An 86666-nucleotide genomic window follows, 5' to 3' on the forward strand; every position below is an offset into this window, starting at 1 on the left:
GGCGCCGGGTGATCGGTGCCGCGCTGTTCCTGCGCCGGCCCGAGCGCAACGCCTTCGAGCAGGACGACCTGCTGGTGGCCGCCCAGCTCGCCACGTACAGCGCCCTCGGCATCGACAAGGCCGTGCTGTACGGACGCGAGGCCTACATCGCGGACGAGTTGCAGCGCACCATGCTGCCCGAGACGCTGCCCCGCCCCACGGGCGTGCGGCTGGCCTCCCGCTACCTGCCGGCCGCGGAGACGGCCCGGGTCGGCGGCGACTGGTACGACGCGATCCCGCTGCCCGGCAGCCGGGTCGCCCTGGTCGTCGGTGACGTCATGGGCCACTCCATGACCTCGGCCGCCATCATGGGCCAGCTGCGCACCACCGCCCAGACCCTCGCCGGGCTCGACCTGCCGCCGCAGGAGGTCCTGCACCACCTCGACGAGCAGGCCCAGCGCCTCGGCGTGGACCGCATGGCGACCTGCCTGTACGCGGTGTACGACCCGGTATCGCACCGCATCACCATCGCCAACGCCGGCCATCCGCCGCCCGTCCTGCTCCACCTGGGCGGCCGCGCCGAGGTGCTGCGCGTCCCGGCCGGAGCCCCCATCGGGGTCGGCGGCGTCGACTTCGAGGCGGTCGAGCTGGACGCGCCCGCCGGCGCGACCCTGCTCCTCTACACCGACGGCCTGGTCGAGTCCCGGCTCCGGGACGTGTGGACCGGCATCGAGCAACTGCGGGAGAAGCTCGCCGCGGTCGCGCAGCTCACCGGGCCGGACCATCCGCCGCCCCTGGAAGCGCTGTGCGACGAGGTGCTCGACATGCTCGGCCCGGGCGACCGGGACGACGACATCGCGCTGCTCGCCGCCCGCTTCGACGGCATCGCGCCCAACGACGTGGCGTACTGGTTCCTTGAGCCGGAGGACGCAGCCCCCGGCCGCGCCCGCCGCCTGGCCCGCCGCGCGCTGCAGCGATGGGGCATGGAAGAGCTCAGCGACTCCGTCGAGCTGCTGGTGAGCGAGGTCGTCACCAACGCCGTGCGGTACGCCTCCCGGCCGGTCACCCTGCGCCTGCTGCGCACCGACGTGCTGCGCTGCGAGGTCGGCGACGACGTGCCGCAACTGCCCCGCCTGCGCCAGGCCCGCGCCACCGACGAGGGCGGACGCGGCCTGTACCTGGTGAACCGCCTGGCCCGCCGCTGGGGCGCGACCCGGCTCAGCACGGGCAAGGTGGTGTGGTTCGAGCTCAACCGCGGCTGAGAGGCCACCCGGGCCTCACCGCCCGGCATGCGGCGCCCGGCCTGTGCCGGGCTCCGCATTCCTTCCTGGACGGGGGCCTTCCGAACCGCGGGTCGATGTGCGGCGGAGCAGGACACCGCGATGGCGACCGGGCAGGACGTGCCGGGGCGCAGTTCGGCGGCAGGTACGTCCGCCACGAAGGACCCGCGCCGGGTCCTTCTCCAGCCGCTCCGGGAAGACGCCCTCGGCGGTGATGGACGAGTCCGGTGACCCTCGTGAAGATCGACCTGAACCAGCCGATGGACGACGGCGCAGGAGCCTCACGCGTTGCGGACTGCGATCCACCGCCGGCGTGAAGGGGCTTTCGGTGCTCGCCGAAAGCCCCCTCTGGCCGAAGTCCTACTGCGCGCCCGGATCCAATGGATTTCCGGTAGGACGGTCGAAGGGCGGTGTCGTCGTCGGAGCCGTCGGCTCCGTCGTCGTCGGTGGTGGTGTCGTCGTCGGAGTCGGCGGGGGTGAGCTGGACGGCGCCGTGGTGGTCGGTGGAGCGGATGTCGGCGCCTTGGTGGTCGGTTCCTGCGTCGGCGTCCGGGTCGGCTGCTGGGTGACAGTCGGCGTCCTGGTCGGCTTGACCGCGGCGCCCTGCGTGGTGTCCAGGTCGAACCTGCTGACCTTCTCCATCACACCGAAGGTGTACGCCGCCCAGATCTCAGCGGGGAAACCGCCGCCGTTGACGCGGGGCTCGCCACCCGCCTTGTACATCGGCACCTGCGCGTAGGTCTTCGCGTCCTCCCCGAACAGTCCGACCGAGGTCACCAAGTCCGGCGTGTAGCCGGTGAACCAGGCCGATTTGTTGTCGTCGGACGTACCCGTCTTGCCCGCTACCTGCTGGCCGTCGCGCTCGGGATTGTTCCGCACGGACGCCTGGGCCGTACCGTCGTCGACCACGCCCGTCAGCACCGACGTCACCGTGTCCGCGGCCTCGCGGCTGATGACCTGGTCACCGATCGCGTCGGGCGTGGTGACGTTGAGTTTCAGGTGCTCAGCGGACTTCACGAGGGCCGGAGTCACCTTCCTGCCGTGGTTGTTGAGGGTCGCGTACACGCCGGCCATCTCCAGAGGGCTGGCGCCCATGGTGCCCAGTGTTTGTGCGGGCACCGCCTGCAGACCCTTGGTGTCCATCCCGAGTCGCCCCGCCGTCTTGAGCACCTCGGGCATGCCGACATCGACTCCCATCTGCGCGAAGACGGAGTTGACGGACTTGTTCATCGCCGTCTGGACGGTGATCTCCCCGTAGTTCCGGTCGTCCTCGTTCTCGGGGGCGAACCCGACCTTGGCGCCGTTGTCCACGACCGGACGTCTGCTGGTGCCGTCGTACATCGTGTTCGCCCTGATCGGCGTGCCGTCCTGCGTCTCGGCCTGCTCCTCCAGGGCCGCAGCCAGGATCACCGGCTTGAAGGTCGAGGCGGGCTGATAGTCGGTGCGGGTCGCGTTGTTCCTGAAGTGCTTGAAGTAGTCCACCCCGCCGTACATCGCCAGGACCGCACCCGTCTTCGGGTCGACGGACACGGCACCGGCCTGGACATCCGCGTCCACCTGGCGCTTCTTCGGGTCGAGCTTGCTGGTCAACTGGGTCTTGACGGACTTCTCCAGCGCCGCCTGCTTCTTCTTGTCGATGTTGAGCGTGATGGTCCAGCCGCCCTGATTGACCATCGCTTCAGCCTGCTTCGCGTCCTCGGCGGTGCCCTCGGCGATCAGCTGCTGCTCCAGAGCCGCGTTGGCGGCCTTCACCAGATAACCGGTCTGGCCGCCCATGGTCGGGTCGGCCTTCGGCTCCTTGGGTGTCGGGAACTTCAGGGCCTCGCGCTCGGCCTTGCCCAGCCAGCCTTCCTGCACCATGTTGTCCAGGACGTAGTTCCAGCGGGCCTTCACCAGCCGCTTACCGGTGTCGGAGGCGATGGCCCAGTCGTACTGGTTCGGTGCCTGGAGGAGCGCGGCGAGGTAGGCGCCCTGTTCGACCTTGAGGTCCTTGGCATCCACGTGATAGTAGGCCTGCGCGGCGGCCTGGATGCCGTAGGCGCCTCGGCCGTAGTAGCTGGTGTTGATGTAGCCGGCCAGGATGTAGTCCTTGGACTTCTCCCGGTCCAGCTTCAGCGAGATGACCAGTTCCTTCAGCTTGCGCGAGACGGTCTGTTCCTGCGTCAGGTAGTAGTTCTTGACGTACTGCTGGGTGATGGTGGAACCACCCTGGGCACCCTTGCCGGTGACCGTGTTGAACAGACCGCGGGCGGTACCCTTCAGGTCGACGCCGGCGTCCTTGTAGAAGGTCTTGTTCTCGGCGGCGACGAAAGTCTTCTGGACGGGCTTGGGGACCTCGCCCAGGTCCACGATCTCGCGGTTGCGATCGCCGGCGCGAGCCAGGAGGGCGCCGTCGCTGTACTTGTAGACGTTGCTCTGCCACTCGGCGTCGGCGTTTCCCTTCGGGATCCCGATCATCATGTACAGCACGATGAAGGCGCCCATGCCCAGCAGGCACACGCCGAAGAAGGCGCCGAGGATCTTCTTCCAGGTGAAGAGCCGGCGTATGCCGCTCTTGCCGGCCGCGCCCGACGAACGGCGGCGCCTGGGAGCCGCCCGGCGCCCACCGCGCTGTCGGGCGCGTCTCTCTTCCGCTCGTCCCATGGGTCCGATCCGCTCCGCTTCGTTCATGTGTGCTCACAGGTCACACAGGTTCGCCGCCAGGTCAGCTCAGAAAGCTAACACCGGGAGATAAGAGATAGGACTGCCGATCCGACTCTTTGCGGACGTGACAATCAGCACCCATCCCACCGGAACCGACGTACGAGACACCCGCAGGGTTGCCAGGAGGGCAGAAAGTGATATCACTTAGATAGAGAGAAGCTATGCGAGAGCGGCTTCACGGAAGAAACGGGGGACCACCCATGCCCACACACGACACGCAGGTCACCGCCGACGTGCCCGAGATGCCGGCGCCACGCGTGCGGGAGTTCACCGCGCAGAGCATCGGCGGCGGGCTCGCCCTGCTGCTCGGCCTGCTCGGTCTGCTGGCCGGCGCCGGGCTGATCGCGGCCGCCACGTCGGTGGACGCGACCGGCGCGAAGGCCGCGCTGATCATCGGCGGCATCCTGGTCGCGCTCGCAGCGTTCCTCGCCATGTGCGGGCTGAACATGGTCGCGCCGGGCGAGGCCCGCGTCGTCCAGCTCTTCGGCCGCTACCGCGGGACGATCCGGCAGGACGGCCTGCGCTGGGTGAACCCCTTCACCTCGCGCACCAAGATCTCGACGCGCGTCCGTAACCACGAGACCGCCGTCCTGAAGGTCAACGACGCCTACGGCAACCCGATCGAGCTCGCCGCGGTCGTGGTGTGGCGCGTCGAGGACACCGCCCAGGCCACCTTCGAGGTGGACGACTACATCGAGTTCGTCTCCACCCAGACCGAGGCGGCCGTGCGGCACATCGCCATCGAGTACCCCTACGACGCCCACGAGGAGGACGGCCTGTCACTGCGCGGCAACGCCGAGGAGATCACCGAGAAGCTCGCCGTCGAACTGCACGCGCGCGTGGAGGCGGCCGGCGTGCAGATCATCGAGTCCCGCTTCACCCACCTCGCGTACGCCCCCGAGATCGCCTCGGCGATGCTCCAGCGGCAGCAGGCCGGAGCGGTGGTCGCGGCGCGGCGGCAGATCGTGGACGGAGCGGTGGGGATGGTCGAGGCCGCGATCGCCCGGATCACCGAGCGGGACATCGTGGAGCTGGACTCCGAGCGCAAGGCGGCGATGGTCTCCAACCTCATGGTCGTGCTGTGCGGTGACCGCGCCGCGCAGCCGGTCCTCAACACCGGGTCCCTCTACCAGTGACAACCCCTTCCGAAGGCCCGAGCCCGCAGCGCCGGCCGCAGCAGCAGCGCAAGCAGGTGCTGCTGCGGCTGGACCCGGCGGTGTACGAGGCGCTCGCGCGGTGGGCCGGGGACGAACTGCGGTCGGCCAACGCGCAGATCGAGTTCCTGTTGCGCCGGGCACTGGCGGAGGCGGGGCGGTTGCCCCGGGAGACCGGGCCGCTGCCGCGCCGCGGGCGACCGCCCGGGGGCTCCGCCTCCGAGCCACCGTCGGCCTGAACCACCGGTCGGCTGTTACGGAACCGTGACAACGGACCCCCCACCTGCACCGCCGTACCGCCCACCACGATCTGCAGCCCAGGCGTATACATGCCGCGTATACACCCCGTGTACAGTCCTCGTCATGTCCATCGGTCACACTCTCCTGGGGCTCCTGGAGTCCGGCCCGCGGCACGGTTACGACCTGAAGCGCGCCTTCGACGAGAAGTTCGGTCACGACCGGCCGCTCCACTACGGCCAGGTCTACTCGACGATGTCCCGCCTGCTGAAGAACGGCCTCGTCGAGGTCGACGGCATCGAGGCGGGCGGCGGGCCCGAGCGCAAGCGGTACGCGATCACCGAGGCCGGCATCACCGACGTCGAGCGCTGGCTCGCCACGCCCGAGAAGCCGGAGCCGTACCTCCAGTCGACCCTCTACACCAAGATCGTCCTCGCGCTGCTCACCCACCGCGACGCCGCCGACATCCTCGACACCCAGCGCTCGGAGCACCTGCGCAGCATGCGGATCCTCACCGACCGCAAGCGCAAGGGCGACCTGGCCGACCAGCTCATCTGCGACCACGCCCTGTTCCACCTGGAGGCCGACCTGCGCTGGCTGGAACTGACCGCGGCGCGTCTGGGCAAGCTCCGTGAGGCGGTGACCCGGTGACCGTTCCCGCTGGTTCGCTCCTCACCGCCCAGGGCCTGCGCAAGGCGTACGGGCCGACGACGGCGCTCGACGGCGCCGAGTTCTCCATCCACCCGGGCGAGGTCGTCGCCGTGATGGGCCCCTCGGGGTCGGGCAAGTCGACGCTGCTGCACTGTCTCGCCGGGATCGTCATGCCCGACTCGGGCTCGATCAGGTACCACGGGCGCGAGGTGACCTCCATGAGTGACGCGGAGCGCAGTGCGCTGCGGCGTTCCGAGTTCGGGTTCGTGTTCCAGTTCGGGCAGCTGGTGCCGGAGCTCACCTGCGTGGAGAACGTCGCGCTCCCGCTGCGCCTGGGCGGGTCGTCCCGCAGGGAGGCCGAGCGGACCGCGCTGGCCTGGATGGAACGGCTGGAGGTCGACGACCTGCGCAAGAAACGGCCCGGCGAGGTGTCCGGCGGCCAGGGGCAGCGGGTCGCCGTCGCCCGCGCGCTGGTCACCGACCCGCGGGTGGTCTTCGCCGACGAGCCGACCGGCGCGCTCGACTCGTTCAACGGCGAGCGCGTGATGGAGCTGCTCACGGACGCCGCCCGGTCCGCCGGCGCGGCCGTGGTGCTCGTCACGCACGAGGCCCGGGTGGCCGCGTACTCCGACCGCGAGATCGTCGTACGGGACGGCAGGTCCCGGGACATGGAGCGCGTCGGATGAGTGGGCCGCAGTGGGCCCGGGATCTGGCGATGGGGGTCCGGTTCGCCTTCGCGGGCGGGCGCGAGGGGTGGACCCGGGCACTGCTGACGGCCGTCGGCGTCGGGCTCGGCGTGGCACTTCTGCTGCTCACCACCGCGATCCCGAACGCGTTGGCGGAGCGGGACCGGCGGGAGGAGGCGCGCAGCGACCACACCTTCACCCAGCAGGAGATACCCAAGGCCGACGACACTCTGGTCATCCTGGACACGGACACCACGTTCCGCGGCCGGGACGTCCGCGGGCGCCTGCTGGAGGCGGACGGGCCGAAGGCTCCGCTGCCGCCGGGGGTTTCGGCGTTCCCGGCGGACGGCGACATGGTCGTCTCCCCCGCGCTGGAGGAACTGCTCGCCTCCGACGACGGGAAACTGCTGCGGGAGCGGCTGCCCTACCGGATCACGGGCACCATCGACGAGCAGGGGCTCGTCGGCTCCCAGGAACTCGCGTACTTCGCGGGCGGCAAGAGGCTCGCGGACCGGCTCGACGAGGCCAGCGGGGCCCGGATCGACAGCTTCGGCAACCCCGACCCGGCGCCGTCCGCCCCCTGGGATCCCGTGCTGCTCCTGCTGGTCCTGGTCGTCTTCGTGGTGCTGCTGATGCCGGTCGCCGTGTTCATCGCCGCGGCCGTACGGTTCGGCGGCGAGCGGCGCGACCGCAGGCTGGCGGCGCTGCGACTGGTGGGCTCCGACAGCCGGATGACCCGGCGGGTCGCCGCCGGCGAGGCGCTCGCCGGCTCCGTCCTCGGACTCGTCCTCGGCACCGGGTTCTTCCTGCTCGGACGTCAGCTGGCCGCCTCCTTCGAGGTGTTCCGCGTCAGCGTCTTCCCGAGCTATCTCAATCCCGCTCCGCTACTGGCCGGGCTGGTGGCGCTGACTGTGCCGACGGCGGCGGTGCTGGTGACGCTCTTCGCGCTGCGCGGGGTGGTCATCGAGCCGCTCGGCGTGGTGCGCACGGCCAGGCCCGCGCCGCGTCGGCTGTGGTGGCGGCTGCTGCTGCCGCTGGGCGGGCTTGCCCTGCTCTTCCCGATGGTCGGGCAGGGCAACGACGACGGAGCCTTCAACCAGTACCTCGTCGTCGTCGGCGTCATGCTCCTGCTCGTCGGGGTCACGGCCCTGCTGCCCTGGGTCGTCGACATGGTCGTCGCCCGGCTCGGCTCCGGCGGGGTCGCCTGGCAACTGGCCGTGCGCAGGCTCCAGCTGAGCAGTGGCGCGGCGGCCCGCATGGTCAACGGCATCGCGGTGGCGGTGGCCGGGGCGATCGCGCTGCAGATGCTGCTCGCCGGGGTGGACGGCGTCTACACCGCGGCCTCGCGGTACGACGTCTCACGTGGCCAGATGCAGGTGCACGTGCCGGATGACGCCGAACTCGCCTCCGTTGCCGCCGAGTTCCGCGACACCGAGGGCGTCCGCAAGGTCACCGCCCTCGCCGAGACCTATGTCACGGGCGGGCGCGACGACGCGGACACCTTCGTCAAGGTCACCGTCGGTGACTGCGCCGCACTGCGTGAGGTGGCCACGCTGCCCTCCTGCCGCGACGGCGACGTCTTCGCCGTCCACGGCGCGGAGGACGACACCGACACGGCCGAGGTGGCCCAGCCGGGCCGCAAGGTGTGGTTCGACGGCGTGAACGCGGACCGGCCCGGGAAGCACTACTCCTGGACCCTGCCGCAGGGCATCCGGCAGGCCGAGCCTCGCGAGGACCCGACCGGCACCGAGCGCGGCGGCATCCTCGTCACGCCGGGCGCGCCGCTCGCGTCTCTCGCGCGACTCGCGCAGAAGGAGCTCTATCTGAGCCTCGACTCCGGTGTGCCGGACGCCGAAGAGTACGTGCGCAACACGGCGGCGCGTGTCGCCCCCCTGGCCGACCCCATGGTCTGGCAGGCCGTCGAGCGCAACGACCGTTACGCCACCATCCGCACCGGCCTGTCCGTCGGCGCCGCCTGCGTACTGGCGCTGATCGGGGCGAGTCTGCTGGTCTCGCAGCTGGAGCAGCTGCGCGAACGGCGCAAGCTGCTGTCGTCGCTGGTCGCCTTCGGCACCCGGCGCCGCACCCTCGGCCTGTCGGTGCTGTGGCAGACGGCGGTCCCGATCGGGCTCGGCCTGCTGCTCGCCGCGGCGGTCGGCATGGCCCTGGGCGCGGTCCTGCTGCGGATGGTGAACCTGTCGGTCCGGGTGGACTGGCCGAGCGTGCTGTCGCTGACCGGCACCGGCGCGGCCGTCGTACTCGTGGTGACGCTGCTGAGCATGCCGCCGCTGCTGAGGATGATGCGGCCGGACGGTCTGCGCACGGAGTAGGAGCCGCGGGCGCTCTTTGAGCGTCGAGCCGTCAGGCGTCCCGGTCCAGGACCCGTACGGGCAACGGCCGCAGGGCCACCCTCAGCGCCGTCGCCAGCTCCTCGTACTCCGCGCCGCGCGCGGCCCCCGTCCGCATCGCCAGGGCGATCCGGCGGGTGGGGGCCGGGTCGGCGAAGTACCCGGTGAGGAGCTGGTTGCTGCGGGAGGTCTCGACCTTGAGGGCGGTGCGCGGCAGCAGCGTGACACCGAGGCCGCCCGCGACGAGCTGTACCAGCGTGGACAGTCCGGCGGCGGTAGTGGTGACCGGCACGTCCTCGCGGCCCGCCTCCCGGCAGATGTCGAGAGCCTGGTCGCGCAGGCAGTGCCCCTCGTCCAGCAGCAGCAGGTTCAGCTCGCGCAGCGCCTCTCGCTCAATGCCCTCGCGTCCGCCCAGCTCGTGGTCGAGCGGCGTGACCAGCACGAAGTCCTCGTCGAACAACGGCACTTCGCTCACGCCCGGCACGCCCAGCGGCACGGCGAGCAGCAGCAGGTCCAGCCGGCCGCTGGTCAGGCCGTCGAGCAGGTTGGCGGTCTGCTCCTCGTGCACCTGGAGGTCGAGGTGCGGATACCGTTCGTGGACGAGACGCAGGACCGTGGGCAGCAGGTAGGGCGCCACCGTCGGGATCACCCCGAGCCGCAGCACCCCGGTGAAGGGGGCCCGGACCGCCTCGGCCTCCTCCATGAGCGCGCCCACCTCGGCCAGCACCGCCTTGGCCCGTACGGCGATCCGCTCGCCGGCGGGTGAGAGCAGCACCTTGCGCGTCGTACGCTCGAGGAGAGTCACTCCGAGTGTTTCCTCCAGGGCCGAGACGGCACCCGAGAGGGCGGGCTGGCTCATGCCGATCGCCGCGGCGGCGTCCCGGAAGTGCAGGTGCTCGGCGACGGCCGCGAAGGCCCGCAGCTGGGCGAGGCTGGGCTGCCTGCGCTTACTCCCCACAGTCACTGATAACCACCTCCGATCAACTCGACCGAGTGTAGCTATTTCCATAATCAATCGACGTTGTGCCAACATCAACTACGTCCAACCCATGGGAAACGCCCGCAATCCGGGAGTTTCTTCGCTGCAAGGAGAATGTGTGCTCACCGTCGGTGACAAGTTCCCCGAGTTCGACCTGACCGCCTGCGTCTCGCTGGAGAAGGGCAAGGAGTTCCAGCAGATCAACCACAAGACCTACGAGGGTCAGTGGAAGGTCATCTTCGCGTGGCCCAAGGACTTCACCTTCGTGTGCCCGACCGAGATCGCCGCCTTCGGCAAGCTGAACGACGAGTTCGCCGACCGCGACGCGCAGGTCCTCGGCTTCTCCGGCGACTCCGAGTTCGTCCACCACGCCTGGCGCAAGGACCACGACGACCTGCGTGACCTGCCGTTCCCGATGATGGCCGACTCCAAGCACGAGCTGATGCGCGACCTCGGCATCGAGGGCGAGGACGGCTTCGCCAAGCGCGCGGTGTTCATCGTGGACCAGAACAACGAGATCCAGTTCTCGATGGTGACCGCGGGTTCCGTCGGCCGTAACCCGAAGGAGGTCCTGCGGGTCCTCGACGCGCTCCAGACGGACGAGCTCTGCCCGTGCAACTGGTCGAAGGGCGACGAGACCCTCGACCCGGTCGCGCTGCTCGCCGGAGAGTGATCTGACATGTCCCTCGACGCACTCAAGTCCGCGATACCTGACTACGCCAAGGACCTGAAGCTCAACCTGGGTTCGGTCATCGGCAACTCCGACCTGCCGGCCCAGCAGCTGTGGGGCACCGTGCTGGCGACCGCCATCGCCTCGCGCTCCCCGATCGTGCTGCGCGAGCTGGAGCCCGAGGCCAAGGCGAACCTGTCGCCGGAGGCGTACACGGCCGCCAAGGCCGCAGCCGCGGTGATGGCGATGAACAACGTCTTCTACCGCACGCGTCACCTCCTGTCGGACCACGAGTACGGCACCCTGCGCGCGGGCCTGCGGATGAACGTCATCGGCAACCCGGGGGTCGACAAGGTCGACTTCGAGCTGTGGTCCTTCGCCGTCTCCGCCATCAACGGCTGCGGCATGTGCCTCGACTCCCACGAGCAGGTCCTCCGCAAGGCCGGCCTCGACCGCGAGGTCATCCAGGAGGCGTTCAAGATCGCGTCCGTGATCCAGGCGGTCGGCGTGACGCTGGACGCCGAGGCGGTCCTGTCCGAGTAACCCTCGGCCGCACGCCTCGCATCGCAGGGCCCCGCCCACCTGACCGGTGGGCGGGGCCCTGCTGTTCGCCTTTCGTCCGGGGCGGAGCCTCCCCTGGGAGCCGGGCTACTCCGGCGGCGCCTCGTGCTCACGCTCCGCCTTCACCGCCGTGGCACCACGCGGCCGCACGGCGTGACGCAACGCCGACTCCCGCGAGTACGCCCGCAGATATCCGGCGACCGTGTTCGTCACGGCCACCAACGGCACAGCCACGACCGCACCCCCGATCCCGGCCACCATCCCCCCCGCGGCCACCGCCAGCACCACCGCCAGCGGATGCACCCGCACCGCCCGCCCCAGGATGAACGGCTGCAGGATGTGCCCCTCGATCTGCTGCACCGCCAGCACCACCACCAGCGTCATGACAGCCGTGAACACCCCCTGTGTGACCAGTGCGACGACCACCGCCAGCGCCCCGGACACCACCGCACCCACCAGCGGGATGAACGCGCCCAGGAAGATGAACACCGCGAGCGGCACCGCCATCGGCACATCGAGGAAGTAGATCCCGAGCCCGATGAAGATCGCGTCGATCATGGCGACGATCACCGTGCCCCGCACATACGCCGTCAGCGTCCGCCATGCCGCCGGCCCGGCCCCGGCCACGCCCGGCCGTGCCGCCGCCGGCACCAGCTTCAGCGTCCACTGCCAGATCCGCTTGCCGTCGTAGAGCAGGAAAAGCGTGCAGAAGACGGCCAGCAGGATCCCGGTCAGCGTCTCGACGACGACCGTCACGCCCTCGAGTCCCGCCGAGGTGATCTGGTCGCTGTTCGCCCCGACCGCCTCCCGCAGGTTCTTGGCGATCTCGTTGATCTGCTTGTCGGTGACGTGGAAGGGGCTGTTCAGCAGCCAGTTCCGCAACTCGTCGATGCCGTCCTGGATCTGGCCCGACAGGTCGTCGATGTTCTCCATGACCTGCCAGGTGACGAACCAGCCGATGAGGCCCATGACGACGAATCCGAGGACCGCCGTCAGCGCGGTGGCCGGCCCGCGCGGCACCCCGTGCCGCCGCAGTCGCGCCACGGTCGGCTGCAGCAGTGCCGTGATGAGCAGCGCGATCACGAACGACAACACCACGAGCTGGACGGCGCTGATGACGCGCATCAGCACCCACAGCGTGCCGGCGAGGACGAGCAGCCGCCAGCCGGCCTCCGCCGCGACCCGTACCCCCCACGGCACGGCGAGCGCGGGATCGGACCGGGCCGGAACGTCAGGCGCGTAGTCCGGGGGCGGCGGCACGTATTCGTCGCCCTGCGGCTCGGGGGCGTCCCGCTCCCGTTCGGCCTCGGCGCGGCGTTCGTTGTACCGCTCGCTCATCTCCGTCAGCCCGGCGCCGAGCCGGCCGAGCCACCCTGGCACTCGCGACATGATCCGTCCTCTTCCCCCGTCTGTCCGCACCACTCCCCCCGGGAGTCGTCCGCGTCCGACCGTACATGGCGCGAGCCCCGCACCGGACTACGGTGCGGGGCTCGCGCGAAGGATGAGAACGGCCCGGGGGCCGGTCGGCTCAGTACCAGTTGTTGGCCTGCCAGAACGACCAGGCGTCACAGGGACTGCCGTAGCGGTCGTTCATGTAGTTCAGGCCCCACTTGATCTGGGTGGCCGGGTTGGTCCGCCAGTCGGCGCCGACGGAGGACATCTTGGAACCGGGCAGCGCCTGGAACATGCCGTAGGCCCCGGAGGAGGGGTTGACCGCCTTGTAGTTCCAGTCGGACTCGTGGTCCACGATGTTGCTGAAGCACTGGAACTGACCCGCCGGCACCATCTGCCGCGCCATCGCCTGGATCTGCGCGATGGAGTAGGAGGTCGCGACGGGGAAGTCGGAGATGTCCTTGGAGCGGCTGGCGGCGGCCTTCTCGGCCTCCGCGCGCTCCTTGGCTGCCTTCTCGGCCTTCTCGGCCTTCTCCGCGGCTGCCTTCTTGGCGATGGCCGTCTCGGCGGCGGCCTTGCGGGCGGCCTCCTCGGCGTCCTTCTTCGCGGTCACGTCCGCGGCGATGGCCTGTGCGTCGGCCTGCTGCGTCAGGGACGCGGTCTGCACCTGGGCCTGCTGGCCCGCGGGGATGTCCGCGAGCAGCGTGGCGCCGTTTGCCATCGCTTCCGCGTCGTTGTTCTGCGCGGTGCTGCCCGAGGCAACGCCGACGACGCTTCCGACAGCGGTGACCGCTGTGGCCGAGGCCACTGCGAATCCCCGGACCGAGATCCGGCTCACACGGTTTCCTTCCAGCATCGCCCGCTTCGGTGACCCTCGCGGACGCAATCGTGCCCCTGGCACTGGCCTCCCCAACTGCGGGGTCACGGGAGGCGCGGGCCCGGTGGGCAACTCCCTCGAGGGAGTGCCGCGTAATGCTCGGGCGGCATACGACATCGCTATGCAGTTGGCGCTGTGGCTGATCGTGGTGCCGTACCGCTGGGGGTACAGGTGTGTCGTATGCGGGGCCTGACAGGAGTGAGACTCTGCCGTAACACGGCGGGGCAAGGCAATTCCGAGTCGCGTGTGAAAGCTCACATCCCGTTTGCCGCTGGAGCTTCACAGAAACACCCACACACGACGGCGCCGCCCGGCTAGGCTCTTCGCCTTTCCGGGCGGCGCCAACTGGTGCGCCATCGTCCGCTTGGTGCAGGGTGGTCAGATCTGCCCGTCTTCGAGCATTTCGGTCACAAGGGCGGCGATCTGGGACCTCTCGGACCGGGTGAGGGTGACGTGCGCGAAGAGCGGATGGCCCTTCAGCTTCTCGACGACGGCGACGACACCGTCGTAGCGACCGACCCTCAAGTTGTCCCGCTGGGCCACGTCATGGGTGAGAACCACCCGTGAATTGGCTCCGATCCGGGACAGAACGGTAAGAAGTACGTTCCTTTCCAGCGACTGGGCCTCGTCCACGATGACGAACGCGTCGTGCAGCGAGCGGCCGCGGATGTGGGTGAGCGGCAGGACCTCCAGCATCCCGCGCGCGGTGACCTCCTCGATGACCTCGCGGGACGTGACCGCCGAGAGGGTGTCGAAGACCGCCTGCGCCCAGGGGCTCATCTTCTCGGCCTCGGAGCCCGGCAGATAGCCCAGCTCCTGCCCGCCCACCGCGTACAGCGGGCGGAAGACCATCACCTTCTGGTGCTGACGGCGCTCCAGCACCGCCTCCAGACCCGCGCACAGCGCGAGCGCCGACTTGCCGGTGCCGGCGCGGCCACCCATCGACACGATCCCGATGTCCGGGTCGAGCAGCAGGTCCAGCGCGATCCGCTGCTCGGCGCTGCGGCCCTTGATGCCGAACGCCTCACGGTCCCCGCGTACGACACGGATGCCGCCCTCGGGTGTGACCCGCCCGAGCGCCTTGCCGCGCTCCGACTGGATCGTCAGGCCCGTGTGCACCGGCAGGTCGGCGGCCTCGGGGACGTGGACGTGGCCCTCCTCGAAGAGGATGTCCACCTGCTCGCCCGGCAGGGTCAGTTCGGACATTCCGGTCCAGCCGGAGGAGTCCGTGATGGCGAGCTCCGCGCGGTACTCCTCGGCGAGGAGTCCGACGGAGGACGCCTTGATCCTGAGCGGGAGGTCCTTCGACACGACGGTGACGTCGAACCCCTCGGCCTGCAGGTTGCGGGCGACCGCGAGGATACGGGAGTCGTTGTCCCCCAGGCGGTAGCCGCTGGGCAGCACGCTGGGGTCCGAGTGATTGAGCTCGACACGAACGGTTCCGCCGAGGTCCCCGGTGGGGAGGGGGGCGTCGAGGCGGCCGTACCGCACCCGGAGGTCGTCGAGCAGACGCAGGGCCTGCCGGGCGAAGTAGCCGAGTTCGGGATGGTTCCGCTTGGCCTCCAGTTCCGTCACCACGACGATGGGAAGCACGACCTCGTGCTCGTCGAAGCGGCTCAGGGCGTTCGGGTCGGCCAGCAGGACGCTGGTGTCGAGAACATAGGTGCGCCGGTCGGGCTTGTGGCGCTTTGTGCTGGTCACCACGGAAGGACGTACCCCCTCGGATGAGGTCGGGGAGCGACGGTATGGAGCTGGACCGGTCGTCGGCCGCCCTGCGCGGGCCGAGAACCGGCCCTCCGCCTCTTCGTCCGTGCTGTGACCGCACGATCGGGCTGGTGCAAAGGGCCTCCCGGGCGGACGGCCCCATGCCGTCCGCTGAGATCCGACACCCGTGGTTCGGGCGTCGACCTGACTGGGTTATGCCCTCGAACGAGCGTCGCCATGCCACGGCATATGACGGCGTACCGGTGAACTCCGCGTTACATCCGTCCGCGATGGGGTACGGGGAGGTGTTGCGACCTGCGCCTCAGCCGCCGTAGCGCCGGTGGCGGGCGGCGTAGTCGCGCATGGCGCGCAGGAAGTCGACCTTGCGGAAGGCCGGCCAGAACACGTCACAGAAGTAGTACTCGGAGTGCGCGGTCTGCCAGAGCATGAATCCGGACAGCCGCTGCTCGCCACTGGTGCGGATCACCAGGTCCGGGTCGGGCTGGTCGCTGGTGTAGAGGTGACGCCCGATCATGTCGATGTCGACGGCCTCGGCGAGCTCCTCCATCGAGGTGCCCTTGTCCTGGGCGTCGAGCAGCATCGAGCGCACGGCGTCGGCGATCTCCTGGCGGCCGCCGTAGCCGATGGCGACGTTGACCAGTATCCCGTCGACGTGCGCGGTGGTCTCCTCGGCCTCCTTGAGGACCGTCTGCATCCCGGAGGGCAGCAGGTCGGGCGTGCCCACGTGGTGCACGCGCCAGCGGCCGTCCGCGGCCAGGGTGCGCACGACGTCCTCGATGATGCCGAGCAGCGGGCCGAGTTCGTTTCGCGGCCGGTCGAAGTTGTCCGTGGACAGCAGCCAGAGGGTGACGACCTCGACGTCGGTCTCGGTGCACCAGCCGAGGAACTCCTCGATCTTCTCGGCTCCGGCCCGGTGTCCGTGGACGGTGCTGGAACCGGCGGCCTTCGCCCAGCGCCGGTTGCCGTCCATGATGACGCCGATGTGCTTGGGCACCTGAGCGTGGTCCAGGTGGCCTTCCACCCGGCGTGCGTACAGCCTGACCAGCAGGCCACGCAGCTTGTCGCGCAGGTTCACGTGATTGTCAGCCCCTCCGTACGGATCGGACGGGCCGCGGCGAGCGGCCCGGTCGTGGCCGCGGGCGGTCCCCGCCCGTGTGGCAGTCCCCGGAGGGGAAGCCTACCCCCGCTGCCGCCCAGGGCGGCCCACGGGTGCGGAACGAATGGTTCCGGCCGCTGGTTCGAGTGGCTCCGGCGGGCACAAAAAACGGGCCGGTCCGTGGGGGGGATACGGACCGGCCCGAGGGGGGGTTTCCACCATAACCCTTTGTAAGTGATGCTGCGTGCATCGGCGTGCCACAACTACTCTCCGGAGCCGCCCGACAACGTGGCGGTGCCCGCGGAAGCCGGCGTTCAGATCTTGCTCCTGGCCGAAATACGGCCCCTACGCAGGGCAGATGGGGTGCCCTCGGGCGGGATCCGGAGGATGTGCGTCATTTTGGTTACCTTGGGCCGATCGGGTGACTTGCCCCGGCATCCCCCCGAAGGGTGACTCGTCCGCGAGTGCCCGATTGGCCCCGGAGCGACCCTGACGGGCCGCACCGGCGGCTCCACGGGGGTTCTGGCACCGCGCAGCCCCCTCCTCTGCGCGGTACCGCCCGCGCAGCTTTGCTCACGCGAATTACCTTGGTCCGAACCTACGCGAAGGGCGGCACGTAGGCCAGCCGCAGGCGATAACAATGTGAAAACTCTCGCCGGAAGATGCGCAAGTGGAGTGAGTGAAAGGAGTGATCCGGGGCCTTGAGACCTGGGTGGGGGGTGAGGTGGCCCCCTCGGACCGCACGCCTGATCACGCGCCGGGCGTGGGTGTGCCCGGCTTGCGGGCGTCGAAGAGGTGCCGGGTGCTGTGGGCGACGAAGGGGCCCTCGGCCAGGATCCGCTCGTGCAGCGCCCGGAGTTGCGGCTCGTAGGCCTCGACGGTGAAGCCGGGGACCATCCACACCACCTTGCGCAGGAAGTGCACGACCGCGCCGATGTCGTGGAACTCCACGCGCAGCCGTTCCGCACGCAGATCGGCGACCTCGAGCCCGGCGGCCTCGGCGTCGGCGCGCTCACGGTCGGGACGGCGGCCGTCGCGCACGTCGTCCGGCTGGGGCCCGAGGAAGTACTCGACGAGCTCGAAGACGCTGCGCGGCCCCACGTGCTGCGCGAAGTACGTCCCTCCGGGCCGCAGGACCCGGGCGATCTCCTCCCAGTGCGGGCGGACGGGGTGACGGCTCACGACCACATCGAAGGCGCCGTCGGCGAAAGGCAGCGGGTCGTCCTCGGCAGCGGCGACGACGGCGACGCCGCGTGGACGCAGCAGGACGGACGCCTTCGCCACGTTCGGCGGCCAGCCCTCGGTGGCGACAGCGACCAGCGGCCGCTTCGAAGCCCGCGAGAGGGCGAAGTCCAGCACCTCCCCGCCGCCGGTCTGCACATCGAGCACCGCGTCCGCCCGGCCCAGCCGCTCAGCCATCGACACGGCGTACCCCCACGAGGGCCGGGCCTCCGTCGCCCGGCCCTCGAACCAGGAGAAGTCCCAGCCTTCCGTGGGGGCGGCGGCGGCTTCGGCGACGAGGGCTTCGAAGGTGGGGAGCACGGTCCGAGGCTCTGTCATAGGGGGATTTTGGCAGGGCGGTGGGTGGGGACGCTCAGTATTTCTCGGTCAGGAGGGCGGGAGTGGCGCGTATACGGCGTGGAGGGTCGGGGCGTCACGCGCCCGCCTCGCCGCCTTGCGTGAGGACGAGCGGGACGTGCTCGTCCTCGCCGTGGCGGACGGTGTCGGTCCGGCGGAAGCCGTGCTTCCCGAGGAGACGCACGGAGCCGGTGTTCTCGCCGTGGGGTCGGCGTGGAGAGGCCGGTTCGGCTCCCGTTCCAGGAGGAGGGCCGGGGCCCGGCTGCCGGTGCCGCGCCCCGGTACGGGCGTCCGAGCCGGTACCCGATGAAGCGGAGGTCCCCGTCCCACCAGGCGACGACGCTGCCGGCGACATCCCCGCTCCACCGTCGCGGTCTGCGCGAAGCAGGTGTCGTCCCCGAGAACGTCGGCCTTCCGGTGCCGCAGGACAGCGTCGCGCGGCCGAGGCGTGAACCTCGACCGCCTGACGGCCTCCGGGTCGCGCTCGTGGGCCGGGAAGAACTCCAGGTCGGCTTCCCCAACGTCGCGCAGGCGTGCGGCACCCCGTCGTCATCGCTCCCGCCCGGCGTGTGGCAGCCACCGCGGACAACCGGCCTCAGGGAAGCGAACGGGCCCTCTCAGGGAACCAGGGGACGCACTTCCTCCGCCACGAACCGCACGAATCCCTCCGGGTCGGGCTCGTCCCCCGTCGGCTGCAGCACGACGGTGTCGGCCCCGGCCTCGACCAGCCGCTCGACGGTCTTGGCGACGGCTCCCGCGTCTCCGGCGACACCGAGGTCCGGCACGGAGTCGACGCCCTCGGCGACCAGTTCGGCACGCAGCCGGGCCTCGGCGTCGGGCCCGGTGGCCGTGAGGAGGTAGACGACCACGGGGTGCGGCTCTCCACCGCGCCCGGCTGCCGCCCGCCCCTCGGCGATGAGCCGCCGGGCCTCCCGTACACCATCGGCGTTGGTGGAGGCGGTGAGGATGGTCCCGTCGGCCGCCTCGCCGGTGAGCCGCAGCGAACGCGGCCCGGTGGCGCCGGCCAGTACGCCGCCGGCCCCGCGGCCCTCCGGCGGCCAGTCGAGGGCGACGTCATCGAGCTTGACGTACCGCCCCTCGGTGGTCACCCGCTGCCCGCCCAAGAGAGCGCGCAGGGCGACGAGATGCTCCCGCAACAACGTCACCGGCGACTCGGCCCGCGCCCCCACCTGCCCCATCCAGTCCTGCACCCCGTGCCCCACACCGACGATGGCCCGTCCCGGGAACATCCGGTGCAGCGAGGCGATCTCCATGGCGGTGACGGCCACGTTCCGCAACGGCACGGGCAACAGCCCGACCCCGACCCGCACACGCTCGGTCCAGGCGAGGGCAGCGGCGGCGGTGGAGATCCCGCCCTCTCTGAAGCAGTCCTCCCAGAGCCAGAGCTCTTCGAGGCCTGCCTCGTCGGCGAGCTGCGCTACAGAGCGCAGCCGTTCGGGGGCGAGTTGGGGGCGGAAGACAGCGCCGAGTCCGGTCATGCCGGCCTTCCTACCCGGTCCGGGAGGCGAGGGACAAGGCATTTTGCGCTCATCGAGACGGCCATGCCTCGCGGTCCGGGGCGGGAGGCAGGCGTAGATCGGGGGCCAGTGCCCAGGAAACTTCATGGGGAGTGTTCGGGTGGGCGTTCACGCATCCGGGGAACGTGTGGCGTCCGCGGTGGTCCTCGCATGGGCCCGTGGGCCGATGCGAGGCCTGCCGGGCCGCAGATACGTTCGGGGTCGGGGAGCTGTTGGCAGTGGCACGGTCGGAGGGGGCCCGGATGGGGCGGCGCTGGCGGGACGGACGTGGGGAACTGGTCGTGCACGGGGGTGGTGAGGGGGCGCCTGTCCGTGTCCCGTTGGAGATCGCCACCTCCTATCGGGCCCGTACGAGGGGGTTGTTGGGGCGCAATTCCATCGACGGAGCGATCCTGCTCTCCCCCGCCGGCAGCGTCCACACCTTTCGTATGCGCATGCCGATCGACGTTGCCTATCTGGATCGCCGTCTGCGCGTCATCGCTGTGCGCACCATGCGGCCGGGGCGGCTGGGGATGCCTCGGCTGCGTGCCCGGCATGTGCTGGAGGCGGGGGCCGGGGTGATGAGCGAGTGGGGGCTGCGGGAGAAGGCGCGGGTGGAGGTCGTGGTGGTGGAGGGTTAGGCGGCTGGGGACGGCACTTGGGGGATGTGTGTCTCCTTGCCGCCCCTGCGGCGGTCGGATCTGGGGGGTCTGGTGGCCGACGTGCCGTTCTCAATGAAGCGACTCACCAGGCACAACGGGACTCGCGGAGCAGTATCGGCCACCGGCTGGAGAGTGACCGCGGGCGCCGTGGACGGGCGCCGCGAGTCCGGTCAGCTCTCCGTTCGCGGGAAGGACACCTCAACCCTTCGGTTCTTCTTGCGGCCGGATTCCGTGGAGTTGTCGGCGATCGGGTACTGCTCGCCGTAGCCGCGCACCTCGTACGTGACGCCGGCGTCGGTCAGTTCCTGATCCAGGAGGTTCTGTACGGCGTCGGCGCGCTTGCGGGACAGGACATCGCCGTGGGCGGACGAACCGAGGTTGTCCGTGAAACCGAAGACGCGGATCTTCGTCGCGTTCTGCGTCTTGATCTCCTCGGCGATCGCGGAAATGCGTGCCTTCGCCTCGGCGCCGAGTTTCGCGCTGTCCTTACCGAAGAGGACCTCGGCCTGGAGGGCGAACTTGACGTCGGCGTTGGTGTCTTCTCGGCGTTCGTCGCCGCTTTGGTCTTCGACGACCTGCTTGATGTCGAGGACTTTGGGGTCGGCGAGGGTGGCGCCCTCCGGGAGCTTGAGGTCGGGGTCGGCGGGGTCGACCTCGACCGGGGCGGAGGCGGAGGCCTCGGTGCCAGGGGGGACGCCGGGGGTTTCGTCGGCGTGGGCCGAGACGGCACCGTAGACGTTGGTGGCGACCATGAAGGTGGCGGCGGTGAGAACCAGGGCCAGGCGTGGAGCCGCCGTTCGGTTGGGCGTCGGGGTCATGGCCGGCCTCACCCGGAGATCTTGATGGTGGCGCTGGAGAATGTGGGGATCTGCAGAGCGGCATCACTCGTGTCGGCCGGCGGGGAAGGGAACTGCATGAACACGGGGAGCGTCTGCCCGGCCTCGAGGGTCGTGAGACCCGTTGTCGTCAGCGGACGCCCGTCGGTGTCACGCAGGACGTAGTAGCGCTTCTTCCCCTTGGAGTCCACGAGAGTGGCGCCTCCGAGCGACTGACCGTGTTTGATGACCTCGGTCTCGTCGCCACTCGTCTGGGCGGGGATGGCCACTGACTCATCACCGTCATTTTTCAAGCTGCCGCTCACCGTGACGAACCCTCCGGCGTCTCGCTGAGCGGAAGTGATCTGGAGGAGCAGCCCGTCCGTGCCCTTGAGTTCAGCAAGCTGCGTCTCCGCTTGCCCCTCCTGAGCACTCGGTTTGGATCCACTGTCTTTGGGGGCGGACGCCGACGGGCTCGACTTGTCATCGTTGTCGCCACCACCGCCACAGCCGGCCACACCGACGGCCAGTCCGGCCGCAAGGGTCAGCGCGACCATCCCCCTGCGGGCCTTCGCGGTGAACCGAATGCTCATCTCTCTGCTTCCTTCGTCACTCGTCGTTCGCTTGTGGGTCGGCCAGGTGGACGTCGAAGAGGTCTTCGGGTTTCGGAACGAGTTCGGGAGCATCCGCGTCCAGATCCCACTCCTTGCCCCCCTCGCAGGCGAGCGTGGACAGTACTTTCCCATCGCCACCTTCGCCCGGGGGCTCGCACAGGGGCTCGATCACGGCGCTGGCGGTCGCGTTTGCCCTCCGTTCCTCCGTGCCTGGGACGATGGACTCTCCCACGGACTTGTTGGTCTCGACCTCGACCGTGAAGCGCAGAGGGCCGTCCTGAACGCAGCCGTTGTCCTTCACTTGGGCATCGTTGTGCGCGGCCAGCTCATGCGCCCGCCAGCACGAGGGCTCGAGGCCTTCTGCGTTGCCGTCGAAGATCTGCTGCCACTTGGTCGGATCAAGCAGGTCCTTGACCCAGGCGTCGGCGAGTTGGTCCCGCCTGTCCTGCGCTGCCGCGAGAGCCGCAGCGTCGGCGGCCGTCTGGGCGCCGTTCCTGTTCACCGCAGCTTGGCCGACCGCGAAGTAGGCGAACGCGAGAAAGAGCAGGCCTCCCACCACCGTGATGTAGATGGGGAAGGCCTGCCCTACGTCGCCGTAGCGGCGAGCTCGGATCAAGGAGCGACCTTGGCAATCTGAGCCTGGATCTTGGTGAGAATCGTCTGGCCGATGTTCGTACCCGTGATCGCCAGCACGATCGCCACCACCACCGCGATGATGCCCAGGTACTCGACCGCCGTCTGCCCCTTGTCGCCGGCGCGGCGCTGCATCGCCTCGGCCGTCGTGTTCTTCCAGCCGTTCACACGGACCTTGGTCGCGACGGCGGTCTTCAGCATCAGGTCGCTCATGGTGTTCCCCTCCGGGTTCGGCTGTGCCGCTTTCGGCACGAGGACCGTACGGCGGAACAGGCTGTCCGTCAGAGGGCCCCAGGGCCCAATTCCGGGCCCAATGACTCGGGCCCGTCCGGTTTTCCCCCCAAACCGTCACCGATGGTCACCCCAGTCCTCGGCGTGAGTCCGGTGCCGTGCCGATCCACTTCGCGGCGGCCTCGGAGCGGCTGGTGCTGTGGAGCTTGGCGAAGATGCGGTTGATGTGGTTCTTGACGGTCTTCTCGCTGATGAAGCACGTGGCGGCGATCTGCTGGTTGTTCATGCCGGACGCGATGAGGTCCATGATCTCCGCCTCCCTCGTACTCAACTGGAACCGCGACCTGTCGACAGTGGCGGGACGGCCACTCGTCCACCCAGACGACGACTGTCCCATATGTGGTTGCACTTGCGAAAGGTCTTCCGAAGAAGTGAGTGGTGCCGCAGTGTGCGTAAGCGGGGAATCAGCTGGTGAAGTGGCTTGTTGAGGACTGGAATGCCGTTGCGCGGAGGCGGGGATTCCGTATGCATTCGCACTCGATGACTGACCCAGTCCCTCGGGGAGGGGCTGGGTGGGTGGTGCCTGGGTCTGGCGGAGCTGGGCCAGGAGCGCGCCCGCCGCCGTGGGCGTGAAGTGGGCTCGGCCCTCCTTGATGTCCCGTACCGCCTGGACCAGTTGGTCGGGCGTGAACTCGCCGTGGACCAGGTAGCCGCCCGCTCCTCGCCGCAGGGCCTCCTGGACGATCTCCGATTCCCTGCTGTACGTCAGCATGACGACCGGGGCGATCCGCACCAGGTACGGGAGTGCCGAGATGCCGTCCACGCCGGGCATGCGGACGTCGAGGAGGACGACGTCCGGGCGGTGCTGGTGGGCGGCCTCGTAGGCTTCGCGGCCGTCGGCCGCCTCCGCCACGACCTCGATGTCCGCGCGGCCGGAGAGCAGGGCGGTGAGGCCCGCGCGGACCACGGGGTTGTCGTCCGCGACGACGACCCGGAGGCGGCGGCTCGGCGGTGCCGGTCGCGGGAGGCCGGCGAACGGGGTCTGTGGTGGCGGCGGCTGGGGTGCGCCGGGGTGAGGGGTGGTGTGGTCCGGCATCAGGGGCCTCCTCTCGGGTCGTGGGGACATGCGGCGGGCGTGGTCAGGGCTGCCAGCGGGAGTTCCAGGCGGACCTCCGTGCCCTGGGGGTGGCCTCCGCGGCCGATGCGGATGCGGGCGCCGACCGATGCGGCGCGTTCGACCATGCCGACCAGGCCGAAGTGGCCCGTTCGGCGGAGTTCTTCGAGGGTGGTGCCCGGGGGGAGACCGCCGCCGTCGTCGTACACGCTGATGCGGAGCAGCTCGCCGTGGACGCCCGCGCGGACGTCGACGCGGCTGGGGTGGGCGTGACGGTGGGCGTTCTCCATGGCCTCCGAGGCGATGGTGAGGAGCTGGCGGGCCACCGCGTGCGGCACGGGGGGCACGGCGTGGTCGCCGGTGGGGCGGTAGACCGCGGGGAGCCCGGTGCGGGTGCTGAAGTCACGGGTCCGGGCCGCCAGTTCGACCAGGACGTCGGTGGCCTCGGAGGGGTCGGACTCGCGGCGCAGGTCGGCCAGGAGTTCCCGGGATTCGGCGGCGGCCCGGCGGGCTGAACGGGCGACCAGGGCGGCCTGTTGTCTGATCAGGGCCGGGTCCATGCGGTCGGCGCCCGCCGAGCCGGTGAGTCCGTCGGCTGCGAGCGCCACGCCGTGCAGGGTCTTGGCGACCGAGTCGTGCATCTCGCGGGCCAGACGGGCGCGTTCGGCGCTGACCGCTTCCGTCACGGCGAGACGGGCCTGGACGGTGGTGAGGGCCTGGGTGGCGGCACCGAAGCGGAACATGAGGTTGCGCAGGCTGGAGCCGACGGCACCGGCGATGACGCAGAGGCCGGGCAGGAGGGCGGACTCGGCGATTCCGGGGGCCGGGTTCTGCTGTGCCGCGTGGACGAGGAGCAGCAGGAGCGCCTGGAGGGAGGCGAAGACGGCCGCGCCTCGCCAGCCGTACACCAGGCCGGCCAGGAGGGGGGTGCAGACGCTGACGTAGGCGAGGGTGCTGTCCGGGCCGGCGGAGATGAGGAGCAGGGCGCCGAAGAGGGTGTCCGCGGCGAGCAGGGTGGGGTGGCGGAGGAGGAGGGGGCCGAAGCGTTCCCAGTCTCTGAAGAGGACGTAGGAGGTCATGAAGGTGAAGACCACGGCTGCGCCGACGAGGCGGGTGGGGAGGCCGTCGTGGGCGTTGAGGAGGGCGGTGGGGGTCGCCAGGGCGATCATGGCCAGGCGGAACCCGAACACCTGCCGGCACATGGCCTGTAGGGCGTTGACCTGGATGTCGATCGCGGGGCCGGCGGGGGTGGCCGTGGTCCGGCCCTCGGCCGGGATCGGGCTCCAGTCCGCACCGCCTGTGCGGCTCTCGCCGTCGCGTGCGGGTGGCCCGTGTGGGGGCTGGGCGTCATCGACGCCTGACTCGCCGTGCGCAGGCCCGCCCGGCCCACCGCCCGCCGCCTCCCGCCCCGGTCCGTCGGCCGCCGCCTCCGGCTCCGGCCCGCCGCCCGCTTTCCTGCCCGGCCCGCCGACCGCCTCTCCGCCCGGCCCGCCGCTCGCCTCCCCGCCCCGCCCACCGGCCGCCACCTCCGGCTCCGGCCCGCCGCCCGCTTTCCTGCCCGGCCCGCCGACCGCCTCTCCGCCCGGCCCGCCGTTCACATGGCCTTCAAGGCGGCGTGGCGCGTGCCCCGACGGTTCGCCGCTCGCAGCCGGCGGCGGCGAATTCCGTGCGGGAGCGGCCGGGGCATCCGCCGGAGGCGCCGCCGCCTCCCGACGGCCTCCTCCCTTGATCGGGGGCGTCGCCTCACCCCCCACCGCCTCCCAACCCGGCGGCAGCGCAGGCGTCGCCGACGTCACCGGCACGTCGGGCGCACCCGTCCGGACGTGAGCCGGCAGTACCGTCCCCGCCGGTGGCGTCGTGATCTCCGGTGTCCGGTCGGCGCGGCGGCGGCGACGGCCCAGCAGGCCGTTGCGTTCCCCTGTCATCGACATGCTGTCGCCCCCTTCCCTACTTGCCCGTCACCGCGCCGAAGTCCGTGCCCGAGCCGAGGATGAGGCCGGCGCCGAGGAGGAGCATCGTGGCCGGGACCATGAAGGTCGTGATCATCATCGTGGCCTTCGGGACGGCCCGGGCGGCCTTGCGGCGGGCGTTCTGGGCGTCCGTACGGCGCATGTCCTTCGCGAGCGCCACCAGTGTGTCGACGATCGGCGCGCCGAGTTCCTCGCCCTGCTGCAGCGCCGTCACGAACATGGCGACCTGCTCGGAGTCGTTGCGGCGGCGCAGTTCCGCGAAGGCCTCGCGGCGGCTCATGCCGAGGTCCATCTGGCGCAGGGTGATGCGGAGTTCGTCGGCCCAGGGGCCCTCGTACTTGGAAGCGACCCGGTCCAGCGCCTGACGGAAGCCGAGGCCCGCGCTCACCACGACCGCCAGGACGTCCAGGAAGTCCGGCAGGGTCCGTTCGATGACGTCCTTGCGGATGCGGATCGCCGACCAGATGCCGACCTCCGTCCAGAACGCCCCGAAGGCGAGCAGGAGGAGGGCCACCAGGAGCTGGCCCCGCATCAGGAACACCAGGAAACCCACCCCGCCCAGAGCCCCGTACACCGCCCGCCGCGCCGCGTAGCGGTCGATCGTCAGGCCGCCCGGGTTGCCCGCCAGGTCGATCTTGCGGCGGTACTTCGCCACCTGCTTGGGGCCCATGAGGCGCAGCACGGCGGGGGCGTAGCGCATGCCCATGCGGTCGATGAGGGAGTCGACCGCACCGGTGCGGGTGGAGCCGACCTCCAGGGCCAGGGCGAGGTCGTCGGGGAGTTTCGCCTCGGCGCGGTACATGCGGATGCCGGCGAAGACGCCCCAGACGCCGATGCCCATCAGCAGGGCGAGAAGCAGTCCCATGGTTGCCTCCGGGCTCTCAGACGTCGATGCGGGACAGTCGGCGGATGAGGACGAAGCCGACGGCGTAGAGGGAGAAGGCGATGATGACCGCCGCCTGGCCGAAGGAGGAGCCGGTCATGCGTTCCAGGGCGCCGTCCTTCACGCCGTTCATGAGGAAGAGCGAGCCGACGCCCAGGACCGGGACCGCGTACGAGGTCATGTTGACCTGGGAGAGCTGGGTGCGGACCTCACGCCGGGTCTCCTTGCGTTCCTCCAGTGTCTCCGTCAGGTTGCGCAGGGCGCTGACCACCTGGCCGCCCGCCCGGTTCGACAGGACGAGGGTGGTGACGAGGACGACCAGTTCGCGGGAGGGGAGGCGGTCCGCCAGCTCGCTCAGCGCGTCGTCCATCGAGGCACCGACGGCCAACTGGGCCGCGACTTTGCCGAGTTCCTCGCCCGCCGGGGCTTCCATCTCCTCTGCGGCCATGCCGATCGCCGTGCGCAGGGCGAGGCCCGCCTGGGTGGCGTTGGCGAGGATCCGGGCCATTTCGGGGAGCTGGTTGATGAACTTCTCGATGCGTTTCTGGCGTTGCCAGTCGAGGAACTGGACGGCGACCCCGATGCCCAGGAGGCCCGCCAGGGGGCCGAAGAACGGGGCCAGGGCCGCCTGGCCGACGAGCCACAGGCCCGCGACCGTGGCGAGCATGTAGACGAAGAACTCACCGGGGGTGATGTCAAGGCCCGTCGCCGCCAGGCGCAGCTCGAGCTTCTTGCCGAGCTTGGTGCGCCGCAGACGGCGGTCGATCCCGCGGAAGTGGCGGCGCCGGCCGCCCGCCTCGAGCCGGCCGGCGGCGGACAGGCGGTCGACCAGCGCCTGCCGCTGTGCCTTGCCCATGGCGTAGGAGTGCAGGCCGACGACCGCGAGGACGCACGTCAGCAGGGTGATGCCGGTGGTGAGCGTGATGAGCGTGTGCAGTTCCATCGGTCGGTCCTACCTGGCTTCTCGGGTGGCTAGCTGGTCCGCGGACCGGGCGATGCCGAAGGCCTGCGGGACGGGCTGGCTCGCCATGTAGAGGCGGTCGGCGGTGCGGCGTGGGAGGGGGAAGTGCTCGAAGGCCCCGTGGATGCGGCCGTCGGCCGCCATCGGCTGTGCGTTGAAGCGGGCGACCGAGACCAGGCGGTACGGGTCGCTGCCGTGGCTGTCCATCAGTGCGATCTCGGTGATGCGGCGGGCGCCGTCCGCGAACCGGGTCAGCTGCACGAGGACGTCGACCGCGCTGTTGATCTGGTCGTGCAGCGCCACGAAGGGGATATCCACGTCCGACATGGACGCCAGGGTCTGCAGCCGCATCAACGCGTCCTCGGCGCTGTTGGCGTGGACGGTGGCCAGCGAGCCGTCATGGCCGGTCGACATCGCCTGCAGCATGTCGAGGGACTCGCCGCCGCGAACCTCACCGACGACGATCCGGTCGGGGCGCATGCGCAGGGAGTTGCGGACCAGGTCGCGGATGGTCACCTGGCCCTTGCCCTCGACGTTCGGCGGGCGCGACTCCAGGCGGATCACGTGGGCCTGCTGGAGCTGGAGTTCGGCCGAGTCCTCGATGGTGATGATGCGCTCGCCGTCGGGGATGAGTCCGGAGAGCGCGTTGAGCAGGGTCGTCTTTCCGGTGCCCGTCGCGCCGGAGACGATGACGTTGAACTTCGCCTGCACCAGGCCCGCCAGCAGGTACAGCATGTGCTCGTCGAGCGAGCCGAGGCCGATCAGCTCCTGGAGGGTGAAGGAGCGGGGGAAGCGGCGGATCGTGAGGGTGGCGCCCGTCAGGGACAGGGGCGGGATGACGACGTTGACGCGCTCGCCGGAGGGGAGACGGGCGTCGACCATCGGGTTGGACTCGTCCACGCGGCGGTTGACCGTGGAGACGATCCGCTCGATCGTCTGCATGAGCTGGTCGTTGGAGGCGAAGCGCAACGGCAGCTGCTCGACCCGGCCGCCGCGCTCCACGAAGATCGCGTCCGGGCCGTTCACCATGATCTCCGTGATGGACGCGTCCTCCAGGAGCGGTTCCAGGATGCCGAGGCCCAGTGCCTCGTCGACCACCCTGCGGATCAGCTGCGAGCGCTCCACCGTCGACAGGACGGGGCCCTCACGGCTGATGATGTGCCCGAGCACGCGCTCCAGCCGGGCCCTGCGCTCGGCGGCGGCCAGCGAACTCATCTCCGCGAGGTCGATCTCCTCCAGGAGCTTGGACCGGTAGGAGGCGACCAAGTGGCCGTCCTCACCCCGGTCGCCGTTCTCCTCGGGGGTGTTGATGCGTGCTCGCAGGCTCATGAGTCCGGGGCTCCGTTCAGTGGTCGCGCGGCATCGTGGCGGTCTTGACGGCCGGGTCGAACGTCCAGCCCGGCACGAGGGACGGGATCTTCACCGTGGCGGTGACGGTGACCTCGTCCGCGCCGTAGGAGGCGGGGCAGCCCATCACTTCCAGCCGGCTGCTCACCGCCGCCCGGCAGTCCGCCTCGTACGGTCCGGCCAGCGACGCGCTGCGCGCCCCCGCCCGGGCCGCCGTGCCCGCCTGCTGGGCCGTGTAGGCGATCAGGCCGAGCTGCACGGCCGCCAGGGCGACGAGCAGCAGGATCGGCAGGAAGCCGATGTACTCGATGGCGACCTGGCCCCGGTCTCTGCGCGTCCTCGGCATCTCAGTCGGCCTCCTCGACCGCTCCGGCGTGGCCGTGGACGGGGAAGGGGAAGGACAGCGTGCCCGGGAAGAGGATCGGGACCTCCAGCGTGACGTCGGCCGTCACATAGCCCGAGCCGCCGCAGGTCACCTCGGCGCCGGATCGCCACGCCTCCGACAGGTGCTTGAGCCCGGCCGCCTGGCACGCGGCATCCCGTGCCCCACCCGGCTCGGCCGCCGTCGCCTCCCGCACCGCCTCGTCCGCGGCGTTCCCCGCGAGCGTGAAGGTGTAGCCGACCAGGACGACCTGCCACAGCGCGATCAGCGTCACGATGATCGTCGGTGTCATGCCGAGGAACTCGATGGTGACCTGGCCCCGGTCCCGTAAAGCCGGGGTCGCGAAAGCCGAGCGCACGCTCATCCCTCCCTCCGCCGCCGGAAGGTCACCGACCCCCGGTCGCCGCCCCGGAACCTGCCCGCCTTCTGGGCGGCGTCGGGGGCTTTGACCAGGCCCAGTTCGCCCGCCAGGCCCCACAGGGCCTGTTTCACCGAGCTCTTGCTCTCCAGTTCGTGGATGCGGCCCGCGTCCACGACGCTCTGCAGTTCCTTGAAGTTGGCGGGGATCGCGGTGGCCGCGACGGACGTGCCGGTGATCTTCTGGATGAGCGGCGGCTGGATCTCCGTCGCGCGGGAGTGCCGGTTGACGACGACGGTCGTCTCCTCGGCCTTGCGGATCTGCAGCCGGTCCCACATCCGCACCGCCCGCTTGGCGCCCCGTACGGCGACCACGTCCGGCGTGGTGATCAGCAGGGCCCGGTCGGCCATCTCCACGGCCGCGGCGCCGGCGCCGCCGAGCTGGGCGCCGCAGTCGATGACGACGACCTCGTAGCGGGAGCGCAGGGCGCTGACGATCTGGCGGGCGGATCGGTCGGTGACGTCCTCGCCGCGTTCTCCTTCGGCGGGGGCGAGCAGCAGGGCAAGGCCGGTGTCGTGGCGGAAGACCGCGTCGGCCAGGACGCGCGGGGAGATGTCGGTGATGGCGGCGAGGTCGACGACGGAGCGGCGGAACTGGACGTCCAGGTAGGAGGCGATGTCGCCGGTCTGGAGGTCCATGTCGACCAGGGCCGTGCTGCGGCCTGAGGCCTGGGCGGCGAGGGCCAGCTGGATCGCGGTGAGGGTGGTGCCGACACCGCCTTTCGCGCCGCTGACGGTGACGACGGTGCCGCCGACGCCGGTGAAGACGTCGCCGCCGGCGCCCAGGTGCCGTCGTACGCCGACGGACCACTGGGCGACCGCCTGGACGCGGCTGGCGAGTTCCTCGTAGCTGAGGGGCAGGGCGACCAGGCCGCGGGCGCCGTAGTCCATGGCGGCCTGGAAGAGGCCGGGGCTCGCGTCGGAGGTGACGAGGATGACGCCGACGGCCGGGAAGCGCAGGGCCACTTCGCGGATCAGCTCCAGGGCGGGGACGGGGCCGATGCGCTCGTGCACGACCACGACCTCGGGCAGTTCGTCGACGGACTCGGCTGCCAGGCGCGCGAGGGTGTCGATGAGCTGGGTCGAGTCGACGACCGGGGTGACCGGCTCGGCGTCCGGGAGCTGGCTGAGCAGCGTCGTGACGGACCGGACCGCGTCCGCGTCACCGACTGCCGGGAGGATCCTCGTGGGCATGCGAGCCTCTCACTTGTCCTTCGCGAGTTCGTACGTCCGGTCCTGCTCGGGGACGGTGGTGTCGCTGCCGGGGGCGACGAGAGCGAGGCGGACGCGCTTGGCGAACGACTCGGCGTAGGTGATGCGCTGGGCGTCCCGGGCGGAGAGCGCGAAGGTGATCGGGCGGGCGTCGGTGGGCTGCTGGATGCGGCTGCCCTCGTCCGGCTTCAGCGCGGTCAGTTCGCCGACGTCGATGACCTGGGCGTCGGTCACGATGATCTTCGACTGGTCGGGGTCGCCCTCACGCTCGCCCTCGAAGGTGGCGTAGACGTTGACGGAGGAGCCCGGGGTGATCTTGCCGGCCACGCCGGTCGCCGCGTCGATCATGATGGCGACCTCCTGCTGGCCGGGCTGGAGGGCCGGTCGGCGGACGATCATGTCGGACTGGAGCAGGGAGCCCGCGCGCAGCGTGGTCACGGCGATCTTGCCCTGGATCTCGCGCAGGTCGGTGACCGCGTTGTCCGACAGCCAGCGTTCGGGCATCCTGATCTTCTCGAACTGGCCCGTGCTGAGGGTGGTGTACGGCGGCACCTCGGTTTTGAGCCGGTAGGCGGTGACCTCGGGGCCCACCTTGGACTTCACGTCACTGATGACGGACAGCACGCCGGCGAAGGCGCCCAGGGCGCAGACGACCGACAGGAGCAGGAGAATCACGCCGCGGCGCTGACGGGAATTCATGAGCCGTACAACCTCGTTGGGGATATCGGTCGAGCCGGATCGGGGCAGTGCTGACGAGCGGTGTCAGGGCTCACCCGACGGCCGTTCGGTTCTCGAGCTGTCTGGGGGGTGGGCTGTCGTGGACGGGTGGCATGACCGAGCAGAAGACGCAGCGGTCGCCGATGACGTCGATGCCGCACCAGTGGCAGCGGCTGCGCCGTACGGACGTGACCAGCTGGTAGAGGACGGACAGGTCCGGCAGGTAGCTGCAGAACTCGATCAGCCTGCCGGTGCCCCACCAGCCCGGTGATTCGGCCGGGAGCGGGACCTCCCGCAGGCCCCGCGCCTTCCAGGACGGGGCGAGGGTGGCGGTGACCCAGTCGGACTGGAGCTGCCCCTTGGCGACCAGCATCCAGGTGCCGAACTCCGGGCCGGGAAGCCGGGCTTCGGGGGTGATCCGGACCAGCTGCGGTTCGGGGTGGGCGAGGACGCCGAACTGACTGCCGGGCACCCAGGACTTGGCGTGCGACTTCAGTCCGACGGGGACGCGGTCGAGGCGGGCGACGGAGTTGAGCAGCGCCCCGGCGTGGATGTAGTGCACGAGCAGCCGGCCGGCCGAGGCGAGCACCCCGGGGCCGATGTCGCAGGACGCGAGCTGTCTCAGCTGACGGGCCAGGACCGCCAGCCCGAGGGGCGGCAGCTCCGGCCGGAACAGGGCGATCCGGTCGGTCTCCATGAGGGAGCGCAGGGTGTGCAGCCGGCGCTGCACCGCGGTGGGCGCGGCCGGTGAGCAGACCACGATCACATGCCCGTGGTGCTCGACCAGGGCCTGCATCTCGGCCAGCGCCTGCTCCAGGGGGCGTCGTTCGACGTCCCGGAGCACGACGGCGGGCAGGGTGCGTTCGTCCTGTGGCGGCAGCGCCATGTCGGCGCTGGTCACGGCAATGGCAGTTGGCACGCGCAGCTCCCCGTTTCCCCATGCCCGTTGGAACGCCGGGTGTCACTTCGGCGCACCGTGTCGACTTCACTGCGTGACTACCTCAGCACTGTATCCACGGCTCTGTGACCGGAGAACAGCGTTTGTGTAGCTGAGGTGCAACTGCCGTTGCACAAGCTGCGTCAAAACGGGGCAGGTTGAGCATCTTGCCGGTCGCCGGCCGGGTCTCGGGGGGCCTGGCCGGTGGGCCCGGGACCCGGAGTTGACGGTGGGCCTTCGCGCCACCCGCGCGGCGGGCGGCGGGCGGCGGCTCGGTGTCCCCGACCTTCGGGAACAACGCCCCGGGCCGCATGTCCACGGGCTGCCGTAGCCGTCGCTGACCTCACCGATGGGGTGAGGGCGGCCCCTTCACCCCATCGGCCGGTAGTGCCCGAGCACCCACGCCAGCTGCGGGAACCACTCCTGGAGTCGCGACCTGGGCTTGGCCTCCACCACGCACTCGAAGAATCTGCCGTCCACGTGGACCACGGCGACCATCAGCGCCTTGCCGTTGGGGCTCGCCTGGTAGTGGACGCTGCGGATCTCGGGCCAGCGGAACTCGATCGAGAGCCCGGACGACTCGAAGGCGACGCCGGACGCGTCGACGACGACCGCGTTGCGTTTGTCGACGGCCAGGAAGTCCGGTCCGGTCGACGCCGGTTGCGGCGGAGCCTGGGCGTACGGCGCCTGCGCGTACGGGGCTTGCGCGTACGGGGCTTGCGCGGGCGCGTACTGCGGTGGGGGCGGGCCGAAGCCGGGGCCGGGTGGTGGGTACTGCTGGGTCATCCGTCGGGTCCTCGGTCCTCGTGCTCGCTGGGGACATCTCGGTACTGCGGTAGGACATTCTCCTGCCTAGAAGAACTCCCCCCACGGCTGGTCCCAGATCTGCTTCACGCACAGGACCAGGAACAGCAGTCCAGCGACGGCGAGTATCACGTTGCTCAGCGGGCCGTTGCGCCACTCGCGGGGCGTACGGGGTGAATTCAGGAGCCAGAGCAGGGTGCCGGCGAGGAAGGGCAGGAAGGCCGCGCCGAGGACGCCGTAGATGATGATCAGGCGGAAGGGCTGGCCCTCGAAGAGGAGGAGCATGGGCGGGAAGGTCAGCCAGAGGAGGTAGGCGCGGAAGGGCCAGGAGCGTTCACGTTCGCCCGAGGCGACCTCCTCGCCCTTGGCCCGGCCCTGGCCCGACAGGCGGGCCACGAAGTCGGCGAACATCAGGCTCACGCCGTGCCAGACGCCGATCAGTGAGGTGAAGGACGTGGCGAAGAAGCCGATCAGGAAGAACTTCGCCGTGGCCGGGCCGTACTCGTCCTCCAGGATGTCGCCCAGCTGGATCAGGCCCTTGTCGCCGCTCGCGATCGCGATGTTCGCCGAGTGCAGCAGCTCCGCGCCGACGAACAGCATGGCGATGACGAAGATGCCGGTGGTGGCGTAGGCGACGCGGTTGTCCAGGCGCATGACCTTCATCCAGCCGGTGTCGGTCCAGCCCTTGGCGTTGACCCAGTAGCCGTACGCGGCGAGCGTGATCGTGCCGCCGACGCCGCCGATCAGGCCCAGCGTGTTGAGGATCGAGTCCTTCTCGTCCGGCAGGACCGGCAGGAGACCGGCGAAGGCGTCGGGGAGGTTCGGCGTGACGCGGATCGCCAGGTACACCGTCACCACGAACATGACGCCGACCAGGACCGTCATGACCTTCTCGAACACCGCGTACTTGTTGAACCAGACGAAGACCAGGCCGACCAGGCCGCAGGCGATGCCCCACCACTTCAGGTCCATCACGTCCGGGAAGAGCGCCTGCAGCGGCAGCGCGCTGGACGACATCGCCGCCGCGCCGTAGACGAAGCCCCAGACGACGACGTAGACCGCGAAGAACCAGGTCGTCCAGCGGCCTAGGCTCGCCCAGCCGTCGAACAGGGTGCGGCCGGTGGACAGATGCCAGCGGCCCGCCGCCTCGGCGAGGGAGATCTTCACCAGGCAGCCGATGATCGCGGCCCACAGGAGGGTGTAGCCGAAGTTGCTGCCCGCGATGAGCGTGGCGACGAGGTCACCGGCTCCGACGCCGGTCGCCGCGACGACGACGCCCGGGCCGATGTACTTCCAACTCGCCTTGCGCATCGGAGGGGGCTGCGGGGCCGCGTTCTCCGTGGTTTTTCCCGTGGTGTCCGCCATGCAGATCAAGAAACCGCAAGGAGAGCGAGCCGACAAGAGGGCCTGAGCGCAATCACCCTTGGGGTGCGGAACTGGACGAGATCCGGTGCCCTGGCCCTGCGGGCAGGGGGTTATGCGTACTGCAGGCGGACCGTTCCCCCCTCGTCGTCGTCACGGATGTCCACGTACGCGCAGACCTGACGCGCGTACCACAGGCCCGGGCCGTCGGCGGAAGGCGGGAGGAAGCCGGCGAGCGGGTCGTCGACACGGCGGGCCGAGCGCAGTTCGCAGACGCAGGCGGGTGCCTCGCCCCACAGCAGGGCGGTTCCGTCGAGGGGGGCCAGGGCGGCTGCCGTCTCGGCCACGGCCGCGGCGAACAGTTCGGCGTCCGCGGCGGGCAGGCCCCGGCCCTCCGCCCAGGCCCGCACGGCCGCCGCGTGCGGCTCGGCGAGGGGCTGGGCACCGGCCGGGGGCAACGGCAGTGGTGCCGCGTCGAGTTCGGCCGCGAGGCGCACCGGCTCCTCGTACACGTCCGTGTCGGGGTGGGCGCGGCGGGCCGCCGCGACGACGGCGGGCCCGGCGGTCCGGGTGTCGTACGCGCACAGGGCGGTCGTGGCCATGGGGGCGAAGAGGAGGTTGGCGAGGGCCTCGTAGCGGATCCACTCGGTGGTCTCGCGGGCCGAGCGCCCGGCCCGGCCGCTCCACACGGGCTCCATGAGCAGATGGATCCCGCCGCCCGGGCCGGCGTGGGCGGTGAGGTACGTGGCGGCCTGCGCGACGGCGTTGGCGGCGGAGCCGGTGTACCAGTCGGTGTGCGGAACGCAAGTGACGTTCTCGGCGTCGCCGCCGAGGGCGTCGCGCAGGAGGTCCAGGTTGCGAGGGTCGGCGATGGCCACGGGCGGTGGTTCGCCGGTGGCGGCGAGGCCCTCGCCGAGGAAGGGAAGGGCGGCGGCCAGGAAGCCGTCGTCGCAGTCGAAGACGGCCATACGGTGGTCGAACGGGGCGGATCGTCCTGTGGTCACGGACCCTCACTCTCTCCCGGTACGTACACATAGGCACGCCCGGGTCACACCCGTGGGTGTACTTCGGCCGCTCCCTCTCGGCCACCGCGCCGCACGCGTACACTGCACGGCCGTATTCGGTCTTGACCTGCTCATGCCATTGGCAGAACGATGTGCGCCACCCGCACCACGTACGTCGCACGGAACAACCCCACCTCCCACAAGGAGACTTCATGCGACTTCGCATACGAGGCTCCGGTGCCCGCACCGGCAGACGCACCGCCGCCCTCGCCGCCCTCCTCGCACTCGCCCTCGCGGCACCCCTCTCCTCGACGACGACCGACGCCACCGCCGACAGCGCGCCCAGGGCGGCCGCTTCGGCCGACGACATCCGGCAGTACGAGGTCCACCTGCACTCGACGGCCAAGGACCGCACGGCACTTCAGCGCACGGGCGTGACCGTCGACGAGGTCCACGGCCACGGTGTCGTCGTCTCCGGCCGCGCGGACCAGATCAAGAAGCTGCGTGCGCTGGGCTACGAGGTCAGCGCGCTCGGCGCGGTGCCCGACCGGTCCGCCGGTGAGGGCGACGTCCGGCTCTTCGACTTCCCGTCCGCCGACTCGCGGTACCACAACTACGCGGAGATGACGAACGAGATCAACTCGATCGTCTCGGCCAACCCGTCCATCGCGAGCCAACGCGTGATCGGCAAGTCGTACCAGGGCCGCAACATCGTCGCCATCAAGATCAGCGACAACGTGGGCACCGACGAGTCCGAGCCGGAGGTGCTGTTCACGCACCACCAGCACGCCCGCGAGCACCTGACCGTCGAGATGGCGCTCTACCTGCTGCGCGAGCTGACCTCCGACTACGGCTCCGACTCACGCGTCACCGGCATGGTGAACAACCGCGAGATCTGGATCGTGCCCGACATGAACCCCGACGGCGGCGAGTACGACATCGCCACCGGGTCCTACCGCTCGTGGCGCAAGAACCGGCAGCCCAACTCCGGTTCGTCGTACGTCGGTACGGACCTGAACCGCAACTGGAACTACCGCTGGGGCTGCTGCGGCGGTTCCTCGGGCTCGACGTCCTCCGACACCTACCGGGGCCCGGCGGCCGAGTCGGCGCCCGAGGTGAAGGTCGTCGCCGACTTCGTGCGCAGCCGGGTCGTCGGCGGCAAGCAGCAGATCAAGGCCGGGGTCGACTTCCACACGTACAGCGAGCTGGTGCTGTGGCCGTTCGGCTACACGTACTCCGACACGACGGCCGGGATGACAGCGGACGACCACGCGGCGTTCAAGACGGTCGGGCAGAAGATGGCCGCGAGCAACGGGTACAGGGCCCAGCAGTCCAGCGACCTGTACATCACGGACGGGTCGATCGACGACTACCTCTGGGGTGCGCACAGGATCTTCGGCTACACCTTCGAGATGTACCCGCGGTCCGGTGGAGGCGGGTTCTACCCGCCCGACGAGGTGATCGAGCGGGAGACCTCTCGTAACCGCGATGCCGTGCTGCAACTGCTGGAGAACGCGGACTGCATGTACCGGTCGATCGGCAAGGAGAGCCAGTACTGCGGCTAGCCGCGCTCCTCAGCCGGCGTCTTCCTCGAAGTAGGCATCGAGGACCGCGTCCAACTGCTCGTCCCACTCCTTGAAGTGGCTCCTGGCCGGCGCTTCGATCTCGATCGGGTACCAGCGCCGGTCAGGGGTGTGGACGGTGACGGTGTAGCGCTTGCCGAAGCGGGCGGTCTCCGTTTCCACCGCGCCGATCTCGTCCCAGCGGAACTCGCACTCCTGGTCGTCCAGGGCGAGTCGTACACCTCTGTGGTCGGCGACTATCCGCGCACGGCGGTCGGACGCCTCGAAGACCGGACCGTCGACCTCGGCGTCCTCCTCCGGCTCGGAGGGCGACGCCGTCTCGGCCGTCTCCTCCGGCTCCGGGGCGGCTTCCTCGGCCTCGGCGGCCTCGGGCGCCTTCTCCGGCTCGTCGTCCTCCGTCCGTCCGGACGCGGGTGACGTGAGCCCGGGGATGAAGGCCGGGTCGAATCCGGCGCCTTCCAGGGGCTGGCTGCTCGAACCTATGCGCTGCTCCACAGCGGAGCAGTATGGTCGACAAACCTGTGCCGCACACAGCCGACCCCAACTTCGTTATCGGACGCCTACACGAACGGGCTCGACACCGCCGTGCCCACGGACCCCGCCACCGACCGCACACTCTCCGGCACCGTCCAGGCCGTGAGCGTGTCCCGCTCGCTGATGCCGAAGAGGGTTCAGCCGAGAACGGCCAGCGCGTCGATCTCGACGAGGAGACCCGCGGGGAGGCCGACGTAGACCGTCGTGCGCGCGGCGGGCGGCCGGGTCAGGCCCTGCTCCTCGAAGTACGCGTCGTAGATCTCGTTGAACTCGGCGAAGTGGGCCACGTCCGTCAGGTAGACGCGGATCATCATCGCGTCGTCCCAGCCGGCACCGCCCTCTTCGAGGACGGCCTTGACGTTGGCCTGGCCGGTTACGCAGTCTCCACCATGCCGCGTCGTCCGGGGGCGGCGAGCCGACCGGCGTGCTCCCGGGCGGGCGGCGTGGCGAGGTCGCCGGGCACGGTGAGCGCGGCGCCGGCCATCGGATGCCCGTGCCGCAGCCGGTCCCGCACGGGCAGTCGGCGCAGGGTGGTGGAGGGACCCCGGGCGGGCGAAGGCCGGAACGTCGGCGAAGCGGCCCGGGCGGGACGGCAGGCACGTGACCATGGACTCGCCGAGCGCGACGACGTCGGTGGCGTTGCGGGGTCCGGAGAGGGGCACGATGCTCGTGCTCCTCGTCGGGTGGGTCGGCGGCGGTTTCATTGACCGGGGGCCGAGATGTGGACAGCCCCGAGCAGAATGCGCGATGAGGTTGCAGAGAATGCAACACCGCTGATCAGGAGGGTCCATGACAGCCGACACCGCAGCCGAGTCCCTCGCCCGGCTCACAGCCGAGCGAGTCGACCACCGTTTCAAGGGCCTCCCGCCGGACGCCGACGGCCTGACGGTCGGCGAGCTGGCCGCCCAGCGCCGCAATCTCTTCACCGGGGGCTTCGCCACGCCCGTGCTCGCGCTGTCCGCCGAGCGCCTGGAGCACAACCTGAAGTTGATGGAGACGTACGCGGCCCGGCACGGTCTGGCGTTCGCGCCGCACGGCAAGACCTCCATGGCGCCGCAGTTGTTCCAGCGGCAGATCGAGCACGGCGCGTGGGGCATCACACTGGCGGTGCCGCACCAGGTGCGGGTGGCGCGTGCGTTCGGGACCCGGCGCGTGTTCCTCGCGAACGAGCTGGTCGACGCGGCGGCCCTGCGCTGGATCGCCGCCGAGCTGGACGCCGACCCGGACTTCCGTCTCGTCTGCTACGTCGACTCCGTGCGCGGCGTCGAGCTGATGGAGGCGGCCCTGCGCGGCGCCGGGCGCCCGGTGGACGTGGTCGTCGAGTTCGCAGCCGGCGAGGGTGCCCGCACCGGGGTCCGAACGGAGGCGGAGTGCGCTGCGGTCGCGGACGCGGTGGCCGGCACGCGGGCCCTGCGGCTCGTCGGCGTCGCGGGCTACGAGGGCGAGGTGCCGAAGGCCGACACCGAGCGGGTGACGGCGTGGCTGCGCCGGCTGGTCGCGCTCGCCGCCGACTTCGACGAGGCGGGGCGCTTCACGGACGTGGACGAGATCGTCGTCAGCGCGGGCGGCAGCGCCTGGTTCGACGCGGTCGCCGACGTCTTCGCGGAGATCCCCGCACTCTCCCGGTCCGTACTGAAGTTGCTGCGCTCGGGCGCGTACGTCTCGCACGACGACGGCCACTACCGCAAGCTGACGCCGTTCAACCGGGTGCCCGAGGAGGGCGCGCTGGAGCCGGCGTTCCGGCTGTGGACGCAGGTGGTGTCGCGGCCCTCCGCCGAGCAGGCCTTCGTCAACGCGGGCAAGCGGGACGCGGCCTACGACCTCGGCCTGCCCGTTGCCCAGGTGATCCGCCGGGACGTCGCCGAGCGCCCGGCCACCGGCGTGGCGGTGACCGCGCTGTCCGACCAGCACGCCTGGCTGAGCACCACGCCGGAGGCGGATCTGGAGGTCGGCGACTGGGTCGGGCTGGGTCTGTCCCATCCGTGCACCTCGTTCGACAGGTGGCAGCTGATCCCTGTCGCGGAGGCGGACGGCACGGTCGTCGACTACGTCCGCACGTTCTTCTAGGAGGCCGGCGCGATGGACGAGTTCGCCATCCGGGACGCGGACGTCGTCGACGGCTCCGGCTCGGACGCCTACCGGGCCGATGCGGGGGTGGACGACGGCCGGATCGTGAGGATCGTCAAGAAGGCCGCGGCGGCCGGCCGCCCGCGGCCGAAGGCGCGCCGGGAGCTGGACGCCGAGGGCCTGATCGAGGACGGCCGCCGCACGGACGTTCTGGCGGGCCGGGCGGGCCGCAGGACTCCTCCCGCGTGACCGCCCGGCCGGCCCCTTGCCTTACGGCTTGGGCAGCGTGCAGCCGCTCGCGCTCAGGTCGAGCTTGTTGTCGATGCCGAAGCAGGCCGGGATCTGGTAGGTCTGCTGGGCGTAGTTGATGCCCTTGCGGACCGTCACGTTGCCGTTCGCGTCGACCTCGCACGGATTGTTCACCGTGCAGCGCTCGCCGTCCTCGTTGCCGGTGTTGTTGACGGCGACGACCTTGTTGGTCGCCTGGTCGACGACGGGCGAGCCGGACGTGCCGCCGATGGTGTTGCAGGCGGAGGTGTAACGGACCGAGTCCTTCCAGGTCCAGTCGCCCTCCTTCAGGGTGGGCACGAACCCGTCGATGTCACAGCTGTAGATCCGTTTCCAGTAGCCGGAGGGGATGCTGATGGCGGTGCCGGCGACCGGGTGCGTGTCGTTCAGCGTCAGCGCGCTGATGCCGTACGAGCTCTTGATCTGGCCGTAGGTCGTGGTGAGCTGGTAGAACGCGACGTCCGTGTCGGTCATCGTGCCGTACGCGAGCTTGGCGGCGCGCAGGGTGGCGACGCGCGAGCCGGAGGCGTTGAGCAGGCCGAAGGTGCGGCTGGAGGCCTGGTCGACGCGGACCTCGCCGGGGGCGGGGAAGCCGCCGTCCAGGCAGTGGCCGTTGGTCATCACCAGCGCCGGGTCGTTGTCCTCGGAGTCCGGCATGCGGACGACGGACCCGGAGCAGTTGCTGAGCGCGACGGTGCCGGCGAAGTTCACGCCCTTGGCCGACGGGGTGGTGAGCCCGGACAGCGTCTGCTCCACGGACGTGACCACGTCCGAGACGGCGGACGTGGCCGAGCCCGTGTCCGCGACCTTGCCGACGCCCGTGGGGGCGGCATCGGCGGCAGTCGCGGGGGCCGCGCCGGCCCCGGCTATCGCCAGGGCGCAGAACGCGGCGGCGAGAGGTTTTCTCATGGGGGTCCCCTCTTGCGACGGAGGCGGCCGGAAATCCTCCGGCCGCCCGCATTGTTGTCATGCGCATTGTGATCGTCGCAAGGCGGCCCGCACAAGAACCTGTTTCCACGACCGGAATATCGGCGTCCGGTCCGACCCTACTCAACGGCCCTTTCGGACCGGTCACTTGGGTCCCTTGGTGCCGCCGGGACCACGTCCGGGTTTCCTCTCGGACTTGCCGGGTGCCGATGCAGTGACGGCGGGAGCGGAGTCCGTCGGGATGCCGGCCGCGGGGCTGCCGGCCGCAGGCAGCGCGCTGTCCGTGGCGGAGGCGGACGGAGGCCTGCTCGGCGCGGCGGGCGGGCTCGCGGACGCGACGCTGGACGGCCTGTCAGATTCCCCCGGCCGACCGGCGATCGGAACGTCAGGGGTCGCGGCCGGACCGGTGCCCGCGGGCGTCGGCGTCGGCGACTGCCGCGCCGTCGGGCCCGTGCGACCGCCCTCGCCGCCTCTCGTCCCGCCGGAGGGCGTACCCGAGAGGGAGAACCCGGCGATGAGAGCGACCACCGACACGGCACCCACGACAGCGGCGGTCACCGCCACGCGGGGCACGCGCCGGCCCGGCCGGCGCCGGGCGCGGTGACCCGCGCCGGACCTGCCGGGCGACGGCACCGCGGGCAGCTCGCGGGTGGCACCCACGCCGCCCGAGTCGCCGGCGTCGCCGCCCCACGAGGCGTCCCCGGCGGACATCGGGTCCGCGGTCCCGTACACGTCCTGCCAGCCGTGCGCCGCCGCCGGATCGGCGTACGCGTCATACGCCGGGGGCGCGGCGCCCTGCGGCAGGTACACGTCCGGCGGCCCCTGCGGCTCACCGCCCGTCGCTCCGTCGGCGTAGTCGAATGGCTTGGACATGGCGGCGCATTCTAGGTACCAGAGGTGCTGGTGGGACAGCGTGCGGCGATATCCACTCAAACCGTCGCGTCTCACGTGGCGGAAAACACGACCCGGGACGCGTTACCGGGCCGTAAGCTCCCAGACATGCAGGTGATCCAGTCGACCAAGCTCGCCAACGTCTGTTACGAGATCCGGGGCCCGGTGCTCGAGGAGGCGATGCGGCTGGAAGCGGCTGGGCATCGGATCCTCAAGCTGAACACCGGCAACCCGGCGGCGTTCGGCTTCGAGTGCCCGCCCGAGATCCTGGAGGACGTCCTCAGGAACGTGTCGTCGGCGCATGGCTACGGGGACGCGAAAGGGCTGCTGGCCGCGCGCCGGGCCGTCGTCATGCACAACCAGACCCTCGGCATCGAGACCGACGTCGAGCACGTCTTCATCGGCAACGGCGTCTCCGAGCTGATCGTGATGGCGATGCAGGGCCTGCTGGACGACGGCGACGAGGTCCTCGTGCCCACGCCCGACTACCCGCTGTGGACCGCCGCCGTCTCCCTGTCCGGCGGCACGGCCGTGCACTACCGCTGCGACGAGCAGGCCGACTGGATGCCGGACCTCGCGGACGTCGAGCGCAAGGTCACCGACCGCACCAAGGCGATCGTGATCATCAACCCGAACAACCCCACGGGTGCCGTCTACGACGAGGCGATGGTCAAGGGCCTGACCGACATCGCCCGCCGCCACAACCTGATGGTCTGCTCCGACGAGATCTACGACAAGATCCTCTACGACGGAGCCACGCACACCCCGACCGCCTCCGTCGCCCCCGACCTGCTCACCCTCACCTTCAACGGCATGTCGAAGGCGTACCGGGTGGCCGGTTACCGGGTCGGCTGGATGTCGATCTCCGGGCCGCGCGCGCACGCCGACTCCTACATCGAGGGCCTGACGATCCTGGCGAACATGCGCCTGTGCGCGAACATGCCGGGGCAGCACGGGGTCGTCGCCGCCCTCAGCGGACGTCAGACGATCAACGACCTGGTGCTGCCGGGCGGGCGGCTGCGCGAGCAACGGGACGTGGCGCACGAGCTGCTGACCCAGATTCCGGGCGTGAGCTGCGTGAAGCCCAAGGGCGCGCTGTACCTCTTCCCACGCCTCGACCCCAAGGTCTTCAAGATCAAGGACGACCGGCGCATGGTCCTGGACCTGCTGCGGCGCGAGAAGATCATGGTCGTCCAGGGCACCGGCTTCAACTGGCCGGAGCCGGACCACTTCCGGGTGGTGACCCTGCCCACGGTCGGGGACCTGCGGGACGCGGTGGGCCGGATCGGACACTTCCTGGACGGCTACTCCCAGCACTGACCGGACGCCCCGCTCACCGTACGTGTGCAGGCGGTCCGGCCTTGTGAACAACTCAACTTTAGACGAAATCCAAGCTAGGATGGTTTCCTGTCAGCGCTCAGGAGGCCCTCCCATGTACGAACCGATCCGCACCAAGTCGGTCCACAGCACGGTGGACGGCCCCAACCCCGACTTTCCCCACCGTTCCCGTGAGGAAGAGCTGGACATCCAGCTCTCGGGCCACCTGGCCGCCCTGCTCGCCGTCACGGACGAGCTGCGCGCGACGGAGGCCTCGGCCGACCTGGACACCGCGGCGGAGCGGCTCGCCGAGCAGGTGGGCCGGCTGCGCGGGGGGCGGACACCGGTTCGCGCCCCGATGAGCGGCACTCGGCACAAGGGCAGCGCCGCCGCCCTGCACCGGCGGGCGCACGCCCTGGCCGGCCGCGCGCTGGTCGTCGCCGCCTCCCGTGCCGACACGGCGGCCGCGATCCTGGCCGCCGAGCGGATGGACGCCCACACGGCGGCTCTGGAGCCGCGCGAGCTGGCGTCCCGCTGAGCCCCTCGGGGCTCCTTTGACGGCCCCGGTCCGCGCGCACCCGCAGCGACGCGCGGACCGGGTGCCACCTACCCCTTCGTGAGGGCCATCAGGTACCCGAGCCCGGGCTCTCCATTCCTGTTGCAATACCGGGAGCGCCCGGTCATCCCCCGTCCCCCGCCCCTCGGAGAACGGCCGCGCACGGCCAGCGGCTCCCCGGCGGCGACCGTGCCGGGGCCGTGGGTCGCACCGCGAGGGGGCGCGACGCCAACGGCGCGGGCAGGGGCCCGCACGCCGTTGTGCGGACCCCTGCCCGTGGTGGTGCTGTTACCGCGGCCGGCCGTGACGATGTAGCTGGTCAGGGCACGATCGGAGCCGGCCGCGGCGTCGGTGGAGGGCTGTCTCAGCCCAGGCGCCGCACCAGCGCGTGGTACTCGTCCCACAGCTCCTTCGGCGTGTGGTCGCCGAAGGTGTTGAGGTGCTCGGGGACCAGCGCGGCCTCCTCGCGCCAGACCTCCTTGTCGACCGAGAGCAGGAAGTCGAGCTCGGAGTCGGACAGTTCGAGGCCGTCGGTGTCGAGGGCGTCCTTCGTCGGCAGAACGCCGATCGGCGTCTCGACGCCCTCCGCCGTGCCCTCCAGGCGCCCGACGATCCACTTCAGGACGCGAGAGTTCTCACCGAAGCCGGGCCAGACGAACTTGCCCTCGTCGTTCTTGCGGAACCAGTTGACGTAGTAGATCTTCGGCAGCTTCGACTGGTCCTTGCCCTTGGCGACATCGACCCAGTGGCCCATGTAGTCGCCCATGTTGTAGCCGCAGAACGGCAGCATCGCGAACGGGTCGCGACGCAGCTCGCCGACCTTGCCCTCGGCGGCGGCGGTCTTCTCGGAGGCCACGTTGGCGCCGAGGAAGACGCCGTGGTTCCAGTCGAAGGACTCCGTCACCAGCGGCACGGCGGTGGCGCGGCGGCCGCCGAAGAGGATCGCCGAGATCGGCACGCCCTTGGGGTCCTCCCACTCCGGCGCGATGATCGGGCACTGCGAGGCCGGGACGGTGAAGCGGGCGTTCGGGTGCGCGGCCGGCGTCTGCGACTCGGGCGTCCAGTCGTTGCCCTTCCAGTCGGTGAGGTGGGCGGGCGGCTCCTCGGTCATGCCCTCCCACCAGACGTCGCCGTCGTCCGTCAGCGCGACGTTGGTGAAGACCGAGTTGCCCCACAGCGTCTTCATCGCGTTGGCGTTGGTGTGCTCACCGGTGCCGGGGGCGACGCCGAAGAAGCCGGCCTCGGGGTTGATGGCGTAGAGCCGGCCGTCCTCTCCGAAGCGCATCCAGGCGATGTCGTCGCCGATGGTCTCGACCGTCCAGCCCGGGATGGTCGGCTCCAGCATGGCGAGGTTGGTCTTGCCGCAGGCGCTCGGGAAGGCCGCGGCCACGTACTTGGACTCGCCGCGCGGCGGAGTCAGTTTGAGGACGAGCATGTGCTCGGCCAGCCAGCCCTCGTCACGCGCCATGACGGAGGCGATGCGCAGGGCGTAGCACTTCTTGCCGAGCAGGGCGTTGCCGCCGTAGCCGGAGCCGTAGGACCAGATCTCGCGGTCCTCGGGGAAGTGCGAGATGTACTTGGTCGTGTTGCAGGGCCAGGGGACGTCCTCCTGGCCGGGCTCCAGGGGAGCACCGAGTGTGTGCACGGCCTTGACGAAGAAGCCGTCGGAGCCGAGCTCGTCCAGGACCGCCTGGCCCATGCGGGTCATCGTGCGCATGGAGACGGCGACGTACGCGGAGTCGGTGATCTCCACGCCGAGCGCGGACAGCGGCGAGCCGAGCGGGCCCATGCAGAAGGGCACGACGTACATGGTCCGGCCGCGCATCGAGCCGCGGAACAGGCCGCCCTGGCCCCCGGAGCCCTGGAAGATCTCCCGCATCTCGGCGGGGGCCTTCCAGTGATTGGTCGGGCCCGCGTCCTCCGCCTTCTCGGAGCAGATGAACGTCCGGTCCTCGACGCGGGCGACGTCGGTGGGGTCGGAGGCCGCGTAGTAGGAGTGGGGGCGCTTGATCGGGTCGAGTTTCCGGAAGGTGCCCTTCTGGACGAGCTCCTCGCACAGTCGCTCGTACTCGGCCTCGGATCCGTCACACCAGACCACGTTGTCCGGCTGCGTCAGTTCTGCGATCTCGGTGACCCACGAGATCAGCCCCTGATGAGTGGTGGGGACGGTGGGAGCCGCGATGTCGCGCGCCACGATTGCTCCTAAATGAGGGATTTTTTGTGATGTGGAGGCCCCGTGGGGGCTGCGACCCGGATGCTTCACGGTGAATCTCGGCGCTCATCCGGTGCCGACCGCACTCATTTGATCATCCGACGTGAGCGCCCATCTGTCCAGAGGAGCGCACAGGTGAGCAACGTGAGGATCGCCACGGTTTCTCGCGCCGCTTTACGTGCACGTTGCGTTCACCGGACCGTCCGTTTGCGTCACCACGTTCGGTCAGAGTGAGAGGATGGCCACTCTTCGTGGGCCGAGCCATGCGACTGACACGTCACTTACGGTTCCGTAGCTACCATTCGGACATGACTGCGTTCGCCCCCGACGCGCCCTCGGACACGCCGGCCGACGGCAGTGGTCCCGTGGCGCTCTCGCTGCCACACCCGGTGAAGCCCAAGCTGCGTGGCTGGCTGCACCTCGGCATGTTCCCGGCCGCTCTGGTCGCCGGCCTGGTGCTGACCGCCCTCGCCGACTCGACCAGGGGACGCGTCGCCTGCGGCATCTTCGCGATGACCGCCTGCCTGCTGTTCGGCGTGAGCGCGCTGTACCACCGGGGCGACTGGAGCCCGCGCATGGACCGCGTCCTGCGCCGGCTGGACCACGCCAACATCTTCCTGATCATCGCGGGCACGTACACGCCACTGGCCATGCTGCTGCTGCCCGGCGCCAAAGGTCAGTGGCTGCTGTGGGGCATCTGGGCCGCGGCGGCGGCCGGAATCCTCTTCCGCGTCTTCTGGGTCGGCGCCCCGCGCTGGCTCTACACCCCGTGCTACATCGCGATGGGCTGGGCGGCCGTCTTCTACCTGCCCGACTTCATGCGCACCGGCGGCGTCGCCGTCCTCGTCCTGATCATCGTCGGCGGTGTGCTCTACAGCGTCGGCGGCGTGGTCTACGGCATCCAGCGCCCCAACCCGTCACCGCGCTGGTTCGGCTTCCACGAGGTGTTCCACTCCTTCACCCTGGCGGCCTTCGTCGCGCACTACGTGGGGATCTCCCTGGTGGCGTACCAGCACGGGTGAGCCCCGCGCTCGACCTCCCCGGCCACGGCTCGGCGAGCCGTGGCCTTTTGCGTGCCTGGAAAAATCCCAAGGATTGACAGTAACTACTTTTTGAGAGTTACTCTCATTCATGGCTGTCATCACGCCCGACCCCCGTCGCTGGTGGGCCCTGGGGGCCCTGGTCGCGAGCATGCTCACGCTCGGTTTCGACATGACGATCCTCAACGTCGCGCTGCCGACCATGGCCGAGAATCTCGGCGCGACCACCGGCGAGCAACAGTGGATGGCCGACGCCTACGTCGTCGTCTTCGCCGCGCTGATGCTCCCCGCCGGGCTGCTGGGCGACCGGTTCGGACGGCGGCTGATGCTGGTCACCGGCCTCGGGATCTTCCTCGCCGGCTCGGTCGCGGGCGCCCTGGCCCCGGACGTGGCCTGGGTGGTCGCCGCCCGTGCCGTGATGGGCGTCGGAGGCGCACTGGTCATGCCGCTCGCCCTGTCCGTGCTGCCCTCGCTGTTCGAACCCGATGAGCGGTCCAAGGCCATCGGCGTCATGTCGGCCGCCTCCGCGCTCGGTATGCCGCTCGGCCCGATCCTCGGCGGCTGGCTGCTCGACCACTTCTGGTGGGGCTCGGTCTTCCTGGTCAACGTCCCGATGGTCGGCATCGGCATCACGGCCTGCCTCTTCCTGCTCCCGGAGACGCGCGACCCGGCCTCCCCCCGGGTCGACACCGTCGCGACGGCGCTCGTCGCGGCCGGACTCGGCGTCCTCGTCTACGCCATCATCGAGGCACCCGCGCGCGGCTGGGGCGACCCTCTGGTGGCCGGGTCCCTCGCCGGCGCGGTGGTGCTGCTGGCCGGGCTCGTGGTGCGCGAGCGGAGGGCGGAGCGGCCCATGCTCGACATGGAGCTGCTCGGCCACCGCGGCTTCCTCGTAAACGGGCTCACGGCGACCCTGGTCACCTTCGTCCTGGCGGGTCTGCTGTTCCTGCTGCCGTCCTACCTCCAGGCCGTCCTCGGCCACGACGCCCTCGGCACCGGACTGCGACTGCTGCCGATGATGGGCGGGCTGATCGTCGCCGCGCGCCTTTCCCAGCCGGTCGTGGCCCGGTTCGGTCCCCGCGCGGTGGTCAGCGGCGGCCTGGTGGTGCTGGCCTTCGCCGCGTTCCTCGGCAGCCGGACGGCGGCCGACTCCGGCTACGGCTTCACCGCGCTGTGGCTGACCCTCACCGGCATCGGCTTCGGTTTCGCGGTGGTCCCGGCGATGGAGGGGGCACTGGCCGCGCTGCCCGCGGACCGGGCCGGCAGCGGCTCCGGGCTCCTGATGACCCTGCGCCAGGTGGGCAGCGCGGTCGGCATCGCCCTGCTCGGCAGCCTGCTCGCGGGCGCCTACCGGGACCGGCTCGACGTCACCGCACTGCCCGCCCCGGCCGCCGACACCGCCGAGGAGTCCGTGGTCGCCGCGCACCTCGTCGCCGAGCGCACCGGCGCTCCCGGCCTGGCCGCCTCCGCGAACAGCGCCTACATCCAGGGCATGGGCGTCGTCCTGCTGGTGTGCGGCGTCGCGGCCCTGGTCGCCGCGCTGCTCGCCGGGGCGTTCCTGCCCGACACCCGGACCGCCCCGGACGGCGAGGACGGCACCCCGACCATGGCCGAGCCCGAGGCCGATGCCCGACAATGACGTTCATGACGGCCCCACGCACCACCCCCGCCGACCGCCCTCAACCGGGACTCCGGGAGCGGAAGAAGATCAAGACCCGCCAGGCGATCCGCGCCGCGACCTACGCGCTGATCGAGGAGCAGGGTTACGACGCCACGACGATCGAGCAGATCGCCGACCGGGCCGAGGTGTCGCCGTCGACCGTCTTCCGGTACTTCCCGACCAAGGAGGACATCGTCATCACCGACGAATGGGACCCGGTGATGATGGAAGAGCTGCGGACGCGGCCGTCGGACGAGTCGTGGGCCGATGTCCTGCGGCACGTGATGCGTACGGCCCTCGACCTGAGCCTCGCCGAGGAACCCGAGGTGGCCCGGCTGCGGACCCGGCTCGGGGTCGAGGTGCCCGCCGTCCGCGCCCGCATGATGGAGAGCATGGCGGCGGCCGGCCAACTGCTCCGCGCCGGCCTCGCCGAGCGCTCCGGGCTCGATCCCGACAGCCTGGAGCTGCGGGTCTTCGCCATGTCCGTCATGGGCGGCCTGTTGGAGGCCTCCCACTACTGGGCCGAGACCGGCCACCGGGACGACATCCGGGATCTCGTCGACCGCGCTCTGAACGTCCTGGAACACGGCCTGCCCACCGGAAAACCCTGAGGCCGGCGCCCGCCGCCGTGTCATCCTGACCGGGTGAACGGTCCCGAGATCCACGTCGAGTTCGCCCCCGAGCTGCACGTCTTCGTCCCCCGGGCCCGGCGGTCGGGAACCGTTCGGGCCGCCACCGACGGCGTCTCCAGCCTCGGCCATGTCATCGAGTCCCTCGGCGTGCCGCTGACCGAGGTGGGCGCGCTGGTCGTGGACGGCCGCGTGGTGCCCGTCTCGCACGTCCCGGCGGCCGGCGAGTCGGTGACCGTGCGGCCCGTCGCGCGCCCCCAGCAGGTGCCGGGCGCTCCCCTGCGGTTCCTTCTCGACGTGCACCTCGGCACGCTGGCCCGCCGGCTGCGCCTGCTCGGCGTGGACACGGCCTACGAGTCGACCGACATCGGCGACCCGGCGCTCGCGGCCCGTTCGGCGGCCGAGCAGCGGGTGATGCTGAGCCGCGACCGGGGGTTGCTGCGGCGCCGCGAGTTGTGGGCGGGGGCGTTCGTCTACAGCACCCGTCCGGAGGACCAGCTCCGGGACGTCCTGGACCGCTTTCAGCCCCGACTGCGGCCCTGGACGCGGTGCACGGCCTGCAACGGGTCGCTGCGCAAGGCCACCAAGGACGAGGTCGCGGACCAGCTCGAGCACGGCACGCACGCGACGTACGACGTGTTCGCGCAGTGCACGGAATGCGGCCGGGCCTACTGGAAGGGCGCGCACCACGAGCAGTTGGAGGCGATCGTGGAGCGCGCCCTCACCGAGTTCGGAAGCTAACTCCTCCTCATGTCTTTCTTGCCGCAGGCGATCCCGTCCCCGTCGCGGTCCAGGCCCAGCGGATCGTCCCTGCCGTTGACCTTCAGGCGGCCGTAGTCGTTCGCCTTCAGCCACTCACAGCGTGCGGCCGTCGTCTTCTTCACCTTCGCGGGGAAGTCCGTCGGCACGCAGACGTTGATCGAGCCGTAGTGACGGTCGCAGCCGGCGATCGTCGGGCTGACCTTCTGCGACGTTCGCTTCTCGCCGGGCCCGGCGACCTTGCCCTTCGGGGCGCCGGCGAAGTCGTGGACATGGGCCGAGGCGTCCGTCGCCTTGAGGGCCCGCGGGCCCTGGAGGTGCACCCACTTCGCCACCGACGGCACCCCGTTGGCGTCGACCGCGAAGAGCATGTACCAGCCGGGCGGGGCCAGATCGGGGTTGCTCGTCACGTTCAGGTCGACGTTGTCGCCGTCGACGGACAGCGGCAGGTCCACGAACCGCTGGTTCGGGTCGGAGGAGTGCGTGACGGCGGCCGGGCGGATCAGCTCGGCCTTGGCGATGGGCCGGTCTACGGTGATCCGCTGGGTGTCGCCGTAGGTCCACTCGGTGTCGATCACCGAAGTGATCGTGGGGCGCTCGCCCTTGAACAGGTAGGGCGGGCTGTAGACCGACACGTCGTGGTTCCAGGAGCCGTTGCCCGGGTCGTCGCCGGTGGTCATCACGCGGCCGTCGGGCAGCAGGAACGCCGAGGAGTGGTAGCCGCGTGCCTCGGGGTCGACGGCGACCGGGGCGAAGGTTTCCGTCTCCGGGTCGAAGACCGACGTCTCGAAGACCGGGTTGGCGCGGTTGTGCAGCGCGCCGCCCGTCTCCAGCACCTTGCCGTCGGGCAGCAGCACCGCGGAGACGTACATCTTGCCCTGATCCCCGGTCTGCGGGACGGGGCCGTTGCCCAGGTCGACCGTGCCGTGCGGGATCGGCGGCCCGGCGACGTAGGAGGGGTCGGGCTGCTTGAGGTCGATGATGTCGGTCAGGCGGTTCGCCTCCGGGTTGGAGTCGATGTTGCCGCCGCCGATGGTGAGGACCTTCTGGTCCTGCGCCGGGGGCAGCAGCACGCTGACCGACTGGTCGCGCTCGTCCTTCTTCTGAAGGCCCGGGACCTGGGTGATGGTGTTGGCGTCGTAGTCGTAGATCGCCGAGCCGGTGCCGGGGATGTTGTTGCCGAAGACATGGCTGCCCGAGTAGAAGAGGCGGCCGTCCTGCATGAGGATCATCGACGGGTACAGGCCCCAGTACGACCAGGTCTGGTTGACCTTCCAGGTCGGCTGCCACCGCTGCTCGGCCTGGGAGAACAGTTCGGCGGTGACCGAGCCGGTGGAGTCCTCGCGCAGTCCGCCGAAGGAGATGACGTCGCCGTTGCCGAGGATCGTGGCCGACGGGTACCAGTGGCCGTCGTTCATGTCGTTGGTCTTGGTGTAGGTCTCGGTCTCCGGGTCGAAGACGTACGAGTCCTTGTAGCCCTGGTAGCCGACGCGGCCGTCCGCCGACGGGTAACCCTTGTTGCCGCTCATCACCAGCACGCGCCCGTCCTGGAGCTGCACGTGCCCGGCGCAGAACATGTCCTTCGGCGTGGGGACGACCTTGTAGGAGCCGTTCGCCGGGTCGTAGACGGCGGAGGTGAAGGTACCGGCCTCGAACATCGACTCGTCGTTGCCGGAGCCCGCGATGAGCAGCACCTTGCCGTTGTGGAGGACGACGGAGTGCACGGAGCGGACCGGGTTCCGCGTGGGCAGCACGTCCCACTCGCCGTTCGCGCACTGCTCCGCCGTGCCGGTGCAGTCCGGCGGCGGGACCGGGTCGGTGACCTGCTCCATCGTGTAGTCGTCGGTGGTGGCGGAGCCGGTGCCGTAGACGGAGACACCCCAGGAGATGCGGTCGGTGCCGGCCGGGACCTCGGGCGTGCGGACCGTGGCCTCGGTCCAGTCGCCCGCCAGGTTCAGCGTCTTCAGATCGGTCCAGTACTGCCAGCCGGCCGTCGCGTCGTGCCGGAAGAGGGTGACCGAGGCGTCCGGGGTGGTCGTCTTGTACCAGAGGCGGAGGTCGTACTGCTTGCCCGGCGTCACCACCGGCGCGCACGCGGCGGACTCGGTGATCAGCGCCTTGCGGTCGCCCTCGACGCGGCGGGTCAGCTCGACCTTCATGGCCTTGCCGCCGGTGTGCGCGTCGGCCGTGGTGGTGAAGGTGAAGTCGTTGTCGCCCCAGCCGGACTTCTCCCAGCAGTACGGCATGTCGCCGGCGCCGGCGGTCTCGAAGCCCGGGTTCTTGATGAGGTTGGTGGCCGAAGCGGGCTGGGGCGCGGTCAGCAGGAGGCCTGCCGTGAGCGCGCCCACGCCGGCGAGTGCGGTCCTTCTCCGGTACTTGTTCACATGACCCTCCTTGCGGTGCGGCTGTCACGCGCCGGCTTCTCACGTCCCCGGCGCGGCAGGTAGACCAGCGCTTCGGTCCCCGCGAAGCGCAGGACGAACGTCGTCACCAGCGCGAGCGCGGTGGCGGACAGCACGCCCAGGTGGAACTGGTGCACGAACACGGCGATCAGCGGGATCCGCAGCACCAGATCGGCGTTGGCGAGCAGCGTGAACCGGCCGGCCCGGTCCCACCAGCTGCGGTGCCGGCGCCGCTCGCGGAACAGCAGATGCTCGATGAGCAGGAAGTTCCAGGCGACGCCGAGCTGGTTGGCGAGGATCTCCGCCGGTACGTAGTGCATGCCGACGGCGGTCAGCGCCCACAGGCCCAGCAGGTTCGGTACGAAGCCGGTGAGACCGATCAGGCCGAAGCCGACCATGCGCGCGACCGGCGAGGCGGCGCGCAGCCCGGCCAGGTGACGCAGGAACCGGAAGCCCTCCTGCGCGGTCGACTTGGACTCCCCGGCGAACCGGTCCTGGAAGACGAACGGCACCTCGGTGACCGTACGGGGGCGGCTGCGGACGGCGAGCTCGAGGAGGATCTTGTAACCGAGCGGCTGGAGCACCTCCGCGGTGACCGCGCTGCGGCGGATCGCGAAGAAGCCGCTCATCGGGTCGCTGATGCCGTGCAGCCGGCGCGGGAACAGCGCCTTGGTCAGCCAGGTCGCCCCGCGCGAGACGGCCACGCGGTAGCTGCCCGCGAGCCCGGCCCGGCTGCCGCCCTTGATGTACCGGGAGGCGACGACCAGCCCGGCGCCGGCCCGCTCGCCCGTGGCGACGAGGTCGGGCACGAGGGACGGCGGGTGCTGGCAGTCGCCGTCCATGACGACGATCCAGTCGGAGGTGGCCGCCTTCAGTCCCTCGACGACCGCTCCCCCGAGCCCGCCCACCGGCTCCTGACGGTGTAACACGGTCACCGGGAACGGGCAGTCCTGCGCGGCCTTCTCGATGGCCTCGGGCGTGTCGTCGGTGGAGTCGTCCACGAAGACGACCTCGCAGGGCAGCCGGGCCGGGACGGCCTCGGTGATCTGGCGGAGCAACTGCCGTACGTTCGCCGACTCGTTGAACGTCGGTACGACGATGGTGACGGCGCCCGGTTCGGGTATCCCGGCGGTCTCGACGACCTCGCCGGGGACGGTGGACTCCTGGCTCATCGCGTGCCTCCGGCGGACGTCTGGATCTGGCGGATCTCGATGCGGTCCGGGCCGGTGCCGAAGGTGGCGACCGGTTTCGAGTGCTCCATGGCGGCCTTGACGTTGGGCAGGTCGGCCGCGTCCCGCCGTACGGTCGGCGAGGCGACGACGTAGTCCAGGTCCTTCCAGCCGCGCGGCATCGTCTTCATCACCGCCGGGTCCAGGTCGGCCTTGTAGAACCAGATGACGCCGAGCCCCGGCCGGTAGCCCTGGTGCACCAGGTCGAGCCAGAGGGCGTCGTCCACCAGCACCCGCGTGTGCTCCGGGTCCTCGACCTCGGTGGCCAGCCACTCGGAGGCGGCCCTGTAGGGGGCGTTGGCGTCGGTGGTGACGGCGGTGCGGGCACCGTCGTACCAGTGCGGTGCGACGTAGGCGCCGGCGGCGAGGGCGAGGACCGTGGCGAGCGCGTACCGGCCCACACTGACGTACCGTTTCTCCGCCGCCGAGCGCCAGCGGCTCAGTACCGCGTGGGCGACGGAGGCGGTTCCTCCGGCGAGGACGAGGGCGAGGAACGGCAGGGCCTGGATGACGTACATCGCGGGCAGGTAGCCGTTCGGGCGCAGGGCCAGCGCGGCGAAGATCGCGACTGCCAGGGCGGGTCCGGCCAGGGCGCGGGCGGTGACCGACCAGCGCCAGGTGACGAGCAGCAGCAGGGCGCCCGCGAGGCCGCCCAGTGGCAGGACCCTGTCGTAGTACAGCCACGACTGGAGCACGCCCCAGGAGCCGGAGCCCTGGTCCAGGATGAAGCCCGAACCGGGCCGGGTCATCTGGTACTTGACGCCGTCCCAGAGGGAGACGTGCCCGCTGCCCGGCAGCAGCTCGCCCTTGAGCAGGGCGAACAGCGGGTACGAGAAACCGATCAGGGCGCAGGCCGTGACGGCTCCGGTGAGGGCGAACTTGCGGGTGTCCCGGTGGCTGTGCCGCCACATGGTGAGGAACAGGGCGGGCAGGACGACGAGCATCGTCTCCTTGGTGAGGACGGCTGTGGCGGCCGCGATCCCCGCGCCGAAGTGGTGCCAGAGGTGGCGGCTCGGGGAGGCGGCCAGAGTGAAGGCCAGCAGCGTCCACATCACCGCGAGGTTGTCGAGGAAGATCTCCCGCTGGAGGACGACCGACAGCGGCGAGAGGCCGAAGAACACCATGCCGAGTGCGGCCGCCCAGCGGGGCAGGGCGAGGCGGCGGCCCAGTATGTAGACCAGGACCGCGCTGATGCCGCTGATCACCAGCATCGCGGCGCGCATGGTGCCCACCGTCATCGACTCGGGGCTGATCAGCGCGGGGATCCAGGTCAGTACGGCGATCTGGATCCAGCCGAGGGGCGGATGGTCGTACCAGTAGGTGTAGTGGGCGAGGCCGTTGCCCTGCTGGACCGACCAGGCCTGGGCGAGGTAGGTGCCCTCGTCGTCGCTGAGGGCCGGGTAGTCGGCGATGTTCCAGCCCTGCACGACGAGGATCGCCGCGAGGAGGACACCGCACAGGAGCAGGTCGGCGCGGGAGGAGCGCAGCCGGCTCGGCGGCTCCGGCCGTCGGTGCGCACCGGTGCCGGACGCAGGCCGGCGCTGCGCGGGGACCTTGGCAGTGGTCACCGCGGGAAGGGTGGAGGTCACGCGGGAACGTCCTCTCGGGTCGCGGGAACGTCCTGCCGGTTCACGGCCGTCTCGCCGAGATGCGCGCCGACATGGGTCGTCAGCTCCCAGTCGTTGCGGCCGCGCTGCTCACGCCATACGGCACGGACGGCCGCCCCGGCGAGCAGGACCTGGTAGAAGGGGCCGCCCACGATCAGCTTCAGGTAGTGCGCGAAGCGGACGCGCAGCCCGTACTGCCTGCCGAAGTCGTGCAGTCCGACGATCTCGAAGACGAAGGTGACCAGGGCGGTGACGGCCGGCAGGAAGGTGATGAAGGCGATGCCGACGGGCACGTCCAGGAACAGCGCGATCGCCACGTTCAGCGGGATGATCAGGCCGGTGAAGGCCTGCATGAACGGCGTCATCAGGGTGTAGCGGGCGAGCAGCCGCTGCCCGAGGGTGGGCAGTTGCTTCCAGTCCTTCTTCCGGTACACCTGCAGGAACCCCTGGTTCCAGCGGGTGCGCTGCTTCAGCAGGGACATCAGCGAGCCCGGGGTCTCCTCCCGGGTCACCATGTCGGAGTCGTAGGCGACGACGACCTTCTTGCCGACGCTGGAGAGCCTCACGCCCAGGTCGCAGTCCTCGGCGAGGCAGTTCGGGTCCCAGCCGCCGGCGTCCCTGAGGACGTCCGTGCGGACGAAGACGGTGTTGCCGCCGAGCGGAATGAAACCTTTCTGCGCGTGCAGGTGGAGCCGCGAGCGGAACCAGAAGAAGTACTCCAGGCAGTTGCGCAGGCTGTACCAGCTGGAGTGGAAGTTGATCAGCTGCACCCCGCCCTGGACGACGTCCGCACCCGTGGTGCGGAAGGCGTGGTCCACGTGCGCGAGGAGCTCGGGGTGGACCTGGTCCTCCGCGTCGAAGACACCGACGACGTCGCCGCGGCAGTGCGGCAGGGCCGTGTTCATGGCCTTCGGCTTGTTCTTCTTCTCGTGCGTGTCGACGACGACACGCACCCGTAAGTCACGCGCCGCGGCCAGCTCGGCCACGGCGGTGGTCTCCGGGTCGTCGTGCCCGACGATCACGATGATCTCGAAGTCGGTGTGGCTCGACTCCAGCAGCCGCTGGATCGTGTGGTCCAGCACCGCCTGTTCGTGCCGGGCGGGCAGCAGCAGCGAGAAGGAGACGTGCTCGTCCCCGTCCGGACTGCTGAACCGCGTCGAGGCGAGCACTTCCGGCGTGCGCCAGGCGTGCATCTGCCACCACAGTGTGAACGCCGCCATCCAGAACAGGGCCAGTGAAACGGCAGCGATGAAGACAGACGTCAGCAAACAGATCCCCCCAGATCCCAGAACCCCCGCATCGTGACGGTGCGCCGGTGCGGCTTCATCCGTCACGTCACTGTGCAGAGATTAAGGGGGAACTGTGAAGTGTGGGGGCTGTTCACATAAAGAGCGTGTTTCCGTCGATTCCCGACTTCAGTCGTTCAACACCGCACGCAACCGGTCAGGTTCCGTGGTCGGGGCGTCGCAAGTGAAGTTACGGCAGACGTACGCGGCCGGTTCACCGCCGACCAGCGGACGGTCCGCGAGCAGCGGGAACTCCTCGCTCTCCGGGGCGCCGACAGCGACCACGGCACCGGGCGCGGTGCCCAGAAGTGCCGTGCGGTGCAAGGTCCTCGTCCCCTCGTCGTCGAGGGCCGGCCCCACGATCGCCACCTCGCGGGGCCCGTCGAGCGCCGCCTCGGCGACGGCGAGCCCCCAGCCGATGAAGCGGGGCACGCGCGGCCCGAGCGCCTTGACGACCCCGAGGGCCTTCTCGGCGGCCGTGCGGTGCGGCTCGGACCCGGTGTGCGCGGCATAGCTCAGCAGGGCACCGGCCGCCGCGGTCCAGCCGGACGGGGCGGCGTTGTCGGTCGGGTCCTGCGGGCGGCGGATCAGCCGCTCGGCGTCGGCCGCCGTGTCGTACATCGAGCCCGACTCCGGGTCCGTGAAGCGGGTCAGGACGTGTTCGAGGAGGAACCCGGCGAACTCCAGCCAGACGCCCTCCCCCGTGACGGACGCGAGCGCGAGGAAGCCCTCCGCCACGTCGGCGTAGTCCTCCAGTACACCGGCGTTGGCGCCGGCGTGGCCGTCCTTGCTGGTGCGGGTGAGCCGGGCCTGCTCGTCGAGGTGCAGCCGGACCAGGAGGTCGGCGGCGGTGACGGCGGCCTCGACGAGGTCGGGACGGTCGAAGTAGGCGCCCGTCTCGGCGAGCGCGGCGATCGCGAGGCCGTTCCAGGCGGCGACGACCTTGTCGTCCCGGCCGGGCGCGGGCCGCTCGGCCCTGCTCGCGAGCAGCCGCTCCCGGATCGAGGAGATCCTCCCGGCGTCGAACAGGCCGTCCGGTCGGGGCAGTTGGAGGACGGACTGACCGTGCTCGAAGGTGCCCTCCTCGGTCACGCCGAAGTACTGGGCGGCGAGGTCGGCGTCCTGCTCGCCGAGAACCTCGCGCAACTGGCCGGGCGTCCACACGTAGTACGCGCCCTCGACGTGCCTGCCGGTCCCGCCCTCCCGTCGCCCGTCACCACCCTTCTGAAGACGCGCTTCGCGCGGCACCTCCTCTTCGCTGTCGGCGTCCAGCGCGGAAGCGAACCCGCCCTCGTTCGTGCGCAGTTCGCGCACCATGAAGTCGGCGGTCTCCAGAGCGACCCGGCGCGCGAGTTCGGAACCGGTGGCGCGCCAGAGGTGGGCGTAGACCCGGCACAGCAGGGCGTTGTCGTACAGCATCTTCTCGAAGTGCGGCACGACCCAGTCACGGTCGACGGAGTACCGCGCGAAGCCGCCGCCGAGCTGGTCGTAGAGGCCGCCGCGGGCCATGCGCTCGCAGGTGTCCTGAGCCATCTGGAGGGCGCCCTCGGCACCGGTGCGGGCGTGGTGGCGCAGCAGGAACTCCAGCACCATGGACGGCGGGAACTTCGGCGCCCCGCCGAATCCGCCGCGCTGCGGGTCGTACTCCCGGGTGAGCGCGAGCAGGGCCTGCGCGAGTTCCTCCTCGCCGGGGGTCCGGGCGTCGCCGTAGGAGATCTCCCGCCCGGCCAGGTCGCGGACGATCTTCCCGGCGACCTCGGTGACCTCGTCCCGGCGGTCCTCCCACGCCTGGTGGACGCCCTGGAGCACCTGCCGGAAGGAGGGCATGCCCTGGCGGGGGGCGGGCGGGAAGTACGTGCCGAAGTAGAAGGGCTCGGCGTCCGGGGTGAGGAAGACGGTCATGGGCCAGCCGCCGTGCCCGGTCGCAGCCTGCACGGCCTCCATGTACACGGCGTCGACGTCGGGCCGCTCCTCGCGGTCGACCTTCACGCTCACGTAGTGCGCGTTGAGGTACTCGGCGGTCTCCTGGTCCTCGAAGGACTCGTGTGCCATCACGTGACACCAGTGACAGCTGCTGTAGCCGATGCTGAGCAGCACGGGCACGTTCCGCTCGCGGGCCTCCTCGAAGGCCTCCGCCGACCAGGGCCACCAGTCGACGGGGTTGTCGGCGTGCTGAAGGAGGTAGGGGGACGTCTCGTGCGCCAGTCGGTTCGGCATGGTGTCCATCCTGCCGCAGTACCCCGACGAGGCCGGTCAGCACACCACGCCGCGCTCTGCTCGTTCCGCTCACGCTGGGTTTGTGCTCCGCTACGGGGCCGCCGTACCTTGCTCGGGGTCGGCATGCACTCGATGGCGCGTCGCGATGCGGACCTCGTCACAGGGCTCGGCAACGAGGGGGACGCGTGTCAGGCCGATGGATGCGGAGTGCGGGAACGCGCTGTGCGGGTACCTCCGCCCGGCGCCGCGAGGGACAGGAGTGCCGCGACCGTGCTCCCGTGGGCGGGCTGATGTGAAGAACGCGGTGAATCTGCTGGCCGTCATCACGCTGCTCGGCGGCACGGCGTGGACGCTTCCGCTTTTGATCCGGCAGCGCTTCCGTGCCCCGATGCGGCTGCAACTGTCTCTGTCGCTCTTCCTGCTGGGCGCGGGGAACGTGCCGGCCCAGCTGTCCGATCCGGCACTGCTGGACGGCCTTGTCTTCACCGGGTTCACGAAGCTCGCCTACAACGTGGCGATCCTGACCGGGCTCTGCCTCATGGTCGGCTTCCTGCGCGAGCATCCGCTGCAGCGCCGGACCCTGTGGCGCAGGTGGGAGGTGGTGTTCTGTCTGTTCTGCCTCACCGCGATGGCCTGCGTGACCGCACTGACGCCGCCGGACCTGCGTAACCACACCTTCACGCTGCCGTACCTGGACCACTGGCAGGTGCGCGCGTTCTACGACATCGGCGGCTCCTATCTGGTCTACGGCTACACCACGTGCGCCCTGCTCGCCACGCGGCACGCCCTCAGCAGCCGCCGGCCGCTGCTCCGGGCGTCCCTGGGTACCGTCTCCGCCGGTCTCCTCGGGCTCTCCCTCAGCTGCGTCTTACGGATCCTGTGGGTCAACTGCCCTGCGTGCCGTGGGTACGGACATCACTTCACCTATCCGAACATCTTCCTCTTCGGCCAGGTGGCCACCATCGTGGTGTGCGCCGGGCTGAGCCTGCCGTGCTTCGCGAGCGCCGCTCAGTTCCTGCGAGAGCGCGCCGTCCACCGGGCCAGGTTCCGTGAGCTGGAGGAGCTGTGGCAGCGGCTGGTGGACTTCTATCCGGAGCTGGTACTCGACCAGCGCCGGGGCCGCCGGTGGCTGCCGCCCCTGGACTACACCTCGGCCGTGTACCGCAGGTATGTGGAGTGCCGGGACGGACTCACCCGGCTCAGCCCCTATCTGCACCGCGCGTCGCAGGAGACGGCCGGCGAGAAGACCCCGCCGGCGGCCGGGCCGGACCTCGTGCGCCTGGTCGACCGGTCGCTGCGGCTGCGCGGTGAGGCGGACCGCGCCGCTGCCGCGGCACCGGAGCCGTCGGTCTTCGTGGCGGCCCCGGGGGGCAGCCGCGACGCCGACTACGAGAGCGACCTGGCCGGCCTGATCGCTCTCTCCCGCGGGCTGCGGGACCTTCGCCCCGGCGGGTCGGGGAACGCCTCTCACGGCGCCCGCGGCTGAGGGCCGCGTCCGCCCCGGCCTGTTGGTCGCCTCCCCGGAGACCTCCGGGCCCCTCAGGGGTCCTCAGGCCGTGGGCACCGGCTCCTTCTCGCCGTCCCCGGCCGGTGTGCGGGCTGCCCCGGTGCGAACCGCCGCGGGCGACACGACGACCGGTTCGGCGGGTGTCCGCGGCGTGCGCCCGCGGGGCCGGGCCCACCGGCGCATGACGGGACGTTCGACGCACACCATCAGCAGCCAGCCCAGAGCCAGCGTGACCAGCAGCAGAACGAGCAGTTCGAGCACGCCACCGACCAGGCCGTAGGTCCTGTTGTGCAGCACATGGGTCCGGCCGTAGTAGAGAACCACGTACTGGGCGAGGTAGAAGCCGAAGGACACCTCCCCCAGCCACCGCATCACGCGACCGCTCAGCAGGGTGCGCTCGCCGCGGATGTCGGCCGCGGCCACCGCGCACACCAGCACACCGACCGGGACGATGGTGGCGACGGTGAATCCGTACAGGAACGGCACGTTAAGCGCCAGCGCGTAGCCTGCCACGGCCGGCGCGAGCGCGTGTGCGAGGGGGACGCGCGGGAACCGGCCCGCGAGGACCAGCCGGGCCAGCAGCATGCCGAGGACGAACTCGAACAGGCGGCCAGGGGGGAAGTTGTAGCCGAGCCAGAACTGGAGGGAGGAGATGGGGAACCCCTCCGGGGTGCGCGGCCGCGCCGGCACCAGCAGGTCGACGGCGACTTGGAGGGCCACCATGCCGGCCACCATGGCACCGGCCCAGGCCCACAGCCGCTCCGCCCTGATGCGCCGCACCGGCCGGATGAGGAAGGGGAAGACCAGGTAGAACAGCAGCTCACTGCAGAGCGACCAGCTCGGTGCGTTGACGCTGATGTAGATGCCGTGCTGCGGGAACCAGGAATGGATCAGGAAGAGGTTCGGCAGCCACGCGGTGAGCGGGGTCGCCGCCCCGGCGAAGAGCACCATCGCCAGCGCCCACAAGGCGACATGGTTGGGAAAGATCTTGAGCAGTCGGCGGCGCCAGAACGCGACGACCGTGTCGTCCCCCCTGCTCGACCAGGTCAGGACGAAGCCGCTCAGCACGAAGAAGAACGACACCCCCATCCAGCCCGCCTTGCTGAACAGCCACTGGAACCCATCGGCCAGGTCGCGGTCCGCGAAGGGATTCGTCAGGGGCTCGAAGAAGGAGGAGTGGAAGAAGAAGACCAGGGCTGCCGCGATGAACCGCAGGCCGGTCAGTGAGGGCAGGGGCGCCGGGCGTCCGGACGGGGTTTCAGCGGCGATCGGGACGGGGTTCCGGCCGGGCGGGGCATCGTGTGGCGCGGTCACCACGGCTCACCTCTCGGAGGTCGGAAGGGCGATGGGGAGGGCGTGCGAGGTGCGGCCGGCCGGGACACGCCGGGACGCGCGGCGCAGGCCGAGCACGAGCAGCGCGCCGGAGGCGGTGAGCGCGGCGGCACCGAGGGGCACGGCACGGATACCGAAGCCGGAGTCGGTGAGGAGGCCACCGGTCCACGACCCGAGCGCGGCGCCCAGTCCGAAGGCGGACATGTTGGCGGTCAGCGACAGCGTGGGCGCGTCGGCAGCCTCGGCCAGCACCTTGGTCTGGAGGCCGGGGATCAGGGCGAAGGTGGCGAGCGAGAACAGCACGAGGGCGAGGGCGCCGCCCGCCGGGTAGGGGGCGAGGAGCCAGACGAGCAGGCAAACGGCCACCAGGACCCAGGACAGCTGTCCCACGGCCCGGTCGACGCCGCGGTCCGCGTACCGCCCGCCGAGCAGATTGCCCACGACTGAGCCCACGCCGTAGGCGAGGAGTACGGCGGGCACCCAGTGCCGGGGGAGACGGCCGACGCCGGTCAGCAGCGGCACCATGTAGGTGATCAGGGTGAACATGCCGCCGGAGCACAGCGCGGTGGCGCCCACGGTGCCCCAGACGTTCGGGCGGCGGAACACCCGTGCCTCGTGGGCGGCCGTCACGGTCGGGGTGGGGGTGTCGGGCACCCAGGCGAGGACGAGGCCGACGGCCGCCGTGGCCAGCGCCGCGACGATGCCGAACGGGGCCCGCCAGTCGTAGTGCTGGGCGAGGAAGGAGCCCATGGGCACGCCGAGAACGGTGGCGAGGTTGATCCCGAGCTGGGTGGCCGCGACGGCGGCGCCCCCCTTGCCCTCCCCCACCATGCCGCCCGCGGTGACGACGCACACCGCCATGAAGGTGCCGTGCACCACCGCCGTCAGCACCCGGCCGGCCATCAGCACGCCGAAGCTGGGCGCCAGGGCGCAGACGACGTTGCCCAGGACGAAGACGGCCAGCAGGCCCACCAGCAGCGGCTTGCGGCGTACGCGCGTGGTGAGCGCGGTGACCAGCGGGCCGCCGACCACCATCGTCAACGCGTACGCGGTCACCAGCAGGCCGGCCATGGCCAGGCTCACGGTGAGGTCGGCGGAGAGATCGTCCAGCATGCCGCTGGGTGACAGCTCCGCGGTGCCGACGCAGAAGATCGCGAGGATCAGGGCGGCAAGTCGGAACGGCATGGGTGTACACCTTCGGTCGTGCGGGTCGGTCGCCACGCGGGATCGGGGGTCGCGGGGTGAGTCGGTCACGGAATCAGACGGTGACCGGGCCGGACGGTCGCCGGGCCGGACGGTCGCCGGGCCGGGCTGGTGCCGGTCAGGCGACCGTGGCGGCAGGGGCGGCCTTGGCCCGTGGGCGGGCCCAGCGGCGCACCAGCGGCTTCTCCACCCAGGCGTACATCGCCCAGGAGACCAGCACCGACACGGCGCACTCGGCGACGACGAAGGCGACCACGGCCCAGCCGGACTCCAGCCGGGCGCCGAAGACGTCGCGCGCCTCGGAGAGCACGATGAAGTGGAGCAGGTAGAAGGCGAAGGAGACTTCACCGAGCCAGACCATCGCGCGGTTCCGGAAGGGGGTCGGCCGGCCCGACGCGTCCGCCAGCGCTCCGGACGCGATCAGCAGGGCGCACGGCACGAGGCACACCGCCCGCTGGGCGAACAGATACGGCACACCGGGGAGTTCGGCGATCACGTAGCTCGCCGCCAGCAGCAGGCCGGAGGGGACGAGGCCGATGTCGCGCCAGCGGCCCAGCATGACGGCGCGGGCGACCAGGATGCCGAGCAGGAAGTCGAGCAGCCGGGCGGGCGGGAAGACGTAGGCGAACCAGAGGTGGAGCCCGGAGACAGTGGGCTCGTTCGACATGTAGACGTCGCCCGCCGGGATGAGGGTGGTGGCCAGCCAGGGGGTGGCGCACACCCCGGCGACGACGCCCGCGATCCAGAACTTCAGCCGCTGCGGGGCGATCCGCCGGACCCCGGCGAACAGCGGCGGGAAACACAGGTAGAAGAAGACCTCGGTGGACAGCGACCAGCCCGGGGAGTTCACGCTGAAGTTGGTGGCGTAGTCCGGCACCCAGGACTGGAGCATGAAGAAGGTGGCCACCGACCGCCACGGGGCGGTGCCGGCCGCGATCAGCAGCATCGCGAGCGCCCAGGCGACGACGTAGTTGGGCACGATCTTGATGTACCGCCGGCGCCAGAACGACGTCCGCGGGTCCCCGTCGCGGGCGGACCAGGCGAGGACGAAGCCGCTGAGGACGAAGAAGAAGGTCACGCCCAGGCCGCCGGCCTGCTCGACCAGGCGGGCGAAGAGCGTGTCGTTGGCGTCGCCGGCCATGAGCCAGTGGGCGGGCAGGGAGAGGTGGAACAGGAAGACGAGCAAGGCCGCCGGGAACCGCATGCCCGTCAGGGAGGGCAGCCGGACCGCCGGGCCGCCGACCCGCGGTGCGTCGGCGTCGGCCGGGACGGTGCCGGTGGGTGCCGCGCGTCTGAGTGCCGTAGGTGACGGCGATATGAGCTGGGTCGGGGTGGTCTGGTGCGTGGCCATGACGGCCTCCCTTGGGCTCGTTGGGCTCGGCGGGCGGGGCTCGGGGACAGAGGCTGGGGCGGCGGCGGGGAGCGCGGCCCGGTCCGGCCGCGTCCCGAGCGGGACGGCCGGGGCGTAGCGGAGCAGACCGGCGGCGGATCCGGGAGTGACGGGTGCGGCCGAGCGGATCGAGTACGACGGCCGGGACGGAGCGGGACGGACCGAGGGCGAACCCCCCGGAATCACGGGTGCGGCCGGCCGGGCCGAGCGCGGTGGCCCTCACGCGCAGTCGGCGGCGGGGCGGAAGGCAACCGGCCGGCCGCCCCGGGGCCCGTGCCGCCGGTGTCAGTCCAGGAACTTGCGGATGGCGTCCACCAGTTCGGCCGGCGCCTCGGCCGGTACCAGGTGGCCGCTCTCGATCTCCAGGTAGTCGCTGCCCTGGATCGACTCGTGCAGCTCGCGGGAGTGCTCGACGGGGACGAGCTGGTCGTGGCGGCAGCCGACGACCAGCGTGGGGATGTCGATCTTCGGCAGCAGCTCCCGGATGTCGGCGTCCAGGCCGAGCTCGATCTGCCGCAGCGTGCCCTCGTTGACCTCGGCGCCGCCCACGGCCGCGTCGAACGCCTCCTCGTCCAGGCTCGCCAGGAAGCCCGGGGTGAAGAGCAGCAGGCTGATGTAGTGGGAGTACAGCTCCGGGCTGACGTCGGCCAGCCGGCGCCAGAGGGCGAAGCCCAGACGCTTGCGCAGGTCGTCGTTGCGCGCCCAGCCGGCCACCAGCACCAGCCGGCGGACCCGCTCGGGGCGCCTGGCCGCGGCCTTCACGGCGATGAGCGCGCCGAGTGAGAATCCCACGACGTCGACGGGCTCGTCGGTCGCCTCGTCGGCGGCGCCGAGCACTTGGTCCGCAAGCTGGTCCAGGGTCAACGGGCGGCCGTCGTCGACGGTCTCACCGCTGCCCGCGTAGTCGGGAAGGATCACGGTGCGCCGATCGGTGAACTCCTCGACCAGATGGCCGTAGTTCGCGTCTCCGGTGGCGCCGGTGCCGTGCACCAGGAGCAGACCCGGGCCATGGCCCTCGGTGCGGTAGTGCACGGTCGCGTGGTCGACGGATGTCTTGGGCATCTTGTTGCCTCTCCTGGAAGAGCGGGTGGGAGCGAAAGCACTCCTAAAGAAGCGCAGCTGCCACTATATAAGCAAGTTGCTTTTAGGGAGCGCATCAATGCTCCTGAACGCACAGCTCCGGGCGCCGGTCGCCAGGCTCCTCGGCCGTCGGAACCGGGCGCAGCACCAGGACCGCCAGCAGCACCACCGCCACGAGCGCGGTCGAGATGACCGGCAGCCACAGCGTCGAGTGGCCCAGCAGGGCGGCACCCAGCGCCGATCCGCCGGCGATGCCGATCTGGAAACCGGTGACGTAGACGGAGGAGGCGCGGTCGGCGTCCTTGCCTGCCAGGCGCATCACACCCGTCTGGAAGACGGGTCCGGCCGCGGCGAACGCGCCGCCCCACAGGGCGACGGCGGCTGCGGCCGCCGTGCCGCGCACCGCGGTGCCGCCCAGGGCCGGTGCGAGCGCCAGAGTCGCGACGCCCACGGCGAACACCGCGATGGTCACGGCCGCCGTCCGCTGCGGAGCGGTGTCGTTGTTCCGGCCCGCCAGATACGTGCCCACGGCCCCGGCGAGCCCGAACACCGCGAGCAGCACGACCACCGCGCCGGAGGTGCCGGTGACGTCGGTCACGAGGACGGCGAAGTAGGTGTAGCTCAGGAAGTGCGCGGTGATGAGCACCACCGCCACGCCGCACAGGGTCAGCACCCGCGGCCAGTGCACCGCCCGTCGCGTGGTGTCCGGGGCGGCGGGCCCCTGCGGTTCCACGGCAGGGGCGGGCCGCGAGGTGCGGCCGCCCGCTCCGAGGGCCCATACCAGCCCGAGGGTCACGGCCACGGTGGCCGCCGCGAGGACGAGAGCCGTGGCGCGCCAGCCGATCAGCTCACCGATGAGCGTGGTCCCCGGGCTGCCGGCGATCGCGGCGAGCGTGGACCCGCCGAACACCGCCGCGGTGGCGGTGCCCACGCGCTCACGTGGCACCAGCGTGGCCGCGGCCGGGGCGATGAGCGACCACAGCACCCCGTGTGTCAGGGCCGCGGCGACCCGGCTGACCACCATCATCGGGAAGCTGGTCGCGGCCGCCGCGAGCACCTCGGCGGCGATGAGGACGAGCAGGGAGACCACCAGGGCGGTGCGCCGGGAGACGCGGGTGGCGAGGGCGACCGTCGGCACGGTGGCGACGGCGGCGACGGCGGCGTATCCGCTGATCAGCAGCCCCACCCGGCCGGCCGAGACATCCAGGCTGCGGGCGATGTCCGCGATGAGCCCGACCGGAAAGACCTCGAAGGTGACGTAGACGAAGGTGGCGCTCGCCAGGACGGCCAGTCGCGCGGCGGTCGGCGCGTCGATCCGTTCCCGGGCCACTGCCGTGCCACTCATGACGCGCCGGACACGGCGAGGTCGGATGCGGCGAGCGCCGGACCGGGCAGGCCGAGCTCCGGGCCGATCCGGACGAGGACCTTGGGGCGGTTCCGGTTCCCGTCGGTGAGGCGGGCGAAGGCCGCGTCCAGTTCGTCCAGCGGGAAGACCCGGTCGACGAGGGCGTCCAGGTTCACCGCGCCCGACTCGACGAGGTGGACGAGCCGGTCCCAGTAGCCGATGCCGGACAGCACGCCGTGCAGTGTCACGTCGCGGATCACCAGGCCCGCCGCGTCGAAACCGTCGACAGCGTGGTGGGGGGTGCCCAGCTGGGCGATACGTCCGCCCGCCGCGACCAGGCGGACGGCGGAACGGACCGCCGACTCGTTGCCGGAGGCCTCGATCACGGCGTCGTAGGCCTCCTCGTCGGCCGCAGCCGGACAGGGCTGGGCGCGCAGGCCCAGCCCGGCGGCGAGTTCCCGGGCGGCGGGGTGCGGGTCGAGCACGACGGTGTCCGCGCCGATCGCGCGGGCCGTCTGCGCCGCCGCGAGCCCGAGCGTGCCCGCGCCCAGCACCGCGACGCGGTCGGAGGCGGTCACGGCGAGCCGGTCCACGGCATGCACCGCGGCGGCGGTCGGCTCCAGCAGGGCGCCCGCCGCGTCGGACAGGGCGTCGGGGATCCGGGTGAGGGTCTCCACGGGCGCGGTGATCAACTGCGCGCCGGCACCCGGGCGGGGGCCGAGCACTCCGATCTCGCTACGGTCCGGGCAGGAGCGGATGCGTCCGGCGCGGCAGTGCGCACACCGGCCGCAGACGCGGAAGTTGTGGCCCGACACGCGCCGGCCGAGCAGTTCCGGGTCGGCGCCGGAGCCGGTCCCGACGACGGTACCGATCCACTCGTGGCCGAGGACGAAGGGGTAGCTCTTCAGACCGTCACGCAGGTAGTTGCTACTGCCGTCGAAGAAGCCGAGGTCGGTGCCGCACAGCCCGAGCAGGCCGACCCGGACGAGGACTTCGCCGGGGCCGGGTTCGGGCGGTGCGGTATCGGTGACCGACAGCGTGCGGGGGGCGATGAGCTGGATGGCTTTCATGGTGCGTCCTTCGGATGACAGAGTTCGGCCGCCCGGCGGCAGAGCGCGATGTCCTCGCGCAGACGGCCCGGGGCCTTTCGGTAGTCGTTCTCCACCAGCACCGAGCGCGCGCCGGAGCGCCGCAGCAGGGCCGGGAGGTCACCGGCGGAGGGAGCCGTCGTACGGGAGCCGTCCTTGACGTGCAGGTGCGGCAGCAGCAGCCCGGCTCCCCCGACCAGCTCGGCGAAGTCGAGCGGCCGCCGGCCCGCGTCGAGCAGGTTGCCGGTGTCCAGGACCAGGCGCAGGGCCGGGTGGTCCACCGCCCGGGCCAGTGCGAGGGAGTCGTGCGGGCCGAGCGGCGACTCGTAGGCGACCAGCAGGTCGGCCGCGGCCAGCCGCTCGCACAGGCCGCGCAGCGCATCGGCCGTTCCGGCGCGCAGGCCGGCGGTGGCCGGCAGGCTGCGCCGGAACCCGGGCACGTGCAGCACGGCGACGCCCAGGCGCCGGGCGCAGTCCAGGGCCCGCAGCAGGAGGTCCACGGCTGCCGGGTTCGCGGTGCCCAGCTCCCGGGCCAGGCCGATGTCGTTGAGGTGGTTGACGGCGAGCACGGGCACCGGGAGCTCCCCGGTGACCGCCTCGGCCGTCCGCAGCGCGACGGGATCGCTCAGCGGCGGCCCGCGGTGGGCACCGCCGTAGTCCAGGTGCAGTTGGTCGGCCCCCGCCGCGACGGCGGCACGGGCCGCAGCCCGGCGGTCGGTGTCGATCCGCCACTGCGGCGCGGCGACAGCGAGCACGGTCGGGGCCGGAGCTGCGGTGGCCGGCACGGTCATGGCCGGCTCCCGGTGTGAATCGCGGTCTTGAGCACCCGGCGCCCGCCGGCGCTGCGCGTGGACGAGGTCAGCACGGTGTTGACTAGGTCGGCCGCCTCCTCCAGGCCGACCTGGTGGGTGAGCACCTGCTCGCCGAGGTCCGGGGTGGTCCGCAGCAGGTCGACCGCCTGCCGCAGGTGGTCCCGGGAGACGCCTCGATGGCCGCAGAGCAGGAGCCTGCCGTGCGGCCGGGCGAACTCCTCGACCCGCGGGGGCCAGGGGGTGCCGCCGCAGTTGGCCGCGCGGATCGTGGCGACGTCGATGTCGCCGGCGGTCAGCGGGATCGGCCCCGAGGGCACCCCGGCGTGCAGATCGACCAGGAGCGTGCCCGGTACGCACCGGTCCAGGGTGGTCAGGGCCTCCGGCGTGCCGGTGCGCGGTGTGGCGATCACGGCCAGGACCGGCGAGGGCAGGCCGCGGAGCAGTCGGGGAAGGTCCGCGGCGTGTGGGGCGACGGCGTCGCCGCCGTGCCCCACGAGGAGGGTATGCAGTCCGGGCCGCTCCGTCAGCCACAGTTCGCGCGCGAGGCGCCCCACGATGCCGTCCCCCCACACGACCAGCGCCGCCGGGGACAGCGCGTGGCGTGCGATCCGCGCGCCGTAGAGGGCGGAGGCGAGCGGTTCCGCGAGTGCGGCCACGTGCGGCTGTGCGGCATCGGCGGGCACCGGGACGACCAGTCCGGCGCGTACGGCCGCAGCGGGGATGCGGGTGCGCTCCGCCCACAGACCGGGGAGGTTGTGGCCCAGCAGAAAGGACGGGTCCTGCGGATGCGTGGGGTTCACGGTGACGGGCGTGCCCGCCGGCAGCCCGGACTCCCCGGGTTCGACCACGTACCCGACGCCCTCGTGCCCGAGGACCGGGCTGGGGTCGTCGCGCAGGCCGCGCAGGATCTGCCAGTCGGTGCCGCAGATGCCCACGGACGTCGGCGCCAGCAGAACGTCGCCCGGGCCGAGCCGCGGCGTGCGCACCTCGGCCACCTCGACCAGGGTGCGGCCGGAGCGGTCGGCCGGCCGGCGGACCAGGGCGCGGTGGGTCGCGGCACTCATCGGGTGACCCCCGGGAGCCAGTGGCCGACGCGCTGCACCCCGCGCAGCGCGTCCACCTGCCCCGGCGCGCAGAACACGAGCCGGTCGTCCAGCCAGGTGTCGTCGCGCCCCCGGTCGGCGTAGGAGGTGGCGGTGGCCAGCCGGCGGCGGATCTCGGTCGCGTAGTGACCGGCGAGCCCTTCGGCCACTCCCCCGCCGATCCCGATCAGGTCGAGGTGCGGGTCGAGGCACCACAGGGTGCGCAGCAGCTGGGCGATCGGGGCGGCGCACAGCTCCAGCAGCCGGCGGGCGCCGGGGTCGTCCGCGGCGAGTGCGCCGGGGAGCCAGTCGGCGACCTGCGGTGCCGCGGGAAGCCCGAGCCGCTGGGCCGCGCGGACGAGACCCGGCCCGGAGGCGATCGAGGCGAGATGGTCCGTCGCGCCGCACTCGCAGCGCAGCCCCGCGAGGACGTCCGCGCCGGGGTCGGGGAGCGGGACCGGCAGGTGGCCGACCTCTCCCTGCAGGCCCCAGGCGTCGACCGGGATCCTGGTCCGCTCCAGGTCCGCGATGCGCAGCGCGATGCCGCTGCTGACGGTCAGATAGGCGACCCGGCGGGTGCCGGGCCGGGCGTGCACGGCGGTGAAGTCGAGCAGCGCGGCGGTGACGTCGTTGACGAGGTGCCAGGTGACGTCGGGCCGGCGCCGCCGCAGGTCGGCTGCCAGGTCGTACGGGGCGGCCGCGTCCCCCCACAGCGGGGCCGATCCGTAGACGGTGCCGGTGAGATGGTCGATGGCCGCGCCGAAGGAGAGGGCGGCGCGGGCGCCGACCGGGGCCCGCTCGCTCAGCAGCTCGACCATGTCCGCCCTCAACCGGGCGGTGGAGCGCTCCGGGTGGCGGAGACGGCTGGGCGAGGGCAGCCGTTCCACCGGCGCGTCCTGCCCGCCGGTGCGTATCCGCACCCAGGTGCCGCCGATGTCCGCAGCGAAGGTCGTGGCAGGCGTCCCGGGGTCGGCCCGACGGGCCTCGGGGGCGTCCTGAAGCGGAGTGACGGCTCGGGTCACGACCGGACCACCGGCCCCGCGGCGACCGGCTCGGGCACGTCCAGCGTCACACCGGCCCGCCCCGGCTGCGGCGCGGCGACCCGGAACCCGCGGAAGTCGGCCCAGCGCGCAGCCACGTCGTCGTACGCGTCGAGACCGCCGATGACCACGGTGCGTCCGCAGCCGGCGAGTCCGGCCCGCACCCCGGCGCCGGAGTCCTCGACGACGACGGTGTCCTCCGGCGGGCGGCCGAGCGCGGCGGCGGCCCGCAGATAGCCCTCGGGGTCCGGCTTGCCGTGCGTCACGTCGTCCGCGCTCACCAGAATCCGGGGCAGCGGGAGCCCCGCTGCCGCCATCCGCACCTCCGCCAGCCGGCGGCCGGCGGAGGTGACCACGGCCCAGGCGTGCGGCGGCAGCGCGGTCAGCAGCGCCCGGGCTCCGGGAATCTCCGTGATGCCGGTGGTCTGCGACTCCTCGTGCGCGACGAGGCGCCCGGTCTCCGCTGCGGCCTCGCGGGGGTCGGGGAGGAAGTGGCGCACGGTCTCCCGGGTGGGGCGCCCGTGGGCGAAGGCGAGCACTTCCGCGAGATCGAGCTGGTGCCGCTCGCAGAAGCCGGCCCAGGTGGACTCGACCAGTGCGGTGGAGTCCACGAGGGTGCCGTCCATGTCGAACAGCAGTGCTGCCGCGTGCAGTTGAGGCAAGGGTCACTCCTGGGAAAGGGTCAGCGGACGGGCCGATGACGTACGGAAGGCCGACGTGACCTACGGAAGACCGGCTACGCGCGGGCGCCGGCGAGCGGACGCGACTGGGACACGGGAAGGCCCCCCGCGACGGACGACCAGGTGGCGTCCTGGTGCACGACGAGCGCGTCGCCGGCGTAGGGCACGCCCCGGGTGCGGGCGAGTTCGGCGGCCAGCGGCGCGAAGGTGGCCGGGGACATGTAGCCGCTGTAGTCGAAGTCCGTGGACCGGCGGGCCCGGATGCCGGGGCTGTCCACCATGCCGGCGGGCAGGGCCTGCACGAACGTCGTCTCGGCGGGGTCGGTTTCCTGGGCGACCGACCGGATCAGGGAGTCGGCGGCGGCCTTGGTGGCGGCGTAGCCCGAGCGGTTCGGCCCGGCGTTGTAGACGACCTCGGACGAGATGTGCAGGAACAGGCCGGGGCCGGCCGCGCGCAGCGCCGGCAGCGCCGCGCGCAGCGTCCAGGACAGGCCGTGCACGTTGATCGCGAACTGGTCCAGCCAGTCGGCCTCGCTCACCTGCGTGAACGGCTCGCGCCGGGCGGTGAAGTAGACGGCGGAGTAGCAGGCCAGGTCCACCCGCTCCGGGATGCCCGTGCGCAGGGCCTCCTTGGCCTGCTCCGGGTCGCGGAAGTCGAGCCGGTGCCAGACCAGCCGGTCGCCGCCGTCACCGGCGGGCCGGCTGCGGCTGAAGACGTGGGTCTCGATGCCGGACGCGGCCCAGGCGTCGGCGATGCCCCGCCCGATCCCGGTCGATCCGCCGATCACCACCGCCCGCTCGGGCATGCGGCCGGGGGTGCTCACGCGACCACCAGGGCCTCGGCCGGGGCGTCCTGCGCCGTGGCCTGGGCGCGGCCGCGCAGCAGCTCCGTCGCCGCGCGCAGCTCGGCGGGGTCGACGTCGTTGACGAAGCGGTGGCGCCCGATGCCGACGGGCAACGGCAGCCGCTGCCGGCCGTCGCGGTGGCGCACGGTGTCGCGCAGCGCTGCCTCCAGCAGGCCCGGGTCGTCCAGCACGTCGTTCCACAACGGCAGCCCGAGCGCGCGGATGACGGAGAAGATCCGGTCGGCCTGCGCCTGGCTGACGTCGCCGCGCAGGGCGGACAGCGCCGTGGTGAGCGCCATGTCGATCACGACGGCCTCGCCGTGCAGCAGCTCGGGAAGGGCGTGCATCTCGATGGTCGGGCTGAAGGTGTGCCCGTAGTCCACGCACCGCTCCAGCGCGGACTCCCACAGGTTGGGCTGCAGCTCTTCGAGCATGAGGTGGATGGACTCGGCGACGATCGCGTCGGCGGCCTGGGCGAGGTCGCTGGTGGAGCCCTGGAAGCGGTCCGCCCGCACCTCGGGACCGCGCGCCTCCAGCAGCTCGAACAGTTCCTCGGAGCGGATCAGCGCCATCTTCAGTATCTCGGCCAGGCCGTTGCTGATGTGCCGCAGGTCCAGGCTGCGCAGGAACGAGCGGTCGAGGAAGGTGGCCGTGGCCGCCGCATAGGTGCCCAGCCGGTTCTTGCCGGTGTCGTAGTTGACCCCGGTCTTGACGCCGACTCCCGCGTCGACGAGGCCGATGAGCGTCGTGGGGATGCGGATGTACGGAGTGCCCCGCCGGTAGAGGCTCGCCGCGAATCCGACCATGTCGGTGAGGACTCCGCCGCCGATGGCGATGACCGGCTCGCGGCGGCGGTCGATGCCGAAGTCGTTCATCGCGTCGACGACACGGGACACGGCGTCCCACTGCTTCACGGTCTCGTCGGCGCGCAGGGCGAGCACCGTGATCTCGATGGCGTGGAAGGCGAAGAACTCGCGGATCCGCGCGCCGTAGAGCGCGTCCACGTTCTCGTCGATGACGACGAGCCTCCGCTCCCCGGCCCGCAGCGGGGCGTCCGGGCAGCCGGTCAGCAGCGTGGTGTTGTCCGGCGAGAAGAGGTGGTCGGAACTGACGAGGTGGTAACGCACCTGGCGTACGGCCTCGACCGTCCAGGCCGGACCGTCGTCCAGGGCCAGACGGAGCCCCTGGGTGAACTGAGTACCGCTGTGCATTGTCCCCTCCGAATATCTGGTGCCACATAACTGAACAGAAGGCAGATTCATCGGCGCCGTGTCCAATATAGTAGCAGCACGGCTCGTGTGGTGCCGCAGTGCTAGGCTCGTAATCAAGGAGACGAGGTTGTCAGCGCACGGGAGACCACGCAGCACACCCGTCCGACCGGGCCGCTTCACGCCTTACCTCCACCACCCCTGAGTCGCCGGAGCCTTAGGAAGGTCGACCGCATGGTCACGCTGGCAGAACGCCTGAATGCCTGGTTCGCGGATGCCGCCACGGCCGATGCCGTGGGCCGCCTGCGTGAACCGACAACCTCCGAGGTCGCCCAGGCGATCTCGCAGGACCCGAGCCACGACGTCACGATCTCCCGGAGTTATCTGGCGGCGTTGCGCAACGGCTCGCAGACCAATCCGACGATCAGCGTGCTCTCGGCGATCGTGCGCTACTTCCAGTCCCGGGAGATGACGCTGCCCGTGTCGGTGAGCGCACTCATCTCCGAGGCTGCCCCGCCCGCCGCCGCCCAGGAGGAGAAGGACGAGTGGGCCGAAGCACTCTCCGACCGGCAGGTGCGCTCGATCGCGATGCGCGCCGGCCAGCTCACGCCGGAACTGCGTGAGCAGCTTTTGTCGATCATGGACGTTCTGGACGACCCGAAGAAGTCCGCGAAGTCCGCGAAGTCCGCGGGCGAAGAGGATGACGTATGAGGGCTGGCGGTGTGTCACGGACCGGAGGTTCTGGAGGTCCTGGACATGCCGGAGCCCGAGGCCCCGGAGAGCCTGGTGGTGATCAAGACGGCGGCCACCGCCGTCAACCCGGTGAACCTCGAGACTCGTTCGGGCCGGATACCCACCTCATTGCCCGCCGTGCTCGGCTGGGACCTGGCGGGCACGGTCGCGCACACCCCCGCGGGCTCCGGCTTCCGCACCGGTGACCGCGTCCTGGCGATGACCGCCCAACTGGTGTCGCCGCGGTGCAGTTGCTCCGCCGGACCCCGGACCGTCACGGGCGGATCCTGCTGATCGGCGCCCAGGGCGGCGTCGGCGCGCACCTCGCGGCCCGCCTGCTCGACACCCTGGTCAGCATGGAGTTGGACGGGACGACCCGGTGAACGTCGCCGAGACCGCGGCCCGGGGGCTCGGCCCGCGCCAGGAGATCACCGTGCTCCCCTTCGAGGAAGCGGCCGGGGCCCATCGTCACCTGGAGCGCGGCGGCTTCCGCGGCAAGCTGGTGCTGGTCCCCTAGGCGGCTTCGTTCGGATCGCCGCGCGGACCGGAGGAGGAGGCCCGCGACGCGGAGTCGGGCCAGGTGGATGGTCGCGGTCTTCTCGTAGCGGGTGGCGATACCTCGCCACTGCTTCGCTTGGGCCCGTCCGGCCCGTATCGGTGTGCTCTCCGTGCGGCCCGTGGTTCACGTCAGCCCGTCCTCGAAGACGAGGCTGCCGTGGACGGAGGGCCGCCACGGCTCGTCGAGACCGTAGCGCTGCGCCTGCCTCTGCATCGACATGGCCTGGTGCATGAACGTGGACGCGACGATCTCCGCGTCCCGCTCGTCACGGTCGGAGTAGCAGTTGCGCGACTGCGGCCGCTCGGGCCGCTCTCCGGCCAGGTCGTAGGCGACGATGTGCCCGACCTCGTGCAGGATGATGTGCTGCTGGTGCGCCTTGGTGGTCTTCGCCTGGTAGACGATGACGTCCTCGTCCCGGCGGGAGAGCAGGACACCGAACGGGCCGTCGGCCGGCAGATCCCATTTCAGCAGTCTGATCGGTGTGCCGCGCTGCTCGGCCAGTAACTCGCACAGCGTGGTGACGCCGAGCGGCAGCGGAGGCGCGAGCTGCCGCATCAGCCGGCGGCTGTGCGATCTCATCTCCGCGTCCCGCCGCCGGTCTTCGTCCGCTACCGAGAGACGCCCGACACCACGCCGGTACAACCTGCTGAACACCTGACCTGACCCCCTGTGTCTCACCACATCAACTCACGGACCGCATGCGACGCACCGTTGAGCCAGAGCAGGCCGGTACTCAATCTACGCCCCCGGGCTCCCGGCGCCGTCCGCCGGGCCCGCCGCACCCCGGCGGCCCGGCCCTTCATGTAATCAGGCCGCGCACACCCCCTCGCCCCGATGCGCCGTCCACCGCACACTTGACCAAGGAATCGACCGAGGGAACGCGCGGAACGACCGGAACGACCGAGAGAACGCCGTTGCCGCCGGAGGGGGACGTGACATGCGGGACAGTCATCGGGCGGAAGCCGAGCGGCTGTTGGTACGGGCCGTGGAGGAGGAAGTGCGCCGCTCGGGCGGCCGCAGCGACGGGAAGGTGCTGCTCGCGCGGGCGCGCGGGGCGCTCGACGTGATTGCGCAGAGCGCGTCCGAGGAGTACGAGGCCTACACGCGCGCCCTGGACGAGGCGGCGGCCGGCCAGCTCACCTTCCGGCAGCGCTACGCCCGGGACGGGGCCGGGACACCCCTGCTGGTGGCGGGGGTCGCGGCGGTCGCGGCCGTCGTCGCCGACATGGCCCTCGGCACGGGCACCGGGACGGCGCTGGGCGCGGGTGTCACGGTCGGTGTCGTGGGCGCCGCGGCTACGGTGGTGAAGGTGGTCGGCTCGCACCTGCCGGCCGCGCACCGCCGCGCCGGGGCCGCGAGTCAGCCGGGCGGCCCGGAGCAGCTGCGGTTGCAGTGGCTGACGGCACTGGAGGTGCGGGGCATCCGGCCGTTCCTCGACCAGCAGCGGATGCTCGCCGCCTCGACCGGGCCGAAGAAGACGGGGCCTCGGCTGCGGGGCGCCGACAAGAGCGCGGCGGCCCGGGGGCGCAACGTCCTGTCGCAGTCTTTCGGGCAGCTCCCGGAACCGGTGGAGCCGTTCGCCGGGCGACGGCACGAGCTGGCGCAGATACGGCAGTGGGTGCAGGCGGCGCGGGCGAGCACGGAGACCCAGCCGACCGTCGTTGTCCTGCACGGCGCGCCCGGCAGCGGCCGTACGGCCCTCGCGGTGCACGCCACACACGATCTGAAGGACTACTTCCGCGGCGCCTGCGTCGTCGACCTGCGCGCCGACAGCCCGGGCGAGTCCCCGCTGTCCACCCGCGACGCCCTGCTGCACCTGCTCAACCGGCTCGGCGCGCCCCGCGAGCAGCTGCTGTTCCGCGAGCGCTCCTCCCCCGTCCAGCAGGTCAAACGGCTCGGTGAGCTGTACCACCAGCATCTGACCGGCCTGCCGGTGACGATCGTCCTCGACGACGCGTCGGACGCCGGGCAGATCCGTGCCCTGGTCCCGGAGCGGTCCGACAGCCTGGTATTGGTGACCGCGCGGGGCCCGCTGGAGGTGGCGGACCTGCCCGCGAAGGTGCACCAGCTGGCGGTGGAGCCGCTGGACGCCGCCGGCGCGGAGAAACTGCTGGGAGCGGCGGCCCAGGACCGTTCCGGGCCGTACGACGCCGAGTCCGCCGACCGGGTGCGGGAGCTGTGCGGCGGGCTGCCGCTGGCGCTGCGTATCGCGGGCTCGTGCCTCGGCTCGCGTTCCCCGCGTGCCCTGGCCACCGACCTCGACGCGTACGGCCCGGTCGAGCCGGTGGAGCGCGCCCTGTGGCTGCGCTACACCGACCAGCCGGAGACCGTACGGCGGTTGCTGCGCCGGCTGGCCCTGGCGGGCCGGGCCTCGCTGGGCGCCGCCGCGGCCGCCGCGCTGCTGGCCACCGACGAGGCGGAGGCGACCCGTCATCTAGAGGCGCTGTCCCGCGCCGGTCTGATCGACCATGTCCGCAACAACCGCTACCGGCTGCACGACCTGGTCCGCGCCTTCGCCCAGGCCAGGCTCCTGGACGAGGAGGAGCCGGCCGAGCGGACGGCGGCGCAGGAGCGGCTGATCGTGAACTACGCCGAGCTGGCCGACTCGGTGCTGCGCATGGTCGACGGCAACATGTCGACCCGCACCAACCGCTTCAGTCCGTACGGCTTCACCTCGCTCGACGAGGCGCTGCGCTGGCTGGACGACGAGTCGAGCTTCATCACGGCGGCGCTGCGGCACGCCGAGGGCGTGGACCGGGCCGCGGTCCTGAACCTGCTGGGCGCCCTGTGCGACTACTGCCTGCTTCGCGGCGACCTCTACCGCCTGGGCGAGATCAGCGAACTCGCGCAGGCGGTGGACGAGGGCCTGCTGGTCCGCTCGGTGCAGTGGCGCACCGGCATCGCGGCCCGTCAGCTGGGTGAGCTGGACAAGGCCCGTACGACGCTGACCTCGGTCGTGGACCTGTACCGGGAGGCCCATCACGACGCGGGTGCCGCCCGCGCCCTGTGCTCGCTCGGCATCACCCTGCACCATCAGGGCAACCTGACGGAGGCGTCGGCGAAGCTCCGCGAGGCCCTGGCCCTGCAGGCCTCCCCCGCGCTGGCGACGGACCGGGCCTGGACGATGCACGCCCTCGCGGCGGTGGAGCGGGACCGGGCCCGGCTGGCGGAGGCGCTGGACCTGCTGACCGAGTCGCTGGTCCTGCACCGTCGGGGCGAGTCCGTGCACGGCCAGGCCTGGGCCCACTTCCAGCTCGGTCAGCTGGGCCTGCGCATGGGCGACGTCCCCCGCGCCGAGTCCGAGCTGCGCGCGGCCCTCGACCTGTACGGCCGGACCCGGGACGCCCGCGGCGAGGCCTGGGCGCTGACGCAGCTGGCCCGGGCCCTGCTGGTCGCCGGTGACGCGTCACCGGCGGCCGAGGAGCTGCGCGGGGCGGCGGCCCGGCACCGCGACAACGAGGACGCACGCGGCGAGGCCTGGACCCTGTACTACCTCGGCCAGGCCCTGGAGGAGACGGGCGACCTCGACCAGGCGGTCCGTGAACTGGAACGCTCCCGGACGATGTTCTCCCGCATGCGTGACGTCTACGGCCTGGCCTGCGCCCGCCACCACTCGGCCCGCGTCACCCGCGACCAGCGGGCGGCCCAGACGGGCTCCCTGCGCAACTCCGGCTTCGCCCGCCAGCTCCTCGTGGACGCCCGCGCCGACTTCCAGCGCATCGGCGTCGCCCACGGCGAGGCGTGGACCTGCCTGGAACTGGCGGTCGTGGACGCCGGCAACGCCCGCACCCAGCAGGCACTGGCCCTGTGCGAGGAGGCGGTGGAGCTCTTCACGTCCTACGGCGACCGCCGGGGCGAGGACTGGGCCCGCTTCCTGCGCTGCACCCTGCTCCCCTACGCGGCCCCGGGCGGTGTAGAGGTCGGCACGGCGGTGGCCCAGGAGGAACTGGCCCAGCTGTCCCGCGCCGGCCATCCGCTGCGGGACGAGAAGCTCGACGACTACGCCGACGCCTGGGCGCTGCTGCTGGAGCGGGGTGTGAGCCTGGAGGCCGGGTGGCAGGCCTGGCGGCTCGGGATGACGCCCAGCCGGCATGCGCGCGAGGTGATGGGGGTCGCCGTCGAGCCGAACGCGTGACCCGGGGCCAGGAGACACGCGGGCACCCGTCGGCGGCGGTACGGCCACCGACGGGTGTCATCCCTGGCCAGGGAATGTCAGCCCTGCTTCCTGCCCTGGCCGGAGGGCTCGGCGTCCGCGGGCTCCGTCCGGGACGGCTCCGCCTCGGACTGCTCCGCCTCGGACTGCTCCGCCTCGGACTGCTCCTCGGGGTCCGGGACCTGGGTGAAGTCGACCCTGTTCATGTGCCGGCTCATCGACTTCATCAGGCCCCACACCGCCAGGGCCATCGCCGCGAAGACGATGAAGCCGAGGACGCCGGGGGTGACCTTGTCCTCGTCGACCTCCTTGGCGAAGGTGACGAGGTGCGTCATTGCCAGGCTTGCGCTTGCGCTCATGTCAGGCATTGTCGCGGATGCCCGCAAAGAGGTCGTCCTCGGGGAGGGAGGTATCGACGAGGGACTTCGCCAGCTCGTACTCCTCCGTCGGCCAGACCTCCTTCTGGATCTCCATCGGCACCTTGAACCAGCCGCCGTCCGGGTCGATCTGCGTGGCGTGCGCGATCAGCGCCTTGTCGCGGATCTCGAAGAACTCGGCGCACGGGATGTGCGTGGTGAGCGTGCGCTGCTTCATCCCGAACTCCTCCCAGCGCTTGAGCCAGTCCCCGTAGGGCGACTCCAGGCCGCGGTCGAGCATCGCCTGGTGCAGGGCCTCGGTGCGCGGGCGGTTGAAGCCCTGGTTGTAGTAGAGCTTCTGCGGCTGGTACGCGGGGCCGTACTCCGACTCCGGGTACTTCTCGGTGTCCGCCGCCCCCTCGAACGCCACCATCGAGATCTTGTGGGTCATGATGTGGTCGGGGTGCGGGTAGCCGCCGTTCTCGTCGTAGGTGGTGATCACCTGGGGACGGAAGGAGCGGATCTTCCGCACGAGCTCACCGGCCGCGTGGTCGACGTCCTCCAGGGCGAAGCAGCCCTCCGGCAGCGGCGGCAGCGGGTCGCCCTCGGGCAGGCCGGAGTCGACGAAGCCGAGCCACTCCTGCTTGACGCCGAGGATCTCCCGGGCCTCGTCCATCTCCTTCTTGCGTACCTCGTGGATGTGCTCCTCGACGTACGCGTCGCCCTGGAGCCTGGGGTTGAGGATGGAGCCGCGTTCCCCGCCCGTGCAGGTCACGACCAGCACGTCCACCCCCTCGGACACGTACTTCGCCATGGTCGCCGCGCCCTTGCTCGACTCGTCGTCGGGGTGCGCGTGAACGGCCATCAGTCGCAACTGGTCAGTCAAGACTCAATCCTCAGTAAGTCGGCGCCCGGTGTGCGTCGGCGCAATCAGCGGCTTCTATAGTGACCGAATCGGGGGGCGAATAATTCCGGGTCCGGGTCCCGGGGCCCCTTTCGGGACCTCCGTCCCGGCCCCTGCCTGGAGGACGATCATGAGTACGGCGAGCACGCGACTGCCCGAGGGCCGATACGGCCGCACCTCGGACGAGCGCGCCGACCGCAAGCTCAAAGTCGTCGGCGCCGTCCTCGGGGCGGCGCTGCTGGGGCTCGTCGGCTGGTTCGGCTACCACTACGTCGCCCAGAGCAAGATCAGCGCCGAGGTCATCGCCTTCGAGCCCGGCGAGAAGTCCGTGCAGGTGCACCTCGAGGTCCGCAAGGACTCCGGCACCGACGGCTACTGCACCATCCGCTCGCAGGCCGAGGACGGGGCCGAGGTCGGCCGGGCCGACTTCCGCTTCGAAGGGGACGCCACCCGCATCGACAAGGTCGTCACGCTCCGTACGACCTCCGAGGGGACGACGGCCGAGCTTCTGGGCTGCCACGCCGGCTGACGACAACCGGACGTCACCCGCAAAACGTGGCGGCTGACCTGCGTTGACGTGAATCTGATGGCTTATGTCCTCCCCCTTGAGCCCCTGAATTGTTAGGCTCGTGGTTTCGCCCATCCGTGAAGGAACATTCTTCTGGGTAGGGCGATGCTTTGTATCCCAGTACCTACGAGGAGCACCTGTGACCCAGACCAGCGAGAACGTCACCTGGCTGACCCAGGAGGCGTACAACAAGCTCAAGGCTGAGCTTGAGTACCTTACTGGTCCCGCGCGTGCGGAGATCTCCGCGAAGATCGCCGCGGCGCGCGAGGAGGGCGACCTGCGTGAGAACGGCGGGTACCACGCGGCCAAGGAGGAGCAGGGCAAGCAGGAACTCCGGGTGCGCCAGCTCACCCAGCTTCTCGAGAGCGCCAAGGTCGGTGAAGCGCCCGCGGCGGACGGTGCGGTGGCTCCCGGCATGGTCGTCACGATCGCGTTCGACGGCGACGAGGACGACACGCTGACGTTCCTGCTCGCCTCGCGTGAGTACGCGAGCTCCGACATCGAGACGTACTCGCCGCAGTCCCCGCTGGGCACCGGTGTGATCGGCCACAAGGTCGGCGAGGACGCGGAGTACGAGCTGCCGAACGGCAAGAAGGCCCTGGTGAAGATCCTTAAGGCCGAGCCGTACGAGGGCTGACCGGTCCCCGGCCGAGCCTTGACGTGCCCCCGCCGCCGCTGTGGCGCCGGGGGCACCGTCATGCCGTCGCGGAGCGGTACTTGCGCACCGCCAGCGTCCGGAACACCACCAGGATCAGGACCGAGTAGATCAGCGAGGCCCACACCGGGTGCTGCATGGGCCAGGCGTCCGACGAGGACTGGCCCGGGCCGGCGAACAGGACACGGCAGGCCTGCACCGTGGCGCTGAACGGGTTCCACTCGGCGATGTGGCGCAGCCACGGGGTCATGTTGCTGGTGTCCACGAACGCGTTCGAGATGAAGGTGACCGGGAAGAGCCAGATCAGTCCGCTGGACGTGGCCGCCTCGGGGGTCCGCACCGACATGCCGATCAGGGCGCCGATCCAGGTGAACGCGTAGCCGAGCAGGAGCAGCAGGCCGAAGGCGGCAAGGACCTTGCCCGCGTTCGTGTCGCCGTCCGACCCGACGCGCCAGCCGACCAGGAGGGCGACCACCGCGAGGACCACCAGGGTCAGGGCCGTCTGCACCGAGTCGGCGAGGGTGCGCCCGGTGAGCACCGCGCCGCGCGCCATGGGCAGCGAGCGGAACCGGTCGATGAGGCCCTTGTGCATGTCGTCGGCGATGCCCGCGCCGGAGCTGGCGGTGGCGAACGTGACCGTCTGCGCGAAGATGCCCGCCATCAGGAAGTTCTTGTAGTCGACGGCGCTGGTGCTGCTGCCGATCTTCATGGAGCCGCCGAACACGTAGGTGAACAGCACCACGAACATGATCGGCTGGATCAGCCCGTAGATGATCATCTCGGGGATCCGTGACATGCGGATCAGGTTCCGCTTGGCCACGACCAGCGAGTCCCGGATCGACTGGCTGACCGGGTTCGCGGCCGGCGCGACCCGCACGGTGTCGGTGACAGCGCTCACTTCGTGGCCTCCTTGTCGTTCTCCTCGTCCTCGGCCTCGGCCATGTGTCCGGTCAGGGACAGGAAGACGTCGTCGAGGGTCGGCCGGCGCAGGCCGATGTCGTCGATCTCGATGCCCCGGGTGTCCAGCTCGCGGATGACCTCGGCGAGCAGCTTGGCTCCGCCGGTCACGGGCGTGGTGAGCTTGCGCATGTGCTCCTCGACCGTGGTGTCGCCCTTGCCGAAGCCGGCGAGGACCTCGGCGGCGGCCCGGATGTGCTCGCGCTCGTGCACCACGAGCTCGACGCGCTCGCCGCCGGTGCGGGCCTTGAGCTGGTCGGAGGTGCCCTTGGCGATGACCTTGCCGTGGTCGACCACCGCGATGTCGTGCGCCAGGTGGTCGGCCTCCTCCAGGTACTGCGTGGTCAGCAGCAGCGTCGTACCACCGGAGACCAGTTGCTTGATGACCTCCCACAGCTGCTGGCGGTTGCGCGGGTCGAGGCCGGTGGTCGGCTCGTCCATGAACATCACGGGCGGTGAGACGACCAGGGCCGCCGCGAGGTCGAGGCGGCGGCGCATGCCGCCCGAGTAGGTCTTGGTGGGGCGGTCGGCGGCGTCCGCGAGGTGGAACTGCTCCAGCAGCTCCGCCGCGCGCTCCTTCGCCGCCTTCGCCCGCATCTGGTAGAGCTGGCCGACCATCTGCAGGTTCTCCCGGCCGGTCAGGTATTCGTCGACCGCCGCGAACTGGCCGGACAGGCCGATGGAGCGGCGGACCGCGTCGGGCTGCTTCAACACGTCGATGCCCGCGACGACCGCCCGTCCGCTGTCGGGCCGCAGCAGGGTGGTCAGGCAGCGGACGGTGGTCGTCTTGCCCGCGCCGTTCGGCCCGAGCAGACCGAGGACGGTGCCCTCGGGCACGTCGAGGTCCACGCCGTCCAAGGCCCTTACGTCACCGAAGGTCTTGACCAGACCTTCGGCATAAATGGCGCCTGGCATATGAGTCTCCACGTCTTCGGGGAATCCCGGACGGACGTCCGGTGAGGCTTCTCACGGACACACCATAACGCGATGTATCGCGTCTCGCAACGACTTTTCGCGCCTCACGCTCCACGAGCCGAAAGGATCTTGAATAGGCCCGGGGAACCCGGTCAGTCCATGACCGTGTAGCCCGCCTCGCGCAGCGCCCGGCTCACCTCGGCGCAGTGCACCGGCCCCTTCGTCTCCAGGTGCAGCTCGACCTCCGCCTCAGTGAGCCCGAGCCGCGGGTCGGTTCGCACATGGCTCACATCGAGGACGTTGGCGTCGACCACTGACAGCACGCCCAGAAGAGTGGCAAGAGCACCGGGACGGTCCGTCAGCCGCAGCCGGACGGCCAGGTAGCGGCCCTGCGCGGCCATGCCGTGCCGCAGCACCCGCTGCATCAGCACCGGGTCGACGTTGCCGCCGGACAGCACCGCGACGACCGGGCCCTCGAAGGCGCCGGGATCGCTCAGCAGCGCCGCGACAGGGCTCGCCCCGGCCGGCTCCACGACCAGCTTGGCCCGCTCCAGGCAGAGCAGCAGCGCCGCGGACAGCTCGTCCTCGCTGACCGTGCGCACCTCGTCGACCAGCTCGTCGATGATGCCGAACGGCACGTCCCCGGGCCGCCCGACCTTGATGCCGTCGGCCATCGTCGCCGGGTTCTCGACCGTCACCGGCCGCCCCGCCGCCAGCGAGGGCGGGTAGGCCGCCGCGCCCGCCGCCTGCACGCCGATGATCCGCACGTCCGGCCGCAGTGCCTTCGCCGCCACCGCGATCCCGGCGGCCAGCCCGCCCCCGCCGATCCCGACGACGATCGTGCGGGCCTCAGGGCACTGCTCGAGGATCTCCAGGCCCACCGTGCCCTGCCCGGCGATGATGTCCGGATGGTCGAAGGGGTGGATGAACACCGCGCCCGTCTCGGCCGCGTACTCCTGCGCGGCGGCCAGCGTCTCGTCCACCACCTGGCCGTGCAGCCGCACCTCCGCCCCGTAGTCCCGGGTGGCGCTGACCTTGGGCAGCGGGGCGCCCTTCGGCATGAACACCGTGGACCGCACGCCGAGCAGCGAGGACGCGAGGGCCACGCCCTGCGCGTGGTTGCCGGCGCTCGCGGCGACCACACCGGCGGCGCGCTCCTCGGGCAGCAGACCGGCGATCCGGACGTACGCGCCGCGCAGCTTGAACGAACCCGTCCGCTGGAGGTTCTCGCACTTGAGATGCACCGGCGCGCCCAGCATCCGGGACAGGTGCCTGCTGCCCTCCATCGCGGTCGCCCGCGCCACGCCCGAGAGCATCTTCTGGGCGCCGCGCACGTCGTCGAGGGTGACGGGGCGCGAGGAGTCAGCCGTGCTGTAGCTCATGACTCCAGCATCGCAGTTCACGGGCGGGAACGACCGTTGTGACCAACCTCCGAGACCCGCTTTGCCCAGCGCCGGTACGGCCCGCCTTCCGGCCGCGTACCCTGTCCCCCAATCTGCCAGCCCTCCACGAAGTGAGCCCCCGGCCATGCCCACAACACCTGAAATGTCGATGGACATGACGACCGTCGGTGACACCGGTCTTCTCGACACGCTGCAGCACGAGGTGGCACTGTTCGCCCGCCGTGCCGAACAGACCCGGCTCGGCGGGGTCGGGCAGGTGCGCAACTCCATGGACCGCGCCGCGTACCTGCTGCTCAACCGCCTCGACAAGGAAGGCCCGATGGGCGTCAAGGCGCTCGCCGCGAGCATGGGGATCGATTCGTCGACGGTCACCCGGCAGGTGGCTCCGCTCGTCGACACCGGCCTCGTCAAGCGCACCTCGCACCCCGAGGACGGGCGCGCGGTGGTGCTGCAGCTGTCCCCTCGCGGGCAGTCGCGCCTGGAGGAAGTGCGCTCGTCCCGGCGCCAGTTGATGGCCGAGCTGACCCACGACTGGAAGCCGGAGGAACGCGAGGCGTTCTGCTCCCTCCTCACTCGCTTCAACATCGCGCTGTCCTCCCGGATGGCGGCACAGGGAGTGCCGGGACCGGAGGAGGAGCCGGGCTCCTGACCGCCCGCACGAGGACGACTCCGCGTGTACGACGCGGGGTTCTGCGGCCCCGTACGCACGGAGCAGCCCACGCGCGTGAAGCACGGAGGCGGACGCCGACACCGCCGCCCGGCAGCCCGCGGCGCTGCGCGCGTACGTGACGGCAGAGGGGGTCGAACGCCACCCGTGATCGACGACGGGTGGCTCTCCACGCGGCGGTGATGACGGGCCGGAGGGGCACGGCCCACCATCCGGCAGCGCGCGACGGACGGGGTGGGATGCCCAGACGGGGAACACCCCGGAACCCGGGCCGGCCACGTGCGCGTGAGGGGGCGGAGACGGGAGGCGGACCCGCTCTGCCGGCCGTGACGGCCGGATGAATGCCGCTGCCCGGTGATGTCCGGGCCGGTGCACGCGTGTGCGGGGTGTCGGGTCGTGCGTGACTCTTGACCGCGGGGGCGTCTCTGGCCTGATATGAGACCGGGTCCCGTCGGGCGCGGACGGGGCCGCATCCTCAAGGTCGCCGTCGGGCGGGAGGCGCGGTGCGAGAGCGGCATGCGTCCCAGGCATTCCGCCGGGCCAGGGAGTTCGAGGCGTTCGTCGCGGGCGCGGCCGGGCGACTGCTGCACGCCGCCACCCTGCTCACCGCGGAGGCCCCGGACGACAACCCCCGCGCGCGGCGCCTGCTGACGCTGTCGCTGGCGCGCACGTACGCGTGCTGGGACCGGCTGCGCGGCGAGGACCCGTACGACCACACCCGCCAGTACCTCGCCACCCGTTTCGCACGCGGCGCGTGGCATCACCACGGCGGCCTCGGCCGCTCCCGCGCACACCCCGCCGGCCCGCTGGCCCCGCTCACCCCGCAGGAGCGGCTGATCCTGGTGCTCCGGCTCTACGAAGGCGTCGCGGAGGAGCAGACGGCGGCCCTGCTCGGGCTGTCCCCGGAGCGCGTACGGGCGATCTGCCACCGCGCGACGTCGACCCTGCTGCGCCGGCCGCGGGGCCCGGCCCCGGCGGTGACGGCCGCGAAGACGGTGCCGTCATGAGAACGCCCGCCCTGAGCACGCCCGACATGAGAACTCACCGTGTGCGGGCTCCCCTCATGGGACCTCCCGCCACGCGGGCTCCCCTCATGAGGCCTCGCGGCGACCGGAGCCGGGCATGAGCGGCAACGACCGCGAGGCGGCCGTACGGCGGCTTCTGGAGCAGGGGCAGCGGCCCGTGCCGCCCGAGATCCCCGCGGAGGCGGTCCGCAGAGGCGGCCGCATGCTGCGGCGCAGGACGCTCGCCCGCCGCCTGATGTGGCTGCTGATCCTCGCGGCGGCCGTGGCGTTCACGGTGTGGGCTCTGACCGCCCGTCCGTGGGTGGAGCCGCCGTCGGACACGACTCCACCCCTTACCGGCTGGTGACGGCCGCGGGGGCCCTTTCTAGCCCCGGACTTCGCAGGTCACCGTTTCAGGTCTTGTGACTGGGGCCAACCGGCTACGGGGCTGCCTCGCGGAAGAGGGCCAGGAGGGCGTG

General features: G+C 71.2%; 79 protein-coding genes and 5 pseudogenes. 28 read left to right on the top strand and 56 right to left on the bottom strand.

The genetic code is table 11. From position 1 onward, the window contains the following. Positions 1–1241 (top strand): SpoIIE family protein phosphatase (locus tag ACWD1U_RS33940; RefSeq protein WP_451113206.1); only part of this gene is annotated, 1241 nt, incomplete at its 5' end. 378 nt (positions 1242–1619) lie between these two features. Here the strand turns inward: ACWD1U_RS33940 and ACWD1U_RS33945 are convergent. Further along, positions 1620–3902 carry a transglycosylase domain-containing protein gene (locus ACWD1U_RS33945; RefSeq protein ID WP_451113207.1) on the bottom strand — a complete coding sequence of 761 codons (2283 nt, stop codon included), beginning with the start codon at positions 3900–3902 and terminating at the stop codon, positions 1620–1622. 260 nt (positions 3903–4162) lie between these two features. Between ACWD1U_RS33945 and ACWD1U_RS33950 the strand changes: the two genes are divergently transcribed. From ACWD1U_RS33950 to ACWD1U_RS33970, 5 genes are all read left to right on the top strand, one after another. Further along, a complete protein-coding gene (locus ACWD1U_RS33950) occupies positions 4163–5098 on the top strand; it encodes an SPFH domain-containing protein (RefSeq protein WP_451113208.1) in 936 nt (311 codons plus the stop codon). After that, on the top strand, positions 5095–5355 hold the full coding sequence (locus ACWD1U_RS33955) for a hypothetical protein (protein ID WP_451113209.1): 261 nt from the start codon (positions 5095–5097) through the stop codon (positions 5353–5355). The genes ACWD1U_RS33950 and ACWD1U_RS33955 overlap by 4 nt, the downstream gene beginning before the upstream one ends. 124 nt (positions 5356–5479) lie before the next feature. After that, the gene (locus ACWD1U_RS33960) at positions 5480–6004 is read left to right on the top strand and encodes a PadR family transcriptional regulator (RefSeq protein ID WP_451113210.1); all 525 of its coding nucleotides are present in this window, start codon (positions 5480–5482) and stop codon (positions 6002–6004) included. Beyond that, the gene (locus ACWD1U_RS33965) at positions 6001–6690 is read left to right on the top strand and encodes an ABC transporter ATP-binding protein (protein WP_451113211.1); all 690 of its coding nucleotides are present in this window, start codon (positions 6001–6003) and stop codon (positions 6688–6690) included. The genes ACWD1U_RS33960 and ACWD1U_RS33965 overlap by 4 nt, the downstream gene beginning before the upstream one ends. Then, positions 6687–9020, top strand: a complete 2334-nt coding sequence (locus ACWD1U_RS33970; protein WP_451113212.1) for an ABC transporter permease — start codon at positions 6687–6689, stop codon at positions 9018–9020. Before ACWD1U_RS33965 ends, ACWD1U_RS33970 begins: the two co-directional genes overlap by 4 nt. A gap of 31 nt (positions 9021–9051) precedes the next feature. Here the strand turns inward: ACWD1U_RS33970 and ACWD1U_RS33975 are convergent, their stop codons facing one another. Further along, positions 9052–9996: a LysR substrate-binding domain-containing protein gene (locus ACWD1U_RS33975; RefSeq protein ID WP_451113277.1), complete on the bottom strand. Its 945-nt coding sequence runs from the start codon at positions 9994–9996 to the stop codon at positions 9052–9054. 139 nt (positions 9997–10135) lie between these two features. On the opposite strand from ACWD1U_RS33975, the gene ACWD1U_RS33980 reads away from it, so the two are divergent. Both ACWD1U_RS33980 and ACWD1U_RS33985 read left to right on the top strand, forming a co-directional pair. Next, positions 10136–10690: a peroxiredoxin gene (locus ACWD1U_RS33980; protein ID WP_020276563.1), complete on the top strand. Its 555-nt coding sequence runs from the start codon at positions 10136–10138 to the stop codon at positions 10688–10690. Positions 10691–10696: 6 nt separating this feature from the next. Continuing rightward, positions 10697–11230: an alkyl hydroperoxide reductase gene (locus ACWD1U_RS33985; protein ID WP_451113213.1), complete on the top strand. Its 534-nt coding sequence runs from the start codon at positions 10697–10699 to the stop codon at positions 11228–11230. Between the two features lie 105 nt (positions 11231–11335). On the opposite strand, the gene ACWD1U_RS33990 is transcribed toward ACWD1U_RS33985, so the two are convergent. The 7 genes and pseudogenes from ACWD1U_RS33990 to ACWD1U_RS34020 all read right to left on the bottom strand — a co-directional run bounded on the left by ACWD1U_RS33990 (position 11336) and on the right by ACWD1U_RS34020 (position 19415). Beyond that, a complete protein-coding gene (locus tag ACWD1U_RS33990; protein WP_451113214.1) occupies positions 11336–12637 on the bottom strand; it encodes an AI-2E family transporter in 1302 nt (433 codons plus the stop codon). A 139-nt stretch (positions 12638–12776) separates the two neighbouring features. Continuing rightward, positions 12777–13478 (bottom strand): aggregation-promoting factor C-terminal-like domain-containing protein, encoded by a 702-nt coding sequence (locus tag ACWD1U_RS33995; RefSeq protein WP_451113215.1) that lies wholly within the window; start codon positions 13476–13478, stop codon positions 12777–12779. A 417-nt stretch (positions 13479–13895) separates the two neighbouring features. Further along, positions 13896–15221 (bottom strand): PhoH family protein, encoded by a 1326-nt coding sequence (locus ACWD1U_RS34000; protein WP_451113216.1) that lies wholly within the window; start codon positions 15219–15221, stop codon positions 13896–13898. A 322-nt stretch (positions 15222–15543) separates the two neighbouring features. Beyond that, positions 15544–16317, bottom strand: a complete 774-nt coding sequence (locus tag ACWD1U_RS34005) for an isoprenyl transferase (RefSeq protein ID WP_451113217.1) — start codon at positions 16315–16317, stop codon at positions 15544–15546. Between the two features lie 771 nt (positions 16318–17088). Continuing rightward, a complete protein-coding gene (locus tag ACWD1U_RS34010) occupies positions 17089–17898 on the bottom strand; it encodes a class I SAM-dependent methyltransferase (RefSeq protein WP_451113218.1) in 810 nt (269 codons plus the stop codon). 94 nt (positions 17899–17992) lie between these two features. Next, a pseudogene (locus ACWD1U_RS34015) lies at positions 17993–18447 on the bottom strand (GNAT family N-acetyltransferase). 86 nt (positions 18448–18533) lie between these two features. Next, positions 18534–19415 (bottom strand): LLM class flavin-dependent oxidoreductase, encoded by an 882-nt coding sequence (locus tag ACWD1U_RS34020; RefSeq protein ID WP_451113219.1) that lies wholly within the window; start codon positions 19413–19415, stop codon positions 18534–18536. A gap of 281 nt (positions 19416–19696) precedes the next feature. On the opposite strand from ACWD1U_RS34020, the gene ACWD1U_RS34025 reads away from it, so the two are divergent. Continuing rightward, a complete protein-coding gene (locus tag ACWD1U_RS34025; RefSeq protein WP_451113278.1) occupies positions 19697–20074 on the top strand; it encodes a DUF192 domain-containing protein in 378 nt (125 codons plus the stop codon). 191 nt (positions 20075–20265) lie between these two features. On the opposite strand, the gene ACWD1U_RS34030 is transcribed toward ACWD1U_RS34025, so the two are convergent. The 17 genes from ACWD1U_RS34030 to ACWD1U_RS34110 all read right to left on the bottom strand — a co-directional run bounded on the left by ACWD1U_RS34030 (position 20266) and on the right by ACWD1U_RS34110 (position 35498). Then, positions 20266–20913 (bottom strand): OmpA family protein, encoded by a 648-nt coding sequence (locus ACWD1U_RS34030; RefSeq protein ID WP_451113220.1) that lies wholly within the window; start codon positions 20911–20913, stop codon positions 20266–20268. Between the two features lie 8 nt (positions 20914–20921). Further along, a complete protein-coding gene (locus tag ACWD1U_RS34035) occupies positions 20922–21503 on the bottom strand; it encodes a hypothetical protein (protein ID WP_451113221.1) in 582 nt (193 codons plus the stop codon). Between the two features lie 16 nt (positions 21504–21519). Continuing rightward, positions 21520–22137, bottom strand: coding sequence for a pilus assembly protein TadG-related protein (locus ACWD1U_RS34040; protein ID WP_451113279.1), 618 nt, complete (start codon positions 22135–22137; stop codon positions 21520–21522). Then, positions 22137–22370, bottom strand: coding sequence for a hypothetical protein (locus tag ACWD1U_RS34045; protein ID WP_399026437.1), 234 nt, complete (start codon positions 22368–22370; stop codon positions 22137–22139). Before ACWD1U_RS34045 ends, ACWD1U_RS34040 begins: the two co-directional genes overlap by 1 nt. A gap of 145 nt (positions 22371–22515) precedes the next feature. Continuing rightward, positions 22516–23484, bottom strand: coding sequence for a response regulator (locus tag ACWD1U_RS34050; RefSeq protein ID WP_451113222.1), 969 nt, complete (start codon positions 23482–23484; stop codon positions 22516–22518). After that, a complete protein-coding gene (locus ACWD1U_RS34055) occupies positions 23484–25100 on the bottom strand; it encodes a sensor histidine kinase (RefSeq protein ID WP_451113223.1) in 1617 nt (538 codons plus the stop codon). Before ACWD1U_RS34055 ends, ACWD1U_RS34050 begins: the two co-directional genes overlap by 1 nt. 349 nt (positions 25101–25449) lie before the next feature. After that, the gene (locus ACWD1U_RS34060; protein WP_451113224.1) at positions 25450–26337 is read right to left on the bottom strand and encodes a DUF5936 domain-containing protein; all 888 of its coding nucleotides are present in this window, start codon (positions 26335–26337) and stop codon (positions 25450–25452) included. Between the two features lie 16 nt (positions 26338–26353). Continuing rightward, a complete protein-coding gene (locus tag ACWD1U_RS34065) occupies positions 26354–27298 on the bottom strand; it encodes a type II secretion system F family protein (RefSeq protein WP_451113225.1) in 945 nt (314 codons plus the stop codon). 9 nt (positions 27299–27307) lie between these two features. Further along, positions 27308–28645 carry a CpaF family protein gene (locus tag ACWD1U_RS34070; protein ID WP_451113226.1) on the bottom strand — a complete coding sequence of 446 codons (1338 nt, stop codon included), beginning with the start codon at positions 28643–28645 and terminating at the stop codon, positions 27308–27310. A gap of 16 nt (positions 28646–28661) precedes the next feature. Further along, the gene (locus ACWD1U_RS34075; RefSeq protein WP_451113227.1) at positions 28662–29009 is read right to left on the bottom strand and encodes a TadE/TadG family type IV pilus assembly protein; all 348 of its coding nucleotides are present in this window, start codon (positions 29007–29009) and stop codon (positions 28662–28664) included. Position 29010: 1 nt separating this feature from the next. After that, positions 29011–29409, bottom strand: a complete 399-nt coding sequence (locus ACWD1U_RS34080) for a pilus assembly protein (protein ID WP_451113228.1) — start codon at positions 29407–29409, stop codon at positions 29011–29013. Further along, positions 29406–30656, bottom strand: a complete 1251-nt coding sequence (locus ACWD1U_RS34085) for an AAA family ATPase (RefSeq protein ID WP_451113229.1) — start codon at positions 30654–30656, stop codon at positions 29406–29408. Before ACWD1U_RS34085 ends, ACWD1U_RS34080 begins: the two co-directional genes overlap by 4 nt. A 9-nt stretch (positions 30657–30665) precedes the next feature. Continuing rightward, entirely contained in the window at positions 30666–31373 is a 708-nt protein-coding gene (cpaB, locus tag ACWD1U_RS34090) for a Flp pilus assembly protein CpaB (RefSeq protein ID WP_451113230.1), read from the bottom strand. Positions 31374–31443: 70 nt separating this feature from the next. Then, complete coding sequence (locus ACWD1U_RS34095) at positions 31444–32277, bottom strand: hypothetical protein (protein WP_451113280.1); 834 nt, start codon at positions 32275–32277, stop codon at positions 31444–31446. 420 nt (positions 32278–32697) lie between these two features. Next, positions 32698–33114: a hypothetical protein gene (locus ACWD1U_RS34100; protein ID WP_451113231.1), complete on the bottom strand. Its 417-nt coding sequence runs from the start codon at positions 33112–33114 to the stop codon at positions 32698–32700. A gap of 66 nt (positions 33115–33180) precedes the next feature. Continuing rightward, the gene (locus tag ACWD1U_RS34105; RefSeq protein ID WP_451113232.1) at positions 33181–34497 is read right to left on the bottom strand and encodes an Nramp family divalent metal transporter; all 1317 of its coding nucleotides are present in this window, start codon (positions 34495–34497) and stop codon (positions 33181–33183) included. Positions 34498–34607: 110 nt separating this feature from the next. Next, the gene (locus ACWD1U_RS34110) at positions 34608–35498 is read right to left on the bottom strand and encodes an anti-sigma factor RsbA family regulatory protein (RefSeq protein ID WP_451113233.1); all 891 of its coding nucleotides are present in this window, start codon (positions 35496–35498) and stop codon (positions 34608–34610) included. A gap of 212 nt (positions 35499–35710) precedes the next feature. Between ACWD1U_RS34110 and ACWD1U_RS34115 the strand changes: the two genes are divergently transcribed. Beyond that, positions 35711–37063 (top strand): M14 family metallopeptidase, encoded by a 1353-nt coding sequence (locus ACWD1U_RS34115; RefSeq protein ID WP_451113234.1) that lies wholly within the window; start codon positions 35711–35713, stop codon positions 37061–37063. A gap of 9 nt (positions 37064–37072) precedes the next feature. Here the strand turns inward: ACWD1U_RS34115 and ACWD1U_RS34120 are convergent, their stop codons facing one another. The 4 genes and pseudogenes from ACWD1U_RS34120 to ACWD1U_RS34135 form a co-directional block, all read right to left on the bottom strand. Then, positions 37073–37576, bottom strand: coding sequence for a hypothetical protein (locus tag ACWD1U_RS34120; RefSeq protein ID WP_451113235.1), 504 nt, complete (start codon positions 37574–37576; stop codon positions 37073–37075). A 176-nt stretch (positions 37577–37752) separates the two neighbouring features. Then, positions 37753–37980, bottom strand: a pseudogene (locus tag ACWD1U_RS34125) (RidA family protein); the annotation flags it as partial. Then, a pseudogene (locus ACWD1U_RS34130) lies at positions 37979–38153 on the bottom strand (sugar kinase); the annotation flags it as partial. The pseudogenes ACWD1U_RS34125 and ACWD1U_RS34130, both read right to left, overlap by 2 nt. Before the next feature lie 10 nt (positions 38154–38163). Next, positions 38164–38319 (bottom strand): annotated as a pseudogene (locus ACWD1U_RS34135) (sugar kinase); the annotation flags it as partial. Positions 38320–38404: 85 nt separating this feature from the next. On the opposite strand from ACWD1U_RS34135, the gene ACWD1U_RS34140 reads away from it, so the two are divergent. Continuing rightward, a complete protein-coding gene (locus ACWD1U_RS34140) occupies positions 38405–39682 on the top strand; it encodes an amino acid deaminase (protein ID WP_451113236.1) in 1278 nt (425 codons plus the stop codon). A 12-nt stretch (positions 39683–39694) separates the two neighbouring features. Continuing rightward, positions 39695–39868: pseudogene (locus ACWD1U_RS34145) on the top strand (D-aminoacylase); the annotation flags it as partial. 84 nt (positions 39869–39952) lie between these two features. On the opposite strand, the gene ACWD1U_RS34150 reads toward ACWD1U_RS34145, so the two are convergent. Together ACWD1U_RS34150 and ACWD1U_RS34155 are read right to left on the bottom strand one after the other, a co-directional pair. Beyond that, complete coding sequence (locus ACWD1U_RS34150) at positions 39953–40879, bottom strand: S1 family peptidase (protein WP_451113237.1); 927 nt, start codon at positions 40877–40879, stop codon at positions 39953–39955. Between the two features lie 162 nt (positions 40880–41041). Next, the gene (locus ACWD1U_RS34155; protein WP_451113238.1) at positions 41042–41770 is read right to left on the bottom strand and encodes a hypothetical protein; all 729 of its coding nucleotides are present in this window, start codon (positions 41768–41770) and stop codon (positions 41042–41044) included. Positions 41771–41896: 126 nt separating this feature from the next. Between ACWD1U_RS34155 and ACWD1U_RS34160 the strand changes: the two genes are divergently transcribed. Beyond that, complete coding sequence (locus tag ACWD1U_RS34160) at positions 41897–43108, top strand: pyridoxal phosphate-dependent aminotransferase (protein ID WP_451113239.1); 1212 nt, start codon at positions 41897–41899, stop codon at positions 43106–43108. A 112-nt stretch (positions 43109–43220) separates the two neighbouring features. Beyond that, a complete protein-coding gene (locus ACWD1U_RS34165; RefSeq protein ID WP_451113240.1) occupies positions 43221–43643 on the top strand; it encodes an SCO4983 family protein in 423 nt (140 codons plus the stop codon). 382 nt (positions 43644–44025) lie between these two features. Here the strand turns inward: ACWD1U_RS34165 and ACWD1U_RS34170 are convergent, their stop codons facing one another. Continuing rightward, positions 44026–45855 carry a phosphoenolpyruvate carboxykinase (GTP) gene (locus ACWD1U_RS34170; protein WP_451113241.1) on the bottom strand — a complete coding sequence of 610 codons (1830 nt, stop codon included), beginning with the start codon at positions 45853–45855 and terminating at the stop codon, positions 44026–44028. Positions 45856–46181: 326 nt separating this feature from the next. Here ACWD1U_RS34170 and trhA point away from each other — a divergent pair, with 326 nt between their 5' ends. The 4 genes from trhA (at position 46182) to ACWD1U_RS34190 (ending at position 49943) form a co-directional block, all read left to right on the top strand. Continuing rightward, entirely contained in the window at positions 46182–46895 is a 714-nt protein-coding gene (trhA, locus tag ACWD1U_RS34175) for a PAQR family membrane homeostasis protein TrhA (RefSeq protein WP_451113242.1), read from the top strand. Between the two features lie 109 nt (positions 46896–47004). Next, a complete protein-coding gene (locus tag ACWD1U_RS34180) occupies positions 47005–48552 on the top strand; it encodes a DHA2 family efflux MFS transporter permease subunit (RefSeq protein WP_451113243.1) in 1548 nt (515 codons plus the stop codon). Between the two features lie 5 nt (positions 48553–48557). Beyond that, positions 48558–49184: a TetR/AcrR family transcriptional regulator gene (locus ACWD1U_RS34185; RefSeq protein ID WP_451113244.1), complete on the top strand. Its 627-nt coding sequence runs from the start codon at positions 48558–48560 to the stop codon at positions 49182–49184. A 33-nt stretch (positions 49185–49217) separates the two neighbouring features. Continuing rightward, positions 49218–49943 (top strand): Mut7-C RNAse domain-containing protein, encoded by a 726-nt coding sequence (locus ACWD1U_RS34190; protein ID WP_451113245.1) that lies wholly within the window; start codon positions 49218–49220, stop codon positions 49941–49943. On the opposite strand, the gene ACWD1U_RS34195 is transcribed toward ACWD1U_RS34190, so the two are convergent. From ACWD1U_RS34195 to ACWD1U_RS34215, 5 genes are all read right to left on the bottom strand, one after another. Next, positions 49940–52345, bottom strand: coding sequence for a galactose oxidase-like domain-containing protein (locus ACWD1U_RS34195; RefSeq protein WP_451113246.1), 2406 nt, complete (start codon positions 52343–52345; stop codon positions 49940–49942). The two genes, ACWD1U_RS34190 and ACWD1U_RS34195, sit on opposite strands and share 4 nt — an antisense overlap. Continuing rightward, positions 52342–53535: a glycosyltransferase gene (locus ACWD1U_RS34200; RefSeq protein ID WP_451113247.1), complete on the bottom strand. Its 1194-nt coding sequence runs from the start codon at positions 53533–53535 to the stop codon at positions 52342–52344. Before ACWD1U_RS34200 ends, ACWD1U_RS34195 begins: the two co-directional genes overlap by 4 nt. After that, a complete protein-coding gene (locus tag ACWD1U_RS34205; RefSeq protein WP_451113248.1) occupies positions 53532–55181 on the bottom strand; it encodes an ArnT family glycosyltransferase in 1650 nt (549 codons plus the stop codon). Before ACWD1U_RS34205 ends, ACWD1U_RS34200 begins: the two co-directional genes overlap by 4 nt. After that, positions 55178–56467 carry a glycosyltransferase gene (locus tag ACWD1U_RS34210; RefSeq protein ID WP_451113249.1) on the bottom strand — a complete coding sequence of 430 codons (1290 nt, stop codon included), beginning with the start codon at positions 56465–56467 and terminating at the stop codon, positions 55178–55180. Before ACWD1U_RS34210 ends, ACWD1U_RS34205 begins: the two co-directional genes overlap by 4 nt. 147 nt (positions 56468–56614) lie before the next feature. Beyond that, positions 56615–58702, bottom strand: coding sequence for a thioredoxin domain-containing protein (locus ACWD1U_RS34215; protein ID WP_451113250.1), 2088 nt, complete (start codon positions 58700–58702; stop codon positions 56615–56617). A gap of 292 nt (positions 58703–58994) precedes the next feature. Between ACWD1U_RS34215 and ACWD1U_RS34220 the strand changes: the two genes are divergently transcribed. Further along, a complete protein-coding gene (locus ACWD1U_RS34220; protein ID WP_451113251.1) occupies positions 58995–60188 on the top strand; it encodes an MAB_1171c family putative transporter in 1194 nt (397 codons plus the stop codon). A 63-nt stretch (positions 60189–60251) separates the two neighbouring features. Here ACWD1U_RS34220 and ACWD1U_RS34225 read toward each other — a convergent pair whose 3' ends face one another. From ACWD1U_RS34225 to ACWD1U_RS34280, 12 genes are all read right to left on the bottom strand, one after another. Beyond that, complete coding sequence (locus ACWD1U_RS34225) at positions 60252–61523, bottom strand: acyltransferase family protein (RefSeq protein ID WP_451113252.1); 1272 nt, start codon at positions 61521–61523, stop codon at positions 60252–60254. Between the two features lie 6 nt (positions 61524–61529). Continuing rightward, positions 61530–62726: an MFS transporter gene (locus ACWD1U_RS34230; RefSeq protein ID WP_451113253.1), complete on the bottom strand. Its 1197-nt coding sequence runs from the start codon at positions 62724–62726 to the stop codon at positions 61530–61532. A gap of 136 nt (positions 62727–62862) precedes the next feature. Beyond that, a complete protein-coding gene (locus ACWD1U_RS34235) occupies positions 62863–64095 on the bottom strand; it encodes an acyltransferase family protein (protein ID WP_451113254.1) in 1233 nt (410 codons plus the stop codon). A gap of 324 nt (positions 64096–64419) precedes the next feature. Then, complete coding sequence (locus ACWD1U_RS34240) at positions 64420–65196, bottom strand: alpha/beta fold hydrolase (RefSeq protein WP_451113255.1); 777 nt, start codon at positions 65194–65196, stop codon at positions 64420–64422. Between the two features lie 94 nt (positions 65197–65290). Beyond that, the gene (locus ACWD1U_RS34245) at positions 65291–66559 is read right to left on the bottom strand and encodes an MFS transporter (RefSeq protein WP_451113256.1); all 1269 of its coding nucleotides are present in this window, start codon (positions 66557–66559) and stop codon (positions 65291–65293) included. Further along, positions 66556–67629, bottom strand: a complete 1074-nt coding sequence (locus ACWD1U_RS34250) for a zinc-dependent alcohol dehydrogenase (RefSeq protein ID WP_451113257.1) — start codon at positions 67627–67629, stop codon at positions 66556–66558. The genes ACWD1U_RS34245 and ACWD1U_RS34250 overlap by 4 nt, the downstream gene beginning before the upstream one ends. Then, positions 67626–68438, bottom strand: coding sequence for a sugar phosphate isomerase/epimerase family protein (locus tag ACWD1U_RS34255; RefSeq protein WP_451113258.1), 813 nt, complete (start codon positions 68436–68438; stop codon positions 67626–67628). The genes ACWD1U_RS34250 and ACWD1U_RS34255 overlap by 4 nt, the downstream gene beginning before the upstream one ends. After that, positions 68435–69523 (bottom strand): alcohol dehydrogenase catalytic domain-containing protein, encoded by a 1089-nt coding sequence (locus ACWD1U_RS34260; protein WP_451113259.1) that lies wholly within the window; start codon positions 69521–69523, stop codon positions 68435–68437. The genes ACWD1U_RS34255 and ACWD1U_RS34260 overlap by 4 nt, the downstream gene beginning before the upstream one ends. Next, positions 69520–70563, bottom strand: coding sequence for an ROK family protein (locus ACWD1U_RS34265; RefSeq protein ID WP_451113260.1), 1044 nt, complete (start codon positions 70561–70563; stop codon positions 69520–69522). Before ACWD1U_RS34265 ends, ACWD1U_RS34260 begins: the two co-directional genes overlap by 4 nt. Further along, complete coding sequence (locus ACWD1U_RS34270; RefSeq protein ID WP_451113261.1) at positions 70560–71243, bottom strand: HAD-IA family hydrolase; 684 nt, start codon at positions 71241–71243, stop codon at positions 70560–70562. Before ACWD1U_RS34270 ends, ACWD1U_RS34265 begins: the two co-directional genes overlap by 4 nt. A gap of 74 nt (positions 71244–71317) precedes the next feature. Then, a complete protein-coding gene (locus ACWD1U_RS34275; protein ID WP_451113262.1) occupies positions 71318–72085 on the bottom strand; it encodes an SDR family NAD(P)-dependent oxidoreductase in 768 nt (255 codons plus the stop codon). Then, a complete protein-coding gene (locus tag ACWD1U_RS34280) occupies positions 72082–73317 on the bottom strand; it encodes a sedoheptulose 7-phosphate cyclase (RefSeq protein ID WP_451113263.1) in 1236 nt (411 codons plus the stop codon). The genes ACWD1U_RS34275 and ACWD1U_RS34280 overlap by 4 nt, the downstream gene beginning before the upstream one ends. 231 nt (positions 73318–73548) lie before the next feature. On the opposite strand from ACWD1U_RS34280, the gene ACWD1U_RS34285 reads away from it, so the two are divergent. The 3 genes from ACWD1U_RS34285 to ACWD1U_RS34295 all read left to right on the top strand — a co-directional run bounded on the left by ACWD1U_RS34285 (position 73549) and on the right by ACWD1U_RS34295 (position 74563). Beyond that, positions 73549–74025 (top strand): hypothetical protein, encoded by a 477-nt coding sequence (locus tag ACWD1U_RS34285; RefSeq protein ID WP_451113264.1) that lies wholly within the window; start codon positions 73549–73551, stop codon positions 74023–74025. A 45-nt stretch (positions 74026–74070) separates the two neighbouring features. Next, the gene (locus ACWD1U_RS34290; RefSeq protein WP_451113265.1) at positions 74071–74340 is read left to right on the top strand and encodes an alcohol dehydrogenase catalytic domain-containing protein; all 270 of its coding nucleotides are present in this window, start codon (positions 74071–74073) and stop codon (positions 74338–74340) included. An 85-nt stretch (positions 74341–74425) separates the two neighbouring features. Beyond that, positions 74426–74563, top strand: coding sequence for a hypothetical protein (locus tag ACWD1U_RS34295; RefSeq protein ID WP_451113266.1), 138 nt, complete (start codon positions 74426–74428; stop codon positions 74561–74563). Positions 74564–74728: 165 nt separating this feature from the next. Here the strand turns inward: ACWD1U_RS34295 and ACWD1U_RS34300 are convergent, their stop codons facing one another. After that, positions 74729–75184: a hypothetical protein gene (locus ACWD1U_RS34300; protein WP_451113267.1), complete on the bottom strand. Its 456-nt coding sequence runs from the start codon at positions 75182–75184 to the stop codon at positions 74729–74731. Positions 75185–75542: 358 nt separating this feature from the next. Here ACWD1U_RS34300 and ACWD1U_RS34305 point away from each other — a divergent pair, with 358 nt between their 5' ends. Then, positions 75543–78740 (top strand): tetratricopeptide repeat protein, encoded by a 3198-nt coding sequence (locus ACWD1U_RS34305; RefSeq protein ID WP_451113268.1) that lies wholly within the window; start codon positions 75543–75545, stop codon positions 78738–78740. A 77-nt stretch (positions 78741–78817) separates the two neighbouring features. Here the strand turns inward: ACWD1U_RS34305 and ACWD1U_RS34310 are convergent, their stop codons facing one another. Then, complete coding sequence (locus ACWD1U_RS34310; RefSeq protein ID WP_451113269.1) at positions 78818–79126, bottom strand: hypothetical protein; 309 nt, start codon at positions 79124–79126, stop codon at positions 78818–78820. Then, complete coding sequence (gene mca / locus ACWD1U_RS34315; RefSeq protein ID WP_451113270.1) at positions 79119–80000, bottom strand: mycothiol conjugate amidase Mca; 882 nt, start codon at positions 79998–80000, stop codon at positions 79119–79121. Before mca ends, ACWD1U_RS34310 begins: the two co-directional genes overlap by 8 nt. A gap of 148 nt (positions 80001–80148) precedes the next feature. On the opposite strand from mca, the gene ACWD1U_RS34320 reads away from it, so the two are divergent. Both ACWD1U_RS34320 and greA read left to right on the top strand, forming a co-directional pair. Beyond that, on the top strand, positions 80149–80547 hold the full coding sequence (locus ACWD1U_RS34320; RefSeq protein WP_451113271.1) for a DUF4307 domain-containing protein: 399 nt from the start codon (positions 80149–80151) through the stop codon (positions 80545–80547). Between the two features lie 178 nt (positions 80548–80725). Then, complete coding sequence (gene greA, locus ACWD1U_RS34325; protein ID WP_363118396.1) at positions 80726–81223, top strand: transcription elongation factor GreA; 498 nt, start codon at positions 80726–80728, stop codon at positions 81221–81223. A 58-nt stretch (positions 81224–81281) separates the two neighbouring features. Here the strand turns inward: greA and ACWD1U_RS34330 are convergent, their stop codons facing one another. From ACWD1U_RS34330 to ilvA, 3 genes are all read right to left on the bottom strand, one after another. Continuing rightward, positions 81282–82139 carry an ABC transporter permease gene (locus tag ACWD1U_RS34330; protein ID WP_451113272.1) on the bottom strand — a complete coding sequence of 286 codons (858 nt, stop codon included), beginning with the start codon at positions 82137–82139 and terminating at the stop codon, positions 81282–81284. After that, a complete protein-coding gene (locus ACWD1U_RS34335) occupies positions 82136–83113 on the bottom strand; it encodes an ATP-binding cassette domain-containing protein (protein WP_451113273.1) in 978 nt (325 codons plus the stop codon). The genes ACWD1U_RS34330 and ACWD1U_RS34335 overlap by 4 nt, the downstream gene beginning before the upstream one ends. A gap of 152 nt (positions 83114–83265) precedes the next feature. Next, positions 83266–84495, bottom strand: coding sequence for a threonine ammonia-lyase (ilvA, locus tag ACWD1U_RS34340; RefSeq protein WP_451113274.1), 1230 nt, complete (start codon positions 84493–84495; stop codon positions 83266–83268). A gap of 163 nt (positions 84496–84658) precedes the next feature. Between ilvA and ACWD1U_RS34345 the strand changes: the two genes are divergently transcribed. The 3 genes from ACWD1U_RS34345 to ACWD1U_RS34355 all read left to right on the top strand — a co-directional run bounded on the left by ACWD1U_RS34345 (position 84659) and on the right by ACWD1U_RS34355 (position 86554). After that, positions 84659–85165, top strand: a complete 507-nt coding sequence (locus tag ACWD1U_RS34345) for a MarR family winged helix-turn-helix transcriptional regulator (RefSeq protein WP_451113281.1) — start codon at positions 84659–84661, stop codon at positions 85163–85165. A 521-nt stretch (positions 85166–85686) separates the two neighbouring features. Then, the gene (locus ACWD1U_RS34350) at positions 85687–86190 is read left to right on the top strand and encodes a sigma factor-like helix-turn-helix DNA-binding protein (protein WP_451113275.1); all 504 of its coding nucleotides are present in this window, start codon (positions 85687–85689) and stop codon (positions 86188–86190) included. 115 nt (positions 86191–86305) lie between these two features. After that, positions 86306–86554 carry a hypothetical protein gene (locus tag ACWD1U_RS34355; protein ID WP_451113276.1) on the top strand — a complete coding sequence of 83 codons (249 nt, stop codon included), beginning with the start codon at positions 86306–86308 and terminating at the stop codon, positions 86552–86554. Positions 86555–86666 lie beyond the last annotated feature (112 nt).

Source organism: Streptomyces sp. NPDC002788 (assembly GCF_053592115.1).

What these genes read in the sequence shown, in the direction of transcription:
- ACWD1U_RS33945 (WP_451113207.1), bottom strand. Translation starts at nt 3,902, where the DNA reads ATGGGACGAGCGGAAGAGAGACGCGCCCGACAGCGCGGTGGGCGCCGG.
- ACWD1U_RS33950 (WP_451113208.1), top strand. Translation starts at nt 4,163, where the DNA reads ATGCCCACACACGACACGCAGGTCACCGCCGACGTGCCCGAGATGCCG.
- ACWD1U_RS33960 (WP_451113210.1), top strand. Translation starts at nt 5,480, where the DNA reads ATGTCCATCGGTCACACTCTCCTGGGGCTCCTGGAGTCCGGCCCGCGG.
- ACWD1U_RS33970 (WP_451113212.1), top strand. Translation starts at nt 6,687, where the DNA reads ATGAGTGGGCCGCAGTGGGCCCGGGATCTGGCGATGGGGGTCCGGTTC.
- ACWD1U_RS33985 (WP_451113213.1), top strand. Translation starts at nt 10,697, where the DNA reads ATGTCCCTCGACGCACTCAAGTCCGCGATACCTGACTACGCCAAGGAC.
- ACWD1U_RS33990 (WP_451113214.1), bottom strand. Translation starts at nt 12,637, where the DNA reads ATGTCGCGAGTGCCAGGGTGGCTCGGCCGGCTCGGCGCCGGGCTGACG.
- ACWD1U_RS34010 (WP_451113218.1), bottom strand. Translation starts at nt 17,898, where the DNA reads ATGACAGAGCCTCGGACCGTGCTCCCCACCTTCGAAGCCCTCGTCGCC.
- ACWD1U_RS34020 (WP_451113219.1), bottom strand. Translation starts at nt 19,415, where the DNA reads ATGACCGGACTCGGCGCTGTCTTCCGCCCCCAACTCGCCCCCGAACGG.
- ACWD1U_RS34025 (WP_451113278.1), top strand. Translation starts at nt 19,697, where the DNA reads ATGGGGCGGCGCTGGCGGGACGGACGTGGGGAACTGGTCGTGCACGGG.
- ACWD1U_RS34030 (WP_451113220.1), bottom strand. Translation starts at nt 20,913, where the DNA reads ATGACCCCGACGCCCAACCGAACGGCGGCTCCACGCCTGGCCCTGGTT.
- ACWD1U_RS34035 (WP_451113221.1), bottom strand. Translation starts at nt 21,503, where the DNA reads ATGAGCATTCGGTTCACCGCGAAGGCCCGCAGGGGGATGGTCGCGCTG.
- ACWD1U_RS34045 (WP_399026437.1), bottom strand. Translation starts at nt 22,370, where the DNA reads ATGAGCGACCTGATGCTGAAGACCGCCGTCGCGACCAAGGTCCGTGTG.
- ACWD1U_RS34050 (WP_451113222.1), bottom strand. Translation starts at nt 23,484, where the DNA reads ATGCCGGACCACACCACCCCTCACCCCGGCGCACCCCAGCCGCCGCCA.
- ACWD1U_RS34060 (WP_451113224.1), bottom strand. Translation starts at nt 26,337, where the DNA reads ATGGGACTGCTTCTCGCCCTGCTGATGGGCATCGGCGTCTGGGGCGTC.
- ACWD1U_RS34065 (WP_451113225.1), bottom strand. Translation starts at nt 27,298, where the DNA reads ATGGAACTGCACACGCTCATCACGCTCACCACCGGCATCACCCTGCTG.
- ACWD1U_RS34070 (WP_451113226.1), bottom strand. Translation starts at nt 28,645, where the DNA reads ATGAGCCTGCGAGCACGCATCAACACCCCCGAGGAGAACGGCGACCGG.
- ACWD1U_RS34075 (WP_451113227.1), bottom strand. Translation starts at nt 29,009, where the DNA reads ATGCCGAGGACGCGCAGAGACCGGGGCCAGGTCGCCATCGAGTACATC.
- ACWD1U_RS34080 (WP_451113228.1), bottom strand. Translation starts at nt 29,409, where the DNA reads ATGAGCGTGCGCTCGGCTTTCGCGACCCCGGCTTTACGGGACCGGGGC.
- ACWD1U_RS34085 (WP_451113229.1), bottom strand. Translation starts at nt 30,656, where the DNA reads ATGCCCACGAGGATCCTCCCGGCAGTCGGTGACGCGGACGCGGTCCGG.
- cpaB (WP_451113230.1), bottom strand. Translation starts at nt 31,373, where the DNA reads ATGAATTCCCGTCAGCGCCGCGGCGTGATTCTCCTGCTCCTGTCGGTC.
- ACWD1U_RS34095 (WP_451113280.1), bottom strand. Translation starts at nt 32,277, where the DNA reads ATGGCGCTGCCGCCACAGGACGAACGCACCCTGCCCGCCGTCGTGCTC.
- ACWD1U_RS34100 (WP_451113231.1), bottom strand. Translation starts at nt 33,114, where the DNA reads ATGACCCAGCAGTACCCACCACCCGGCCCCGGCTTCGGCCCGCCCCCA.
- ACWD1U_RS34105 (WP_451113232.1), bottom strand. Translation starts at nt 34,497, where the DNA reads ATGGCGGACACCACGGGAAAAACCACGGAGAACGCGGCCCCGCAGCCC.
- ACWD1U_RS34115 (WP_451113234.1), top strand. Translation starts at nt 35,711, where the DNA reads ATGCGACTTCGCATACGAGGCTCCGGTGCCCGCACCGGCAGACGCACC.
- ACWD1U_RS34140 (WP_451113236.1), top strand. Translation starts at nt 38,405, where the DNA reads ATGACAGCCGACACCGCAGCCGAGTCCCTCGCCCGGCTCACAGCCGAG.
- ACWD1U_RS34150 (WP_451113237.1), bottom strand. Translation starts at nt 40,879, where the DNA reads ATGAGAAAACCTCTCGCCGCCGCGTTCTGCGCCCTGGCGATAGCCGGG.
- ACWD1U_RS34155 (WP_451113238.1), bottom strand. Translation starts at nt 41,770, where the DNA reads ATGTCCAAGCCATTCGACTACGCCGACGGAGCGACGGGCGGTGAGCCG.
- ACWD1U_RS34160 (WP_451113239.1), top strand. Translation starts at nt 41,897, where the DNA reads ATGCAGGTGATCCAGTCGACCAAGCTCGCCAACGTCTGTTACGAGATC.
- ACWD1U_RS34165 (WP_451113240.1), top strand. Translation starts at nt 43,221, where the DNA reads ATGTACGAACCGATCCGCACCAAGTCGGTCCACAGCACGGTGGACGGC.
- trhA (WP_451113242.1), top strand. Translation starts at nt 46,182, where the DNA reads ATGACTGCGTTCGCCCCCGACGCGCCCTCGGACACGCCGGCCGACGGC.
- ACWD1U_RS34180 (WP_451113243.1), top strand. Translation starts at nt 47,005, where the DNA reads ATGGCTGTCATCACGCCCGACCCCCGTCGCTGGTGGGCCCTGGGGGCC.
- ACWD1U_RS34185 (WP_451113244.1), top strand. Translation starts at nt 48,558, where the DNA reads ATGACGGCCCCACGCACCACCCCCGCCGACCGCCCTCAACCGGGACTC.
- ACWD1U_RS34200 (WP_451113247.1), bottom strand. Translation starts at nt 53,535, where the DNA reads ATGAGCCAGGAGTCCACCGTCCCCGGCGAGGTCGTCGAGACCGCCGGG.
- ACWD1U_RS34215 (WP_451113250.1), bottom strand. Translation starts at nt 58,702, where the DNA reads ATGCCGAACCGACTGGCGCACGAGACGTCCCCCTACCTCCTTCAGCAC.
- ACWD1U_RS34230 (WP_451113253.1), bottom strand. Translation starts at nt 62,726, where the DNA reads ATGCCGTTCCGACTTGCCGCCCTGATCCTCGCGATCTTCTGCGTCGGC.
- ACWD1U_RS34235 (WP_451113254.1), bottom strand. Translation starts at nt 64,095, where the DNA reads ATGGCCACGCACCAGACCACCCCGACCCAGCTCATATCGCCGTCACCT.
- ACWD1U_RS34240 (WP_451113255.1), bottom strand. Translation starts at nt 65,196, where the DNA reads ATGCCCAAGACATCCGTCGACCACGCGACCGTGCACTACCGCACCGAG.
- ACWD1U_RS34245 (WP_451113256.1), bottom strand. Translation starts at nt 66,559, where the DNA reads ATGAGTGGCACGGCAGTGGCCCGGGAACGGATCGACGCGCCGACCGCC.
- ACWD1U_RS34250 (WP_451113257.1), bottom strand. Translation starts at nt 67,629, where the DNA reads ATGAAAGCCATCCAGCTCATCGCCCCCCGCACGCTGTCGGTCACCGAT.
- ACWD1U_RS34255 (WP_451113258.1), bottom strand. Translation starts at nt 68,438, where the DNA reads ATGACCGTGCCGGCCACCGCAGCTCCGGCCCCGACCGTGCTCGCTGTC.
- ACWD1U_RS34260 (WP_451113259.1), bottom strand. Translation starts at nt 69,523, where the DNA reads ATGAGTGCCGCGACCCACCGCGCCCTGGTCCGCCGGCCGGCCGACCGC.
- ACWD1U_RS34280 (WP_451113263.1), bottom strand. Translation starts at nt 73,317, where the DNA reads ATGCACAGCGGTACTCAGTTCACCCAGGGGCTCCGTCTGGCCCTGGAC.
- ACWD1U_RS34285 (WP_451113264.1), top strand. Translation starts at nt 73,549, where the DNA reads ATGGTCACGCTGGCAGAACGCCTGAATGCCTGGTTCGCGGATGCCGCC.
- ACWD1U_RS34290 (WP_451113265.1), top strand. Translation starts at nt 74,071, where the DNA reads ATGCCGGAGCCCGAGGCCCCGGAGAGCCTGGTGGTGATCAAGACGGCG.
- ACWD1U_RS34300 (WP_451113267.1), bottom strand. Translation starts at nt 75,184, where the DNA reads ATGAGATCGCACAGCCGCCGGCTGATGCGGCAGCTCGCGCCTCCGCTG.
- ACWD1U_RS34305 (WP_451113268.1), top strand. Translation starts at nt 75,543, where the DNA reads ATGCGGGACAGTCATCGGGCGGAAGCCGAGCGGCTGTTGGTACGGGCC.
- ACWD1U_RS34310 (WP_451113269.1), bottom strand. Translation starts at nt 79,126, where the DNA reads ATGCCTGACATGAGCGCAAGCGCAAGCCTGGCAATGACGCACCTCGTC.
- ACWD1U_RS34320 (WP_451113271.1), top strand. Translation starts at nt 80,149, where the DNA reads ATGAGTACGGCGAGCACGCGACTGCCCGAGGGCCGATACGGCCGCACC.
- ACWD1U_RS34335 (WP_451113273.1), bottom strand. Translation starts at nt 83,113, where the DNA reads ATGCCAGGCGCCATTTATGCCGAAGGTCTGGTCAAGACCTTCGGTGAC.
- ilvA (WP_451113274.1), bottom strand. Translation starts at nt 84,495, where the DNA reads ATGAGCTACAGCACGGCTGACTCCTCGCGCCCCGTCACCCTCGACGAC.
- ACWD1U_RS34345 (WP_451113281.1), top strand. Translation starts at nt 84,659, where the DNA reads ATGTCGATGGACATGACGACCGTCGGTGACACCGGTCTTCTCGACACG.
- ACWD1U_RS34355 (WP_451113276.1), top strand. Translation starts at nt 86,306, where the DNA reads ATGAGCGGCAACGACCGCGAGGCGGCCGTACGGCGGCTTCTGGAGCAG.